General features: G+C 40.6%; 67 protein-coding genes and 8 tRNA genes. 61 read left to right on the top strand and 14 right to left on the bottom strand.

The window, feature by feature from the left end:
- Window positions 1-104: 104 nt before the first annotated feature.
- The 7 genes from ACYQ1N_RS05580 to ACYQ1N_RS05550 all read left to right on the top strand — a co-directional run bounded on the left by ACYQ1N_RS05580 (window position 105) and on the right by ACYQ1N_RS05550 (window position 2,615).
- Window positions 105-178 (top strand) — tRNA-Asp (locus ACYQ1N_RS05580).
- A gap of 37 nt (window positions 179-215) precedes the next feature.
- Window positions 216-288, top strand: a tRNA-Val gene (locus ACYQ1N_RS05575).
- Between the two features lie 7 nt (window positions 289-295).
- Window positions 296-367, top strand: a tRNA-Thr gene (locus ACYQ1N_RS05570).
- A gap of 7 nt (window positions 368-374) precedes the next feature.
- Window positions 375-456 (top strand) — tRNA-Tyr (locus ACYQ1N_RS05565).
- Window positions 457-485: 29 nt separating this feature from the next.
- Window positions 486-559: transfer RNA gene (locus ACYQ1N_RS05560), tRNA-Met, on the top strand.
- Window positions 560-563: 4 nt separating this feature from the next.
- Window positions 564-636, top strand: a tRNA-Phe gene (locus ACYQ1N_RS05555).
- A 146-nt stretch (window positions 637-782) separates the two neighbouring features.
- A complete protein-coding gene (locus ACYQ1N_RS05550; RefSeq protein ID WP_459833763.1) occupies window positions 783-2,615 on the top strand; it encodes an aminotransferase class I/II-fold pyridoxal phosphate-dependent enzyme in 1,833 nt (610 codons plus the stop codon).
- A gap of 166 nt (window positions 2,616-2,781) precedes the next feature.
- On the opposite strand, the gene pyrG is transcribed toward ACYQ1N_RS05550, so the two are convergent.
- Window positions 2,782-4,386 (bottom strand): CTP synthase, encoded by a 1,605-nt coding sequence (gene pyrG / locus ACYQ1N_RS05545; protein WP_459833761.1) that lies wholly within the window; start codon window positions 4,384-4,386, stop codon window positions 2,782-2,784.
- Between the two features lie 353 nt (window positions 4,387-4,739).
- On the opposite strand from pyrG, the gene ftsH reads away from it, so the two are divergent.
- The 28 genes from ftsH (at window position 4,740) to ACYQ1N_RS05405 (ending at window position 38,670) form a co-directional block, all read left to right on the top strand.
- A complete protein-coding gene (gene ftsH / locus ACYQ1N_RS05540; protein WP_459833758.1) occupies window positions 4,740-6,860 on the top strand; it encodes an ATP-dependent zinc metalloprotease FtsH in 2,121 nt (706 codons plus the stop codon).
- Between the two features lie 310 nt (window positions 6,861-7,170).
- Complete coding sequence (locus ACYQ1N_RS05535; RefSeq protein WP_459833756.1) at window positions 7,171-10,665, top strand: DNA polymerase III subunit alpha; 3,495 nt, start codon at window positions 7,171-7,173, stop codon at window positions 10,663-10,665.
- 30 nt (window positions 10,666-10,695) lie between these two features.
- Window positions 10,696-11,757 (top strand): class C sortase, encoded by a 1,062-nt coding sequence (locus tag ACYQ1N_RS05530; protein ID WP_459833754.1) that lies wholly within the window; start codon window positions 10,696-10,698, stop codon window positions 11,755-11,757.
- A gap of 35 nt (window positions 11,758-11,792) precedes the next feature.
- The gene (locus ACYQ1N_RS05525; RefSeq protein WP_459833752.1) at window positions 11,793-12,536 is read left to right on the top strand and encodes a class C sortase; all 744 of its coding nucleotides are present in this window, start codon (window positions 11,793-11,795) and stop codon (window positions 12,534-12,536) included.
- A gap of 120 nt (window positions 12,537-12,656) precedes the next feature.
- Window positions 12,657-13,751, top strand: coding sequence for a DNA polymerase III subunit (locus ACYQ1N_RS05520; RefSeq protein ID WP_459833750.1), 1,095 nt, complete (start codon window positions 12,657-12,659; stop codon window positions 13,749-13,751).
- Window positions 13,752-13,765: 14 nt separating this feature from the next.
- On the top strand, window positions 13,766-14,635 hold the full coding sequence (locus ACYQ1N_RS05515) for a PSP1 domain-containing protein (protein ID WP_459833747.1): 870 nt from the start codon (window positions 13,766-13,768) through the stop codon (window positions 14,633-14,635).
- 350 nt (window positions 14,636-14,985) lie between these two features.
- Entirely contained in the window at window positions 14,986-16,077 is a 1,092-nt protein-coding gene (locus ACYQ1N_RS05510) for an ABC transporter substrate-binding protein (RefSeq protein ID WP_459833745.1), read from the top strand.
- A 40-nt stretch (window positions 16,078-16,117) separates the two neighbouring features.
- On the top strand, window positions 16,118-16,933 hold the full coding sequence (locus tag ACYQ1N_RS05505; protein WP_459833742.1) for an ABC transporter ATP-binding protein: 816 nt from the start codon (window positions 16,118-16,120) through the stop codon (window positions 16,931-16,933).
- Window positions 16,930-17,850, top strand: a complete 921-nt coding sequence (locus ACYQ1N_RS05500) for an ABC transporter permease (RefSeq protein ID WP_459833740.1) — start codon at window positions 16,930-16,932, stop codon at window positions 17,848-17,850. Before ACYQ1N_RS05505 ends, ACYQ1N_RS05500 begins: the two co-directional genes overlap by 4 nt.
- A gap of 11 nt (window positions 17,851-17,861) precedes the next feature.
- Window positions 17,862-18,389: a 2-oxoacid:acceptor oxidoreductase family protein gene (locus tag ACYQ1N_RS05495; RefSeq protein WP_459833738.1), complete on the top strand. Its 528-nt coding sequence runs from the start codon at window positions 17,862-17,864 to the stop codon at window positions 18,387-18,389.
- Window positions 18,386-18,667, top strand: coding sequence for a 4Fe-4S binding protein (locus tag ACYQ1N_RS05490; RefSeq protein ID WP_459833736.1), 282 nt, complete (start codon window positions 18,386-18,388; stop codon window positions 18,665-18,667). Before ACYQ1N_RS05495 ends, ACYQ1N_RS05490 begins: the two co-directional genes overlap by 4 nt.
- Complete coding sequence (locus ACYQ1N_RS05485; protein WP_459833734.1) at window positions 18,667-19,827, top strand: transketolase C-terminal domain-containing protein; 1,161 nt, start codon at window positions 18,667-18,669, stop codon at window positions 19,825-19,827. The genes ACYQ1N_RS05490 and ACYQ1N_RS05485 overlap by 1 nt, the downstream gene beginning before the upstream one ends.
- On the top strand, window positions 19,827-20,729 hold the full coding sequence (locus tag ACYQ1N_RS05480) for a thiamine pyrophosphate-dependent enzyme (protein ID WP_459833731.1): 903 nt from the start codon (window positions 19,827-19,829) through the stop codon (window positions 20,727-20,729). Before ACYQ1N_RS05485 ends, ACYQ1N_RS05480 begins: the two co-directional genes overlap by 1 nt.
- 2 nt (window positions 20,730-20,731) lie before the next feature.
- On the top strand, window positions 20,732-22,072 hold the full coding sequence (locus ACYQ1N_RS05475; protein WP_459833728.1) for a phenylacetate--CoA ligase family protein: 1,341 nt from the start codon (window positions 20,732-20,734) through the stop codon (window positions 22,070-22,072).
- A 120-nt stretch (window positions 22,073-22,192) separates the two neighbouring features.
- Complete coding sequence (locus tag ACYQ1N_RS05470) at window positions 22,193-22,981, top strand: tRNA1(Val) (adenine(37)-N6)-methyltransferase (RefSeq protein WP_459833726.1); 789 nt, start codon at window positions 22,193-22,195, stop codon at window positions 22,979-22,981.
- A 65-nt stretch (window positions 22,982-23,046) separates the two neighbouring features.
- Window positions 23,047-23,913, top strand: a complete 867-nt coding sequence (rsmI, locus tag ACYQ1N_RS05465; protein ID WP_459833723.1) for a 16S rRNA (cytidine(1402)-2'-O)-methyltransferase — start codon at window positions 23,047-23,049, stop codon at window positions 23,911-23,913.
- 64 nt (window positions 23,914-23,977) lie between these two features.
- Window positions 23,978-24,814, top strand: a complete 837-nt coding sequence (locus ACYQ1N_RS05460; protein WP_459833721.1) for a deoxyribonuclease IV — start codon at window positions 23,978-23,980, stop codon at window positions 24,812-24,814.
- 129 nt (window positions 24,815-24,943) lie between these two features.
- Window positions 24,944-25,990 (top strand): glycosyltransferase family 2 protein, encoded by a 1,047-nt coding sequence (locus ACYQ1N_RS05455; protein ID WP_459833718.1) that lies wholly within the window; start codon window positions 24,944-24,946, stop codon window positions 25,988-25,990.
- Window positions 25,991-26,075: 85 nt separating this feature from the next.
- Window positions 26,076-27,272, top strand: a complete 1,197-nt coding sequence (locus ACYQ1N_RS05450; protein ID WP_459833715.1) for a glycosyltransferase — start codon at window positions 26,076-26,078, stop codon at window positions 27,270-27,272.
- Window positions 27,269-29,482, top strand: a complete 2,214-nt coding sequence (locus tag ACYQ1N_RS05445; RefSeq protein ID WP_459833713.1) for a hypothetical protein — start codon at window positions 27,269-27,271, stop codon at window positions 29,480-29,482. The genes ACYQ1N_RS05450 and ACYQ1N_RS05445 overlap by 4 nt, the downstream gene beginning before the upstream one ends.
- 90 nt (window positions 29,483-29,572) lie before the next feature.
- Window positions 29,573-30,583: a type I phosphomannose isomerase catalytic subunit gene (locus ACYQ1N_RS05440; protein ID WP_459833710.1), complete on the top strand. Its 1,011-nt coding sequence runs from the start codon at window positions 29,573-29,575 to the stop codon at window positions 30,581-30,583.
- Between the two features lie 6 nt (window positions 30,584-30,589).
- Window positions 30,590-31,234 (top strand): hypothetical protein, encoded by a 645-nt coding sequence (locus ACYQ1N_RS05435; RefSeq protein WP_459833707.1) that lies wholly within the window; start codon window positions 30,590-30,592, stop codon window positions 31,232-31,234.
- 14 nt (window positions 31,235-31,248) lie between these two features.
- On the top strand, window positions 31,249-32,466 hold the full coding sequence (locus ACYQ1N_RS05430) for a hypothetical protein (protein WP_459833704.1): 1,218 nt from the start codon (window positions 31,249-31,251) through the stop codon (window positions 32,464-32,466).
- 125 nt (window positions 32,467-32,591) lie between these two features.
- Window positions 32,592-33,839 (top strand): CCA tRNA nucleotidyltransferase, encoded by a 1,248-nt coding sequence (locus ACYQ1N_RS05425; protein WP_459833701.1) that lies wholly within the window; start codon window positions 32,592-32,594, stop codon window positions 33,837-33,839.
- A gap of 16 nt (window positions 33,840-33,855) precedes the next feature.
- Window positions 33,856-35,082, top strand: coding sequence for a DegT/DnrJ/EryC1/StrS family aminotransferase (locus ACYQ1N_RS05420; RefSeq protein WP_459833698.1), 1,227 nt, complete (start codon window positions 33,856-33,858; stop codon window positions 35,080-35,082).
- Window positions 35,073-35,756 carry a sugar transferase gene (locus ACYQ1N_RS05415; RefSeq protein WP_459833695.1) on the top strand — a complete coding sequence of 228 codons (684 nt, stop codon included), beginning with the start codon at window positions 35,073-35,075 and terminating at the stop codon, window positions 35,754-35,756. Before ACYQ1N_RS05420 ends, ACYQ1N_RS05415 begins: the two co-directional genes overlap by 10 nt.
- A 9-nt stretch (window positions 35,757-35,765) precedes the next feature.
- Window positions 35,766-36,800 (top strand): glycosyltransferase family 2 protein, encoded by a 1,035-nt coding sequence (locus ACYQ1N_RS05410; RefSeq protein ID WP_459833692.1) that lies wholly within the window; start codon window positions 35,766-35,768, stop codon window positions 36,798-36,800.
- A 109-nt stretch (window positions 36,801-36,909) separates the two neighbouring features.
- Complete coding sequence (locus ACYQ1N_RS05405; RefSeq protein WP_459833689.1) at window positions 36,910-38,670, top strand: polysaccharide biosynthesis protein; 1,761 nt, start codon at window positions 36,910-36,912, stop codon at window positions 38,668-38,670.
- Between the two features lie 187 nt (window positions 38,671-38,857).
- On the opposite strand, the gene ppk1 is transcribed toward ACYQ1N_RS05405, so the two are convergent.
- Window positions 38,858-40,978 (bottom strand): polyphosphate kinase 1, encoded by a 2,121-nt coding sequence (ppk1, locus tag ACYQ1N_RS05400; protein ID WP_459833686.1) that lies wholly within the window; start codon window positions 40,976-40,978, stop codon window positions 38,858-38,860.
- The gene (locus ACYQ1N_RS05395) at window positions 40,957-41,853 is read right to left on the bottom strand and encodes a Ppx/GppA phosphatase family protein (RefSeq protein WP_459833683.1); all 897 of its coding nucleotides are present in this window, start codon (window positions 41,851-41,853) and stop codon (window positions 40,957-40,959) included. The genes ppk1 and ACYQ1N_RS05395 overlap by 22 nt, the downstream gene beginning before the upstream one ends.
- A gap of 263 nt (window positions 41,854-42,116) precedes the next feature.
- Here ACYQ1N_RS05395 and ACYQ1N_RS05390 point away from each other — a divergent pair, with 263 nt between their 5' ends.
- Together ACYQ1N_RS05390 and ACYQ1N_RS05385 are read left to right on the top strand one after the other, a co-directional pair.
- Complete coding sequence (locus ACYQ1N_RS05390; RefSeq protein ID WP_459833680.1) at window positions 42,117-42,311, top strand: hypothetical protein; 195 nt, start codon at window positions 42,117-42,119, stop codon at window positions 42,309-42,311.
- Window positions 42,312-42,339: 28 nt separating this feature from the next.
- Window positions 42,340-44,139 (top strand): lamin tail domain-containing protein, encoded by a 1,800-nt coding sequence (locus ACYQ1N_RS05385; protein ID WP_459833677.1) that lies wholly within the window; start codon window positions 42,340-42,342, stop codon window positions 44,137-44,139.
- Window positions 44,140-44,258: 119 nt separating this feature from the next.
- Here the strand turns inward: ACYQ1N_RS05385 and ACYQ1N_RS05380 are convergent, their stop codons facing one another.
- From ACYQ1N_RS05380 to ACYQ1N_RS05360, 5 genes are all read right to left on the bottom strand, one after another.
- Window positions 44,259-45,443 (bottom strand): ribose-phosphate pyrophosphokinase, encoded by a 1,185-nt coding sequence (locus ACYQ1N_RS05380; RefSeq protein ID WP_459833674.1) that lies wholly within the window; start codon window positions 45,441-45,443, stop codon window positions 44,259-44,261.
- Between the two features lie 125 nt (window positions 45,444-45,568).
- Window positions 45,569-46,609 (bottom strand): ATP-binding protein, encoded by a 1,041-nt coding sequence (locus ACYQ1N_RS05375; protein WP_459833672.1) that lies wholly within the window; start codon window positions 46,607-46,609, stop codon window positions 45,569-45,571.
- A 13-nt stretch (window positions 46,610-46,622) separates the two neighbouring features.
- The gene (locus tag ACYQ1N_RS05370; RefSeq protein WP_459833670.1) at window positions 46,623-47,804 is read right to left on the bottom strand and encodes a DnaD domain protein; all 1,182 of its coding nucleotides are present in this window, start codon (window positions 47,802-47,804) and stop codon (window positions 46,623-46,625) included.
- A 79-nt stretch (window positions 47,805-47,883) separates the two neighbouring features.
- On the bottom strand, window positions 47,884-49,272 hold the full coding sequence (murC, locus tag ACYQ1N_RS05365; RefSeq protein ID WP_459833668.1) for a UDP-N-acetylmuramate--L-alanine ligase: 1,389 nt from the start codon (window positions 49,270-49,272) through the stop codon (window positions 47,884-47,886).
- A gap of 52 nt (window positions 49,273-49,324) precedes the next feature.
- Window positions 49,325-50,497: a nucleotidyltransferase domain-containing protein gene (locus tag ACYQ1N_RS05360; RefSeq protein WP_459833667.1), complete on the bottom strand. Its 1,173-nt coding sequence runs from the start codon at window positions 50,495-50,497 to the stop codon at window positions 49,325-49,327.
- A 265-nt stretch (window positions 50,498-50,762) separates the two neighbouring features.
- On the opposite strand from ACYQ1N_RS05360, the gene ACYQ1N_RS05355 reads away from it, so the two are divergent.
- From ACYQ1N_RS05355 to ACYQ1N_RS05285, 15 genes are all read left to right on the top strand, one after another.
- Window positions 50,763-51,029, top strand: coding sequence for a PqqD family protein (locus ACYQ1N_RS05355; protein WP_459833666.1), 267 nt, complete (start codon window positions 50,763-50,765; stop codon window positions 51,027-51,029).
- A 2-nt stretch (window positions 51,030-51,031) separates the two neighbouring features.
- The gene (locus tag ACYQ1N_RS05350; RefSeq protein WP_459833663.1) at window positions 51,032-52,543 is read left to right on the top strand and encodes a radical SAM protein; all 1,512 of its coding nucleotides are present in this window, start codon (window positions 51,032-51,034) and stop codon (window positions 52,541-52,543) included.
- A gap of 147 nt (window positions 52,544-52,690) precedes the next feature.
- Window positions 52,691-53,035, top strand: coding sequence for a hypothetical protein (locus tag ACYQ1N_RS05345; protein WP_459833661.1), 345 nt, complete (start codon window positions 52,691-52,693; stop codon window positions 53,033-53,035).
- A gap of 113 nt (window positions 53,036-53,148) precedes the next feature.
- Window positions 53,149-53,304 (top strand): hypothetical protein, encoded by a 156-nt coding sequence (locus ACYQ1N_RS05340; protein ID WP_459833658.1) that lies wholly within the window; start codon window positions 53,149-53,151, stop codon window positions 53,302-53,304.
- Window positions 53,305-53,330: 26 nt separating this feature from the next.
- Window positions 53,331-53,471: a hypothetical protein gene (locus ACYQ1N_RS05335; RefSeq protein ID WP_177955860.1), complete on the top strand. Its 141-nt coding sequence runs from the start codon at window positions 53,331-53,333 to the stop codon at window positions 53,469-53,471.
- A gap of 60 nt (window positions 53,472-53,531) precedes the next feature.
- Window positions 53,532-54,272, top strand: a complete 741-nt coding sequence (locus ACYQ1N_RS05330) for a hypothetical protein (protein ID WP_459833655.1) — start codon at window positions 53,532-53,534, stop codon at window positions 54,270-54,272.
- Window positions 54,273-54,378: 106 nt separating this feature from the next.
- Complete coding sequence (locus ACYQ1N_RS05325; protein WP_459833653.1) at window positions 54,379-54,798, top strand: S26 family signal peptidase; 420 nt, start codon at window positions 54,379-54,381, stop codon at window positions 54,796-54,798.
- A gap of 1 nt (window position 54,799) precedes the next feature.
- Window positions 54,800-55,363, top strand: coding sequence for an aminoacyl-tRNA hydrolase (gene pth / locus ACYQ1N_RS05320; protein ID WP_459833651.1), 564 nt, complete (start codon window positions 54,800-54,802; stop codon window positions 55,361-55,363).
- 2 nt (window positions 55,364-55,365) lie between these two features.
- Window positions 55,366-58,893 carry a transcription-repair coupling factor gene (mfd, locus tag ACYQ1N_RS05315; protein ID WP_459833648.1) on the top strand — a complete coding sequence of 1,176 codons (3,528 nt, stop codon included), beginning with the start codon at window positions 55,366-55,368 and terminating at the stop codon, window positions 58,891-58,893.
- A gap of 63 nt (window positions 58,894-58,956) precedes the next feature.
- Window positions 58,957-59,724 (top strand): NUDIX domain-containing protein, encoded by a 768-nt coding sequence (locus ACYQ1N_RS05310; protein ID WP_459833645.1) that lies wholly within the window; start codon window positions 58,957-58,959, stop codon window positions 59,722-59,724.
- Window positions 59,725-59,811: 87 nt separating this feature from the next.
- A complete protein-coding gene (gene murA, locus ACYQ1N_RS05305) occupies window positions 59,812-61,107 on the top strand; it encodes a UDP-N-acetylglucosamine 1-carboxyvinyltransferase (RefSeq protein ID WP_459833642.1) in 1,296 nt (431 codons plus the stop codon).
- 71 nt (window positions 61,108-61,178) lie between these two features.
- Window positions 61,179-62,717 carry a HAMP domain-containing sensor histidine kinase gene (locus tag ACYQ1N_RS05300; protein ID WP_459833639.1) on the top strand — a complete coding sequence of 513 codons (1,539 nt, stop codon included), beginning with the start codon at window positions 61,179-61,181 and terminating at the stop codon, window positions 62,715-62,717.
- 235 nt (window positions 62,718-62,952) lie between these two features.
- Entirely contained in the window at window positions 62,953-63,642 is a 690-nt protein-coding gene (locus ACYQ1N_RS05295) for a response regulator transcription factor (protein ID WP_459833637.1), read from the top strand.
- A gap of 218 nt (window positions 63,643-63,860) precedes the next feature.
- Entirely contained in the window at window positions 63,861-64,577 is a 717-nt protein-coding gene (locus ACYQ1N_RS05290) for a nucleoside/nucleotide kinase family protein (protein ID WP_459833635.1), read from the top strand.
- A 220-nt stretch (window positions 64,578-64,797) separates the two neighbouring features.
- Window positions 64,798-67,170: a SpaA isopeptide-forming pilin-related protein gene (locus ACYQ1N_RS05285; RefSeq protein WP_459833633.1), complete on the top strand. Its 2,373-nt coding sequence runs from the start codon at window positions 64,798-64,800 to the stop codon at window positions 67,168-67,170.
- A gap of 254 nt (window positions 67,171-67,424) precedes the next feature.
- Here ACYQ1N_RS05285 and ACYQ1N_RS05280 read toward each other — a convergent pair whose 3' ends face one another.
- Window positions 67,425-67,589: a hypothetical protein gene (locus tag ACYQ1N_RS05280; RefSeq protein WP_459833630.1), complete on the bottom strand. Its 165-nt coding sequence runs from the start codon at window positions 67,587-67,589 to the stop codon at window positions 67,425-67,427.
- A gap of 209 nt (window positions 67,590-67,798) precedes the next feature.
- Between ACYQ1N_RS05280 and ACYQ1N_RS05275 the strand changes: the two genes are divergently transcribed.
- From ACYQ1N_RS05275 to ACYQ1N_RS05260, 4 genes are read left to right on the top strand one after another with little or no spacing between them, the layout of a single operon-like run.
- Window positions 67,799-68,665 (top strand): tRNA 2-thiocytidine biosynthesis TtcA family protein, encoded by an 867-nt coding sequence (locus ACYQ1N_RS05275; RefSeq protein ID WP_459833626.1) that lies wholly within the window; start codon window positions 67,799-67,801, stop codon window positions 68,663-68,665.
- Window positions 68,666-68,676: 11 nt separating this feature from the next.
- Window positions 68,677-69,591: a LysR family transcriptional regulator gene (locus tag ACYQ1N_RS05270; RefSeq protein ID WP_459833623.1), complete on the top strand. Its 915-nt coding sequence runs from the start codon at window positions 68,677-68,679 to the stop codon at window positions 69,589-69,591.
- 2 nt (window positions 69,592-69,593) lie between these two features.
- Complete coding sequence (locus ACYQ1N_RS05265) at window positions 69,594-70,691, top strand: NYN domain-containing protein (RefSeq protein ID WP_459833621.1); 1,098 nt, start codon at window positions 69,594-69,596, stop codon at window positions 70,689-70,691.
- A gap of 38 nt (window positions 70,692-70,729) precedes the next feature.
- Window positions 70,730-71,209, top strand: coding sequence for an S-ribosylhomocysteine lyase (locus ACYQ1N_RS05260; RefSeq protein ID WP_459833618.1), 480 nt, complete (start codon window positions 70,730-70,732; stop codon window positions 71,207-71,209).
- A 256-nt stretch (window positions 71,210-71,465) separates the two neighbouring features.
- Here ACYQ1N_RS05260 and ACYQ1N_RS05255 read toward each other — a convergent pair whose 3' ends face one another.
- From ACYQ1N_RS05255 to ACYQ1N_RS05245, 3 genes are read right to left on the bottom strand one after another with little or no spacing between them, the layout of a single operon-like run.
- Window positions 71,466-72,272 (bottom strand): class B sortase, encoded by an 807-nt coding sequence (locus ACYQ1N_RS05255; protein ID WP_459833616.1) that lies wholly within the window; start codon window positions 72,270-72,272, stop codon window positions 71,466-71,468.
- 14 nt (window positions 72,273-72,286) lie between these two features.
- On the bottom strand, window positions 72,287-73,150 hold the full coding sequence (gene fba / locus ACYQ1N_RS05250) for a class II fructose-1,6-bisphosphate aldolase (RefSeq protein ID WP_459833613.1): 864 nt from the start codon (window positions 73,148-73,150) through the stop codon (window positions 72,287-72,289).
- Window positions 73,151-73,179: 29 nt separating this feature from the next.
- Entirely contained in the window at window positions 73,180-73,701 is a 522-nt protein-coding gene (locus ACYQ1N_RS05245) for a peptidylprolyl isomerase (protein ID WP_459833610.1), read from the bottom strand.
- Between the two features lie 254 nt (window positions 73,702-73,955).
- Between ACYQ1N_RS05245 and eno the strand changes: the two genes are divergently transcribed.
- Together eno and ACYQ1N_RS05235 are read left to right on the top strand one after the other, a co-directional pair.
- Complete coding sequence (eno, locus tag ACYQ1N_RS05240) at window positions 73,956-75,254, top strand: phosphopyruvate hydratase (RefSeq protein WP_459833608.1); 1,299 nt, start codon at window positions 73,956-73,958, stop codon at window positions 75,252-75,254.
- Between the two features lie 243 nt (window positions 75,255-75,497).
- Entirely contained in the window at window positions 75,498-80,855 is a 5,358-nt protein-coding gene (locus tag ACYQ1N_RS05235; protein WP_459833606.1) for an InlB B-repeat-containing protein, read from the top strand.
- A gap of 132 nt (window positions 80,856-80,987) precedes the next feature.
- Here ACYQ1N_RS05235 and ACYQ1N_RS05230 read toward each other — a convergent pair.
- Both ACYQ1N_RS05230 and ACYQ1N_RS05225 read right to left on the bottom strand, forming a co-directional pair.
- A tRNA-Ser gene (locus tag ACYQ1N_RS05230) sits at window positions 80,988-81,075 on the bottom strand.
- A 53-nt stretch (window positions 81,076-81,128) separates the two neighbouring features.
- Window positions 81,129-81,200: transfer RNA gene (locus tag ACYQ1N_RS05225), tRNA-Gln, on the bottom strand.
- 382 nt (window positions 81,201-81,582) lie between these two features.
- On the opposite strand from ACYQ1N_RS05225, the gene ACYQ1N_RS05220 reads away from it, so the two are divergent.
- From ACYQ1N_RS05220 to ACYQ1N_RS05210, 3 genes are all read left to right on the top strand, one after another.
- Window positions 81,583-82,410: a CvfB family protein gene (locus ACYQ1N_RS05220; protein WP_459833603.1), complete on the top strand. Its 828-nt coding sequence runs from the start codon at window positions 81,583-81,585 to the stop codon at window positions 82,408-82,410.
- Between the two features lie 2 nt (window positions 82,411-82,412).
- On the top strand, window positions 82,413-82,787 hold the full coding sequence (locus ACYQ1N_RS05215) for a RidA family protein (RefSeq protein WP_459833600.1): 375 nt from the start codon (window positions 82,413-82,415) through the stop codon (window positions 82,785-82,787).
- A 131-nt stretch (window positions 82,788-82,918) separates the two neighbouring features.
- Entirely contained in the window at window positions 82,919-83,344 is a 426-nt protein-coding gene (locus ACYQ1N_RS05210; protein ID WP_459833597.1) for a hypothetical protein, read from the top strand.
- The last annotated feature ends 4 nt before the right edge of the window (window positions 83,345-83,348 follow it).

Here is an 83,348-nt window from a genome sequence, read left to right as displayed (position 1 = left end):
ATTGATGTTGATCATATGCAGTTTTGAAGGAACAATCTTTTATTGACAAATTTATATAATTTAGTTATTATAGTTTTTGTCGAGTTGATTTCAATCAATTACAAGGCCCGGTGGCTCAGTTGGTTAGAGCACCGCCCTGTCACGGCGGGGGTCAAGGGTTCGAGTCCCTTTCGGGTCGCTGAGAGCTTCGGCTCTTCATTATAATAATGCAATATGGGATCATAGCTCAGCTGGGAGAGCATCTGCCTTACAAGCAGAGGGTCATAGGTTCGAGCCCTATTGGTCCCATTTGTTTGCCGACATGGCTCAATGGCAGAGCAATTGATTTGTAATCAATAGGTTGTTGGTTCGACTCCGACTGTCGGCTTTTATATGGATGGATTCCCGAGTGGCCAAAGGGAGCAGACTGTAAATCTGTTGGCTTCGCCTTCGAAGGTTCGAATCCTTCTCCATCCACTTACAACATAAGTTGTTTAATTTTATATCGCGGGGTGGAGCAGCTCGGAAGCTCGTCGGGCTCATAACCCGAAGGTCACAGGTTCAAATCCTGTCCCCGCTACTATGCCTGGATAGCTCAGTCGGTAGAGCAGAGGACTGAAAATCCTCGTGTCACTGGTTCGATTCCGGTTCCAGGCACTGTATTTAAGCCACACCTTATGGTGTGGCTTTTGTTATTTCCCGTAAATAAATTTTATAACAAAATGAAAATATACGGTACATATAAATGTATGAAGGCGTGTTATATGGATTGTATATTTAATCGGATAATTTAAGGATGGTATATGAAGGATTCACTATACAAAAGACTATTAAGGTATGTAAACGATAATTACATACCTATGCATATGCCGGGGGCAAAAAGAAACAGTAATCTTATTGACATGCCGAATCCGTATTCTTTGGATATTACGGAAATTGACGGTTTTGACAACCTTCATAATGCGGATGATATTTTAAGAGATGAAATGGAAAGAGCCGCAAGGCTGTACGGTGCTGATGATTCTTTGCTGCTTGTAAACGGAAGCTCCGCAGGAGTGATAGCTTCCGTATCAGGGGTATGCGAAGAAGGGGATAAGGTTCTTATATCAAGAAATTGTCATATTTCGGTTTATAATGCTTTAATATCAAGAAAACTGGAACCGGTTTTTATTTATCCCGATTTATACGACGAAAAGTGTGGTATCGTTGATGCCGTTTTTACGGATGAGAATATATTTATTAACAATCCCGGTATTAAAGCTGTTGTTATTACATCTCCTACATATGAGGGAATAGTATCGGACATTTCCGCTATAGCCGATATTGCACACAGATACGGTGCCGTACTTATTGTAGACGAAGCTCACGGTGCTCATTTTCCTTTTAGTAATTTGTTTCCGGAAAGCTCCGTTACTAAGGGTGCTGATATTGTGATTACAAGTTTACATAAGACTTTGCCGGCATTTACTTCTTCAGCCTTGATGTTATTTAAAAAGACTTACAATGTAAACAATGCAGTTATTAAACCGGAATGTATTGTCAATGGGACTAAAGACCCTGCGATTAAAGATTTATTTTCTCAACAGGAGGAAAATATCCCAAAGAATAATACTTCTGAAAGTACCTGTGGATTTCACGGAGAGAATAATATAAGTACGGAAAATTATAAATACAGATTTAATATTGAACGCGTAAAGTATTTTTGGAATTTTCTTCAAACTACAAGTCCGTCATATTTACTTATGGGAAGTATAAGCGCCTGTTTTGATCTAATAGAGGAGAAGGGTGAAAAATTATTTAAAGAATATACAGACAGACTTGTCGGAATGAGAAGGCGACTGGTGAATTTGAAAAATATACGACTGTTGACATGTACAATGGATTATGAGTTCGATATAAATAATAAATCGGAAAATATTTATTTTGACAATAACAATTTCCTAAATACAGATTCCGTCAATTTATATCATGAAAATAAGTATTCTGTAAAAACGGATTCTGATAATTTACATTCCGGAAACAAGTATTTCGAAAATACGCATTATGAAAATTCGTATCAGGAAAATGAGGATTTTCCTGAAGTAATTAGGGATAAAAAAATTCTTTCGTTTGAAAGGTATGATATGTCTAAAATAGTCCTCATTTGTGCAGACGGGAAGTATTTATATGATATTCTGTTGAAGGAATACAGGATTCAGCTTGAAATGAGTTCATGCGGATATGTGATTGCTATGACGGGCATCGGAGATACAGATGAATATTATGAACGATTCTGCAATGCCCTGGAAGAAATTGATAATAAAATGAATGCATATAGATGCGGCGAAAACATGGAAATACATAATAAAATGGTTCGCAAGAGTACGGCAATGCTTCCGTCCGCAGCTGCGGATATGTTTCTGAGGGGGGATTTCGAACTAATTGACATAAATGATGCTGTCGGAAGAACGGCATGTGAAAATGTGTGCTGTTATCCTCCGGGAATACCTGAAATTATACCGGGCGAAATATGGAATAATCAAGGAATTGACAATATTGTAACGGCGGTTTGTCGCGGATTGGAAGTGCTTGGCGTTTATATTTTCGATGATTCCGGAGACGGTGGGAAGATATGTGTAAAGGTGCTTAAAAGATAATTATAAAAGAAAATTCGGATTTGAAATACGGACATCAGTTATTTTTACTCATTTGCAGTATATATAATGTTTGCCGTATCCTTAACATTTGAAATCCGAATAAGGAATTGAAAAGGGAGTATGAAAGATTCTTCATACTCCCTTTTGTTTTATCTGAAATGTAATATTAATTTTTAGCGTCTATAGAAGCCTTTATAAATCCCTTAAATAAAGGATGAGGTCTGTTAGGTCTTGATTTGAGTTCAGGATGAGCCTGTGTCGCAACGAACCATGGATGGTCCTTTAACTCTATCATTTCAACGATTCTTCCGTCAGGTGAAAGTCCGGAAAGAACACATCCGTTAGCAGTAAGTTCCTGCCTGTAATCATTATTTACTTCATAACGATGTCTGTGTCTCTCATGTACTGTTTCTTCACCGTATGCTTCATATGTCTTGGTGCCTTTATGAAGAACACAAGGATATGAGCCCTTTCTCAAAGTTCCGCCCAAATCATCTATATCTTCCTGATCCGGCATAAGATGAATAATAGGATGCATTGTATTAGGATCGAATTCTATGGAATTGGCATCCGTAAGTCCGAGAACATCTCTTGCAAATTCTACGAGAACCAACTGCATTCCAAGGCATATTCCAAGGTACGGAACCTTGTTTTCTCTTGCATATTTGATGGCTGAAAGCATGCCGTCGATACCTCTGTCGCCGAATCCGCCGGGAACAATGATACCGGAACAGTCGCCTAATAATTCAGCTGCATTATCATCGTTAAGCAGTTCCGAATCAATCCACTTAATATTTACGTCAGCTCTGTTTGCAACACCGCCGTGTTTGAGAGCTTCCACAACACTTAAATAAGCATCGTGAAGCTGAACATACTTACCTACGAGAGCTATATTAACGGAAGTTGCCGGATTTTTCCACGCGGTGCACATTTCCTGCCACTCGGTAAGATCGGGTTCGGGACAATCTATTTTGAGTGATTCGCATACTACCTGAGCGATACGCTCCTTCTCAAGAGCGAGAGGAGCTTCGTAAAGTATGTCCACATCGAGATTTTCGAGAACGTGTGACTTATCAAGATTACAGAACAATGCAATTTTGTCTTTGATACCCGGTTCCAGCGGAAGCTCGGTACGACATACGAGCACATCCGGCTGAATTCCCATGCTTTGAAGTTCTTTAACACTCATCTGCGTCGGTTTTGTTTTCATTTCACCGGAAGCTTTAAGATAAGGCACGAGGGTTACATGAACAATAATTGCATTCTCTCGGCCGACTTCGTGCTGGAACTGTCTGATGGATTCAATAAAAGGCTGACTTTCTATGTCGCCTACGGTTCCGCCGACCTCGATAATTGCGATTTTGGTTTTTTCGGTATCGTAGTCTCTGAAAAAGGCGGATTTTATTTCATTGGTTATATGAGGAATAACCTGAACGGTTCCTCCGCCGAAATCACCGCGGCGTTCTTTTCTGAGAACCGACCAGTAGATTTTGCCTGATGTTACGTTTGAACGTTTATCAAGGCTTTCATCTATAAATCTTTCATAGTGTCCGAGATCGAGATCCGTTTCGGCGCCGTCATCTGTTACGAATACTTCACCATGCTGAATCGGATTCATTGTTCCCGGATCGATATTGATATACGGATCGAACTTTTGCATTGTTACGGAAAATCCGCGGGCTTTAAGAAGTCTGCCTATTGATGCGGCAGTAATACCCTTACCAAGTCCCGATACAACTCCACCAGTTACAAAAATATATTTTACCGGCATGAAAAACCTCCTAAATGAATATGAATTGCATTGCAGTATCTGTCCATATTTGATATCTGCAGTCACGACAAATATTTTAAATATCAATTATAGTATATATATGTTAAAATTTCCATAGAGTATATACAATTACTTATTTAGAAATTTTCGTTTAGAAATTTTTTATTTATATATATTCTCATTTTATAGACATTATTAACATTATCTGTTATAAAATCTATTTATCAAAAACGATATTGTAAGTATCGATATGTTAATGAAAGGAATCTGTATATTAATTTATAATTTGCGGCAAGATGTCCTTATTTACGGGATATCGGCGGCATTTATCAGCGATTCATACAGAGGGGAAGATGAACGATTATAATAATAACAATCCACAAGGCGACAACAACGGCAAAAACAATAATAAGCGCGGCGGAGCGAGAGTTTTTGTGACACTTATTATTGCGGCAATAGTTACACTTATAATTATCAGTTCAATTCGAAGCGTTATTGACAATGTTAAATATAAGGAAACAAGTTACACCGAATTCTATAACAGTGTAAACTCCGGACGTGTTTCAGAGGTTAATTATGAATCGGACAGGATAACTTATAAGCTCAGAAGTGATGAAGAATATAATAAATATATGGATTCTCTGAAAGAGAATAATAACAATGAGCAGACGGATAATACTTCTCAAACATCCGCAGCAGCCATGGAATGGGCTCCTACTCAGACCACGGAAGCCGACAACGGCAACGATAACAAGGGGTTGTTCGGCACAATTTACTATACCGGTTTCGTAAATGATCCTCAGCTTATTAATCTCATGAAAGAACGGGGAGTTGTCGTTAACGCATATATTCCTGAGAAATCCAATGTTATTCTTGAAGCTCTTCTCGTATATGTCCTTCCGGTAGTTATCATGGTCATTTTCATGAGTTTTCTTCTCAGACGAATGGGCGGCGGAAGAAACGGAATCATGGGAGTCGGAAAGAGTCCGGCCAAGCTGTACAAACAGAATGAGACGGGAGTTACATTTAAAGATGTTGCCGGTCAGGCAGAAGCCAAGGAATCACTTCAGGAGATTGTAGACTTTCTTAAGAAACCTGAAAGATATTCTCATATCGGAGCCAAGCTTCCTAAGGGCGCTCTTCTTGTAGGACCTCCGGGAACAGGTAAAACTTTGCTTGCAAAGGCTGTTGCAGGCGAGGCGGGAGTTCCTTTCTTCTCATTATCAGGTTCGGATTTTGTCGAAATGTTCGTCGGCGTAGGCGCTTCAAGAGTAAGGGACTTATTTAAAGAAGCGAAGAACAGCGCGCCGTCAATTATTTTTATAGATGAGATTGATGCTATAGGTAAGAGCAGGGACAGCCGTTTATCAGGCGGTAATGATGAAAGAGAGCAGACTCTTAACCAGCTTCTTGCGGAGATGGACGGATTTGATTCCAATAAGGGATTATTTATACTTGCGGCAACAAACAGACCTGAAGTGCTTGATAAAGCTCTTCTTCGTCCGGGTCGACTTGACAGAAGAATCATAGTGGATAAGCCGGACTTAAAGGGAAGAGAAGATATTCTCAAGGTTCATTCCAAAAATGTTAAGCTGGACGAAACGGTCGATCTTCATGAGATAGCTCTTGCAACAAGCGGAGCCGTAGGTTCGGATCTGGCAAATATGATAAACGAAGCCGCTATAGGAGCCGTGCAGCACGGAAGAAGAGCCATTTCACAGAAGGATCTTTGGGAAGCGGTGGAAGTTGTAATTGCCGGTAAGGAGAAAAAGGACAGAATTCTCAGCAAAGAAGAGAAACGGGTTGTTGCATATCATGAAGTGGGACATGCTCTTGTTACGGCGCTTCAGAAGAATGCGGAACCGGTGCAGAAAATTACTATTGTTCCGAGAACCATGGGCGCATTGGGTTATGTAATGCAGGTTCCGGAAGAAGAAAAATACCTGATGACAAAGGATGAACTTATTGCAAGACTTACAACCATTCTCTCGGGCAGAGCTGCCGAGGAGCTTGTATTCCCTTCAGTGACTACGGGAGCTTCCAACGATATAGAACAGGCGACGAAGATAGCCAGAGCAATGATTACAAGATACGGAATGAGCAGTGAGTTCGGCCTTATGGGACTTGAAACCGTTCAGGATCAATATCTTGAAGGAAGAACCGTTTCAAATGTATCTGATGCAACGGAAACCAAAATAGATAATGAAATCAAAGCTCTTCTTGAAGAATGTTATGAAAATGCAAAGCACCTTATAAGCGAGAACCGTACGTCTCTTGACCTTATTGCCGAATTCCTTTTCAGAAACGAAACAATTACGGGAAAGGAATTTATGTATATTTTCAAAAAGTGTCAGGAAAATCCTTCGGTTACCATTGATGAACTTGAGGATGCAATAAAGAACAAATTATTTGAAAAGGAAAATGTATCCGATAACTGCACGGATTCTGATAATAACACAGACAATCTTAATTAAGTCGGATTGCCGTAAAATATAATTTCTTACGGTGTTAAGAATACTTTAGCAATTCAATACAGACGTTTTTGTGACGGTTTAAATTAAATATGTTTATGGACCCCCTTATTGCGGCGCTTTATTTCAGACATGAATGTTGCGCTTCAAAAGGGGGTTTTTAAAATGTTATAAATATATATTTTTATATAATTAAATATATATTTATTATTGAAAAAAATTGTTATAATTATTAATTACACAAAATATGTTTATTATATTGAATTATACGAAATCATATATGAAATAAAATGAAATTATACGGGAGGAGAATATGCCGAATTTCACACATTTGCATGTGCATACAGAGTATTCGCTGCTTGACGGGTCAAGCAAGATAAGTGAAATTACAAAACATGCGGCGGAACTGGGGATGAATTCGCTGGCGATTACGGATCACGGCGTTATGTACGGCGTAGTTGACTTCTATGAGGCCGCGAAGAAAAACGGAATAAAGCCTATTATAGGATGTGAGATATATGTGTCTCCCGGGTCGAGATTTGACAAAGAAAAGCAATCGGGTGAAAGCAAATATAATCATCTTATTCTGCTTGCGGAAAATAACGAGGGATATCAAAATCTCATGAAGATAGTATCCGTAGGATTTACCGAAGGATTTTACTATAAACCGAGAGTTGACTATGAAATATTGGAAAAATACCACAAGGGTATCATTGCCACAAGTGCATGCCTTGCCGGAATAATACCGAGAAATCTTACCATGGGTATGTATGACGAAGCGGTAAAAGAAGCTGTCAGATTAAGAGATATATTCGGTGAAGGAAACTTTTTTTTGGAGCTGCAGGACCACGGTATTGCTGCACAAAAGCAGGTTAACAGACAACTTATAAAGATGAGCGATGAAACAGGTATTCCGCTTGTTTGTACCAACGATGTTCATTATACATACAGTGAGGATGCGGAAGCGCATGATATTCTGTTGTGCATACAGACACAAACCACCGTAAATGATGAAAACAGAATGAGATATCCGGGAGGTCAGTATTACCTAAAATCACCGGAAGAGATGGCGGAATTATTTGATTACGTTCCGGAGGCATTGGAAAACACACAAAAAATCGCAGACAGATGTAATGTGACCATAGAATTCGGCGTTACGAAACTGCCTAAATTCAAGTATCCGAAAGAATTTGAATCTTCGTGGGAATATATTAATTTTCTCTGTGAAAAGGGATTGAAACTGCGATACGGAAATAGGCTCGATGACGGGGATTTTAAAAATGAAGTGACGGAGAGGCTTAATTATGAGCTGCAGGTAATTCACAATATGGGATATGTGGATTACTTTCTGATAGTTTGGGATTACATAAACTTTGCAAAGGAACACAATATTCCCGTGGGACCGGGCAGAGGTTCCGCAGCCGGAAGCATCGTGTCATATACATTATTTATTTCGGACATAGATCCGATTGAATACAACCTTGTCTTTGAAAGGTTTTTGAATCCGGAAAGGGTATCCATGCCCGATATTGATACGGATTTTTGTTATGAAGGCCGTGACAGGGTAATTAATTACGTAATAGAAAAGTACGGAAGTGAGTGTGTATCCCAGATTGTGACATTCGGAACAATGGCTGCGCGGGCGGTAATAAAGGATGTCGGAAGGGCTCTGGATATGCCATACGCCAAAAGAGACATGGTTGCAAAAATGATTCCTCAAACCATAGGGATAACCATCGATAAAGCCATTGAATTAAATAAAGATTTAAAAGAACTGTATGAAACGGATGAAGAAGTCACCGAATTGATTGACAGGGCAAGAAGATTGGAAGGTCTGCCCAGACACGCCTCCGTTCATGCATCGGGAATACTTATATGTGACAGACCTGTAGATGATTATGTGCCTCTTGCGGTAGGTGCGGATAATGCTGTTGTTGCCGAATTTACAATGACGACTCTTGAGAGGCTTGGACTTCTCAAAATGGATTTCCTGGGTTTAAGAACCCTTACCGTTATCAGAGATGCCGTTAATATGATTCGCAAAAAAAATCCGGATTTTTCAATTGATAACATCAATTATAAAGATAAAAAAGTATTTGATTATATAAGTACGGGAAAATGCGAAGGAATATTTCAGCTTGAAAGCTCGGGAATGAAGGCGTTTATGAAAGAACTTATGCCAAGAAGTCTTGAGGATCTCATAGCGGGTATTTCACTTTACAGACCGGGTCCCATGGATTTTATTCCGCAATATATAAAGGGGAAGAATAATCGCGGCAGTATAGTATATGAATCCGAAAAACTTGAGCCGATTCTTTCCTCAACTTACGGATGTATAGTTTATCAGGAACAGGTAATGCAGATTGTTCGTGATTTGGCGGGCTATTCATGGGGAAGATCCGACCTTGTCCGCAGAGCCATGTCGAAGAAGAAGTCGGACGTAATGGAAAAAGAACGAAAAAATTTCATATACGGCAACGAAGAAGAGGGCGTGGACGGATGTGTTAAAAGAGGTACGGATGAAAAAACCGCGGGAAAGATATTTGATGAAATGATAGATTTTGCCAAATATGCATTTAACAAATCACATGCAGCATGTTATGCGGTGATTACTTACAGAACCGCATATTTAAAAACTTATTATCCGGTGGAATTTATGGCGGCGCTTATGACGTCCGTGATAGATAACACGGATAAGGTAGCGGGATATATTTATTCATGCCAGCAAATGGGAATTGAACTTAAGCTTCCGAATGTAAATGAATCAGGAGAATATTTTGAAGCCGACAACGGGTCAATCAATTTTGCCCTGAATGAAATAAAAGCTCTCGGAAGACCGGTGATTCACCGAATCGTAACAGAGAGAAATTTAAACGGAAAATATAAATCCATGTCGGACTTTGTAAGACGGCTGTGTTCCGATTTAAACAGACGCAGTCTGGAGAACCTGATAAAAGCAGGAGCTCTTGACTGTTTTGAGGGAACAAGGAAGGCCAAAATTGCCGTTTCGGAACGCATGCTTGACAATGCCAACAAACAAAGCAAAGACAGCATATCGGGGCAAATGTCACTGTTTGACATTATGTCTCAGAGCGATATCGAAGATTCAAGTTTTGATATGAGAGTTCCGGATATTCCGGAAATGCCTTTAAAAGAACTGCTGGATAACGAAAAAGAAGTCCTCGGCATATATATAAGCGGTCATCCTCTGGATGAATATTCAAAGCTTTTCGGCAGGAAGACAACGGCAAGAGCGGTTGATTTTGCGGTAACGGAAGAAAACGGCGACGAGGGTGTTGAGGAAAAGAAGTCGAAATTGCCGGAAGGTTCCGTACAGACCATCGGAGGCATGGTCATTGCCGTGAGAGAGATAATGACCAAAAGAGGGGATCAGATGTGCTTTGCAACCGTTGAGGACAAAACCGGTTCTGTAGAAGTGGTTGTATTTCCGAGAATATATGACAAGTTCAGAAGACTGATTCATATGGACGCAAAACTTATTATTTCCGGCAAAGTAAGTATTGATGCGGATTCATCGGCGAAGCTTTTGGCGGAAACAATAACCGATATAGATGAAATGCAACGGGAAGTATGGGTAAGATTTGCAAATGAAGAAGCATATATAAAAGCCAGGGACAAAATAATCGGAATAAACGAACATTTTACGGGTAATGACTGTTTAATAGTTTATTGTGAAGAAGGTAAGAAAATGCTTGTTCTTTCCGATTCCGTATTGTCAAGCGACGAGTATATCAGACAGTTGAGAGAGATGTTCGGTGAAAAAAACGTGGCTTTAAGAATAAAATAAAAAGGTTACATTTTATATTAGGGTAACAATATGGGTAAAAAAAACAGAGTATCAGATAAATACATTTTTGTGGACGGTGTAAGTGAATACATGGCAAAGCGTAGGCGGAAAGCACGGCGTCAGAGAGGAGGCGGATATATATTCTTTCTGATAATATTTGCGCTGGGTGCCGCCATACTTATGTATCCCATTATTTCATCCATACTTGCGGACATGAAGATGAAAAGCATTACAAATAATTATATTCAGGAAGTATCCAACCTTGACGAGGGCGTTTACAGAAAATATCTTCAGGATGCGGTAGATTACAACAATTCGCTGTACAGATCGGCAGACGGAAAGACGCCGCTTGTTTATTCGGATAAACCGGAGGACATTGAGAGATATAATAAAGTTCTCAACTATTCAACGGTAATGGCTACCATTGAAATTCCCGCAATAAACGTAAATCTTCCGATAAAGCACGGAACGGACGTAAAGACACTGGAGAATGCAGTTGGACATTTATACGGATCATCGGTTCCCGTGGGCGGTACGGGAACTCACAGTGTACTTACCGCTCATGCGGGTCTTCCGAACAATCCGTTGTTTACGAATCTGGATCAGTTAAAGATAGGTGATGTATTTTACATCCATGTTATGAACCAGACGCTTACATATCAGGTGGATGATATAAGAGTGGTTCTTCCGCAGGATGTAAGTTCTCTTACCATAGATCCGAAGGAGGATTACATAACTCTCGTAACATGTACGCCATACGGTGTTAACAGCCACCGTTTGCTTGTAAGAGGAAAGCATATTTATCCTGACCGAATGACCGTTGACGAGAAATCCGACCTTAATGACAAGGCGAAAAGAAGAAGAGCTTTCAGTCAGATAGAAATACTTGAGATGATTGCGGCAGCGGCTGCCCTCGGTTTGTTTTCGATTATGCTGATTCTTTTTATTCTGTCAAAAAAGAATGATAAGAAGAGACTTGCAAGAATCATAAGAAGCGGATATACAACCATAGCTCTGGGAAGAACCGAATCGAAAAACACCGACAGGAGAGAAGACGATAATTATAAGATTATGGGCTCTGATTTACATTGACGGGATAAATGTCCGTTAATCGTTGGGGGAGAAGCATGGAAGATAATAATGTCAAAAAGAAGCGAAAAAAGAAAAAAATGAGTATCGGGAAAAAGATTGCTCTCATCGTTGTAATATCGGTATTTGTTGTGGGAGCCGGTATTTTCCTGTTCCCGTTTATAAATGACTGGTATCACAAAGGATTAAATTCCAAAGCGATAGCGGAATTTTCCGAGAAAGCAGAATCGAATACATTGACGACGGATTATGCCGGACTGAGAAAGGCTCTTGAGGAATATAATAAAAGTCTTGTCGAAAAAGGGCAGGGGAAAATCGTCGATGTTGACGGATATGAAATATTTCCGGTGGATATATCCAAATACGGACTCCCGAATGATATGATAGGTTATATTTCAATTCCCGCCATAGGCGAGAATCTGCCGATATATCTCGGTGCGGACTATAATCATATGGCCAACGGTACGGCAGTGTTGGGCCAAACTTCCGCACCTATAGGCGGCAATAATACAAATACCGTTATTGCCGGACACAGAGGATTTTACGGCGCAACAATGTTTAAATATATAGGAAAGCTGAACCCCGGTGATCATATTTACATTACAAATCCGTGGGAGAAGCTTGATTACAAAGTCACCGAAAGAATAATTATTAATCCGAACGAATTTGACAAGGTTCTTATTCAAAAGGATAAGGATATGATAACATTACAGACATGTGAACCATACGGTGCCACGGGAAAATACAGAATGCTCGTGTATGCCGAAAGGGTTAAAGGTTAAGTATAAAATTTATACAGGGACAATATAAATTAAGCGAGATAATAAGTTCTATAAGTCAGACGACAGTTATAACTTATTTAAGACATGTTTTAAGGAATAGTGGTATAATACCAGCAGATTATGAATAATAGAGGTGTTGTTTTGAGCAGTTTTGAAGATATTTGCGGACAGGATAATATTAAGACATATCTTACGAAAGCCATTAGTGCGGGAAAGCTGTCGCATGCCTATATTTTTAACGGAGAAAGCGGTTCCGGTAAGAGACTCCTTGCGGATGCGTTTGCGGAGACCTTACTGTGCGAGAATGTTGTAAAGCTTGTGAAGTCCGGCAATGCCGCAGATAAAGACATAAAACCTTGCGGAAAGTGCCATTCGTGCGTTCAGGCGGAAGCGGGAAGTAACCCGGATATAATAAGAATTAAATGTAATGAAGGCGCAAGAAAAAGCATAGGCGTTGATGATATAAGAGAGAATCTGATTAACGATATAGTTATTAAGCCATATGAATATGACAGAAAAGTATATATCGTGGAAGACGCGCAAAAGCTTACGGCTCAGGCGCAGAATGCGCTTCTTAAGACCCTTGAGGAGCCTCCGGAATATGCCGTTATAATATTGTTGGCAACCAATGCGGACATTTTACTCGATACAATTAAATCAAGATGTGTTGTTGTGGATATGGAAGATGTTCCGGGAGGAACCATGAAGACATATTTACATGAGCAATTTCCGAATAAGAGCGATTCGGAAATTGAATTTGCCGTTACATTCGCTGACGGTAAGCTCGGAAGAGCGATTGATTACCTGTCAAATCCGGATATGGAGAAGCTTAAGGATGAAGTTATTGATTTTGTAAAAAAAGTTCCGGATATGGCATTGTACGAAACCATGTCATACATAAAAGAACTGGATTCACATAAAGTTGACAGATTGGAAGATTATCTTGATATTCTTCAATTATGGTACAGAGACGTACTAATGTTTAAAAGTACAAGAGACATGAACAGTCTTGTGTTTAAATCGGAAATAACGGATATAAGCAGACAGGCGCAAAATGCTTCATATGAAGGTCTGAATAAAATTATTGAAGGCGTGGAAGTAATCAAATTGAGACTGGATGCAAATGTTAACTTTGATATTGCCGCAGAATTATTCTTAATCACTATTCATGAAGGCGTGGTCAACAGTTTATCGGAAGCGCATGAGCGTGATTAAGGAGGCTTGAGCCGGTGAAAGATATAATCAGTGTCAGAACGGAAAGGGCTGAACCGTTAAGTTTTTTCAGAGCAATGGGTTTGGATGTGAATCTGCATGACCATGTTATTGTTGAAACGGACAGAGGAGTTGAATATGGTGAGGTCGTCGGATTTACGGACGACAATAACCCGAAGGCAGAGGAACCCATCCGTTCAATTATCAGAGTGGCAACGGAAGATGACGACAGCCGCAATGAATTAAACAAACGCAATGAGTCTGAGTATTTCAACATATGCGAAGATAAGATAAAAGAACACGGTCTGAGCATGAAATTGGTCAGAGTAAAATGTCTGTTTGACGGCAATAAAATAATATTTTATTTTACTGCCGAAACAAGAGTAGACTTCAGAAGTCTTGTTAAGGATCTCGCATCCGTATTCAGAACGAGGATAGAACTGAGACAAATAGGTTCAAGAGATGAGGCAAGACTTATCGGAGGTCTCGGCGTCTGCGGACGAAACTTATGTTGTTCAAAGACTTTGCCGGAATTTGCCCCCGTTTCCATAAAAATGGCAAAGGAGCAGAATCTGCCGCTTACTCCCACAACCATTTCGGGAATATGCGGCAGACTGATGTGCTGCCTGTCATATGAGAATTCGACTTATCTTGATCTTAAGAGGAATATGCCCAATATCGGCATGGAAATTACCGTTGCCGAAACCGGGAAAAAAGGAAAGGTAACGGCGGTTAATGTCCTCACACAGATGGTTCGGGCGGAAGTGGAGGATAAAGAGGAAACTCAGATAGAAGAATATAACGTAAAAGATCTCATATTCAAAAAGGTGATACGCCCCGGTGACGAAAGGGCGCTGCACCCAAGAGATATGGATATAGAAGAATAAATTAAATATACGATTGTTTAAAGGATGTTTTCCGGATTTTACCGGAGACATCCTTTTTTTATTGAAAATTAAAGCAATAATTAAAAATTATATACACAGTGTAGAGATAAAGTATAAAAAATTTTTATAACACTTAATAAAATATATATATTTTTCATTTTTTTGAATTATGTGTAAATTACACTACATAAACAAAATGATTACGTAACGGGAGGAAACAGAGATGAAAATGTGTTTAATGCGAATGTGACGCTTAATAATTGCAACGAAGAAAAATGACCGATAAATATTTAACATTGTGAAAATTAAGAAAGGAAAACAGTAATCTGACAGTTACTGAAGAATGATAAATGAAGAAAACAATTATAACGGGAATTATTGCGGGAGCTTTTGCATTAACACTTACGGCATGCGGAAACGCGGATACAAAAACCGCGACCGCGACCGCGGCTGCAAATGCGGAAGGACTTGAGAAAACTGATTTTAACTTGGGATACTTAAATTCAACTGCTCATCTTTTGGCGTTTGTGGCTCAGGAAGAAGGATATTTTGCGGATGAAGGACTTAATGTAAATCTTACGCAGTTTTCAAGTTCATCGGAGCTTGCGTCGGGACTTGAATCCGGAAAACTGGATGTTGCGTTCATAGGTTCGGTGCCTGCAATCACATTTCAAAGTCAGGGGCATGACCTCACAATCTTCGGGGGAGCAATGACTAACGGACACGGATATGTAATAAAGCCTAAATATACGGAAGGCGTAAATGATGTCGATGTTCATATATTGAAAGGTAAAAACGTCGCTTCGGTAAAGAACAGTATTCAGGACGCGGAGCTTCAAATTATATTGAAGAATGAAGGAATCAAAATAGGAACGGGAAGCGATGAGGTTAACATAGTTTATTTTGACAGCCAGAAAGACGCATATGCGGCATTACAAAGTGATTCAATAGATGCGGCGTCCGTATACTCACCTTATGCTTCGCTTGCGAAAGGACAGGGATATGTGCCGGTTTATTATTGTTCTGAGATAGAAGAACTGAAAAATCAGCCATGTTGCCGCCAGGTTGCAACTACGGAGGCGCTTAACAACAATCCAAAATCATATAACGCTTTTGAGAGAGCTTTGATTAAAGCATATAAATTCTCCCAGGAAAACAGAGATAAGACGGTTGAAGATGTTAAAAAATATATCGACATCGATCCTGAATATATAAATACGGAGATATACGGAGGATACGGAACTTCAAGTCCGGATCCGGATAAGCAGGCAACGGAGGAACTTAAGAAAAGCATAGTAGATATCGGATATACAACAGACTATGATATCAATCCTCTCTACAATACATCCGTTTATAAGAACGCTCTTGACAGTCTTTTAAACGAAAATCAGGGAGACGCAACATATACGGAACTTGAGAAGCACTTTTCTCAATATGAATAATAAGGCGGGTTAACCGTCACGCAAGAAAAGGGTGAAGAAATTGGGGAAAATAGAGATTAAAAATCTGACAGTCGAATATACGGAAAAAAAGAATAAATTTAAAGCTCTGGACGACGTTACATTTACCGTTGAAGACGGAGAATTTGTAAGCATTATCGGATCCAGCGGATGCGGTAAAAGCACGCTTTTAAGTATTCTTGAAGGCATTAATTATCCGTCATCCGGATCTGTGACCATAGACGGAAAACCGATAACGGGTACCGGAACGGACAGAGGAGTCGTATTTCAGCACTACTCCCTTTTTCCTTGGATGACGGCAAGAAATAACGTGGCATTCGGTATAAAGCAGGCAAAAAAAGAACTCAACAAAAGAGAAAGGCTTGCACTGGCGGATGAATATTTGGACAAGGTGGGACTTGGCGATTTCGCGGATAAATATCCGAACCGGCTGTCGGGAGGCATGCAGCAAAGAGTGGCTATAGCAAGGGCTCTTGCAATGGATACGGATATTCTTCTTATGGATGAGCCTTTCGGAGCCATTGATGCGAAAAACAGAGTCAATCTTCAAAAGCTCCTTATGAGGCTGTGGGAAGGTTACGGCAAAAGAAAGACCGTGGTTTTCGTAACTCACGACCTTGACGAGGCAATATTGCTTTCGGACAGAATTATCTTAATGTCTCCGGGTCCGGGGCGCGTATATAGGGAAATCAAGGTTCCGTTTGAGAGACCGAGGAATATAAAAGAGCTTATCAGAACGAATGAATATAACATTTTCCATGAAGAATTGCTGTCATTGTTTCACGGAGAAAACATTGATGAATTCGATGACGACAAAGATGAGGTGGTTTTGGAATGACATTGAAAAAACGATTTTTAAGGGTGACAAATTTCCTGTTTGCGGCTCTTTTGGCGGTTCAGCTTTTGCCGGATTCCATATCCGGAGAGGTATATACGGAATATCTCGTTTGGTTTGCAATAGGGCTTGAGGCATTGGTGCTTGTTGTTTCGACTCTGGCAAAAAAGGAAAAAAGTCTTAATCTGTTTTTGGATATAATCGGATTCGTATACGGATTTTTGACGGTTTGGACACTTTTGACAAACAAATTTAATATTTTAAACAAAGCTCTCTTCCCGCCTATGGGAAAGGTGTTTTGGCAGGCCGTACAGGATTCGGATAAGATTTTTGTCAACATAGGAAGTTCGCTTGGAATTATCGCACAGGGATACTTTATTGCTTTGGCTGTTGCAATACCTCTGGGACTTTTTCTCGGCTGGAACGCAAGAGTGGGAGGAGCGGCAACATATATTTCAAAGTTTTTCGGTTCGATTCCCCCGATAGTTTATATACCTTACGGAATAGCGCTTTTACCTACTTTCCGTTCGGTTTCGGTGTTTGTAATATTTCTTGCAACATTTTGGCCTGTTCTTGCGAGTACCATGAGCGGCGTTGTTAATGTTGAAAAAAAGATTACGGATTCGGCAAAGGTTCTTAACGTGAATAAAAGAACGATGCTCTTCTCGGTAATATTGCCAGCATCCGTTCCTCAGATATTTATAGGATGCAATCAGGGGCTTTCGGTTTCTTTCATCTTGCTTACTTCGGCAGAGATGATAGGGGCGCAGAGCGGAATGGGATATTATGTGAAACAATATTCCGATTTCGGAGATTATACGCGTACCATAGTGGGACTTCTTGTCATAGGTGTGGTAGTTACTTTGGTTGCGCTTTTGGTTAACAAATTACAGTCATATTTACTCAGATGGAAGAGATAACGGTGGATCAGATGATAGAGATATTATGGCACGGAAGAGGCGGCCAGGGAGCGTTTACCGCAGCAAAACTGTTGGGAGCCGCATATTCCGCAAAGGACGGCAATTATTCGATTGCATTTCCTTCTTTCGGACCTGAAAGAAGAGGGGCTCCCGTAAGAGCGTTTACAAAGCTGGACAGTCGCCGGATCGGAGACAGAAGCGAAATTGAAAAAGCTGATTATGTTATATATCTTGACGATACATTATTTTCCGATTCCTTTGATGAACTTAAGGAAAACGGGAAAATTATTATCAACACAAAAAAACATTTTGATGATAAAAGAATAATCGCAGCAGACGCCGATGCCATGGCGAATGAGATAATCGGCAGACCTATAACAAATACGGTTATGCTGGGAGTTTTGGCGGGAGTATCAAAGATAACGGATTATGAAAATATTGCGGAAGCAATAAGAGGGTATATGCCCGAAAAGCTGCATGAAAAGAACATAAAGGCCGCGGCCGCGGCATTTGAATCGGTGAGCGGGGTGAGTAAATGAAACCTTATTTGAGAGATAAAATACCTGAGATTCCGGATGCGCCGTCATATGAAGCCGGGTATCTGGTAACGGAAAACGCCGGTTGGAGAAGTGAAAAGCCCGTCGTATGTCCGGAAAAGTGTACGGGATGTCTTCAATGCTATCTTTACTGTCCCGACGGCGTTATATCAAAGGACAAAGAGAATAATAAAGTAAAGGTGGACTATGATTTCTGCAAGGGATGCGGAATATGCCGCAGAGTATGTCCTTTCGGAGCCATAGAAATGGAGGCGGAATAATGGCAAAGAAATTTTTATCGGGAAATGAAGCGTTTGCCGAGGGGATACGCCTTGCAAAGCCCCTTGTCATATCGGCATACCCCATAACACCTCAGACAACGGTGGTTGAAAGGCTTTCGGAAATGGTTGCGGACGGCAGCCTTAAATCGGAATTTATACATGTTGAATCGGAACATTCGGCTCTTTCGTGCGCCATAGGAGCTTCTGCCGTGGGGGCGAGAACGTTTACGGCAACGTCTTCACAGGGACTTCTGTATATGGCGGAATGTCTGACATATGCTGCAGGTGGTAGATTTCCGATTGTAATGATGAACGCCAATCGTTCGACGGCGCTTCCATGGAATATCTACGGAGATCAGAGAGATTCAATATCTCAATTGGACAGCGGATGGATTCAGGCATATGCGGAAAATGCTCAGGAGAGTCTGGATCTTGCGCTCATGAGCTACTACATTGCGGAAAATATTAAAGTATCCACGCCTTTTATGACAAATCTGGACGGTTTCGTTTTAACTCATACATATGAAGTGGTGGATGTTCCGGATGAGGAGCAGGCTGATGCATTTCTTCCTCCTTTTAAAACGGATAACAAAATAGATTTTGATAATCCAAAAAACATGGCTTTTTCGGCAGGACCGGAACAGAATACCGTATTTAAGTACAACGAACATATGGGGATTATGAATGCCAAAGATGTAATAAAGGAGGCGGAAAAGAAATTTGCCGATATATTCGGAAGAGAATATACGGGACTTATCGAAACATACAATACGGAAGACGCCGATTATATAATAATCACTTTGGGAAGCGTGGCCGGTCTTGTGAAAGAAGCGGCAGACAGGTTAAGAGAAGACGGAGTAAAAGCGGGAGTTATAAGAATCAGATATCTCCGTCCTTTTCCGAATGAAGAAACAGCCGAAGCCGTAAAAAATGCAAAGGGAGTTGCGGTACTTGAAAAGGATATCTCCTTCGGAAATGAGGGAACCGTATATACAAATGTTAATTCGGCTCTCAGAAAGAACAATGTTAATATCCCGACATCTAATTATATCGGAGGATTGGGAGGAAAGAACATTTCGTGCCGCGAAATTGAGAATATATACAGAAATCTTGAGAATAACATATATGGAATACATTTCTTGGGGATAGGTGAACAGTAATGGCATTAAATGCAAAAAATCTAAATGAAGAGGAATACTTTTTCGGACATAAGGCATGTGCCGGATGCGGAGGAAGTCTGGCTTTAAGAATTGCCCTTAAGGTGCTAGGAGAGCGTTCCGTTGCGGTAATTCCCGCCGGATGCATGTCTGCAGTAAGCTTTAATTTTCCGCAGCTGTGTTTTTCAAATAATGCAATTATTTCAACATTTGCAGGCACGGCTTCAATGCTTACCGGCATAGAAGCGGGGCTGAGAGCACAGGGAATAACCGATTTTCATGCCGTGGGTTTTGCGGGAGACGGCGGAACGGCGGATATAGGACTGCAGGCATTATCCGGAGCAATCGACAGAAATGACAACATACTCTATATATGCTACGACAATGAAGCATACATGAATACGGGAATGCAAAAGAGTTCTCTTACCCCGTTCGGAGCAGCCACAACCACAACTCCGAACGGTAAAGCAATTCACGGCAATATCAGACCGAAAAAAAACATGTTTGAGATAATTGCGGCGCATGACATACCTTATGCGGCAACGGCAAGCATAGGATATATTAATGACTTTATGAATAAAGTTGAGAAGGCCTCTAAGATACGTGGAACAAAGTACATTCATGTTATGGCTCCTTGTCATACCGGCTGGGGAATAGAGCCGGATATTACGGTGGATATTGCAAGAGAAATCGTTGATTGCGGTTTATGGTATCTTGCGGAATACGAGAACGGCACATATACACTCAACAGAAGACCTAAGGAGTTTTCGGACGTGGGAGAGTACCTTAAAAGACAGGGCAGATTTAAACATCTTTCAGATGAAGATATAGAACTTATAAAAGAATCAAGAGACAGAAAATGGGATTTCATAGATAAAAATTTTAAAACTACAGGTGGAAAATAATTATGAGCAGGGATATAAACAGTAAATATTGGAATGAAGAATTAGAAACGCTGCCTAGAGAAGAATTGGAAAAAAGACAGCTTGAAGATTTAAAGGAAATTGTAAAGTTTGCATATGACAACGCGCCTTACTATAAGCGTTCTTTTGATGAAGCGGGAGTTAAACCGGAAGACATTAATGAACTTTCGGATATTCGGAAGTTTCCGTTTATTGACAAAAGAACTCAGAGAGATACACAGGGGGTGGGATCATTTCTGGGAGAGTTATGCGCGGTACCCGAAGAAGAAGTTGTATTTATCTCCACATCGTCGGGTTCCACGGGAGTTCCTACGGTAAGCCCGTTTACAAAAAAGGATTTTGACGAATTCCAGGAAACAGAGAGCCGTTGGTTTTGGCAAATAGGAATGCGCCCTACGGACAGATACCTGCACGGCCTTAACTTTTCGCTTTATGTGGGAGGACCTGATGTTATCGGAGCTCAGAATCTCGGCGCCTTATCCATATGGGGAGGTACTCTTCCCAGCGAAAGACTTTTGTTTGTACTGAAGACATATCAGCCTACGATAATGTGGACAAGTCCTTCATATGCATGGCAGTTGGGAGAAAAGGCGTTAAAAGCCGGAATCGATCCAAAGAAAGACCTCAGCATAAGAAAGATAATAGTGGCCGGAGAACTGGGAGGTTCCATTGACTCCACAAGGAAGGCTATTGAAGACTTATGGGGAGCAGAGATATTTGACTTTTACGGCTTATCCGACATTTTCGGAGCCTGTGCCGCCATGTGCGAAGAAAAAGACGGTCTTCACATTGCGGAGGATCATATTCTTGTTGAAACCGTGGATATTAATACGGGAGAAGTATTGCCTCCGGGTGAAACCGGTGAACTTGTATATACAACTTTAAGGAAACACGCAAGACCTCTTATTCGTTTCAGAACCGGAGACATAGGAAGAATAGATACATCAGTATGTAAATGCGGAAGAACTCACGGCAGAATCCATATAAACGGAAGAAAAGACGATATGTTTATTATTTCGGCCGTAAATGTATTCCCAAGCGATATCGAAGCGGTTGTGCGTGATCTCAAGGGGATTACGGGAGAATACAGAATAAGAGTATTTGAGGATAACTTTGCATGTAAATACAGTGTTGAAATTGAGAGAAATGAAGATAATACGGAAAAAGACGAAGAGATTGCCGAAAGAGTGAGCATTTCATTAAAGAGCAGAATCGGAGTAAAGCCTCATTCCGTAACGGTACATAAGTACGGGGAGCTTGACACCCGCTCCGAACACAAGTCAAGCAGAGTTATTGACGAAAGAAAAGGCGACTATGTAATTTGAATGTAATTCGAATTACAATTTTATCCGTTATCTGATAGAATAAAGAAAAATATCGGAGAATTAATGATGACGCATGTCTTTCGGTTACCCCGGTGACCATGCGCTTTCATGTGCGGGAATATGAGTGAAAGAACGGATGACTTGGAAATAGGCGGTTTTAAAATAATTCAGGACACAGCGTTATTCTGTTACGGAATAGACGCTGTTCTTTTGTCTGCATTTGCCGATGCATCAAAAAAAGACAAATGTCTGGATCTGTGTACAGGCAACGGAGTTGTGCCGCTGCTCATGTATGCAAAGGGAAAGGGAACGGACTGGACGGGTGTGGAGCTTCAGAAGCGTTGTTCCGACCTGGCAAAGAGAAATGTCGAATTAAATAATGTCTCCGGACATATTGAAATAACAGAAGGCAATCTGTGCGATATACCGAAGGGGAAATTGCATATAAGTAAAAGAGAAAATCGAATAATAGAGAGAAGTGATAATTCAGAACCGTCGTGTTCGTTAAAGGATGCATTTGACGTGGTAACATGTAATCCGCCGTATATGAAGGCGGGAACGGGATTAAAAAATTCCGCAAGTCCCATAGCCGTCGCAAGACATGAAATCGAATGTAATTTCCGTGATGTTGCAAAGGCCGCTTCTTACAGTTTAAAAATAAAAGGGAAGGCTTTCTTTGTGCACAGGCCGAAGCACCTCATATCTGTTTTTGAAGATTTGAGAAAGGAAAATCTTGAGCCGAAGAGATTGAGAACGGTTCATTCATTTGAATATTCGCCTGCTACATTGGTGCTTATTGAAGCCGTAAAGGGAGGCGGAGAACAGTTGATTATTGAAAGCCCTTTGATTATATATAAAGAAGAGGGAGTATATACGGATGAATTAATAAGACTTTACGGGAAAAATTAATAAAAGCCTATAATATACATAAGGATAACATACGGAAAGACATTAAATTATTACGGGATAAGATTATGCAAAACGAATCGGAAAATTACGGAAATACGGGAACATTGTATCTGTGCGCCACACCTATAGGAAATTTGGAAGATATAACACTTAGAGTGTTAAGAACCCTTAAGGAAGTTGATGTCATTGCGGCAGAGGACACCAGAAACAGCATACATTTGCTGAATGCCTATGATATTGACACGCCCCTTACAAGCTACCATGAATATAATAAGGTATCAAAGGCCAGAACTCTTGTGCAAAAGTTATTAAAGGGTGAAAACATAGCTTTAATAACCGATGCGGGAACGCCGGCAATTTCGGATCCGGGAGAAGAAATTGTTAAACAATGTATTGAAGCGGGAATAAAAGTCACATCTCTTCCCGGAGCATGCGCATGTATAACGGCTCTGACCATAAGCGGGGAAGATACGAGAAGATTTGCCTTTGAAGCATTCCTTCCGACGGATAAGAAACTGAGAAACAGAATCCTTGAGGAATTGAAGGAAGAGACAAGAACAATAATAATGTATGAGTCGCCGCATCACCTTGTAAGAACATTGTCAGAACTCAGAGAAACTTTCGGAGGAGACAGACATACGGCGGTTATAAGAGAACTTACGAAATTACATGAAACGGCAATGCATATGACATTGGACGAAGTTATAAGATATTATGATTCAAACGATCCGAGGGGAGAATATGTCATCGTGGTTGCGGGCAAAAGCATGGAATTGCAGGATGAAGAAAATAAGCGTAAATGGGAAGAGATGCCCCTTGAAGAACACATGAAATATTACGAAGACATGGGAATGGACAGAAAAAGCGCCATGAAAGCGGTCGCTTCTGACAGGGGAGTCGCCAAGAACGTAATATATAAGCAGTTGTTGTAAACCGAATGCATGTGTTGCTTTTATCCGTCCGGCGGATGGTGAAATAAAGATAACAGGAGTTTATATGTTTAAAATAGGATGTCATTTATCTGCTTCAAAAGGATTTATGAATATGGGCAGAACAATAGTTAAAATGGGCGGCAATACATTTCAATATTTTTCAAGAAATCCAAGGGGAGGAAATGCTAAGGCTCTTGATGAAAAAGACTGTTCGGACTTTCGCCTGTTTTGCGGCGAGAACGGCATTGAGCAGATACTTTGTCATGCGCCTTATACTCTTAATACATGTTCAAAAGATGAAAATATAAGGACGTTTGCGAAAAACACCATGAAAGACGATCTGATGCGTATGGAATATGTGCCGGGGAACATGTATAACTTCCATCCGGGAAGTCATGTGGGACAGGGCACGGAAAAAGGAATTGAATTTATTGCGGAGGCGCTTAACGAAGTCATGACGGAAGACATGCATACCACCGTATTGCTTGAAACCATGGCAGGCAAGGGAACGGAAATAGGATCGAGGTTTGAAGAAATTGCCGAAATAATAAAGAGAACAAAGTCAGGCGATAAACTGGGAGTATGTATGGATACATGTCATGTATATGATGCGGGTTATGACATAGTTAACGACTTGGACGGAGTTATGGAAGAATTCGACAAAATAATAGGATTGGACAGATTAAAAGCGATTCACATAAACGATTCAAAGAACCCTTTTGAAAGTCACAAAGACAGACATGAAAAAATAGGCGAAGGTTCCATAGGCACGGAAGCATTTGAGAGAATAATAAATCACGAATGCCTGAGGGAACTGCCGTTTTACCTTGAAACACCCAACGATGAAGCGGGATATGCAGGAGAGATTTCCATGCTTAAAAATCTTTACAAAAATATATAATTGCAGTTACAATATAACGTTGTAGTTATATATTATTATCAGTAACAGATTTAATATGTTTTAGTGATAATTCAAATATAGTTATTAAACTGCACATGACAATGTGCAGTTTTTATTGTGGAGTCATAAATGAAATTAATTATACAGATTCCGTGTTATAACGAGGCGGAAACTTTAACGATTGCACTTAACGCTTTGCCAAAGCATATAGACGGAATAGACGAGATAGAATATCTTGTCATAGATGACGGAAGCAAGGATGATACAGAGAGAGTGGCAAGAGAATGGGGAGTTAACTACATAGTTAAACAGAGGAGAAACAAGGGTCTTGCCAAGGGATTTATGAAAGGACTTGATTTCTGTCTAAAAAACGGCGCAGACATAATAGTCAACACAGATGCCGATAATCAATATGTAGCTGACGATATAGAGAAAATCGTAAGACCGATTATTGAAAAGAAGGCGCATATTGTCATAGGCGAGAGACCTATTGACGAAACGGAACATTTTTCTCCGCTTAAGAAGAAACTCCAGCATTTCGGAAGTTGGGTTGTAAGAAAGGCCAGCGGAACGGACATTCCGGATGCTCCGAGCGGATTCAGAGCTTTTTCCAGACAGGCCGCATTAAAAATGTATGTTATAAATGAATATACATACACGCTGGAAACAATAGTACAGGCAGGACAGGAAAAGATGACCATAATGTCCGTTCCTATAAGAACCAATCCGGAACTCAGGGAGTCCAGACTGTTCAAGAGTATGGGAGGATATGTTCGCCGTTCCATGATGACCATTATAAGAGCGACACTTGTATATAAACCTCTTAAATTCTTTATGACCCTCGGACTTATCCTGGGCGGAATCGGAGTGGGATTCTATATACGATATCTTGTTTTTTATTTTATGGGTCTCGGAGCGGGACATACGCAGGGACTTATATTTGCTTCAACACTGATTATACTCGGATTCATATCCATAATAGCGGGATTACTCGGAGATCTGTTCTCAGCCAACCGAAAGCTGCTGCAGGAAGTCAGATACCATAACCGAAAGCGGGAATTTGACGCCGCCTGCGGCAAGGATCCGAAAGACTACGAGGATATTGAATTTATCAATATAAAAAAAGAAAAGGATATTCAGAAAGATACTTCTGATGAAACTGACATTAATACATAAAAGTTGCCGTTTTACCGGTATAACGATTAATAATGCCGTTGTGCTTGCGCTTTAAACGGCGGTTCTTCACAACAGGAGAGAAAATATGTCTAAGCGAAGGGTATTGATAATTGCAACCACATTCCCAAGGTGGAAGGGTGACAGGGAACCCAGATTTATACTGGATTTTGCCAAGTCTTTATTGCCGTATGCAGATGTTACCGTATTGGTTCCGTCATCTCCGGGAGCTCTTGACAGAGAAGTTATGGAGGGTGTAAACATCGAACGCTTCCATTATTTCCCGATACACGAAAGAGAGACACTTACGGCACCGGGAGCCATGGTATCGAGAATAAAGCAGGATAAGAAACGCGGATTGCTTTTACCTTTTTTCTATAATGCATTTGTAAATGAGATAAAAAAGAGAATCGGTACATTTGACATATTACATGCCAACTGGGTTATACCCGGAGGTTACATCGCTTACAAGGCACTGAAAATGACGAATGTTCCGTATGTTATTACATGCCACGGAAGTGATATTAACAGTATGAATAATCCCGTATTCAGAGATATGAAAAAAAAGGCGCTGTCAAACGCTTGGGGAGTAACCGCCGTTTCTTCCGAGCTTATGGATAACACATGCAAAATATACAACAACGGAAATAACGCCGTCATATCCATGGGAGTGGATGTTAATCAATTCGGGGAACAGCATCGCAGAGAGAATTACTTTAAGCAAAACGGAAGAAAAGTCGCTCTGTTTGTAGGTCGTCTGACGGAGGTTAAAGGTGCTGCGTACGCCATTGAAGCAATGCAATATGTCCCTGATACGAGATTGGTAATTACGGGTGACGGAGAGCTTAAGAAAGAATTAAAAAGTCTCGCCGCAGAACTTAAAAACAAACTGAGGGACATTAACTCGGATGTAGTATTTGCGGGAGCAAAGACACATGATGAGCTGAAAACTATGTATGCATCCGCGGATGCCTTCATTATGCCGAGCGTAACGGCAAAGTCGGGACAAAAAGAGGGCTTCGGACTTGTGCTTATTGAGGCTGCGGGATCAAAGCTTCCGATCGTGGCAAGTAATTCGGGAGGAATACCTACATTGATTAAAGACGGAGAGAACGGCCTTCTTGTTAAAGAAAGAGATGCACACGGAATATCAGAAGCACTTAAAAAAATATTTAATGATTCCGATTTACGGGATAAATTAAAGGAAAATGCATACAAGACCGCACTTGAATATGATTATTCTGTGATTGGTAGAAAATATGCGGAATTTATGAGGTTAATATGATCATAACACTTTCAATTGCGACAATGGTCATGCTGTGGCTGTTTTTTTCCGGAATATTCAACAGGAAAGACGGCACGACACTTGCGGCTCTCTCCTTTGGAAGCTATGTAATTTTATACATAATCAGCAGTGCCGTATTTTTATCGGTTGACAAATATACGATTAATAATGCATGCATACTTACTCTGGTCATATCCGGCTGTATATTCGGATTGGGATTGGCATTCAGGTTCTATCCGAAAGTCGATATATCCGTAAAGAGCATTCCGGATTGGGTTATTCCCGTGGTTATATTTGTGGGATTTGCCGTCGTTTTCGGAGAAAGATTCGGATATTTCGGAATGGGACAGGATGAAGGTGTTTACCAGGTTAAAGCGCTTGCCTATTTAAACGGTCAATTCGGCAATATATATACATATCCGGGAGTTGAGCACCTGACGGGCAATGTATTTACGGACGGAGTAGAAACATTGGACAAAAACGTCCTGGGTTACTACAGACTGTCAGATGATTCCACAAGAGCGGTAATTCACGGAGTTAACACATATCCCGCTTTGCTTGCATGGTGGGGCAGTATGTTCGGAGCGGCTCAAATGGGAGGCATCAATCTGGGATTGATGTTCGTATCCGTTGTTCTTGTGTATCAAATATGCAAAAAATTGGGGGCAGGTATATTCTTAAGCAGCGGAATAACCGTTTCTTTCTCGATTTCTCCCGTACTGGTTTGGGTTAATAAATCCACTTTAACCGAAAGCGTGCTCATAATGCTTATGCTGTTCTTTGCATATATGATTATATGCGGCATTAAACGAGATGAGGACATATATAACGGTCTTGTGTTTGATGAAGACGGGAGAAAGCAGAATATAATCAAGCTGTTTTCAACATTGCCTATAGGAGCATTTTGCCTTTTCCATATTTCAATATATACAATGCTTCCGATGTTTTTTGTAATATTCATTGTATTGTATATATATGACAGGTCGATTATATGGCTGTATAACAACCTTATAATACTCGGGGCATATGTTATCGGCTTTATGTTTATGCTAAGCTGGTCCGCCAGATATACAAATGGCAATTATAAATTTATTGAACGACTCGGAATAAGTACCGATAATATTGCTTTATTGGTTACCGTTGCGGTAATTATCGCTCTTGCGATAAATGTAACCGTTATGATATTCCATATATACAGAGCCAACAGACATTGGGAATTATCAGAGAGAGAAAGGGCTGCAAGGGCGAGAACGGCAAAAATAATATTTTCATGGGTTATCAGAGCGTTTCTCGTCATTGCCCTTGGAATGTTCTTCAGAGCCTACAGAAACGGTTCATATGCTTCTCTGGGAGTAAGCGATATATATTCCACATCATTTTATTCATACGCAAGTCAGACGGCATTTGCGGCCATGATTGTTGCATTGATTGTTTTGGTTATATACCCGAATGTAATATTAAAATCAGGGGCAAACATGACAATCGGAATTGTATTTCTGTATGCGGTTGTCCTTTACTCCGTAGTAATGAACGTATCCATAGGATATTATTACTATTATGCAAGATATACGGCCGTATATTCGGTGTTCATATTGCTGCTGTTCGGAATTATACTGGCTCAAATACCTAAGTCCGCAGGTATGTGGATCAGAGTGGGAACTTCGTTCGGTATGGTAATATGGTCGTCAATTCTGTTTATGAAGCCTTTGGAATATCTTCGCAATTACAAAGACGATACGAGAATGTCCTTTGAGGAACTGGAAAAGGTGGGAGAACAGTTTAAAAAAGGCGACTCCGTAATAGTGAGCAACAACGAATTACCTGCGCTGTATACATATTTGTCGATTGTAAAGGGACTAGACGTATATCCGATTATATATGACAGCCTCAGTTCCACATATGACATTGTAAAAGAACACTCTCAGGGAAATATTTACTTTATCGGTCAATCGGCTTCCGCCGAAGAGATAAATAAAAACATCGTTCAGGGACAGACGGAGGCCAATCTTCTCGGAGTTGCTCTGTATAATGATGTTGTTGACGTTATAAACGGAACGGATGATCTTCAAATGGAAAAAGTATCATCTGTTGAATCCAATCTGAGTATGCTGAATAAACCTAAAACCGTATACGGAGGATCAATGCTTCCTTATCCTATAGGATGTAATGAATTAAAGTATTATGTTGATATTTATCAAATAAATAAGTAAAATACAAGATTAAGGTAAAATATCTATATGGTTACTGACTATATAGATATTTTTTGTATATAAGCGATTCTGTGTTTATTAAGGATGGTTATGGACGATTCATTATATATATATAAATTAACACCGTTTTTATTGGAGAAGTTATGGGGCGGAACGAAGCTCCAAACAATGTACGGTAAAGGAGACAGCAGGTCATGTATAGCCGAAAGTTGGGAATTGTCGGCTCATGACGCCGGACCGTCAAAGGTATGCGGCGGCAAATATGACGGATTATCTTTAAAAGAGCTTATTGATGCTTTAGGCAGGGACGCCATGGGGGAAGCGGCGGCAGATGTGGTTAAATTCCCCCTGTTAATTAAATTTATTAATGCGGAGAAACCTCTTTCGATTCAAATTCATCCGAATGATGAATATGCCATGAAACATGAAAACGATTACGGCAAGAATGAAATGTGGTATGTAATAGATGCGGCTCCTGATTCATATTTGTATTACGGACTTAACAGACCTGTTACAAAGGAAGAATTGAGAGAGAGCATAGAAAACGGAAGACTTCCTGAGCTGCTGTGTAAGATGTCCGTTAAAAAGGGCGACGTGTTCTTTGTAAGGGCGGGCACAATACATGCAATCGGAGAAGGCCTTGTATTATGCGAAATTCAGGAAAGTTCAAATGTTACATACAGAATGTTTGACTATAACAGAGTAGACGCTAAGACTGGAAAGACGCGAGAATTACACGTTGATAAAGCCATAGACGTAACGGACATAGAACTTAATGTAAGAGCCGCAAAGGAGACCGCGTCTGAAAACAAATGCTCTCATTTCTGCAGACCGAATACTGAAAAGACAATGGTGGACTGTGAATTCTTTAAGACAGACCTGGTAAATGTCGACAATCATTTTGAGGTTGCAATAGACGGGAAGTCCTTTAAGGCGCTGGTATTCATTTCGGGAGAGGGAAATGTATATACCGGAACAAAGGAAGCTCCTTTGGAAGAAACGGTTCAGTCATATAAGGCGGGGGACGTGTTTTTTGTCCCTGCAGGCGATAAAACCGTATCCATAGACGGAAATTGCGAATGTATTATTGTTGAGTTGTAAAGATTTATGAAAAAGTTAAAGAATATAATTATTTACATTGTATGCGGAGTTCTCGTATTATTTTTCGGGGTTGTGCTGGTATTTGCCAAGAATCCCAAAATTTCGGATGAATACAGGCTGTATTATATCACCCATGATTTGAAAACATGGCCGGGAGAGGGCAATTTTACATATACGCCCGGAACGGTGGAATATATGGGAAAACCGCCCTTTGCAATATTCAAAAGATGCCTTCGCCTCGGAAGCGGATGGCTTAACGACGAGTTCGTCGGAACAGACGGAATAATTAACAGCGATACGGAGAGTTTTTTGTATTATAAATTTGATGAAAATATAAAAAACGGCAAGATGATTATTGATGTTTCCGGATTTCATAATCCTAACAGTGATTATGAAATTACGGAGCGGGATTCATCGGCTCAGATAGCGCGTACATTGTTTAAAAACGCATCTTATAATCCTGTTTCCGACAGAAAAGCCGAAGTTTATATAAAGGAACAGGGCGGAGATGATGTATATCTGGGAGAATTTGCCGGAGTAGGCCGATTTGAATTTAAGCTTCCGAGATTAGACAGGGGCAAGGTGTATGTGGTTACTTTAAAGGCTGAGAAGTATACATACAGAATAAAGAGCATAACAATTAATAATTGATTGGCATGGATATTATGGAAATGGAAAATGATAACAAAAAGCTTTTTTTCAGACTGCTTTTTGCTTTTTTAATAAGCAGAGCCGCATTTGTAATAATTTATTTTGTTGCAAGGGCAATTATGAATACAAACGATTCATTCGAGGTAATGTTCGGAAGATGGGACGCATTAAGATATATTAATCTTGCGGAACACGGATATACCTTGCCGGTAGTTCCGAACGAACCGCAAAATAACTGGGCATTTTTCCCGTTGTATCCTCTGCTTTGCATGGGACTAAGATTCATTACGTTCGGTATTATTCCGACATTTTATATAGGAATGATAATATCCAACGTATGTATATTTGCGGCGGCTTTTTTAGCGGTAAAGACAGTCCGCATGACGGGACTGACAAAGAACGAAAGGGATTTTTACGTAAGACCCAATCCGGACGGGAATAAGGTAACGGATTTCTTCAACGGCATATTTAAAGACGGAATGCTCATTGCATGGTTTATGTTTATGGGCCCGTTTACAATGTATATGGGAACGGCATATACGGAGGGTACATATATTTTATTTATAGTACTTTCGTTTTTCCTTATGAAGAAAAGGCGTTTCTTTCTTGCGGGACTTGCCATTGCGGGAGCCGGAGCGACAAGAAACATGGGAGTATTGCTTGTGGTTCCTCTCCTTATTGAAATGTATACGGACTGGATTCATACCACGGGAAGAAGAAATATATTCAGGTTTATAGGGCATATATTTGCGACGCCGGTCAAATTGCTTTCGGTAATAATTACGCCTATAGGAACGTTTTCTTATATGCTGTTCTTATATTTCTTTTGCGGAGATGCCCTCGCATTTAAAAATGTGCAGATAGCATGGAGAACCGAGGAACATTTCCCGATAATAGGAGTATTGGCGGATGCAATCGGAATGAAATCTGATATATATCACAAGCTTCTCGGATGGGTATGCATCGGCGCAATTGCGATATTTATTTATATGCTGATCAGAAGAATGTATTCGGAAGCGGTTTTCGGAGGGCTTACCCTTGCGGTTCCTCTTACGTCGGCTGTAATGAGTACGCCGAGATTTATAACCGGCGATTATGTAATATGGCTCGGCGCATATGATATACTTGCGAGACAAAACCATGTGGGACGCGTGATTACATGCAGTGCATTTGCCGCCGTGGAGGTGGTTCTTACATATATGTGGATAAGCGGAAATGTGGGAATGATATAGAAGAAAAAGAGGATTACGTCGTTAATCCTCTTTTTATGGTATTTTTACGAGAATATATGACCATATTGTGGTATTATGGAAGATAATTATGGTTCGATACAATATGATATGGAGTTATTAACATAATGAAGATAGAAATGCCCGGCGAAGTAAAATTTATTATATCAGAACTTGAAAATCATGATTATGAAGCCTTTGCCGTGGGCGGTTGTATAAGAGATTCGCTGCTCGGCAGAACGCCTGACGACTGGGACATAACAACATCGGCAACGCCGGAAGAAGTAAAGGAAATATTCCAAAGAACCGTAGATACGGGGATAAAGCACGGAACCGTCACGGTGCTCATAGGAAAAAAAGCTTTTGAGGTTACTACGTACAGGGTTGACGGAGCATATACGGACGGAAGACATCCGGAGAGCGTAAGATATTCCAAATATCTGAAAGAAGATCTGCGAAGAAGAGACTTTACGATAAATGCATTTGCATATAATGATGAATGCGGACTGAGAGACGAGTTTCTCGGATTTAGGGATCTGGAGTGGAAAATAATAAGAGCCGTCGGTAATCCCGAAGACAGATTCAGCGAAGATGCTTTGAGAATGATGAGAGCCATAAGATTTGCGGCTCAGCTCGGATTTAATATAGAACTTAATACTTATAATGCAATTATTAAGATGGCTCCGAACATAAAAAAGGTAAGCGCCGAAAGAATACAGGTTGAACTTACCAAAACTCTCATGTCGGATCATCCGGAAGTTACCGCAGAATATGCAAAAACGGGATTATTTGTGGAGATACTCCCGGTTCTGTATGATATTTTGTCAGGGATTTCAGCGCAAAAAACCTTGGGCCTTTTGAGATATGTGCCCAAAATGGCGATTATGAGGTATACGGCTCTGTTAAGGTACAGAAAACCGCAGGAAGCCCGCGCCGTACTCAGAAAACTGAAACTGGATAACTTTACGGTTAATACGGTGGTAAAGCTTATTGAACATCAAAATGACATCAACGACGTTATAGAGGAGAATGACATATCCGTAAGAGAGGCGATTAACAGATACGGGACGGAATTGCTTGAATTGATGTTTGAATTCGCCGAAGCGGACGGAAGAATGAAAAGAGATTATACGGGATTGAATTCACGGGGAAGGAATGTACACTTAAAAACCATAAAAAGGCTGTATGAGGAAATTCTTGACAGGGGTGATTGCGTCAGTCTCAAGGGATTGGCAGTCAACGGAAATGATTTGACCGAACTTGGAATTGTCGGCGAAAAAATAGGTGAAACCCTTAACTGGTTATTGCATATAGTAATGGAAAATCCCGCACTCAACAATAAAAACACACTTATTTCGTTTGTTGAAAACAGATAACAGATTGGAGTTAATTATGGATAGTACAGGGGATTTCAGAAAGATACCGTTTTCTCCGCCTGATATAACAGACGAAGAAATAAAAGAGGTTACAGACGCATTGAAATCCGGATGGATAACCACCGGTCCCAAAACCAAGGAATTGGAGAGAATAGTTGCAAAGAGGTGCAACACTGACAAAGCGGCATGTTTCTCATCATCAACAGCCGCGATGGAGATGACTCTCAGAATATTGGGAATAGGACAGGGGGATGAAGTTATTGTTCCGGCGTATACATATACGGCTACCGCAAGTGTGGTATGTCATGTAGGTGCAACTCCGGTTATGGCTGATGTTGAGAAGGGAACTTTTAAGATTGACAAAAAACAGATTAAAAATCTTATTAACGAGAGAACAAAAGCTATAATCCCTGTGGACTTTGCGGGAGTGATTGAAGATTATGATGAGATTACGGATATTGTTCAATCCGAAAAACATCTGTTTAAAGCAAAGGGAAAGTATCAGGAAGCTTACGGCAGACCGGTTATCATCGCTGATTCGGCTCACGGCTTCGGAGCAAGTCAAAAGGGAAAGATGAGCGGAGAAATCGCTGATTTTACTTCCTTCTCTTTCCATGCGGTGAAAAACTTCACCACCGCCGAGGGCGGAGCAATAACATGGAAAGAGCATGATGAAATTGACGGCGAAGAACTGTATAACAAATTTATGCTCTATTCATTGCACGGACAAAATAAAGATGCTCTTGCAAAATCCAGACTCGGATCATGGGAATACGATATTGTGGCACCTCTGTATAAGTGCAACATGACGGATATACAGGCAGCAATCGGAACAGCTCAGTCAAAGAGATATGATTCAATGCTTGCAAGAAGAAGAGAAATTATATCCATGTATGAAAACGGACTTAAGGGCGATATAGAGATTACGGAGCACATGGGAAAGGATTTTACGTCAAGCGGACATCTTATGATTGTGAGAATACCCGGACTTGACGAGGCCGAAAGGAATGAATTTATAGTACGCATGGCCGAGAGGGGAGTGGCATGTAACGTTCATTACAAGCCATTGCCGATGCTCAGTGCATATAAGAACATGGGATTTGACATAAAGGATTATCCAAATGCATATGATATGTATCGCTGCGAAATATCGTTGCCGCTTCATACGCTTTTAAGCGATGACGATGTTCGTTACGTTACAGATAAATTTAATGAAGTATACGGGGAGATGCCATGTCATTAATTCCATATCGGGAACTGCCGTCATTTATGAAAAATAAAAAAGTCAGAAAATATTATGATATTCTGAAAAAGAAAAGGCTCTACCTGAGCCTTAAAAGAATATTTGATTTCTATGCGGGAACGGCTCTTCTTGTTGTATTGGCCGTTCCGATGGGTGTTATAGCATACAAAATCAAAAAATCATCGGACGGAAGTATTTTATTTATTCAGGACAGAGTTACACAATATGGGAGAAAGTTTCCCATATGCAAATTCAGGACAATGACCGAGAATGCACACAAGGGAAGTTCTCTTACGGTGGGCAGGGACAGAAGAATAACAAAAATCGGCGAGACGCTTAGAAAATACAGGTTGGATGAAATACCGCAGCTGTTCAATATTATCGGCGGTGACATGTCATTTGTGGGTGCAAGACCGGAAGTTGAAAAATATGTCAGGCATTATACAGATGAAATGACGGCTACGCTTCTGATGCCCGCAGGTCTTACGTCAGCTGCAAGTATAGCATATAAGGATGAAGCGAAATTGCTTGACGGAGCAAAGGACCCGGATGATGTTTATATTCGAAAAGTTCTGCCGGAAAAAATGAAATATAATCTTGAAGGAATAAAAAAAGCATCGGTCGGAGAAGACTTATATATTTTGGCAAAAACCGTTTTTGCGGTAATGGATTAGGAGTAATATATGTTTATCACTTTTTGTATATTTGCTTACAACGAGGAAATGTACCTTCCTGAGCTTTTAAAATGTTTAAGAAGGCAGGATTATCCCCATGAAAACATTGAAGTTTTACTTATAGATTCAATGTCGGGCGATAATACCAAAGGAATGATGGAGCGGTTTGCGCTTCTTAACAAAGAAGATATTCCGGACATGGGTTTCAGAAATGTAAAAGTATGTTCAAACCCGGGAGTGACTCAGCCCTGTGCATGGAATGTGGCTCTTGACAACTACAGCGGTGAGGCGCTGCTCAGAGTGGATGCACACAGTGAGATACCGAATGATTTTATAAGAAAAAACGTTGAAAAACTGGAGGCCGGAGAATATGTATGCGGCGGACCGAGACCGGTTATAACAAAGAGCAGAAGCGGAATGTCCAAAACTCTTCTCATGGCCGAGACATCCGTGTTCGGCGCGGGCATTGCTCCGTACAGGCGCAGGCATAATTCTTCAAAACCCAAGTATGTAACATCGCTTTTTCATGCGGCTTTTAGAAGAGAAGTATTTGATAAGGTGGGAAGATACAACGAAAATCTTATCAGGACGGAAGATAACGATATGAATTACAGAATACGAAAAGCGGGTTTTAAGCTCGCTTATTACGATGACATTATTTCATATCAGGTTATAAGACCTACCCTTTTCGGAAGTATTAAACAAAAATACGGTAACGGATATTGGGTTGCGAGAACGTTATTCGTAAATCCAAAATGTATAAGACCGTTCCACCTGGCACCTCTCGCTTTCTTAACAACTGTTGTTTCAACATTTATGATGTACAGAATTACAAAGAGCGAGTATGCAAGAAAGATGCTTATGCTCGTATGTAAATCATACGGCGGAATGGCGCTTGTAATGTCTTTGTCCGCCATGATAAAAAACAAAAAGGACTTTAATCTGACGACTCTCCTTCTTCCGTTTCTTTTCTGTGCCATGCACACGGCGTACGGATTGGGAAGTGCAGTGGGCATTGTTAAGGGCTTTTTGGAAAGGAAATAAATTGGAACGAGATCAAAACAAGAATAAAAGGCAATTGTTTATAAGGCGGTTAATTCTGTTTATTGTCGATATATTCGTTTTGAATGCCTCCGTAATATTGGCGCTGCTTATGAGATTCGACGTCTCGATACTGTCCATACCGGATCATTATGCCGAAATATATAAGCATACGGCCATTGTTTATACGGCCGCATCCATAGCGTTATTTTGGTTCTTTAAGCTGTATCACAGCTTATGGAGATATGCATCCATATCCGAACTGTATAAGATAACTTTGGCCTGTCTCTCTTCCGTGGGAGTATATATATTGATTACTCTTGTCACGGGAAACCCGCTTCCGAAAACGGTGTATTTCATGCAATTCTGCTTTATGCTGTTGGGAGTCACGGCGTCAAGATTCATATACAGACTTTTGAGAATATTCTTAAAGCGGGAAAAACACCTGGAAGGTTCCGTAAGAATTATGATTATAGGCGCCGGAGAAGCAGCCAATACGCTTCTCAGAGAATTTCAGGATTCTCGTTATCTTACAAATCAGGATGTTGTATGCATCATTGATGACGATTCCGCTAAATGGGGAAGATATATACGAGGCGTAAAGGTTGTCGGCGGAAGAGACAGCATTAAAGAATATGCCAAAAGATATAATATCGATCAGATTATATTTGCAATTCCTTCAATGGAAAATGCCGAGAAAAGCAAGATTCTCAACATTTGCAAGGATACGGACTGCGAATTAAAGATTGTTCCCGGTGTATATCAGATGGTAGACGGTGAAATAAATGTCAAGGATATAAGAAATGTTGACGTTCTTGACCTTTTGGGCAGAGACCCCATAACAGTGGACATGGACTCCATTATGGGATATGTATCAGGGAAAACCATACTTGTTACCGGGGGAGGAGGGTCCATAGGATCTGAATTATGCAGACAGCTCGCAAGTCATAACCCGAAGTTACTTATAATATTTGACATATATGAGAATAATGCATATGACATACAGCAGGAATTAAAGAAGTCAATGCCGAATGTTCATATAGAAACACTTATAGGTTCTGTCCGTAACGAAGAGAAAATGGATAACCTGTTTAAGAAATATCGTCCGGACATAGTATATCATGCGGCCGCTCATAAACATGTGCCTCTTATGGAGGACAGCCCTAACGAAGCTGTTAAAAACAATGTCATAGGTACATGGAATGTTGCTAAAATGGCTGACAGATATAAAGCTGAGAAATTCGTTCTCATATCTACCGATAAGGCTGTTAATCCGACTAATGTTATGGGAGCCACAAAGCGTATATGCGAAATGATAGTTCAAATGTATGCGGAGGCATCAGAAACAGGATTTGTGGCCGTAAGATTCGGTAACGTATTGGGAAGCAACGGATCCGTAATACCGTTATTCAAAAAGCAGATCGAAGCGGGAGGTCCCGTTACGGTTACGCATCCCGACATAATAAGATATTTCATGACAATACCGGAGGCCGTATCCTTGGTGCTTCAGGCCGGAGCATATGCCAAAGGCGGTGAGATATTTGTTCTTGATATGGGAGATCCCGTAAAAATAGACGATCTTGCAAAAAATCTTATCAGACTTTCCGGGTATACTCTGGGTGTGGATATGAATATAGAGTATACGGGATTAAGACCCGGAGAGAAATTATATGAAGAGTTGCTTATGGACGAAGAAGGATTACAGGATACCGCAAATAAGCTTATACACATAGGCAAGCCTATCATTATAGAGGATAAAATGAGATTCTATGACAATTTGAGACGTTTAAAGATTCTTGCATACAGCGAAGTGGAAGATATCAGACCGGTTATTATGAATATCGTTCCGACGTTCCATCCTAATAAGAATTAAATTGAAGAATAAGAGCTAAACATTTGCCGGTATTCTGCGGTGATTTCGTTAAACAATAAAACGCCGTTTGTTTTGTCTGAACGACAAAATAAACGGCGTTTTATTGTTTAACCTAAAGGCTTTAATGAATTACAGGTAATTCACAATATGGGATATCCTGTTCAAATATTTAAATATTATCTGAAAATTATTTTCTCTTCTTTTTTTGTCTGAAGAATTTATCCAATATGCTTACATGTATTTTTTTATTCTGTATTCTGCTCTTTTCAAGATGGATAACGTGATTCAGGTAATACTTTTGTACGTCAAAACTTTCTTTTCCCTTTGATTCCGGCATTGTATATTCACCGTCGGAGAGCATGATACGTCTGTTTACGTTATCGGCAAGGGAACGGCGGATGTATCTGTTGAGAAAGGCCTTTATTTCGGTGCTGTTTATGGGACAGGCGATTTCGGTTCTCTTGTTTTGGTTTCTCGTCATTATATCTGCCGATGAAATATACATTTTCTGATCTTCGCCCTTTCCGAAAGAATATATTCTGGAATGTTCCAGGAAACGGCCGACTATGCTGTTTACGGTAACATTATCGGTTTTGTCTTTGATACCGGGTAAGATACAGCATATTCCCCGTATAATCAGTATAACCTTAACTCCTGCCCTGGAGGCTTCCGAGAATTTGTCAATTAATTCTCTGTCCGTTACGGCATTGGCTTTTATTATTATCTGACCTTGAGTTCCCTTGGCTATTTCTTCGTCAATTAATGCGCATAATCTGTTCTTCATGGAATACGGCGCCACCATTAAATGCTTATAATTGCCTTTCAGGTTACCGATCATCATATTTTGAAAGAATTCTATTGCATCTGCGGCTATATTGCGATCGGCCGTCATAAGGCTGAAATCGGTATAAATTGTCGATGTCTTTTCATTATAATTACCGGTACCGATTTGAGTAACGTAAGATATTTTATTTCCGGATTTTTTTGTAATAAGACATATCTTGGAATGACACTTAAAACCTTCCCTTCCGTAAATTATCTTGCAACCGGCGTGCTCAAGTTCCTTTGCCCATTCAATATTGTTTTCTTCGTCAAATCGGGCGCGAAGCTCCATAAGCACCGTAACTTCTTTTCCGTTTTCTGCGGCTTCACACAACAGTCTGGCTATTACGGAATGTTTTGCAAGTCTGTATACCGTCATCTTTATTGATACTACTTCCGGATCGTTTGCGGCCTCTTTTAACAGGTCAAAAAAGGGCTGCATGGACTGATACGGAAAGAACAGAAGTACATCACGCTGCTCAATCTGTTCCCACATGGATTGTTGAGGTATCAGATAATCGGGATATTTTGGATTGTATAACGGATAGTAGAGGGAACGGCTTTTAGGTTTCAGCGAATATGCATATTCAAGATTAAGGGGACATTCGCATCTGAAAACCTGCTCCTTTTTTATGGAGAGTTTCTTAATGAGCATTTCTTCAAGCTTTTCGGAATCTCCGTTTATCTCCAATCTGACAGGCGCAAGGCGCTTTCTCTTCTTTAGGACTTTTTCCATATGGGCAATCATATCCGTACCGTCGTCGTCAAACTTTTCTTCATCAAGAGTTATGTCGGCGTTTCTGGTAACGCGGAAAATTATGCTGTCTATTACGTCATAAGAAGGGAATATCTTTTTAATATATGACTTAATGACTTCCTCGGTTCGTATATATCGGCATCCGTCGCCGGGGAGCATAATAATTCTCGGAACGGAATCGGGAATTTCAACAAGTCCGACACGCTCATTCTTTTTTTCTTCCAGTAATGCGGCAATGTATATGTTTTTATTTATTATCTCCGGAAAAGGATGGCTGGAATTGACTATTTGCGGTGAAATAAGAGGTTTGATATATTCCTTTGAATAGTCTATAACATACTCTCTTTCCGCATCGGTAAGTTCGTCAAATAACAGCTCGATGACGCCTCTGTTTGACAGCTCTTTGGTTACGTTGCCGTAAATCATATCCCTTTTTTTATACAGAGGTCTGACGGTGAAAAATATGTTGTTTAGCTGTTCTTCGGGAGTATCACCCGATTTGGAGTCTATGTAATCCGGAGTAATTGCGGCAAGATCGAAGAGACTGCCTACACGTACCATGAAGAATTCATCCAGATTGCTTGTGAAAATAGATATAAATCGGAATCTTTCCATAAGGGGGACAGAACTGTTTTCGGCTTCGGAAAGAACTCGATCGTTAAAGCGCAGCCAACTCAGTTCACGATTTTGCGTAAAAGAAAGATCCGTCAATTTTTTATTCTCTGACATAAATATCCCTCCCTTAAACCGTATTTTCCTATAAAAATTTCCTTCGCTTTGGTATGTTTGGCAATTCCCGTAAGAAATATAGTTCCGGGTATGATGGTATGTATACGATCCGGGCAGACCTTTAACACAAGGTTTCTTGCCTCGGTAGATTTACTTTTAAGCAATCGAACCGTTTCAATAAGTTCTTTTGGGGCTAAATTTTGGTTATCCCGGGGCTTTTTAAAGTAACGGTTGCAGATTTTTAAAACGGCTCTGGCGGTTCCGCCTATGAAGCATATCTGTTCCGTTCTCATGTCATTAAGTTCGGGATCGGACAATAATTCTCCGACGGTATGCTCTATGGAAGAAAGCTCGTTTTTGGTAGGCCATATTTTGGAAACATTGGCCTTAAACAGACTGAGAGAGCCTAAAGGATAGCTTTTTGAACCGTATATGTCACCGTCCTTGATCCGTACAAATTCCACGCTTCCTCCGCCTATATCGACCATGAGACCGTTTTCGAGGTTGGTCTCATTGTGCACGCCGATATAACCTATACGGCCTTCATCTTCTCCAGATAAAACCTGTATTTTCACACCTGTTCTTTCATGCACCTGTTGAACCGTATATTCGGTGTTGTCAATGTTACGCAAAGCGGCGGTACCGAGCACGACGGGATTATCCATGCCGAGTCTTGATAAAATGGTGAGGAATTCATCCAATACATCACATATTTTATCAATGCCGTCTTCGGTCATTTTGTTATCCGCAATGTAGTTTATAAGTCCGGCCATTTCTTTCTCTGAGAAGAGCTGTGTAAAGCCGCCTTTTTTATCGGTACGGTATACCGACATTCTGATGGAGTTGGATCCGATATCAATTATTGAGTAATTCATTGTTTTCTCCCACTGAATAATATTTAACAATAATATAATACTACTTTTTACACGATATAAAGTCACGGGCATGTAAATTTTGTGTAAAGTGAGGGTTTATTTTTACAATATGTACCCATTGTTATAAGTCGCATAAATATTTTACACGGATATAATACGGACATTATACGGATATGACACGGTTGTGATATAAAAATCAAAGCCTGAGTTTTATTATTTGATTTATTCCGGTGAAATACATATTCAAAAATAAGGAGGTAAACATGAGTTATAAAACCGTAATCATAGATTATGCTCCGAAAACAAAGAGCATGTCTTCCGCAATAGAGAGTAAGGCAAATGAAATGGCTGAAAACGGATATGAACTTGTAACAATGTCTATTACAAATTCAGCGAAAGCAATACTTGTTTTTAAAACAACGGATGAGCAGACAGAATCATCAGACGGCAAAATATAAAAATTTACTTATCGAAAGGGAAAATCATATGAAAAAGCGACTTATTGCCGGAACGTTACTCAGTACAATTATAACCGGGGCGTCAGTTACGGCGCCTTTCATGGCGCAAATGTCATATGCGGGAGAGAGCAATTCGGCAGTTCTGATAAATGAGGTGAATTCTTCGCCTGACGACTGGGTGGAGTTAATTAATACGGGTTCATCCGATGTGGACCTGTCGGGATATGAAATAAGGGACAATTCTGACGATCACAGATGGAAATTCCCTACGGGCACGGTTATCAAAGCCGGAGGACGTTACGTTGCGGATGCACAGGATAACGGTCTCATTTATTCCGGAAGCTCCTATACTGAGGGAACATTTGAAACCGCCATAGGAATAGGAAGCGGCGATTCAATAAGGCTCTATGACAATAACGGAGTACTTTTGGATCAATGTTCATGGGAGAAACATGCTTCATATAACGGTGATACGGCGTTGGCTTCAATAGGAAGATATCCGGAGGGAACCGGCGAATTCCAAGTTATGAAAGAGACAAAAAATGCTCCTAACGAACTGTTTGAGGATAAAAGTGATACGCCTTCGGATACTCCAAAGACAGATGAGCCCGAAACGATAAACTGGCCGGGACCGGACGAAGTGAAAACAATAGATAAAGAAGCCATGTTTTTAAAGGATTCTTCGGGGCTTGATTTTCATAACGGACAGCTGTATGCGGTTGACAACGGTACCGGGAAATTCTGGATTATGGATGTTTCAAAGGACGGAAATATCAGTTTTGCAAGCGGATTTGAAAACGGTAAAAGAGTTCGCTTTCAAAAGGATGCCGCAGATCCCGACGCCGCAGGTCCCGATACAGAGGGTATAACCGTAGACGGAAAAGGTCTTGTATATGTGGCCGCCGAAAGAGACAACAGCGCAAAGAACGTAAATAATAATACAGTGCTTATGGTGGATCCGAATGCGGAGGGAGAGGACCTTACGGCGTTAAAAGAATGGAATCTCACGTCATCTCTTCCTCAGGTTAAGGCCAACATGGGTATTGAGGCCGTTGAATGGGTATCTGCGGAAGATATATCAGGCAAACTAACGGATAAAAATACCGGAAGCATATTTGACATTGCCGATTATCCAAATGCATATTCCGGTGGAATATTCTTTGTTGCTCTGGAAGATAACGGACACGTATATGCATATGTGTTAAATGAAGACGGAAGTTCTGTTCAGATTGCGGATATTGATTCAAAGCTGGGCGGAGCAATGGGACTTGATTACGACAAATATGAGAAATGTCTGTGGGTTGCGGCGGACAACGGCTTTGGAAATAAAAGCGCAAAAATAACATTTAACGGAAGCGAAAACCCTGATATTTATCATGTTCTTCCGGCTTCGGGGGTTGACGTTACGGCAAATAACGAGGGATTTGCCGTTGCGGATGCGGATTATACCGTTGACGGAGCACGGCCTGTGTTCAGATTTAACGACGGCGTTGAGTCGGGAGCTTTGACGGAAGGATATTTGTATTGCGATTATACTGCTGATTCCGTGTCAAATTCGGAAGATACGGATAAAAATAATAACGGCAATGAGGACAATACTTATGTTGATAAAGAGAGTGTAAATACTTATCAGGATAATGCAGATAACGCAAATAACGAAAATAAGACAGATAATGTAAATAACGCATATAAGGCAGATAATGCTGTCGGTTCGCCAAAGACGGGCGACAATAACGGCATAATACTTTACATTATTCTTTTATCCGCAGTGGGAGGAGCGATTTCCGTAATGCTTGTCCGCAGACTGCATAAAGCAAAAGAGAACTGAATATTTCACAAAACATTTTAAGATGCAGAAAATAAAAAGGCGTTCCGCCGGGTTTCCCGCGTAACGCCTTTTTATGTACGGTTATACCGGATATATCAGTAATACCGCATATTATACATTCAAATATCAATATCTATTGTTTCTTTACTTGCGTTATATTCCTTAACTTTCTCCTGGATACGATCAACGGGAGTAAGAAGATTGCTGATAGAAGCATCGTGATTGATGGTATCTATAATAAGAGCAATATATTTACTTACATCAACATTGATATACCATGGCTTTTTGAGAAGTTCTTCAGACTGATAAATAAGATTGGTTGTAAGTACCTTGTCGATAATACCGTCCTTGTGAGCCTGATCGAATTTGTCAAATCCGTTTGTAAAAAGACCGAAAGTTGTAGCGCAGAATACTCTTCTTGCCTTTCTTGCCTTAAGTTCGGCAGCCACTTCAAGCATACTTTCTCCCGAAGAAATCATATCGTCTATAATAACCACATCCTTGCCCTCAACGTTTGTTCCGAGGAATTCGTGAGCAACTATAGGATTTCTTCCGTCAACAACCTTTGTATAATCTCTTCTTTTGTAGAACATCCCCATGTCAAGACCGAGAATGTTGGCAAAGTATACGGCTCTTCCCATGCCGCCTTCATCGGGGCTGATAACCATCATATGGTCTGAGTCGATGGTAAGATCGCTTACATTGAGAAGGAGATATTTAATGAACTGATATGTGCATGACACTGATTCAAATCCGCTGAGAGGAATTGAATTTTGAACTCTCGGATCATGAGCATCAAATGTAATAATGTTGTCAACGCCCATGGCCACAAGCTCCTGGAGCATATATGCACAGTCGAGAGATTCGCGGGCAGTCTTTTTATGTTGTCTGCTTTCATAGAGGAAAGGCATAATAACATTTATTCTTCTTGCCTTACCGCTTGCGGCGGCAATAACACGCTTAACGTCGGCATAGTGGTCGTCAGGGGACATATGGTTAATAAAACCGCCCATTTTATATGTAAGACTGTTATTTACAACATCAACCATAATAAACAGGTCGTTTCCTCTTACGGAGCTGTTGATAACGGCTTTCGCCTCGCCTGATCCGAAACGTGGGGTCTCAACCGGGATAATGTAAGAGTCTTTTTTATATCCGTTTAAATTTGTGGAATCGGATCTTCTGTTTCTCCATTCCACAAGGTATTTGTCAACCTTTTCACCGAGTGCGGAGCAGCTCTTTAAAGGTATGATTCCAAGTGAACCGTAAGGTATATTTTCAATATGGCGTTCGTCGCGTGGCATATAATATGTCCTCCCCAATAATTATTCAAGAATATACATTAAAAAAATATTAACCTTTATAAATGATTAAGTCAAACGGTATTTATAAATAAGTGGATGTATATGTATACATATTTGAATGCGGATTACAGATATTTGTCTCTTAATACATATCTGAGATCGTTGCCGACTATTTTTCGTATATTATACAGGTTGACCAGTCTTGAAAAGGTTCTTTCGGTATATACATCTCTTAATTCCTTAAGAGACAGATTGGTGGAAATGATTGTGGACTTATTGTTAAGAAGTCTGTCATTTATAATGTTGAAAAGCTTATTGACGGTGAATTGATTGGGATATTCCGTTCCCAAATCATCTATAATAAGCAAATCGCAATATACGATATCTTCCCGACCGAGTCCATCGGAGGAAGAGTCATCGTAGAAGCCGTTTCTTGCAATATCTTTACGAAGGCTGTCGAACAGATCCGTTGCGGTAAAGTAAATTACGCTGTGTACACCTTTGATAAGCTCCGAAGCAATACAATTCGATAAAAATGTTTTTCCGACGCCGGCTTTTCCGTAAAACAGAAAATTGCCGTGCTTTTTGTCGAAATCCCGAACGAAGTTCTTTGTTTCATTAACGAGTTTTCCCATATATTCTCTGGGAGAGACGCCTGAGAGCTCCTCTGAAGGAGTATCCGGATAAAGGCTTAAATCAAATGTATTAAAGTTCTCACCCGATGTAATATTTTTAAGGTTTGAGTCGCCGTATATAAGCTCTATCGCTTTTTTCTTAAAACATTCGCATTGAGACTTCATGCTGTATTCCGTTATATTGTCCACATAACCGGTATCTTTGCACTTAGGGCAGGTGTATATAGGATCGAGATAATTCGGATCGTTATATAATCGAACCAAGATTTCTTTTTTGGCATTTTCGGCATCCCGCAGATTTGCGTCCAAATCTTTTTTTATTTCTTTTTTTTCATCATCCGTTATTCCGGGAGAAAGTATCCGTTTTGAAGCTTCTACCGATAATTCGCTTATCTTTTTATCAAATTCGAAATATTCGGGGGCTTTTGCCAAAACATCTTTAATCCTGTCGTCAAGAATATGCCTGTTTTTAATTCGTATAAGGTCATATTGACGTGTAACGGCGTTATATTGTTGATTAGTAAGAGGCATATGCTACTCCTTATCAGTTGTCGGTGCGGTATTTCTTGGGAGCAATAAGTTCTTCCTCAAGCTTGTCAAAATCAATGTTGTCTCTCTGGTTCTCATAGTTAAATGACGCATTGACTTTTTTTGTATTGCAATATTTGGAATATTTTTTGCTTTCGGAGTTTCTGTGTTCCGTATCCAGCTTTAAAACATCTTCCATGGTGGAAACATTTCTGCTGTACCATTCTGAAAGAATTTTGTCGGTGTAACCGAAGGCCGGTTCGTGGCATATTCTCATGGTTCTGTTACAGGCCTCTATAATAAGGTCGCTGTTGGTATGGAACATGTCATACCATTTATCTACATTCTCAAGTTCCTCGTCGTTAAGATCTCTGTTTCTTATGCCATAGGCCCGGATAACACGACCGTAGTAATCCGTGAAATTTTTGAGATAATTATCGGCATCTTCCCTGTTTCTTATGTGATTACGGTTCCAGTCAACGGCTATTTTTTCCAGATAACGCAGGTTCTTTTTGTGGTGCTCCGCGGCGTATATAAGCAGATGTTCAACAAGATCCACATTTCCGTACAGATGATTGTATATGGATATAAGACGTTCTCTGTTAGACTCGTTGACCTGTATGTCAAGATATTTCTCGGCATAAAATACAACTTCTTTTATGGAATCGTGTTCAGGCATAAGAGCCTTCATTGCATTGTTCTTTATATCTTCGTATATCTGCTGCCTTCTCGGATTATTGGTATCGCCTGCGGCGGCCGGCGCAGGTTTTCCGGTGACATCGCTGACGTCTCTTCCGTCATGACCGGGATACGTGCGTATTGTATCGGAGTCGGCGCCGGGAGGAATAATGCCGTCGATTCGTTTCGGGATAACGGTCCTTCGACGGGAGCCGTTATTTCTTCTGTCGGCGTCATTTATAACTATTCCGGTTATATTGTTGTTGTTATCCAAAGACAATGATATAAGACCTTCGGACTGCCAATACAAAAGGGCAGATTCAAGTGTAAATGCATCAATTCCCAATATGATTCCGATGGATTCCATGGAGCTGATAGTAATATTCTGTTGTGTAAGACTCAAAAGATAAACATATACCTTGAAAGTCGTTCCGTCAGTGCCGATATATTTATCGATAAAGTCATTGGATATGTTTGTGTACATGTTAGTCTTGTTAGAAGAAATAGCTATATTTCCCATCAGAATCTCCTTAACAATTATAAATTTTCATACGTATACTGTATGCCTTACGACATGAGAATACATTTACGGTATGACGTTATTTAAGCATCAATTCACCTACTTTGTATACATCTCCCGCTCCCATTGTAAGCACACAGTCCCCCGGCTTTGCATGTTCCTTAACGTAGCGCGCTATATCTTCAAAGGAGTTGATGCATACGCAGTCCGCTCCTCCGTCGGAAATAAGAGCAGCAAGATCTTCAGAATGAACGCCGTAGATATCTTCCTCTCTTGCCGGATATATCTTGGCGATAATAACATGGTCTCCGTCTCCGAGGGAAAGGCACTCTGCGAATTCGTTTAAAAGAGCTTTCGTTCTTGTGTATGTATGCGGCTGAAAAACGACCCATAGGCTGTTGCGCTCCGTATTTTTTATTGCGGACAAGGTAGCTCTTATTTCATCGGGGTGGTGAGCGTAATCGTCTATTATGGTTATGCCGTTTACCTCACCTTTATATTCGTATCTTCTTTTTGTTCCGGTAAATTGTGAAAGCCCTTTTGCAATGCTCTCAAAATCAACTCCGTTAATATGAGCGGCGGCAGCGGCGGCAAGGGAATTTAATACATTGTGAAATCCGGGAACATGAAGCTGTATTTTAACGGATTCTTCCCCCTTACATACAAGAGTATACGAAGCAAAGCCGTTTTTATCATATGCGACATCCGCTGCATAATAATCGCTTTCGGAATTCGGACCGAAAGTAACAAAGTCTGAAATTCCTTCGGGTTTAAAGAAATCAATGTTTTCTATTTCGCTGTTAATTACGACTTTGCCCGTACTTTTCGGAACCAGTTCCGCAAATCGCCTGAATGAATTTCTTATGTCCTCAAGATCCTTAAAGAAATCGAGATGATCCGGCGCAATGTTAAGTATGACGGCGGTAGTAGGGAAGAAAGACAGAAAACTGTTGGTATATTCACAGCTCTCCACCGCAATAACATCTTTTTTTCCTATCCTTATGTTGCCGAAAGCGGGCAGAATACCGCCGAGAGAAACCGTTGGGTCGGCTTCCGCGCTTATGAGAATCTGAGCAAGCATGGCAGTGGTTGTCGTTTTGCCGTGAGTTCCGGATACGCAAATTGATTTATTATAGCTTTTCATAAGCTGTCCGAGTATATCGGCGCGTGTTTCCATTGGGATATTTCTCTTTACACATTCCGAAAATTCGGGATTATCCGGATGAATGGCGGCGGTATAAACCACAAGATCGATGTCATCCGTAATATTTTCGGCTTTCTGAGGAGTCATAACCTTTGCGCCCATGGCTTCAAGTTCTTCCGTAACGGCAGATCTATTCATGTCGGAACCCGTAACCTTAAATCCGTTGGAAAGCAATATATGAGCTATTCCGCTCATGCTTATTCCTCCTATCCCGATAAAATGGACATGGATTGGATTATTTAAATCTAAATTATAAACACTCATAGTTATCTCCTAAGTAAAATAAATAATGCAACAGAAAGAGAATGTGCAGCTGCTACTTCCTTTTATTTATGGTTTTGAGTTCGCCTATGATTTTTTTTCTGTTGACAATAAGCCTGTTTACGGCCCTGTACATCAGAAAACCGGGTCTTAAAAACTTGTGCTTATACAGAAACGGATGGGCTTCCCTGTAGTAACTTTCATTCGGGAACAGTCTGCTGTTGTAATATTTCAGTTTATTTGCAAAGGTCATTTTATCACTGCCGGTGATTTTTTTGAACTTACTCTTAACAAATTCCTCGTCCGTACCGTATGCACCGGTGTGAGACAGGAACACAAGAAATCTTCTTTGAGAAGGCGTCAGCACCTCTATTGCACTTAATGCGGCGTCCGGGTCCGCAAATAACAGCTTTGAGACATTTCGGCACATAACTTCAAAACCGCGAATTCCAAGCTTTTCCAACTCATCGGAAATATATTTCCTGTCTAATATATCGCCGTATGCTTTGTTGAATATATATACGTCGGTAAGAGACCTTACGCCGGTTCCGCCCTCTTTGAAATGCTTGTATGCATGAGCCGTCATATATATGTAAAAATCCTCATTGTTAAAATGAAATCCGTATTCCGAGTCAGGATCTTTTATGAGCCTTCTTTTTACATCGGAGTAATAATCGGCAAATTTTTCACTGAAGGTGTATTGGAACAGTCTTGTGTGAAATTCAAAGTTATAAACCGGCGCCTTGGTATATTCGTCGTGATTGGTAACACCCGCAAAGTGAATATTATAACCGCGGTTGAGCATATATTTTTTAATATCTTCCCTGTATCGATCGTCAATGAGCAAATCGTTATCGGCCATTTCCCTCATTTCGTAGTGAGGGTACAGATCCTGGAGTATAACACCCTTAAGGGGAATATGCCAAATGCCTTTTTGTTCAAGAAAGGCGCATATCTGCGACCTCTCGGCATCAAATAATGCACGCCGTTTAAATGCGGTAACGGCGGACATATCCCATGCCAGTTTATAGTCGTTTGTCAGCCTGTCATCGTCACATTTATCAAATGCAAACGACACAATGGATGTAACGCTGTGCAGCTTGCTGAGTTCGAAAATTCGGAACAGTTCATTGTCCGGCACAGACTTCATATTCGGAGCCTTGTCATTAAGAGCGCATGCCGTAAGATAGATCAGACTCTTAAATCCGGGATTGTAATCTTTAGACATAAAAACACCTTTAAATACTGTATTTTCCGCTTCCGTAACTATTGTGAGATTCCGTATACGAAAAGCAGGATATTATTTTATATATTAGCACATATGAGAAGAAAAAAAGTCACAAATCTTCCCGCCTGTGTCTAAACTTAATTAAGTAATTAAATATCCGGTAAATTATGGGATAATTAATTTGGCTTTTTACTTTTACGGCGTATAATTAGAGCCATATGACTGCGATAATTTACGGTTTTTATTTTTATCGAATGGAGGGATTATGAAACTTAAGAAAACATTTTGTACACAAAAGGTGGCGGACGGACAGATTATGGTTCCTGTCGATAACTCGGAAAGCAGTTTTAAGGGAATCGTAAGAAGTAATTCAACGGCGGCATTTGTTGTCGACATGTTAAAGGAAGGCACAACTAAGGAAGAAATATTGCAAAAACTGACGGATACATATGATGCTCCCGTCGAAAAGCTGGAATCGGACCTGGACAAGGTCTTGGAAAAGCTCAAAAGCATAGATGCCATAGAGGACTGATTATGCGTGTTGTTGTATCTCCGGAGCAGGCTGTGCTTGACATTGCCGGTCTGCAGAAGAATAAAAGCAATTCATACAGATTATTAAAATGGACGGTATTCATTCCTTATGAAGACGGATTTGCCGTAAATAATTATATGTCGGGGGAACTTTTGTATATCGGAATTGATGAATTTAACCGATGTTTATCAAAAGATGCCGCCGTTTTGTTACGGGCCTCGGAAAATCCGGAAAATGATACGGTTATTAGGATTGACGGCCGTATTAAAGCCGTATTGAACGGATTTTTGAAGAATTTGGGATGGGAAGACATTTCAAAAGACGAATTATTGTCGCATCTGCTTAAACATTGGTTTATTGTTCCTGCGGATTTTGACGAGAAAAATCTTGTGGAAGAATTGAGACTTGCCTGCAAGCTTATAAACAAAAAAAGAGGAATAACATCATATAAGATACTTACCACCACAAGATGCAATGCCAGGTGTTTTTATTGTTATGAGCATGGGATAAAGTACAGGGATATGACGGAGGAAACGGCCGGAAAGATAGTTGATTATATTAAGACTCATCATAACGGCAGGCACGTAACTTTGAGCTGGTTCGGGGGAGAGCCCCTGATGCGCCCAGATATCATTGATATAATATGCGAAGGTCTGGCAGACGGGAACATAGAATATTCGTCGGTAATGATAAGCAACGGATATATATTTAATGACGAACTTATTAAGCGCGCAAAAGACAAATGGAATCTCAAAAACATACAGATTACACTTGACGGCACAAGAGACGTATATAATAAAACAAAGAATTATTATAATAAAAATGATGCCGATATATATAATTATGCCGGTAAATACGTAAATGAAGAGATTTCGGCACATCCCTATGACAGGGTAATAAGAAATATACATATGCTTTCGGATAATAACATAAGCGTCAACATACGTCTTAATGTCGGGGCTTATAATTATGACGATATGGATAAGTTTGCGGATATTCTCGGACATGAGTTTTCCGATGTTAACAGGGTTACGGCGTATGTGGGAGGTCTGTTTGAAGAAATGGATCGGGAAGAAGACTCAAAGAAAGACCTTGTTAACAACATCATTAAATTATCGGATAAATTAAACAATCTCGGACTGGGTTCATATTTGAAATCAGGACTGAAATTGAGAATAACAGGCTGTATGGCGGATAATGACAATCATGTTGGATTCGGTCCGGACGGACTTATTATCAAGTGCGAACACTTCCTCGACGACAAAACCATAGGACATATAGACAGCGATTATACGGACATGGAGGCCGTGGAGGAGTGGAAGGAACGGGAAGAAGAGGGAGCCGAATGTGATTCGTGTCCGGCATACCCTGCGTGTTATAAATTAAAAAACTGCCCTATAAGCCATTCATGTTCAGTTTCGGAAAGAGATGAGATTATTGCTCAGAACAAACGAACCATACTTCATGAATTATCCGTTGAAAAAGAGCGGAAAGAAACAAAGGCTACACAATAAGTGAAGTGTAAAAATACTGACACGAGGACGATTTAGAATATTGACGAAGGCGTGTGTTTTTCGTTATTTTTTAATGAGAAACTACATAGATCATGTATGTGAGATACCATTTGTTATACGTTTTAAAATGTGTTCAAGGGGGTACCAATGCAAAAAGAAGAATATTTTGAATCGGACATAGTGACAGACTCTGAAGATTTTATTACAAACGGCGGCGTTTACGATTGTTCGGACGATTATCAAAGCGATGACGATGACTATGACTGCGAATGCGAGTGTGAAGATGACGATGACTGCGAATGTGAAAGAGAATACTCAAGATCGTCATACAGGTCATCGGGAAGAAGTTCCTCATCAGGAAGAAGTTCCATATTCGGTTCGGGTAAAAAAACGGGCAAAAGATCGGCTTTCGGCTCATCCGGAAGCAGAAGCAGGGATTATGATTATGATTGTGACTGCGATTGCGATGACGATGACCATGATTGCGACTGAATGAGTTAAAAGCATATGAGCATATAAACGCAGCGGGATATTCGGATTATATCGACGTGTATTATTAAGTGTTAAAACACAATAATACAAAAGATTTAATGCAGGCGGTCAATGTGTCAGAAGTATGCATAAAAACAGGTAAAAACGGGCGATTCTACGGCTGTGAAAAAGTTGACATTAATGCCGTTCTAAGATATGATAACAGAAGTATCAACACACAGAATTTCGTGCGCAAAGATGCGAAGAAATTCGTGTCTTTATTTAAATAAAAATTATATTTCAGAGAGGTGCGGCTGTGCAGAAAAAAGAGTACGAAGAAATGAATATGGATATCCTTAACATTGATTCAAGCGATATTATCACAAAGAGTGATTGCTATGACTGTGCATGTAATACACAGGGTGAATGTGAAAAGGATTATAAATACAATCCATAATTACATTTTGATCTTACCTCCAAGCCGAAAGGCTTGGAGGTTTTTTCTAACGGAGTGACGATGAAGGAGTTTTATATTAATATTGCGGATACAAGGATTTGTATAAAGCCCATGTATGAGGCGATATATGAATTCTGTAAAGATTATATATGCACGGAAGACAAAGCGGATATTACGCTGGTGACGGAGCCTGAAGACATAGCCTTTGAGAGAGCATATGAGGAAACCCACGGAATACATAAGCAGACCATACCTAAGGATTACCCGGATTCATATTTGGAAATAATCTCCGTATACAGAAAAATTGCGGAGGAACTTATAGACAGAGACATCATACTGCTGCACGGTTCATCCGTATCAATAGACGGAAACGGAATTATATTTACAGCCGACAGCGGCGTGGGGAAGTCTACACATTCAAAACATTGGCAGGAGTGTTTCGGAGACAGGGTTGTTATGATAAATGACGACAAACCTCTCGTTAAAGTAAGCGGGAGCGGCGCAGCCGTTTACGGAACCCCATGGTCCGGGAAACTGGGTCGAAACAGCAATATAAAGGTTCCTTTGAAATTTATTTTCAAACTGAACAGGGGAGAGAACCGGGTAGAGAGTATCGGTAAAAATGAAATGTGGGGCATCTTAATGCAGCAGGTATATAAAAGCAAAGATGCGGGAAAGATGCAAAAGACCATAAGTCTTATTGATATGCTTACGGCAAATGTCCCCGTATATAATATATATTGCACCGATTCCGTCGACTCGGCAAAATGTGTATATGAATATATAAAAGATTATATTTGAGTAGTTCACTTAAATAATTAAACCCGCGGACAGCGGGATATATTTTTATTATAAATAATCGGATATTATCAATAATTGCAGACGACAGACATAATTGATTGAATTTATGAATACGACAATAAGAGAGCAGCTGGAAAAACACGGTAACTTTCTGTATCCCAACAAGGGCGTAAGCATGAGACCGCTCATAAAAGAGGGACGGGATGTTATGATAATAGAAAAGAGAAATACGGGACAACGCCTTAAAAAATATGACGTTGTCCTTTTTGAGCGCCCAAACGGTGAAAATGTAATGCATCGAATTGTGGACGTTCTGGAAGACGGTTATCTCATCCTCGGGGATAACTGCATTAATAAAGAATATGTAAAGGAAGATGCCGTCATCGGAATAATGACGGGGCTCATAAGGAACAATAAAACAATAAAGGTGACGGACATCGGTTACAGGTTATACAGCAGACTGTGGTATGCGCTGTATCCTTTGAGACGCCCTTTAATGAGAATAAGAAACAGGAACGGTGATTAATATGAAGTTAATAGCGGGACTCGGCAATCCGGGAGCCGAATATGAAAATACAAGACACAACATTGGTTTTGAAGTAATTGACAGGATATCGGGAAAGTACAATATTGCGGTAAAAAGTATGGAGAAGCACGGTCTTGTGGGGAAGGGAATGATCGGAAGCGAAAAAGTCATTCTCGTAAAACCGCAGACATTTATGAATCTGTCAGGCGTATGTGTGGCCGGACTTGCGGATTACTATTCTTTGGATATAAGCGATGTGCTGATTATATATGACGACGTGTCGCTTGACATCGGCAAAATAAGAATACGACCTAACGGAAGCGCGGGAGGACACAACGGAATAAAAAATCTGATAAATGAACTGGGTACGCAGGATTTCCAAAGGATTAGAGTGGGAGTCGGGAAGAAACCCATGCATTACGATTTGGCTGACTGGGTACTGGGACACTTCAAAAAGGATGAGCGTGAAATAATGGACAAATCCGTCGGACTGGCAGCGGAGGCTGTTGAATCAATCCTTGACAGGGGAATCGGATTTGCAATGAATATGTATAACGGATTGTGATTATGAAAGACTTTTTAAATATTTCACATGAATTCAGCGGAATAAACAAAGGCGCTGAGGTACTTAAGGATAACGGAACAGTACATTTTACGGGATTAAGCGGCGTACAGGTCGCTCATATTTCGGAATCGGTAAGACAGCGGACAGGCGCGGAAGCCCATGTAATAATTGTAAGCGACGAGCAAAAGGCTATAACAATGACGGGCGACATGGCTTTTCTGGGAATAAACGCCGTATATTATCCCGCAAAAGACGCGATATTCTACAATGTGGGAATGCATGGCAACGAGATAATGTATAAAAGGCTTGGATGCATAAGCAGATATATTGAATGTACGGAGAACAATGAGCCCATAACGGTTGTTACAACCGCAGATGCATGCCTTGATATGCTTATACCCATTGAAAAATACAAAAAGTCAATAAAGTATATATATGCAAATGATGAGACGGACACGGACAGACTGGCTGAAGAACTTGTGAAAATGGGATATGAACGCCGAAGTATTGTCAATGAAGCCGGGCAATTCGCAATAAGAGGCGGAATTATTGATATATTCGACGTAACGTCAGATACTCCCGTAAGAATAGAATTATGGGGAGACAGCGTGGAAAGCATAAGAACATTTAATGCGGAAACTCAGAAGAGTATTTCGGAAACGAACATGCTGAGAATATTCCCCGCCACGGATATGTTGTTTTCCGATGAGGAGATACGGGATGCGGCAGGATATATTTTGTCGGATATTGCCGTAAGACTTGACGAATTGGGAGACAACAATACAAAAAAGGATGCGGTTACATATGAGAGATGCAACAGACTCAGAGCGCTTGCCGCCGTTGCCGAAAGCAATTCGCCCAATCCGAAATTCATATCATATTATGAAAAGAACATATCGTATTTATTGGATTATTTCGGAGACAATACTCTCATTTCCGTTGTTGAGCCTATGCTTATTACGGAGCGCTTCGAAGAATTAAATTCGGAATATATGTCAAGCATGGAGAGCAGATATGCGGAAGGTTACTGTCTGGAGTCACAAACTCACGGGCTTAAAAACATTCTTGATATGTACAAATCTCTTAAAAGCCGAAAATGCTGTGTTTTTACGTCATTTGACAGCAGGCTCCGTGACATTGAAGCTGACTGTACGATAAATATAAGAGCCGTTTCATCGGAAAATTATAATAATGCTTTCGATTTGCTCATTAAAGAATTGAAAAGTTACCAAAAGAGAAATTACCGCATCTGCCTCGTTACAAGTTCAACTGCAAGAAAAGAAAGGCTTATAAAAGAGCTGTCGGACAATGAAATCAGAGCATATAATTCGTCGGATTACGGCGAGTTGGTGCCAGGAACGACGGCGGTTATGTTGGGAGGCTTAAGCGAGGGTTTTGAATATCCAGAAAATAAATTTGTATGTATATCGGAAAATGACATATTCAAAGATAAAAAGAGAAAGAAGCAGAAAAGAAAGCATATAGACATTACGGAGCTGGATATGGTTCCGGGAGATTTCGTTGTTCACGAAAGTCACGGAATAGGTATATACAGGGGCATAGAGCGGATTAAGACCGACAATGTTTATAAGGATTACGTAAAAATAGAATATGCCGGAAACAGCGCCGTATATGTTCTTGCAACTCAGGCTGACGTGCTGCAAAAATATGCCAATGCGGATACGGATAAAAAACCAACGGTCAATAAATTGGGAAGTGTTGCATGGAGCAATGCAAAAAGAAGGGCAAAAGAGTCTGCGGAAAAAACGGCCAAAGACCTTATTGAGATATATGCACGCAGAATGCAGCTTAAGGGATACAGATTCAGTGAAGACGACGAATGGCAGAGAGAATTTGAAGAGCTGTTTCCGTATGAGGAAACCGATGACCAGCTGGCTGCGGTGGAAGACATTAAGTCCGATATGGAAAGCGACAGAATAATGGACAGGCTTATATGCGGAGACGTCGGATTCGGCAAGACGGAAGTTGCCATGAGAGCAGCGTTTAAAGCGGTAAACGACGGAAAGCAGGTGGCGTTTCTTGCACCGACGACAATACTTGCAAGACAGCAATATCTGTCTTTTGTTAATAGATTTTCGTCATTTCCGGTTAAAATAGCTCATATGTCGGGGTTTTGTACGGCAGCCGAAAACAGAGCCGTTGCAAAAGATGTTGCCGCGGGCAATACGGACATTGTAATAGGCACCCACAGAATATTGTCAAAGGACATGGCTTTTAAAGATCTGGGACTTCTGATAATTGACGAAGAACAGCGCTTCGGAGTTGCACATAAAGAAAAACTGAAAAAACTCAAAGCAAATGTTGACGTGCTGGCCCTGTCCGCGACTCCGATTCCGCGAACGCTCAATATGAGCCTTGCGGGTATAAGGGACATGAGCACTCTTGAAGAACCGCCGGTAGACCGAATGCCCATACAGACCTTTGTTACGGAACACAATATGCAGATTGTGAAAGAGGCCATAACAAGAGAGGTGGCAAGAGGCGGTCAGGTATATTACGTAAATAACAGGGTTCAGGGCATAGAAAACGTTACGAGGGAATTAGAGGAAATGATGCCGGACGTAACATTTGCATATGCTCACGGTCAAATGGACAAAAAACAGCTTGAAAGAGTAATGCTCTCATTTACAGAGGGAGAGACGGATGTGCTTGTTTCCACCACAATAGTGGAAACGGGAATGGATATAGCAAATGTTAATACCATTATTATAGAAGATGCGGATAAATTCGGACTTTCTCAGCTGTATCAGCTCAGAGGCCGCGTCGGAAGATCCGGCAGAAGTTCATATTCATTTCTGCTCTACAGAAGAGACAGGGCAATTACGGAAACCGCTCTTAAAAGACTGAATGCACTAAGAGAACTTACGGACTTGGGATCAGGATATAAGATTGCCATGAAGGATCTGGAAATCAGGGGCGCAGGCAATCTCTTGGGTAAAACACAGCACGGCTTCATATCTTCGGTGGGTTTTGAAATGTATACAAAACTTATTAACAATGCGGTCGCCGAACTTAAAGGGGAACCCGTTAAAGAAAATGAATATGAAACCACCGTTGATTTGAATGTGGATGCATATGTTCCCAATGATTACATAACAAAAGAAACTCAGAAACTGGAAATCTATAAACGCATATCTAACATAAATTCCCATGAAGACGTATCGGATATGTTGGATGAATTAAATGACAGATACGGAGCCGTTCCCAAAGAAACGGTTAACCTGTTGAACATTGCATATATTAAATCTCTGGCTCACGGTAAATTTATAACCGAAATAAGAGGCGGGAAGAAAAACGGCAAATGGACAACGGCGGCATATCTGTACAGGGACGCTCCCGTTGAATTTCAAAATGAAATAAAAAGTTTTTGCGAAAAGGCGGGAGGTTCCTTTCTGTTTATTGAGGGGGAAGATAAGTGCCTTATGTGGTCATATCCGACTGCAAAGGTGAACAATACCGGTGAATATTTGGATTTGATTGTTAAAACATTAGTAAAATTAAACGTATAACTTGTTTAAATGATTATGTTTATACATTGTATGAACATAGTCTACAGACTAAGGGGGACGATTATGTATATTTCCGAAAAAGACATGGATAAATATCAGGGCATGGGAGAAAGAAATAAAAAGGGAAAAACTCTGAAGGAATTTCTTGAAGAATACAATCCGAATAAATACCCTAATCCCAGCGTTACCGTGGATATGGCGATATTTGCCGTTGAGTCTCTCGATTCATTCGACGCAGATTCAATGAGAAAGTTTATGAGTGACGTCAGATTCGGTAAAGATACCGACAAGGAGCTTAAAATACTTCTCATAAAAAGAGGGGATCATCCGTACATGGGATGGTGGGCAACGCCGGGAGGCTTTGTCGGATATAAGGAAGAAATAGAAGCGGCGGCATACAGAGAGCTGAAAGAGGAAACGGGATGCTCTGACGCGCTGCTTACGGAAGTATGTGTTTGCGGCGACGTATACAGAGATCCGAGAACAAGAGTGATAAGTACGTTATATACGGGAATCCTGGATTCCGGAGAAATCGAATACGAAGCCGGAGACGACGCGGCGGATGCTCTTTTATTTACGGTAAAAGTAAGGGAGTGCATCGGTACGGAGAAAAAAGAGAATAACGGTGAAACGGAAAAAATATATAAGAGATATTTATTGTCTCTGGAAAATGAAGAAAACGGCATAAAATTGAGCGCCGGTGTCGGCTCAACCACACAAAGGGACCGTTTTTTTGAAAAAACAGAATACAAAGTGGAGGAAAAGAACGGAATAAGTGCAGATCACGGAGCGTTAATAATGTATGCGCTTGACAGATTTACGCGTTTATGAAGTTGAAACGCCATTATGATAGTGTTATACTTTACAAGATTATGAGAAATAAGCACGGAAAGTGTGCTAAGAGGGGAATGTAGTTAGATGAGCAGTTATATAATAAAGGGCAAGGTGCCTCTGAGAGGCAAGGTACATATAAGCGGCGCCAAAAACGCCGTACTCGGAATACTCGCTGCGGCAACCATGGCGGATGAAACCGTAACGGTTGAGAATGTTCCGGATGTTAACGATGCCAATGTGGTTTTGGAAGCTTTATCGGCCATAGGTGCTAAAGTAAAGCACACGGCGGCCCATACGGTGGATATTGACGGGAGCACCATATCTAATTACACGGTTGATTATGAAAGTATAAGAAGAATAAGGGCGTCATACTATCTTATAGGCGCTTTGCTCGGTAAGTATAAGGAAGCAAAAGTGGCGCTTCCCGGGGGATGTGATATAGGAAGCAGACCCATAGACCTTCACATTAAAGGGTTCAAAGCTCTCGGGGCGGATGTTGAGCTGCTTCCGGGCGGATTTATATATGTTAAGGCAGAAAAGCTTACGGGAGCCAACATATTTTTCGATACGGTTTCCGTCGGAGCGACGATTAATCTTATGCTTGCATCATGCATGGCCGAAGGAGAAACCATCCTTGAGAATGCGGCAAAAGAGCCTCATATAGTTGATGTCGCAAACTTCCTTAACGCAATGGGAGCGAATATTAAGGGCGCTGGCACTGATATAATAAGAATAAAGGGAGTGGAAAAGCTTCACGGTACATCATATTCAATAATTCCCGATCAGATTGAAGCTGGGACGTTTATGATTGCGGCTGCCGTAACCGGCGGAGACGTGACGGTGTGTGATGTTATCCCTAAGCACCTGGAATCCATATCGGCCAAGCTTATTGAAATGGGTTGTATTGTTGAAGAAGGCGACGAAACTGTCAGAGTTATCGCCAATGACAGATTAAAGGCAACCAATATCAAAACTCTTCCATATCCGGGATTTCCTACGGATATGCAGCCTCAAATGGCTGTGGCGCTGTCTCTTGCAACGGGGTCAAGTATTGTCACAGAAAGTGTATTTGAAAACAGATTCAGATATATAGACGAATTGGCAAAACTCGGAGGCAAGGCAAAGGTTGACGGAGGTACGGCGTACATAGAAGGTGTCGACGGATTTTCGGGAGCCAAGCTTATTGCTCCGGATTTAAGAGCGGGGGCTGCGCTTGTTCTTGCCGCACTTGCGGCGGAGGGGATATCGGAAGTCGAAGATATCGTATACATTAAGCGCGGTTATGAAGACTTTGCAGGTAAACTCAGAGGTATCGGCGCATTAATAGAAGAAGTTAATTCTGAAAGAGATGCTCAGAAGTTTAGATTAAAAGTTGGATAATTCCGAAAGCCCGTCGACAAGACGGGCTTTTTTGAAAATAACCGCACACGCACACGAGAGGAGGTCAACGGATGAAGCTCAGAACGAAAGTCATGATAGCGTTTCTGATTATGACTTTGATGCCTGTTTTACTGTTTTGGCTGGTATTTCAGGTTACGACAAAATATCAGATGAGAACAATCAGAGAAACATACGGTCTGCCGGACGATTATCAGTTGAGATATTTGGACATTTACTCTCCCGTCACGATTCTCGGACAGGTAAGCGAACAGTCATATACGGACATAAGCCGTGTGGCAAAGAAAGATCCGGAAAAGTTTCTGGACAGGTCATATTTGGATGGACTCAATTATGCGCTCTCATCTAAAGCATCTTCAATCGTGGTTACATTTAACGGGAAAGTGACATACAACTCGTCGGGATATGAACTTGATGAAATAAAAGAACTTGTTCCTCAGAGTACAGTAATATCAAATCTCGGAAACGCAGGCGTATATAAGGCTCAAAAATACCAATGTCTTATAAGGGCCGTGGAATATGTTACGCCGGAAGGAGAAGGAACTGTTTACATATTGACTTCCATGAATGAAGTTATACCGGAATTGAGAAACTTTATAATAGAAATAATTATCATAATAATAGAGATTCTTATTTTTACGGCGGTCATATTATATTTTTGGATTAACATATCCTTTGTTAAGCCTGTTTCCAAGCTGAAGCTCGCAACCAAGAACATAAAAGAGGGCAACCTGGATTTTAAAATAGATACGGGAGCAAAGGATGAGATGGGTGACCTGTGCCGCGGATTCGAGGCCATGAGAGTACAGCTGAAGGAATCAAAAGAGGAACGGGAGAGATATGATAAGGAGGAGAAAGAACTTATCAGAAACATTTCCCATGACTTAAAGACGCCTCTTACATCCATAAAAGGATATATAGAGGGACTGATAGACGGTGTGGCATCAACCGATGAAAAGAGGATGAAGTATTATCATACCATTAAGAACAAGGCGGAGGACATGGATAGGCTCATAGAGCAGCTTACGCTGTTTTCAAGACTGGATAACAACAGAATTCCGTATGAATTCAGAAGAATAAACGTAATCAAGTATTTTAATGACTGCATAAGCGAGATTAAGATGGATCTGGAAGCTCAGGGCATAACTCTTAATTACAAGACCAACTGTAAAGAAGATATGGAGGTTATGGCAGATCCGATTCAGCTTAAGAGAGTAATAAATAATCTTATAAGCAATTCCGTCAAATATAAATCCAACGAAAGGCCTTGTGTAATAGGTATTTCCGTATTTGATGAGGGAGATTATCTTCACATTGAAGAGAGTGATAACGGAAAGGGAATTGCAGAGAAGGATCTTTCGAGAATATTTGACAGATTTTACAGAACGGATGAATCCAGAACGAGTCCTCAGTCAGGTTCCGGCATAGGACTCGCCATTGTAAAGAAGATTATAGAGGACCACAACGGAAGAATATGGGTTGAGAGTATTGAGAATCAGGGTACAACATTCCATATTAATCTTCTGAGATACAAAGAGGGAGAGCAGCTTACACTGCCTGACAACCAAAGAAAATCCAAAAAAAGAAAATAAAACATTAACAGGGTTTATTTTTATAAAGCATCTATAAATTATATTAACATTTATAATAAAAAGCATATTTTTATCAATTTGTGTTATATAATTATCATATTGTTTTAGAAAATATAATTGGAGTTCATATTAATAAAATACGCATTTTATTATACGTTTAACCGGTTCGACATAACTGTATCGGCTGTCGGAGAATAAGGTGCGGATTTTATAAAAGACTCGGAGAGGGGACTGAATGAGTAAAGTATTAATTGTGGAAGATGAAGATGCAATCGCTGAGATTGAAAGAGATTATCTTGAACTTTCGGGCTTCGATGTAACATTGGCCTCTGACGGAAAAGAAGGGCTTGATATTGCCCTTAAGGAAGATTTTGATATTATAATTCTCGATATAATGCTCCCGGGAATGGACGGATTTGATATTTGTAAAGAAATCCGTAAGGAAAAGGATATTCCTATAATAATGGTATCCGCCAAAAAAGAGGATATTGACAAGATAAGAGGGCTTGGAATCGGAGCGGACGATTATATGACAAAGCCGTTCAGTCCGAGCGAACTCGTTGCGAGAGTAAAGACTCATCTTGCAAGATATGAAAGACTTCTTACCAATAATAAACCTGAAAATGAGATTATTGAGATAAGAGGAATAAAGATAGACAAGACCGCCCGCAGGGTATTTGTAAACGGGGAAGAGAAGAGCTTTACAACGAAAGAGTTTGATTTACTTACATTCCTTGCGGAACATCCAAATCATGTATACACAAAGGAAGAATTATTCAGAGAAATCTGGGATATGGATTCCATAGGTGACATAGCAACGGTTACGGTTCATATTAAAAAAATCCGTGAGAAGATTGAAGCGGATACGTCCAATCCTCAATATATAGAAACAATATGGGGAGTGGGATACAGGTTTAAAGGCTGATAACCGATTTATACCGCGTCGTAATTGTTACTTCAAACGTCATATAATGATATTTGAAGTAAGGGTTACGGCGCTTTTTTGTGATTAAAGCCTTAAGTTCGGCAATTTGAAAATATGCAAATGAGAGAATGAATATATGGTATTCTTATATAAATTATTTGCGGATTAAAACCGCACAAAAGATCAATGACAAATATTTTTAAAGAAACGGGAAAATTATGATATTTTATTTGCTTGGAAAGAGCGGATCCGGCAAGGACACAATATTAAAAGAGCTGTTGAAGGATGAAGAATTGTCGCTTCGTCCGTTTACGCTTTATACAACAAGACCCATACGTCCCGGAGAGAAAAACGGAAGGGAATATAATTTTATAACGGAAGAAGAAGCAAAGGAGCTTGAAAGGTCGAAGCGGCTTATAGAAATGCGTGTTTATAATACCGTATACGGTCCATGGAAATATATGTCGTATGACAACATAAGCATAACCGACGGAGATGAATACAGAGAAAAAATATTGCCGGAATGCAATTACATTACCATAGGAACATTGGAATCATATATTAAATATGCAGATTACTACGGCAATGAAAACGTAATACCTGTTTATATAAGCGCAGATCGGGACATACGAAGAGAGAGAGCGTGTTTAAGACTTATAAAAAGACAGGATACATCGGATGAGAGTGCCAGTAAACAGGTACATGAATACGGCGCCGATATTTCCGAAGACGGTACTTTCAAGACCCTGTCAAAATCCGAACTTGATGAGATAGACAGAAGACTTAAGGCGGATGAGGCGGATTTCAGCGACGATAATTTGAAAAAATGCGGCATAGACATGTCCTTTGACAATTCCGGAAAGCTTGAAGATTGCGTGAATAAAATAAAAGAGCACATAACAGATATATTGAGGACTAAAGAAATAAAACCCTGAGGAAATGCGAAAAGTGCCGGAAATATTTAAGACGGCAAAGTTGTACAATATAAAAAATATATTAATGAAAGCAGAAACACATAATAAAAATTTTATTTCTGTATATAATCGGTTAATTGTATAGTTAATCTTTTCGAAAAAGTAGTAAAATAAAATTAAATATTTTTGTTAATAATTAATGATCAATATAGCTTACTAAAGTTAAAGAAGGGATTAGACTATGGGAAGAAAATTTAATAAGAAATTTTTAGCCGTTTTTGCCGCGGGAGCAATTTCAGTTACCGCAGGAGTTGCACCTTTACTTTCAAATGCAGCTAACGTAATGGCGGAGACCAATATCATTGTGAATCCTCTCGGTGAGAATGATTCCGCAAATGACGGAACTCCGAGAGTTGTATATGATCCTTCCGTTACAAGCGGCATGACAGGTAAAAGCGATGCCGATATCATTGCGGAATATAATCCGAGCGATCAGGCTTCAGTTACTCAGACTCAGGCAGATTTGCTTGACAGAAAGAGTAGCACCGGCAGCGTGGAAGTAAGACAGGGCACTAAGGGAGATGTTTTTGAACTCTTTCAGGTTGCACAGGCCATAGACAGATCTCAGGAAGTAACAAAAGTTGAGCCTGCCGGCGGAGAGTATGGGACAAACAGAGATACAACTTTATACAGCGTTGATAAGACAAAACCTCTGGGCGGTGAAGTTAATATCCGTCCTACGGATCACTTCGCGCGTTTCCTGTCCACGGATACATACAATAGGGAATCTCAATATATTTCAAACTGGGATCAATACAGAAACTTTGAAAGCACCACATCATGGACGGATGGCTCAGGTGCATCCCACAACTATACGGACGAACAGAAGAAGCAGATTATCAAGGACCTCATGTATGATTACAGCAACTACATTGCCGTAATGGAAAAAGCAGGCAAGCTTACAAGAATTTGGCCTACAAATGTCGAAGTCGGAAAGGCATATGACGCTGCAACGGGAGCCCTTGTTGAAAGCAGTACGGTTGCGAATACGGTTGCAGACATAAACACGTCGACAAAGATTGACAACCTCCCTATGGGTCAGTATATTCTCGTAGGTTTTTATAATCCTACACTTGCGGAGACACAGACTAATACCGGATTTGCATATCAGGTTATGACCGTGACCTTCGCTCCGCTTCCGGGCGCAACATCATCGCCTGTAGGATTAAATGACAATAAAACGCCGCGTACCGTACAGGTTGATTATACCGGTAAGAGATCTTATGTAAGAAATAAGATTGTCATGAGTAAGAAATCGCCTGTTACGGTTCAGAAGATTGCCAATAATGTTACGACCAACGGAACTTCGTCCATAGCCAACGATAATACTGTTCAAATAGGCGATACGGTTCGTTATACGGTTGCCGGCGTTATTCCGGATCTTCCGGATAAGGCCGAGTATCATGCATATATGTTTGACGATACCCTTCCTGAGGGAATCTCACTTAATAAAACAGAAGACGGCAGCAAGTATGACGTATCCATGTACGGAACAAGAGATCTGTCAAAACTTACGGATAGTAATGCGTCAGTAAAGCTTACAAACGGAATAGATTTATCGGGAGAAGCTGACAAGGCTGCAGCCATACAGCAGCACATTACGGCAAAAGACTGCGATTTTGTATATTACTACGATGAGACTACACGTAAGCTTCATGCAGAGACAATAGAGTCGGATACTCAGACATATGCCGATACGGAAATGTATGCATTTGTACTTCAATACAATACAACCGTCAACGGCAACATAAAGAGACTTGACAGAGCTGCTGAAGCAGCGGGAGTAACAACGGATAATTCCAACCTTAATACGGTTGTATACAGCTATCCTAAGAATGCGTTGAAGAGAGCAGACGGTTTCAATACGGTTACAACGACGGAAAATGTATACAGCTACGGACTGGAGCTTCATAAGGTAGACGCCGAAAATAAAGATGCGGGCATAAAGGATGTTGAATTTAAGTTATATTCCAAGCTTGACGATGCAAGCACTGCTGATGTAAATGAAGAGACGCCGCTGTATTTTGTGGAGAAGGTTAAAGGTCAGGCGGGAGCATATAGGGTTGCCAACAAGACTGACGAGGGAGCGCTTGATCATGTTACGACGGGTGCCGACGGATATATTCGTATTGACGGACTCGGAACGGCTTCATACTATGTAAGAGAGACTCGTGTTCCTGCCGAATACAGACAGGATCTTACGGATCATCAGTTTACACTTGTGGATGCATCAGGCAAAGATGCCGATAAGGTAAAGAACATTACATATAACGGCGGACTTGATGCAACACAGGGTTCTCAATCGGACGGCATCCTTGACGATACCACAACTACCGTAAGCCAGGTAGGTAACTTTGACAGAATAGCTCTTGATAAGTCCGTATTACACTTAAGAATTACGAATGTTAAGACCACTACCACCAACCTTCCTTTCACCGGGGGTATCGGTTCTTATGTATTCATAATCGTAGGTCTCGGAGTAATGGCCGGAGCTGTGGTTGCGTTCTTTGTAATCAAGAGAAAGAAAGACAGTGACGAAAGCACTGAAGGATAACACTTAATGTGGATAATGTAACCGGTTTGTATAAAATATTATAAAATACAAACTAATTTCCTGAATTGTATAGTGATATATAAATAAAAGAACTTATAATCAAAATTAAGTCAACAGGCAATATGAGAATATTTTCATATTGTTTTGTGGATTATCCCCCATGAGCGAAGCGGCTGTTTATCGGTCGTCAGCTGAAAAAGACCGTAAGGAGATGTTAAACATTTCCTTACGGTCTTTTTATGTAAAAATATATATCAAATTACGGAAGTTGCAATCAGAATTATTAAAATAATCAACACTATGACAAATACCGGAGCGCCGAACAGTATGCCGAGTATTTTGAAGGGAAGTGTAACAAAGAAAAGGAGTATTCTGAATGCAATCCAGAGAAGTGCAATTGTAATTAAAGCAATAAGCATTTAAGACCTCCTTATATTAATACGGCGTTATAAATAACATATTATATCAATTATACAATTCATATTACGGTAATAGGTTATTATAGTTTAATATTCTATAATAACCTATTGTTATAAGTATAAACTATATTATATAATGCGAATATTAAGTTACGGAAAACAATCGGAATTACATTTCCGACGGCTTTTCCACAGAGAGGATAATATAAATGAAGACCATTGAGGAAATAGAATTAAGTTTAAGAAAGAAGTTTCACAAGAAGATATTTTCTAAGTTTGCAAAAGCTCTCAATACATATGAGATGCTTAAAGAGGGAGATAAGGTTGCCGTATGCATATCCGGCGGCAAAGATTCATTTCTCCTTGCAAAATGCTTTCAGGAATTAAAACGACATAATAAATTTCCGTTTGAAGTCATATTTTTGACAATGGATCCCGGATATAATGAAGCAAACCGAAAAAAGATAGAAGAAAATGCCGAAAACCTGGGAATTCCCCTTCAGATATTCGATTCGGAAATATATGATACGGTTTTTAACATAGAGCAGTCCCCGTGTTACTTATGCGCAAGAATGAGAAGAGGACATCTGTATGCAAAGGCCAAGGAACTGGGGTGCAACAAGATAGCGCTGGGACACCATTATGATGACGTTATAGAAACGACCATGATGGGTCTGTTGTACGGCTCCCAGATACAGACCATGATGCCTAAGCTCCACAGTGCAAACTTTGACGGAATGGAACTGATAAGACCATTCTATCTTGTCAGGGAAGAGGATATTATGCATTGGCGAGATTATAATGAACTTACCTTTTTAAATTGCGCATGCAGATTTACGGAAGCATGCTCAAGCGTTAAAAGGCAGAGTGATTTTGATTTAAACAGTACCATGGGTGAAATTGCCGATACATCCAAGAGAGCCGAAGTAAAGAAGCTTATAAAAGCCATGAAGGTTATTAATCCTTATGTTGACGGCAATATTTTCAGAAGCATGGAAAATGTAAATATTGATACGGTTGTAGCCTATAAAAAGGACGGAGTTTATCACTCCTTTTTAGATGATTATGACAGATAAGGACAGGGAAGATGACATTACAGCAATTAAGATATGTTGCGGCTGTTGCCGACAACAAATCCATAAATAAGGCCGCCGCGTCTTTGTTTATAACGCAGCCCAGTCTTTCGGGAGCCATTAAAGAACTTGAAAATGAAATCGGTATACAGATATTTATACGATCAAGCAGAGGAATCATACTTACCGCGGAAGGAGAAGAGTTTCTCGGATATGCAAGGCAGATGCTTGAATACAATAAGCTGATTGAAGACAGGTATATAGAGAAGAAGCAGTTAAGAAAAAAATTCAGCGTATCTACACAGCATTATTCGTTTGCGGTTGAAGCATTTATGCATATTGTCAGAAATTTCGGAATGGATGAATATGAATTTGCCATAAGAGAGACAAAGACATATGAAGTAATAGAAGACGTAAAAATGCTAAAGAGCGAAATAGGCGTCATTTATATGAATGATTTTAACAGGGATGTTCTGGGTAAGATTTTAAGAAGGGAAAGTATTGAATTCATACCTCTGTTTGACTGTTCCATATATGCATATATTTCAGCGGACCATCCTCTTGCGGGGAGGGCAGAAGTAAGCCTTGATGACCTGGCGGATTATCCGTGTCTGTCTTTTGAACAGGGTAACCAGAATTCATTTTATTTTGCCGAAGAAGTTCTCAGTACTCTAGATTACAGACAGATCATTAAAGCCAACGACAGGGCAACCATGTTAAACTTAATGCAGGGACTCCACGGATATACTTTGTGTTCGGGAATAATATGTAACGAACTTAACGGAGACGGTTATACCGCCGTGCCGTTTAAGACGGATGAAATAATGACCATAGGGTATATCAAGCGTGCGGATGTGCCTCTTAACGAGCTTGGCAAAATGTATGTTGATGAATTGGGTACATATAAAGACAGGGTTTATAAGGCGTGATTATGAATGATAAGAAATATGCCGTACTCATAGACGGAGACAATGTATCCTCCGAATATATGAGTACCATTCAAAGAGAAATAATAAGTAAGTACGGAGCTCCCACATATAAGAGGGTATACGGTGACTGGACATCCCCGAGATTTAAGGGATGGAGGGAGACCATAACACAATTTCCCCTTGTTCCGATTCAGCAGTTTAATAATTCAAAAGGAAAAAATGCAACGGATATTACTTTGATAATTGACGCCATGGATATTTTGTATACGGGAAACGTAGACGGTTTTTGCATAGTGTCGAATGACGGAGACTTTACAAAGCTTGCAACAAGACTTAAGGAATCCGGCAAAGAAGTTATAGGAATGGGACTCAGCACAGCTCAGGAATTATTTAAAAGAACATGTACAAGATTCGTAAATCTTGAAGTTGCAAAAAAGAATAATGAAAACATTCCGGAACTTGACGATGAAGGCGAAAATTCCGACGACACGGTTCATGGCACGGAAGAAATGTCGGGAAGGTCCGAAACCGGCGGCGGAATGACCGATAATCTGTCGGATAAGGCTGTATCCTATAACGGAGAAGCAAAGTCCGGCGGGAACAATGACGGCGACTCCGACCGGGCGGAAGAAGTTTTGAAAAAATCGGAAACACTGCCTAAAGAGAAGATTATTAAAGCTATAATCGGAATAATCATAGAAAATGATAATCAGGGAAGGAATACATATCTCGGAGAGGTGGGAAGCAAGCTTGTAATGTTATACCCGGACTTTGATGTGAGAAATTACGGATATTCAAAGCTTGCAACCATGATAGAAGAGACAAATGTATTGGAATTGATTAAGGACAATACGGAATATAGTGTTAAAATTAAGAAAGACGAATATCTTGAGGCCAGTATCAACAACTCAATCATTAAGTTTGTGAGAGAATACGGTTCTGAGAATGTGGATCTGTCTGAGATAGGTAAGAAGATACGGGAAATTTATCCCGACTTTAACGTTAAGCGATTCGGATATGCCACGTTGAGAAAGTATCTTTCGAACATCAGGGAGCTGGAAGTGTCGGAAGACGGCAAAAGCGTAAGGATTGCCCGCTGAGACACCTCGTTTATTAATGGAACACATGGGAGGTAAATATGGAAAAAATAGCAAGTTTTACGGTAAATCATTTGGATTTGCTTCCGGGAATATATGTATCAAGGAAGGATTATATAGGCGACAACGTAATAACGACATTTGATTTAAGAGTAATAAGACCTAATGTTGAACCGCCGATGGATACTGCGGGAATTCATACCGTGGAGCATATTTTCGCAACATTTTTAAGAAATCATAAGGAGTGGGCAGATAAGACCGTATATTTCGGCCCCATGGGATGCAGAACCGGATTTTATGTAATATTTTCGGGAGACCTTGAATCCGCCGATATTGTAGATGTAATAAGAGAGGGTGCCGAATATATCATTAATTTTAATGAGGAAATTCCGGGATGTTCTCCGAGGGACTGCGGCAACTACCTTGATAACAATCTTGAATGGGCTAAATGCTACATGAGAAAGTATATGAAGGAAGTTCTTGAGAATCCGAAGCCTGAAAATCTTGTATATCCGGATTGAAAAATAATGGATTATAAACATCGTACATAAAAACGATAATATAAAACAATAAAAAGAAGAATGTCACTTTGCTTAACGTAATCTTTCGCCGAAGCGGTATCGAAACCGGGCGAAAAATCCGTTAAAACACGGACATTCTTCTTTTTATATTAATTTATGATATTTTCTAAGCTTACGTGAGCGAATTATCCGTAAGGATGAAGTCTCGCATATGATTAATTTAATCATAAACGTATCAATCTTATGCGGCTGTGATTTATTGAATCGTAACAGTACCGCCGCTTACTGGAGTTTCGCTTACCAATGCTCCCTGTATCACGAAGCGCTCGTTATAATCGGTTTCTTCACAGCTTGAAAGAGTTACAATCTGTGTCGTATTCGATATGTCGACGCCTGTATCGTATATGCTTTCGCTCTGCCAGCGTTTGGCATATTCCAACATATAAGGCACGCTTGAAAAATTAAATGTATATACATCACTGTCCGGAGGAGTGTTGTGTACACTGAATATCTTATATGTCTTTATTGAATTCTCCGTATAGATATAGAAGGTATCATTATTGCCGCTTCTGTAGAAATCGGCGCTTTTATATTCTTTGTGAGAACCGAACATGGAACCGTTTTTCATATAATGCCCGTAAAGCAGTATGTGACTTGCATCCATGCCGTCTTTTATTCCGGCTTCCTCAAAAACGGTGCCTCCGATACTGGAACTTCCGTCAAATGCATGGTGAAGATAATAATCGTTATCTCTGCCGCTTACTATCGGAAGCTTGGAATCCAGGGACGGAATATAAAGAAGTCCCAAAGTATCCGAATTAATGTTTTTTGCGGCATTAAAATCAAATGTAAATGATTCTGAGCCTTCGTTTTTGCCGTCGGAATCATTTTCGTCGCCGTTGGATTTAATTATGTTATCCACGACCTGATTGTTGACGTCATCGATGTGTTTGTATTCGAGATTGGATTTAACGATCATAAATACGGAAAACGCCGCAACCGCAATACATGCAATTATGATAATCGTAAATATTATATTGCTTTTCTTTTTTGATTTAGCCATTAAAAATCCCTTGATTAAGCTTTGTTATCCGAACCAAAGAGTCTGATCTTTTCACATACCTTTTCAACTATGGCTTCGCATCCCGGCTTAAGGAGCTTTCTCGGATCGAATCCCTTGCCCTCTAAGTCCTTTCCTGCTTCGATGTAACCGCGAACACCCTCGGCAAATGCTATCTGGCATTCCGTATTTACGTTTATTTTCGCAACTCCGAGAGAGATTGCTTTCTTTATCATATCTTCGGGAATGCCCGTGCCCCCGTGAAGAACGAGAGGAAGTGTGCCTGTCTTGGCCTTAACGCTTTCAAGAACATCAAAGCGAAGTCCCGGCCAGTTGGCAGGATATTTGCCGTGAATGTTGCCGATGCCGGCCGCAAGCATATCAACTCCGAGAGATGCAATGGAGGCGCATTCTTCGGGATCGGCGCATTCGCCCATACCTACAACTCCGTCCTCTTCTCCGCCGATGGCGCCGACTTCGGCTTCAAGGCTCATGCCCTTTTCGGCACAGATGCGAACAAGCTCTTTTGTTTTTTCAACATTTTCCTCAATGGAGTATGATGAACCGTCGAACATGATTGAAGAGAAGCCCGCATCTATACATGCGAGGCAGCCCTCATATGTTCCGTGGTCAAGGTGGAGAGCAACAGGTACTGTTATACCCATGTCATCAACCATGGCGTCAACCATTCTCGCAACTGTCTTAAATCCCGTCATGTACTTGGCAGCGCCTTCGGATACTCCGAGGATAACAGGGGATTTCATCTGCTCTGCGGCCTGTAAGATGGATTTGGTCCACTCTAAGTTGTTGATATTGAAGTGGCCTATGGCATATTTGCCCTCAACAGCCTTGTTCATCATCTCTTTTGCATTTGATAACATAGCAATATTCCTTTCTTGGCAAGCTTCAATTACATTTTTTCAGGTTCCGGATATTCTTCGCCGAATGTTTCAACGGTAACTTCTTCCATAACCTGGTCTTCTCTCGGCTTATCCATTGGATTCGTAGAAACTTCCGCAATTTTGTCAAGTACGTCTTCACCTTCGATAAGCCTGCCGAATGCGGCATACTTTCCGTCAAGGAAAGGCTGATCCTTATGCATAATGAAGAACTGAGAACCTGCTGAGTTGTATGAAGAAGATCTTGCCATGGAAAGCACTCCTCTTTCATGCTTGAGATCGTTCATTACGTTGTTGTCCGTGAATTCACCCTTGATTGAATATCCCGGACCGCCGGTTCCGTTGCCCTTAGGACATCCGCCCTGAATCATAAAGTCTTTAATAACTCTGTGGAATGTAAGACCGTTGTAAAAGCCTTTGTTGATAAGGCTGATGAAGTTGTTAACGGCGATCGGAGCCTTGTCCGGATAAAGTTCCAGCTTCATAACTCCTCCGTCAGCCATTTTAATTGTAACTATAGGATTCTTTGCCATAATAAAATCTCCTTAAAATATATTCGGACGTACAGTCCGTAATGCAAATTTATTCGCATAATCGTTCTTATTATAGCATTATTTTTATGCAATGTGTGTTTAAGGCAGGTATATAATAGTAAAAATATTATTAAGATATTGAAAACATATGTGAACTGAATTATCATTAAACAATAGTTTTGTAAAACAATGTTTTCGGTATTCGGAATTATGTTCGGATACGGTGTTTATGTTAAATTAAGGAGATATTTATCATGTTTGACCAGCTTGAGATTGTAAATGTCATAGGCAGAGAGATTATAGATTCAAGAGGTAATCCTACGGTAGAGGCAGAGGTTATCCTTGCGGACGGAACAGTGGGCAGAGGAGCTTCTCCGAGCGGTGCTTCCACAGGTGAGTTTGAGGCACTTGAACTCAGAGACAAGGATCCGGCCAGATATCTCGGCAAGGGTGTTCTTAAGGCTGTTGAAAATGTTAATACCGTTATTGCGGACGCTCTTATAGGAATGGATGCATCGGATACATATGCCGTAGACAAGGTAATGATTGATCTTGACGGAACAAAGGATAAATCCAACCTGGGAGCCAATGCAATTCTCGCCGTTTCCATTGCTGCAGCAAGAGCGGCTTCAATTTCACTGGGTATCCCTCTTTATAAGTTCCTCGGCGGATCAAACGGCAACAGACTTCCGGTTCCTATGATGAACATTTTAAACGGAGGAGCTCATGCGGCCAATACGGTGGACGTTCAGGAGTTTATGATTATGCCCGTAGGCGCCGAAAGCTTCAGAGAAGGTCTCAGATGGTGCTGCGAAGTATATCACAAACTCGGTTCGCTTATTAAGGCGAGAGGCCTTTCGACATCAGTAGGCGATGAGGGAGGTTTCGCTCCTGACATGAACAGTGACGAAGAGACGATTGAGCTTATTTTGGAAGCCGTTAAGGAATCCGGCTTTGAACCTTATAAGGATTTCGTTATTGCACTTGATGCGGCATCAAGCGAATGGAAGACAGGCAAGGTGGGAGAATATAAGCTCCCTAAGTCCGGAAAGACATTCACATCCGCCGAGCTTGTTGAGCATTGGGCAAGTCTCTGCGACAAATACCCTATCTATTCAATCGAGGACGGTCTTGATGAAGAAGATTGGGAAGGCTGGAAGATTTATACCGAAAAACTCGGAGGAAAGGTACAGCTCGTAGGCGACGACTTATTTGTTACCAATACCGAGAGACTTGCAAAGGGTATTGAACTCGGATGCGGAAACTCAATTCTTATTAAGCCTAACCAGATCGGAAGTGTTTCAGAGACTCTTGAAGCAATAAAAATGGCTCATGCCAACGGTTATACGGCAATTTCATCACACCGTTCCGGTGAAACAGCCGATACAACCATTGCCGACCTGGCGGTAGCTCTTAATACATGTCAGATAAAGACGGGAGCTCCGGCAAGAGGAGAGAGAACTGCTAAGTATAATCAGCTTCTTCGCATTGAGGAAGAACTGGGAGATGCAGCCGTTTATCCGGGAATCAAAGCATTTAACATAAAGAGATAATAAGGAATTATATGTGTTTCGTAATAATGTAAGTCTTTAAAGTTAATATGCCGTTTATCGGCTTTAAAAAGGAATTGTTCACAACTGCGGACAATTCCTTTTTTTGTACTAAATCCGCTTGAAAACAAACATATAAGTAACGCGAAAAAAAAACGACAATATATAATATATATGTAAAAAATATATGTAAAAAATTCAAAATTATAAAACAGACTTATAAAGATTTGTTTTGGGAGGATTTATATGAGTAAGCGAAAGCTTTTAAAAAACAGAGTATTACTCAGCTTTGTTGCAATAGGTTTAACGGCAGGGACCGGAGCGGGAGTGATTGCTCAGGCCATGCCTTATACGGTGACATATGCGCAGGATATTCCCGTGCCTGCGAAAGGTGCGGCAGCGGCAGTTCTCGGAAGACTTGCTCCTATAGCTGTTACATTTATAGGCAAGAATGTTATTGAGGCACTCAAAGAATCATCGGATACAAGTGACGGAACGATGTCGGGAATTATTTCATTTGCGGAGATGATGTTATATAACAATCAGGGATATACCAACAGAAGTCTCGTTAAAATGTGCAATCAGATTCTCAATACCGTAAGCGCCATAAGAAGCGATATATCAAAGAATCAGGCAAAGACAACCGCGGCACTCAGTAAGATAAGCCAGCAGATATCACAGCAGAATATAAATGACGACAGAAAGCAGCTTAATAATTTCTATGATAAGTACAACGATCTGCTTAAAAAATACGAAAATCTTACGGATAAGGCAAAAGTAAGCGGAGAAGCTGCCGAAAGCGGAAGAGAGCTTACCCAGCAGGAAAAAAATGACCTGGAAGACGCATATAAAGAAGTTAACGACTTCTATAAAAGTCTTACAATATCAAATGCTGACGGCAACACCACATTGTCATTTAATTTTACAAACGATCTTTTGGAGGTTTTGAATGTTGTAAGCGCATTTTCGCCTTCTCAGGAGCTTTCGTTGGATTTGAATGACAGAACCGGATGGGGTAATAAACGAAGCGGAACACAGACATATCTTGACCATATGTATGAGCTTGTCGGTAATGCATCAGCATTCGAACATACCGCATATGAGACCATGTCTTCGGCCATGAACGAAACAGCATCCATATTTTCCATATATCTTATGGCTTACAGATATTACGTGGAATATAAAGTTCAGCTGCTTAACAGCGATCCTTCTTATACGGAACAAAACAGAGATGCCGAGATACGCAAAAGCTGGAATGAGTATTATGAAGCTCAGAGACGAGTAATAAGAGCCATAGATCAAATGGTTGCCGAATATGATACCGTAATGTCCGGCTGGATGAATCCTTACGATTCGGTACAGAATATGAAAATGGATTATAAATCCGGCGATCATCACTATGCATACAAAGAATTTGAATTCCCGGGCTCTGATGTGGTTGACAAACAAGCTAATATGTATGCAAATCATACAAGTCAATTTATGAAAATGTATGTTGTGAAGCCTCTCAACAATAAAGAGACTTCATATGCCATAAACACCTGGGACAGCGGCAATAATATTGTCGCAAAAGATATAACATACGATTCGGGCAAAGATTTTATCGGAAGCAGATGTTATGCTCTTAATCAGGACTATTACAATTTAAAGCAGACAAGCGGAGAAGATGCCGGATATTCGACCATCACACAAAGTACGGATCTTTCAGACCTTGTGTCGACTTCGGCATACGACAAGTATCAAAATAACATTGTGGAGTACCTTAAGTCTTCAATCACGGATGGGGAAGCGGGAAGCGTAACCCTGCCGAGTGTGGAATCAAAGGGCTACAGCACGGATGATAAAGTTAAAAGAACGGGTGCATTTGCGCTCCTTTACAACAGGAATTCCTGGACAGGTGCAAGTATGGATCTGTCATTGTTTAATATTTCCATATCATATGACGTAAACAACAAGAAAAACAGCGAAATAGGGATGTCTGCCGGAGACATATACCAGGGAAAATATTCCGCGACGGAAAGTCAGCCTTTATATGTGTTTATGAAATCCGATGCGGCAAAGAGAACAATATCGGAGAATACGGAGAACGGAAAGACACAGATTTTCAGCGTGGAGAAGAGCACTGCTCCCGTATCGAATGTAAATGTTACGGAGACAGTGACACCTGTCGCTTCCGGATCTTCCGTAGCATCCGGTAAAGCCATGAGACTTGTTGTTACTCCGGACAGCGGAAAAGTTCTTGACAGCATAGAAATGTATGATGCTGACGGCAACCTGCTTCATTCATTGGTGGAAGACAGAGAACATGCGGATTTGCTTGTAAGGGAGAGCGACGGCTCATACGTGGTTGATTTCTCCTCTCCTTATCAAAATGTGACATTTAAGGTTGTGTGTTCCGATGACGAAACGCCTTCGGGAACAGTTAATCTTGTTCCGCAGGAAGACGGAGATATTCAGTTTGTGTCTCATAACGCTATACGTCAAAAAGACTACAATGCGGGAGATACGGTTGAATTCAGCGTAAGACCTTACAGCGGTAAACTCGTAAAAAGTGTATTGGTAAGGGATGAATCGGGACATGACATAGCCGTAAATTTATCAAACGAAATTCCTTATATGCCTAATGAGCAGACATATACATTCGTTATGCCTAAGGGAAACGTAACTGTTGCGGCAACGTTTGACAACGGCAATACGGTTACATTTGCAAATTCAGCCAACGGACATCTGGAAACGGATATGAATGTGGTGTACAGCAAGTGGACACAATATTCGGTCACATATAAAAAAGATGATGTGGTTTCATTGAAGGCGGTGCCTGAAGAGGGATACTACGTAAGCAATATAACGGCAAGAACGGTAAACGGAGCGGCTCCGGTGAAGATGACAACCGTAAACGACGACGGAGTAACATTTACCATGCCGAACGATTCGGTGGAGGTAACGGCGGAATTTTCAAAGAGTACGGAACCTAATGTATATCTTGAAAATAACAGATACGGCGTAATAAGCTTTGAAGACGCCGACGGCAACACGGCTAACAGCAACAGAAAGCCGTATAAAAAGGGAGAAACCGTTACTCTTAACGTAAATGCGGACGACAAGTGGAAAAATCTTATCGGATTTGATGTCTACATGTATGACGGAAGCAAAGTTGATTACAATTACGATAAGAATACTAATAAGTTGACATTTACCATGCCTGACGGAAAGGTCAACGTAAGAAATAATTTCTTCGGCGGAGAAGGTACTGCGGAGAGCCCTTATATCATATCCAAAAGCGAAGATTTGCTTAACTTTGAACTGTTTTGCGAAAAGAACGAATCAGCTTTAAACGGAATTAACTTTAAGATAACAGGAGACATAGACGCAGCATATATACAGCACAGATATACAAGCCCGGTCTTCGGAGGTATATTGGACGGCGGCGGTCATAAAATAAGTAATTTGAGCAATTCTTTGGTAAGTACTTTGACTGCTTCCGGAACCGTTAAAAATATCATTCTTGAGAACAGCAATGTTGCGAAAAGCGAATATTCGGGAGCCGCGGCAGATATCAACAACGGTACGATAGATAAAGTTATGGCTCTTACTCCTTCCGTAAGCGGCACATCTTCCTCAAGCGGTCTTGTTGTACCGGACGGAGTTCTTCCCGGTCCGTCAACCGGACAGGGAACCGTGGGAGGACTTGTAGGTAAGAATAACGGAACAATCAAAAATTCCGCCGTAAGATACGGTACATTTGCGGATTATTCCGCTATGGGAGGTCTTGCGGGCGAACAGACAGCCGACGGCTCGATAAAAGATTCTTATGCGGTATCGGAAACCGCAGGTGAAGATGCGGTGGTCGGACACGGAGCTTCCGAAGGCGTTGTTAACAATGTATTCTATTGCAAAGACACGATTAAGGACGGAACGACATCAAAGGTCGGAACGGCAGTGCCGATGTCTGATATGTCCCGTGGATATGTTGCATTTGAACTGAATCACGGAGTAACAGACGGAACTCAGACATGGTATCAGAATATTGACAGGGGAACGCCTCAGCAATTTCCTGAGTACAGCGGCAATACCGTATACGGAAACGGCGTATATTACAATAATTACAGTGCGGACGGATTTGACGAGAACGGCAATTATACGGCCGCAATCAAAAATCAGGACGGAACATATGAGATATACAATGCGGGACAACTGTTCTGGTTTGCGTCTCTTGTAAACGGCGACACATCTCATGCTTCGTTTGACGGACAGGATACGGGTGCCAAGGCTGTCTTAAAGACGGATATTGATTTGGGCGGAAGAGAGTGGACTCCTATCGGAAAGAACGGAACGGACTACAGAGGTATATTCGACGGCAACGGACATACAATAAGTAACATGTCAATAAAGACAGCCGATACATATCTCGGACTGTTCGGTCATACCGTAGGTGCCGATATTAAAAATGTTACCGTAGGAGGAAAGATAGCAACTTCGTTTGATTTGACGGATCACTATGTGGGAGGCGTTGTCGGATATTGCGAGGGAGGCAATATATTCAATGTCGTATCCGAAACGGATATGGACCTTACTCAGAATGACGGTACGAAATATTTATATGTCGGCGGTATCGCAGGTCAGGCAAGAACGGTAAAAACCATAGATAAATCCGCCAACAAGGGAAATATTAAATTAACGGTTAAGAGTAAATCGGCGAGCAAGACAAAAGATTACATGGTTCAGGCCGGAGGTATTGCCGGTTCATATTTCGATTATGATATAACAGGCAATAAATATGCGGGAAGTTCCGTAACGGATGTTGCAAATTACGGAAATATCACAAGTGAAGCGACGTCTTCCGCCGTAACGGATGTCGGAGGAATTTTCGGTTCATGCCGTTTCGATACTTCGGATGCTCATCTTAAAGGCGCCGTTAATACAGGCACTCTTAAAGGAACTCTTAAGCAGGGAAATGTGCAAAATTCACCGTATGTCGGAGGAATTATCGGCAATTTAACCGTTAAGGACAGCAACAATAAGACGCCTGTAAGCGAAGCATATTGGCTCGCAGGAAGTGCAAATACCAATAAAGGAATAGGTCACGGAAGCGGCAGTACTACGGAAGTTTCAGCAGAGCAAATGGCGTCCGGAGATATAGCGTGGAAACTCAATACATACAGTGAAACCGTTGAGAACAGAAGGGTATGGTCTCAGGAGGGAAGTTATCCGGTATTGTCGGATGAAGCCCATACTCCGATATACAGAGTGAAATACAGTTATTACAGACCTAACGGAGAAACGGAGGATATTTCCTCAAACTATGTAAAGGGAGGAGAATTATTAAAACTTGCTTCCGCTCCGGAGTACAGGAAAAAAGCGTTTATAGGTTGGCTTAACGAAAAAGGCATACTTATAAATGACAATGAAGTTGTCAACAGCGACAGGAACCTGTATGCGGCATATAAAGATTATAAAAACCTGAGCTCTTCATCATCGGGAGTAAATACGGGAGACAGGACTCAATCACCGGTTATGTGGATTATTGCGGGCGCAGGCGCCGCAGCTGCTGCTTTGATGTCCGTATTCATAAGAAGAAAGAAAACTTCCGAATCGGAAAAATAAGCTTACTAAAAAAGCAATCTGATTATTATCAGAGCATATATAATAAAATATAAAAATAAAAAGTCATTGACGGCGAATGAATCATCTGTTAGTTCCAGAAGAATCATAAGCCGTCAATGACTTTTTTAACAGCGGAGATGGAGGGATTTGAACCCCCGCACGCCTTTCGACGCCTATCGGATTTCGAATCCGAACCCTTCAGCCTCTTGGGTACATCTCCGTAAAAGAAATAATTTAAAATACAAAACCACAGCTTTAGCTGTGGTTTAGAAACTGGGCTTGAGGGATTCGAACCCCCGAATGCTGGAATCAGAATCCAGTGCCTTACCGCTTGGCGAAAGCCCAATATAAAATATTGTCCGTTAGCAACAAAAGGAATTATATAATAAGATAGAGCTAAATGCAATACTTAATTTTTATATTTTAAAATATAAAAATCTCAATTTTTTAATTATTAAATAAATACAAATAAACATAAAAACAATGTATTTAGAAAGATATTAATATATAATGATTAAAGTGTCAAAAGTGCCTTTTGCCACTTTAATCATATATTACTTATATATGGACTTTGCTCATATGTAACAGAGTGATAGAATATATGTCGCATTAATGCGATAATATGCGGCCGGTATTATGCCCATATGTTTTGTGCCGATGCGGTGAGTTCGTACACGGCTCGGCATCTGTTCATATTATAATCAGGCCGTCAAATAAAGGATTTAAAATGATAGAGTTATGTAAAAGACAAATACTGCCTGCGTTCAAGAAAATGGAGCAGGGACTGTATGTGGGAAACGAAGCGGATAAGGTTCTTCTGCCGAACAAGGAAGTTCCGGATGGCGTTGCAGCGGGGGATCTTCTGGATGTGTATATTTATCTTGATTCAAAAGACAGATATACCGCAACCCTTAAGTCGCCCAAGATAGAATTGGACAGTGTTGCGATGCTTCGGGTAACGGATGTGACGGATATCGGGGCGTTTCTTGATTGGGGATTGGACAAGGATTTGTTTCTTCCCTTTAAAGAGCAGATATACAAAGTTAAAAAAGGCGACATTATTCCGGTTATGCTTTATCTTGATAAGTCATATCGTCCCGCCGCAACAATGTATGTCTATAACAATTTAAAGACAGGCGGAGGATATGTGAAGGATTCCGCGGTTTCGGGAACGGTAATAAGGATTAATCCGGATATCGGAGTGTATGTCGCTGTGGATGATAAGTATTACGGAATGATACCCGCAAGGGAGGTCGGAAGTGATATAAAGTTAGGAGACAAAATACACGGAAGAGTTGCATTTGTAAGAGATGACGGCAAGTATATGATATCACTCAGACAGAAAGCGTATATTCAGATAGACGCAGATTCGGCTAAAATTCTTGATATATTGAAGGAATCCGGATCGGTGCCTTACGGCGATAAATCAGATGCAAATGATATAAAAAGAGTGTTTAACATGAGCAAGGGAGCATTTAAAAGAGCCATAGGTCACCTGTATAAAAACGGGGTGATAGAGCTTGAACCCGAAAAAATTAAATTAAAAGAGGTATGATTATGCAGAGAGTAATTAAGACAGACAGAGCACCCGGGGCAATAGGACCTTATTCACAGGCGATTGAAGTAAACGGAATGTTATATACATCGGGAGTTATTCCGGTTGATCCCGCCACTGGAGAAATCGGTAACTCCATTGAACAGCAGGCGGAGCAGGCGTTTACCAATATTTGTAATCTGGTTGAAGACGCAGGCTCTTCGGTTGATAAGATTATTAAGACAACCGTATTTATCAAAAACATGGATGATTTCGGCAAGATAAACGATATCTACATGAAGCATTTTAAGGAGCCGTTTCCTGCCCGTTCATGTGTTGAAGTCGCAAGATTACCGAAGGATGTTTTATTGGAGATAGAGTGTATTGCCGTGATGTAATGCGGTTTTATTCACATTGAAATATTTTCTTAACATTTTTTTAACATATTAAAAAGCGTATTTTGCTTTATTTTATTTTTATTATGCTTTAGAATATAACGGGTCGTTGTATTTTTCGAGGAATGTAAGTTATGTTATCTAAGTATTTACTGCAGACAACGTTGGAAACGGCTAAAAGAATCAATAATATTGATTCTGCCGTTTTAGAGGCCGGAGGAATAGTATCGGCAAATACTTTCATGCCCGAAAAGGATATTTTATCGAAAGCGACGGAAGAATTCAGCAATCTCACATCGGATAAGTCATGTTATTCCGATGGATATCTGAAGATATATCTCATAGAGTCTCCAAACGGTTTTAAAAGGGCTCTTTTAATCATAGGGGAAGTTCCCGATAATCTTTGTATTACGCTTTTGGAACAGATTAAACAATTCTGCGAATTATACGAATGTACCGACGGCAGAGATACCTTTGTGAAGCGGCTGTTAAAAAGAGAGCTTCCGAATAGGGATATTTCTTCGGAGTGTGCAAAAAATATTAGACCGACATCGGTCTAACGTG

Source organism: Howardella ureilytica, assembly GCF_054657495.1.
Note: the sequence above shows the minus strand (reverse complement) of the source record. Positions and strands in the feature narration are given on the sequence as shown.

Bases quoted from the DNA above. Each gene is read 5' to 3' on its own strand.
- ACYQ1N_RS05550 (WP_459833763.1), top strand. From the start codon at position 783: ATGAAGGATTCACTATACAAAAGACTATTAAGGTATGTAAACGATAAT.
- pyrG (WP_459833761.1), bottom strand. From the start codon at position 4,386: ATGCCGGTAAAATATATTTTTGTAACTGGTGGAGTTGTATCGGGACTT.
- ftsH (WP_459833758.1), top strand. From the start codon at position 4,740: ATGAACGATTATAATAATAACAATCCACAAGGCGACAACAACGGCAAA.
- ACYQ1N_RS05535 (WP_459833756.1), top strand. From the start codon at position 7,171: ATGCCGAATTTCACACATTTGCATGTGCATACAGAGTATTCGCTGCTT.
- ACYQ1N_RS05530 (WP_459833754.1), top strand. From the start codon at position 10,696: ATGGGTAAAAAAAACAGAGTATCAGATAAATACATTTTTGTGGACGGT.
- ACYQ1N_RS05525 (WP_459833752.1), top strand. From the start codon at position 11,793: ATGGAAGATAATAATGTCAAAAAGAAGCGAAAAAAGAAAAAAATGAGT.
- ACYQ1N_RS05520 (WP_459833750.1), top strand. From the start codon at position 12,657: ATGAATAATAGAGGTGTTGTTTTGAGCAGTTTTGAAGATATTTGCGGA.
- ACYQ1N_RS05510 (WP_459833745.1), top strand. From the start codon at position 14,986: ATGAAGAAAACAATTATAACGGGAATTATTGCGGGAGCTTTTGCATTA.
- ACYQ1N_RS05500 (WP_459833740.1), top strand. From the start codon at position 16,930: ATGACATTGAAAAAACGATTTTTAAGGGTGACAAATTTCCTGTTTGCG.
- ACYQ1N_RS05495 (WP_459833738.1), top strand. From the start codon at position 17,862: ATGATAGAGATATTATGGCACGGAAGAGGCGGCCAGGGAGCGTTTACC.
- ACYQ1N_RS05490 (WP_459833736.1), top strand. From the start codon at position 18,386: ATGAAACCTTATTTGAGAGATAAAATACCTGAGATTCCGGATGCGCCG.
- ACYQ1N_RS05485 (WP_459833734.1), top strand. From the start codon at position 18,667: ATGGCAAAGAAATTTTTATCGGGAAATGAAGCGTTTGCCGAGGGGATA.
- ACYQ1N_RS05480 (WP_459833731.1), top strand. From the start codon at position 19,827: ATGGCATTAAATGCAAAAAATCTAAATGAAGAGGAATACTTTTTCGGA.
- ACYQ1N_RS05475 (WP_459833728.1), top strand. From the start codon at position 20,732: ATGAGCAGGGATATAAACAGTAAATATTGGAATGAAGAATTAGAAACG.
- ACYQ1N_RS05470 (WP_459833726.1), top strand. From the start codon at position 22,193: ATGAGTGAAAGAACGGATGACTTGGAAATAGGCGGTTTTAAAATAATT.
- rsmI (WP_459833723.1), top strand. From the start codon at position 23,047: ATGCAAAACGAATCGGAAAATTACGGAAATACGGGAACATTGTATCTG.
- ACYQ1N_RS05460 (WP_459833721.1), top strand. From the start codon at position 23,978: ATGTTTAAAATAGGATGTCATTTATCTGCTTCAAAAGGATTTATGAAT.
- ACYQ1N_RS05455 (WP_459833718.1), top strand. From the start codon at position 24,944: ATGAAATTAATTATACAGATTCCGTGTTATAACGAGGCGGAAACTTTA.
- ACYQ1N_RS05450 (WP_459833715.1), top strand. From the start codon at position 26,076: ATGTCTAAGCGAAGGGTATTGATAATTGCAACCACATTCCCAAGGTGG.
- ACYQ1N_RS05445 (WP_459833713.1), top strand. From the start codon at position 27,269: ATGATCATAACACTTTCAATTGCGACAATGGTCATGCTGTGGCTGTTT.
- ACYQ1N_RS05440 (WP_459833710.1), top strand. From the start codon at position 29,573: ATGGACGATTCATTATATATATATAAATTAACACCGTTTTTATTGGAG.
- ACYQ1N_RS05435 (WP_459833707.1), top strand. From the start codon at position 30,590: ATGAAAAAGTTAAAGAATATAATTATTTACATTGTATGCGGAGTTCTC.
- ACYQ1N_RS05430 (WP_459833704.1), top strand. From the start codon at position 31,249: ATGGAAATGGAAAATGATAACAAAAAGCTTTTTTTCAGACTGCTTTTT.
- ACYQ1N_RS05425 (WP_459833701.1), top strand. From the start codon at position 32,592: ATGAAGATAGAAATGCCCGGCGAAGTAAAATTTATTATATCAGAACTT.
- ACYQ1N_RS05420 (WP_459833698.1), top strand. From the start codon at position 33,856: ATGGATAGTACAGGGGATTTCAGAAAGATACCGTTTTCTCCGCCTGAT.
- ACYQ1N_RS05415 (WP_459833695.1), top strand. From the start codon at position 35,073: ATGTCATTAATTCCATATCGGGAACTGCCGTCATTTATGAAAAATAAA.
- ACYQ1N_RS05410 (WP_459833692.1), top strand. From the start codon at position 35,766: ATGTTTATCACTTTTTGTATATTTGCTTACAACGAGGAAATGTACCTT.
- ACYQ1N_RS05405 (WP_459833689.1), top strand. From the start codon at position 36,910: ATGAGATTCGACGTCTCGATACTGTCCATACCGGATCATTATGCCGAA.
- ppk1 (WP_459833686.1), bottom strand. From the start codon at position 40,978: ATGTCAGAGAATAAAAAATTGACGGATCTTTCTTTTACGCAAAATCGT.
- ACYQ1N_RS05395 (WP_459833683.1), bottom strand. From the start codon at position 41,853: ATGAATTACTCAATAATTGATATCGGATCCAACTCCATCAGAATGTCG.
- ACYQ1N_RS05390 (WP_459833680.1), top strand. From the start codon at position 42,117: ATGAGTTATAAAACCGTAATCATAGATTATGCTCCGAAAACAAAGAGC.
- ACYQ1N_RS05385 (WP_459833677.1), top strand. From the start codon at position 42,340: ATGAAAAAGCGACTTATTGCCGGAACGTTACTCAGTACAATTATAACC.
- ACYQ1N_RS05380 (WP_459833674.1), bottom strand. From the start codon at position 45,443: ATGCCACGCGACGAACGCCATATTGAAAATATACCTTACGGTTCACTT.
- ACYQ1N_RS05375 (WP_459833672.1), bottom strand. From the start codon at position 46,609: ATGCCTCTTACTAATCAACAATATAACGCCGTTACACGTCAATATGAC.
- ACYQ1N_RS05370 (WP_459833670.1), bottom strand. From the start codon at position 47,804: ATGGGAAATATAGCTATTTCTTCTAACAAGACTAACATGTACACAAAC.
- murC (WP_459833668.1), bottom strand. From the start codon at position 49,272: ATGAGTGTTTATAATTTAGATTTAAATAATCCAATCCATGTCCATTTT.
- ACYQ1N_RS05360 (WP_459833667.1), bottom strand. From the start codon at position 50,497: ATGTCTAAAGATTACAATCCCGGATTTAAGAGTCTGATCTATCTTACG.
- ACYQ1N_RS05355 (WP_459833666.1), top strand. From the start codon at position 50,763: ATGAAACTTAAGAAAACATTTTGTACACAAAAGGTGGCGGACGGACAG.
- ACYQ1N_RS05350 (WP_459833663.1), top strand. From the start codon at position 51,032: ATGCGTGTTGTTGTATCTCCGGAGCAGGCTGTGCTTGACATTGCCGGT.
- ACYQ1N_RS05345 (WP_459833661.1), top strand. From the start codon at position 52,691: ATGCAAAAAGAAGAATATTTTGAATCGGACATAGTGACAGACTCTGAA.
- ACYQ1N_RS05330 (WP_459833655.1), top strand. From the start codon at position 53,532: ATGAAGGAGTTTTATATTAATATTGCGGATACAAGGATTTGTATAAAG.
- ACYQ1N_RS05325 (WP_459833653.1), top strand. From the start codon at position 54,379: ATGAATACGACAATAAGAGAGCAGCTGGAAAAACACGGTAACTTTCTG.
- pth (WP_459833651.1), top strand. From the start codon at position 54,800: ATGAAGTTAATAGCGGGACTCGGCAATCCGGGAGCCGAATATGAAAAT.
- mfd (WP_459833648.1), top strand. From the start codon at position 55,366: ATGAAAGACTTTTTAAATATTTCACATGAATTCAGCGGAATAAACAAA.
- ACYQ1N_RS05310 (WP_459833645.1), top strand. From the start codon at position 58,957: ATGTATATTTCCGAAAAAGACATGGATAAATATCAGGGCATGGGAGAA.
- murA (WP_459833642.1), top strand. From the start codon at position 59,812: ATGAGCAGTTATATAATAAAGGGCAAGGTGCCTCTGAGAGGCAAGGTA.
- ACYQ1N_RS05300 (WP_459833639.1), top strand. From the start codon at position 61,179: ATGAAGCTCAGAACGAAAGTCATGATAGCGTTTCTGATTATGACTTTG.
- ACYQ1N_RS05295 (WP_459833637.1), top strand. From the start codon at position 62,953: ATGAGTAAAGTATTAATTGTGGAAGATGAAGATGCAATCGCTGAGATT.
- ACYQ1N_RS05290 (WP_459833635.1), top strand. From the start codon at position 63,861: ATGATATTTTATTTGCTTGGAAAGAGCGGATCCGGCAAGGACACAATA.
- ACYQ1N_RS05285 (WP_459833633.1), top strand. From the start codon at position 64,798: ATGGGAAGAAAATTTAATAAGAAATTTTTAGCCGTTTTTGCCGCGGGA.
- ACYQ1N_RS05280 (WP_459833630.1), bottom strand. From the start codon at position 67,589: ATGCTTATTGCTTTAATTACAATTGCACTTCTCTGGATTGCATTCAGA.
- ACYQ1N_RS05275 (WP_459833626.1), top strand. From the start codon at position 67,799: ATGAAGACCATTGAGGAAATAGAATTAAGTTTAAGAAAGAAGTTTCAC.
- ACYQ1N_RS05270 (WP_459833623.1), top strand. From the start codon at position 68,677: ATGACATTACAGCAATTAAGATATGTTGCGGCTGTTGCCGACAACAAA.
- ACYQ1N_RS05265 (WP_459833621.1), top strand. From the start codon at position 69,594: ATGAATGATAAGAAATATGCCGTACTCATAGACGGAGACAATGTATCC.
- ACYQ1N_RS05260 (WP_459833618.1), top strand. From the start codon at position 70,730: ATGGAAAAAATAGCAAGTTTTACGGTAAATCATTTGGATTTGCTTCCG.
- ACYQ1N_RS05255 (WP_459833616.1), bottom strand. From the start codon at position 72,272: ATGGCTAAATCAAAAAAGAAAAGCAATATAATATTTACGATTATCATA.
- fba (WP_459833613.1), bottom strand. From the start codon at position 73,150: ATGTTATCAAATGCAAAAGAGATGATGAACAAGGCTGTTGAGGGCAAA.
- ACYQ1N_RS05245 (WP_459833610.1), bottom strand. From the start codon at position 73,701: ATGGCAAAGAATCCTATAGTTACAATTAAAATGGCTGACGGAGGAGTT.
- eno (WP_459833608.1), top strand. From the start codon at position 73,956: ATGTTTGACCAGCTTGAGATTGTAAATGTCATAGGCAGAGAGATTATA.
- ACYQ1N_RS05235 (WP_459833606.1), top strand. From the start codon at position 75,498: ATGAGTAAGCGAAAGCTTTTAAAAAACAGAGTATTACTCAGCTTTGTT.
- ACYQ1N_RS05220 (WP_459833603.1), top strand. From the start codon at position 81,583: ATGATAGAGTTATGTAAAAGACAAATACTGCCTGCGTTCAAGAAAATG.
- ACYQ1N_RS05215 (WP_459833600.1), top strand. From the start codon at position 82,413: ATGCAGAGAGTAATTAAGACAGACAGAGCACCCGGGGCAATAGGACCT.
- ACYQ1N_RS05210 (WP_459833597.1), top strand. From the start codon at position 82,919: ATGTTATCTAAGTATTTACTGCAGACAACGTTGGAAACGGCTAAAAGA.